Source organism: Pseudomonas sp. YQ_6, assembly GCF_043103245.1.
GTDB classification, from domain to species: domain Bacteria; phylum Pseudomonadota; class Gammaproteobacteria; order Pseudomonadales; family Pseudomonadaceae; genus Aquipseudomonas; species Aquipseudomonas alloputida.
Genome location: NZ_JBICJR010000038.1, coordinates 57,672 through 173,014 on the forward strand (window position 1 = coordinate 57,672; position 115,343 = coordinate 173,014).

General features: G+C 61.2%; 92 protein-coding genes and 3 pseudogenes (1 of these 95 only partly in view). 50 read left to right on the forward strand and 45 right to left on the reverse strand.

Features of this window, described 5'->3' with window-relative positions; translation table 11 throughout:
- The first annotated feature begins 350 nt into the window (after positions 1-350).
- From ACF8FG_RS12095 to ACF8FG_RS12155, 13 genes and pseudogenes are all read left to right on the forward strand, one after another.
- Positions 351-1,412 carry a tyrosine-type recombinase/integrase gene (locus ACF8FG_RS12095; RefSeq protein WP_392518811.1) on the forward strand — a complete coding sequence of 354 codons (1,062 nt, stop codon included), beginning with the start codon at positions 351-353 and terminating at the stop codon, positions 1,410-1,412.
- A 206-nt stretch (positions 1,413-1,618) separates the two neighbouring features.
- Positions 1,619-1,825: a hypothetical protein gene (locus ACF8FG_RS12100; RefSeq protein WP_033995319.1), complete on the forward strand. Its 207-nt coding sequence runs from the start codon at positions 1,619-1,621 to the stop codon at positions 1,823-1,825.
- 7 nt (positions 1,826-1,832) lie between these two features.
- Positions 1,833-2,783, forward strand: coding sequence for a replication initiator protein A (locus ACF8FG_RS12105; RefSeq protein WP_392518813.1), 951 nt, complete (start codon positions 1,833-1,835; stop codon positions 2,781-2,783).
- Between the two features lie 365 nt (positions 2,784-3,148).
- Entirely contained in the window at positions 3,149-5,626 is a 2,478-nt protein-coding gene (locus tag ACF8FG_RS12110) for a DEAD/DEAH box helicase (protein ID WP_392518814.1), read from the forward strand.
- Positions 5,627-7,243: 1,617 nt separating this feature from the next.
- Entirely contained in the window at positions 7,244-8,191 is a 948-nt protein-coding gene (locus tag ACF8FG_RS12115) for a phage integrase N-terminal domain-containing protein (protein ID WP_114763377.1), read from the forward strand.
- Between the two features lie 91 nt (positions 8,192-8,282).
- Complete coding sequence (locus ACF8FG_RS12120) at positions 8,283-8,594, forward strand: hypothetical protein (RefSeq protein ID WP_392518816.1); 312 nt, start codon at positions 8,283-8,285, stop codon at positions 8,592-8,594.
- A gap of 162 nt (positions 8,595-8,756) precedes the next feature.
- On the forward strand, positions 8,757-9,017 hold the full coding sequence (locus tag ACF8FG_RS12125; RefSeq protein WP_043269324.1) for a hypothetical protein: 261 nt from the start codon (positions 8,757-8,759) through the stop codon (positions 9,015-9,017).
- Positions 9,014-10,936 carry a hypothetical protein gene (locus ACF8FG_RS12130; RefSeq protein ID WP_392518817.1) on the forward strand — a complete coding sequence of 641 codons (1,923 nt, stop codon included), beginning with the start codon at positions 9,014-9,016 and terminating at the stop codon, positions 10,934-10,936. Before ACF8FG_RS12125 ends, ACF8FG_RS12130 begins: the two co-directional genes overlap by 4 nt.
- Before the next feature lie 61 nt (positions 10,937-10,997).
- Positions 10,998-11,360 carry a hypothetical protein gene (locus tag ACF8FG_RS12135; RefSeq protein WP_392518818.1) on the forward strand — a complete coding sequence of 121 codons (363 nt, stop codon included), beginning with the start codon at positions 10,998-11,000 and terminating at the stop codon, positions 11,358-11,360.
- Between the two features lie 201 nt (positions 11,361-11,561).
- Positions 11,562-12,095 carry a hypothetical protein gene (locus ACF8FG_RS12140; RefSeq protein ID WP_392518819.1) on the forward strand — a complete coding sequence of 178 codons (534 nt, stop codon included), beginning with the start codon at positions 11,562-11,564 and terminating at the stop codon, positions 12,093-12,095.
- Positions 12,096-12,302, forward strand: coding sequence for a hypothetical protein (locus tag ACF8FG_RS12145; protein WP_125857202.1), 207 nt, complete (start codon positions 12,096-12,098; stop codon positions 12,300-12,302). It begins immediately after the preceding gene.
- Between the two features lie 428 nt (positions 12,303-12,730).
- Positions 12,731-13,525: a hypothetical protein gene (locus ACF8FG_RS12150; protein WP_267853685.1), complete on the forward strand. Its 795-nt coding sequence runs from the start codon at positions 12,731-12,733 to the stop codon at positions 13,523-13,525.
- Between the two features lie 630 nt (positions 13,526-14,155).
- Positions 14,156-14,263 (forward strand): annotated as a pseudogene (locus ACF8FG_RS12155) (site-specific integrase); the annotation flags it as partial.
- 392 nt (positions 14,264-14,655) lie between these two features.
- Here ACF8FG_RS12155 and ACF8FG_RS12160 read toward each other — a convergent pair.
- Positions 14,656-15,210 carry a serine acetyltransferase gene (locus ACF8FG_RS12160; RefSeq protein ID WP_014589435.1) on the reverse strand — a complete coding sequence of 185 codons (555 nt, stop codon included), beginning with the start codon at positions 15,208-15,210 and terminating at the stop codon, positions 14,656-14,658.
- Between the two features lie 187 nt (positions 15,211-15,397).
- On the opposite strand from ACF8FG_RS12160, the gene ACF8FG_RS12165 reads away from it, so the two are divergent.
- The 10 genes from ACF8FG_RS12165 (at position 15,398) to ACF8FG_RS12210 (ending at position 26,463) form a co-directional block, all read left to right on the forward strand.
- Positions 15,398-15,859: an Lrp/AsnC family transcriptional regulator gene (locus ACF8FG_RS12165; protein WP_011953292.1), complete on the forward strand. Its 462-nt coding sequence runs from the start codon at positions 15,398-15,400 to the stop codon at positions 15,857-15,859.
- A gap of 339 nt (positions 15,860-16,198) precedes the next feature.
- Positions 16,199-17,881 (forward strand): NAD(P)/FAD-dependent oxidoreductase, encoded by a 1,683-nt coding sequence (locus ACF8FG_RS12170; RefSeq protein ID WP_003255585.1) that lies wholly within the window; start codon positions 16,199-16,201, stop codon positions 17,879-17,881.
- Between the two features lie 14 nt (positions 17,882-17,895).
- The gene (locus tag ACF8FG_RS12175; RefSeq protein ID WP_014589434.1) at positions 17,896-18,690 is read left to right on the forward strand and encodes a carbon-nitrogen hydrolase family protein; all 795 of its coding nucleotides are present in this window, start codon (positions 17,896-17,898) and stop codon (positions 18,688-18,690) included.
- Between the two features lie 140 nt (positions 18,691-18,830).
- Positions 18,831-21,131 (forward strand): pyrroloquinoline quinone biosynthesis protein PqqF, encoded by a 2,301-nt coding sequence (gene pqqF, locus ACF8FG_RS12180; protein ID WP_070383373.1) that lies wholly within the window; start codon positions 18,831-18,833, stop codon positions 21,129-21,131.
- Positions 21,132-21,290: 159 nt separating this feature from the next.
- Positions 21,291-21,362 (forward strand): pyrroloquinoline quinone precursor peptide PqqA, encoded by a 72-nt coding sequence (gene pqqA, locus ACF8FG_RS12185; protein WP_003243383.1) that lies wholly within the window; start codon positions 21,291-21,293, stop codon positions 21,360-21,362.
- Positions 21,363-21,440: 78 nt separating this feature from the next.
- On the forward strand, positions 21,441-22,352 hold the full coding sequence (pqqB, locus tag ACF8FG_RS12190) for a pyrroloquinoline quinone biosynthesis protein PqqB (protein WP_014589432.1): 912 nt from the start codon (positions 21,441-21,443) through the stop codon (positions 22,350-22,352).
- Positions 22,353-22,514: 162 nt separating this feature from the next.
- Positions 22,515-23,270, forward strand: coding sequence for a pyrroloquinoline-quinone synthase PqqC (gene pqqC, locus ACF8FG_RS12195; protein ID WP_003255592.1), 756 nt, complete (start codon positions 22,515-22,517; stop codon positions 23,268-23,270).
- A complete protein-coding gene (pqqD, locus tag ACF8FG_RS12200; protein ID WP_010951728.1) occupies positions 23,267-23,542 on the forward strand; it encodes a pyrroloquinoline quinone biosynthesis peptide chaperone PqqD in 276 nt (91 codons plus the stop codon). The genes pqqC and pqqD overlap by 4 nt, the downstream gene beginning before the upstream one ends.
- The gene (gene pqqE, locus ACF8FG_RS12205) at positions 23,514-24,674 is read left to right on the forward strand and encodes a pyrroloquinoline quinone biosynthesis protein PqqE (protein WP_019439092.1); all 1,161 of its coding nucleotides are present in this window, start codon (positions 23,514-23,516) and stop codon (positions 24,672-24,674) included. Before pqqD ends, pqqE begins: the two co-directional genes overlap by 29 nt.
- Positions 24,640-26,463 carry a S9 family peptidase gene (locus tag ACF8FG_RS12210; protein ID WP_070383372.1) on the forward strand — a complete coding sequence of 608 codons (1,824 nt, stop codon included), beginning with the start codon at positions 24,640-24,642 and terminating at the stop codon, positions 26,461-26,463. The genes pqqE and ACF8FG_RS12210 overlap by 35 nt, the downstream gene beginning before the upstream one ends.
- Before the next feature lie 62 nt (positions 26,464-26,525).
- On the opposite strand, the gene ACF8FG_RS12215 is transcribed toward ACF8FG_RS12210, so the two are convergent.
- Both ACF8FG_RS12215 and ACF8FG_RS12220 read right to left on the reverse strand, forming a co-directional pair.
- Positions 26,526-26,684 carry a YqaE/Pmp3 family membrane protein gene (locus ACF8FG_RS12215; RefSeq protein ID WP_003177654.1) on the reverse strand — a complete coding sequence of 53 codons (159 nt, stop codon included), beginning with the start codon at positions 26,682-26,684 and terminating at the stop codon, positions 26,526-26,528.
- Positions 26,685-26,830: 146 nt separating this feature from the next.
- The gene (locus ACF8FG_RS12220) at positions 26,831-28,111 is read right to left on the reverse strand and encodes an aspartate aminotransferase family protein (RefSeq protein WP_070383371.1); all 1,281 of its coding nucleotides are present in this window, start codon (positions 28,109-28,111) and stop codon (positions 26,831-26,833) included.
- A gap of 211 nt (positions 28,112-28,322) precedes the next feature.
- Here ACF8FG_RS12220 and ACF8FG_RS12225 point away from each other — a divergent pair, with 211 nt between their 5' ends.
- Positions 28,323-29,246, forward strand: a complete 924-nt coding sequence (locus tag ACF8FG_RS12225; protein ID WP_392518821.1) for a LysR family transcriptional regulator — start codon at positions 28,323-28,325, stop codon at positions 29,244-29,246.
- A 338-nt stretch (positions 29,247-29,584) separates the two neighbouring features.
- Here the strand turns inward: ACF8FG_RS12225 and ACF8FG_RS12230 are convergent, their stop codons facing one another.
- The 9 genes from ACF8FG_RS12230 to bioB form a co-directional block, all read right to left on the reverse strand.
- Positions 29,585-31,363 carry an acyl-CoA dehydrogenase C-terminal domain-containing protein gene (locus ACF8FG_RS12230; RefSeq protein ID WP_014589428.1) on the reverse strand — a complete coding sequence of 593 codons (1,779 nt, stop codon included), beginning with the start codon at positions 31,361-31,363 and terminating at the stop codon, positions 29,585-29,587.
- Positions 31,364-31,487: 124 nt separating this feature from the next.
- Positions 31,488-32,771 carry a diguanylate cyclase gene (locus ACF8FG_RS12235; protein ID WP_014589427.1) on the reverse strand — a complete coding sequence of 428 codons (1,284 nt, stop codon included), beginning with the start codon at positions 32,769-32,771 and terminating at the stop codon, positions 31,488-31,490.
- A 373-nt stretch (positions 32,772-33,144) separates the two neighbouring features.
- Complete coding sequence (locus ACF8FG_RS12240) at positions 33,145-34,950, reverse strand: phenylacyl-CoA dehydrogenase (protein ID WP_010951720.1); 1,806 nt, start codon at positions 34,948-34,950, stop codon at positions 33,145-33,147.
- Between the two features lie 288 nt (positions 34,951-35,238).
- Positions 35,239-35,535, reverse strand: coding sequence for a hypothetical protein (locus ACF8FG_RS12245; RefSeq protein ID WP_014589426.1), 297 nt, complete (start codon positions 35,533-35,535; stop codon positions 35,239-35,241).
- 212 nt (positions 35,536-35,747) lie between these two features.
- On the reverse strand, positions 35,748-36,428 hold the full coding sequence (gene bioD / locus ACF8FG_RS12250; RefSeq protein WP_003255605.1) for a dethiobiotin synthase: 681 nt from the start codon (positions 36,426-36,428) through the stop codon (positions 35,748-35,750).
- A 10-nt stretch (positions 36,429-36,438) separates the two neighbouring features.
- The gene (gene bioC, locus ACF8FG_RS12255) at positions 36,439-37,257 is read right to left on the reverse strand and encodes a malonyl-ACP O-methyltransferase BioC (protein WP_014589425.1); all 819 of its coding nucleotides are present in this window, start codon (positions 37,255-37,257) and stop codon (positions 36,439-36,441) included.
- Positions 37,250-37,981: an alpha/beta fold hydrolase gene (locus tag ACF8FG_RS12260; protein WP_014589424.1), complete on the reverse strand. Its 732-nt coding sequence runs from the start codon at positions 37,979-37,981 to the stop codon at positions 37,250-37,252. The genes bioC and ACF8FG_RS12260 overlap by 8 nt, the downstream gene beginning before the upstream one ends.
- Positions 37,974-39,146: an 8-amino-7-oxononanoate synthase gene (gene bioF / locus ACF8FG_RS12265; RefSeq protein WP_004577120.1), complete on the reverse strand. Its 1,173-nt coding sequence runs from the start codon at positions 39,144-39,146 to the stop codon at positions 37,974-37,976. Before bioF ends, ACF8FG_RS12260 begins: the two co-directional genes overlap by 8 nt.
- Position 39,147: 1 nt before the next feature.
- The gene (bioB, locus tag ACF8FG_RS12270; RefSeq protein WP_014589423.1) at positions 39,148-40,206 is read right to left on the reverse strand and encodes a biotin synthase BioB; all 1,059 of its coding nucleotides are present in this window, start codon (positions 40,204-40,206) and stop codon (positions 39,148-39,150) included.
- Positions 40,207-40,295: 89 nt separating this feature from the next.
- Between bioB and ACF8FG_RS12275 the strand changes: the two genes are divergently transcribed.
- From ACF8FG_RS12275 to rarD, 4 genes are all read left to right on the forward strand, one after another.
- Entirely contained in the window at positions 40,296-41,027 is a 732-nt protein-coding gene (locus ACF8FG_RS12275) for a ComF family protein (protein ID WP_014589422.1), read from the forward strand.
- A 49-nt stretch (positions 41,028-41,076) separates the two neighbouring features.
- Positions 41,077-41,841 (forward strand): TOBE domain-containing protein, encoded by a 765-nt coding sequence (locus tag ACF8FG_RS12280; RefSeq protein WP_070383368.1) that lies wholly within the window; start codon positions 41,077-41,079, stop codon positions 41,839-41,841.
- Between the two features lie 101 nt (positions 41,842-41,942).
- Complete coding sequence (locus ACF8FG_RS12285; RefSeq protein WP_134698185.1) at positions 41,943-42,917, forward strand: serine/threonine protein kinase; 975 nt, start codon at positions 41,943-41,945, stop codon at positions 42,915-42,917.
- 64 nt (positions 42,918-42,981) lie between these two features.
- Positions 42,982-43,869 (forward strand): EamA family transporter RarD, encoded by an 888-nt coding sequence (rarD, locus tag ACF8FG_RS12290; RefSeq protein WP_119714212.1) that lies wholly within the window; start codon positions 42,982-42,984, stop codon positions 43,867-43,869.
- 324 nt (positions 43,870-44,193) lie between these two features.
- On the opposite strand, the gene ACF8FG_RS12295 is transcribed toward rarD, so the two are convergent.
- Positions 44,194-44,712 (reverse strand): glycine cleavage system protein R, encoded by a 519-nt coding sequence (locus ACF8FG_RS12295; protein ID WP_014589417.1) that lies wholly within the window; start codon positions 44,710-44,712, stop codon positions 44,194-44,196.
- Between the two features lie 449 nt (positions 44,713-45,161).
- On the opposite strand from ACF8FG_RS12295, the gene ACF8FG_RS12300 reads away from it, so the two are divergent.
- A complete protein-coding gene (locus ACF8FG_RS12300; RefSeq protein WP_014589416.1) occupies positions 45,162-47,339 on the forward strand; it encodes a malate synthase G in 2,178 nt (725 codons plus the stop codon).
- Positions 47,340-47,384: 45 nt separating this feature from the next.
- On the opposite strand, the gene ACF8FG_RS12305 is transcribed toward ACF8FG_RS12300, so the two are convergent.
- The gene (locus tag ACF8FG_RS12305) at positions 47,385-47,930 is read right to left on the reverse strand and encodes a response regulator (RefSeq protein ID WP_019437059.1); all 546 of its coding nucleotides are present in this window, start codon (positions 47,928-47,930) and stop codon (positions 47,385-47,387) included.
- Positions 47,931-48,046: 116 nt separating this feature from the next.
- Between ACF8FG_RS12305 and ACF8FG_RS12310 the strand changes: the two genes are divergently transcribed.
- From ACF8FG_RS12310 to ACF8FG_RS12345, 8 genes are all read left to right on the forward strand, one after another.
- Positions 48,047-49,984, forward strand: coding sequence for a putative nucleotidyltransferase substrate binding domain-containing protein (locus ACF8FG_RS12310; protein ID WP_014589414.1), 1,938 nt, complete (start codon positions 48,047-48,049; stop codon positions 49,982-49,984).
- Positions 49,981-50,691, forward strand: coding sequence for a PolC-type DNA polymerase III (locus ACF8FG_RS12315; protein WP_010951705.1), 711 nt, complete (start codon positions 49,981-49,983; stop codon positions 50,689-50,691). Before ACF8FG_RS12310 ends, ACF8FG_RS12315 begins: the two co-directional genes overlap by 4 nt.
- 147 nt (positions 50,692-50,838) lie before the next feature.
- Entirely contained in the window at positions 50,839-51,357 is a 519-nt protein-coding gene (locus ACF8FG_RS12320) for an RNA polymerase sigma factor (protein ID WP_010951704.1), read from the forward strand.
- Positions 51,354-52,310 carry a FecR domain-containing protein gene (locus tag ACF8FG_RS12325; RefSeq protein ID WP_076402462.1) on the forward strand — a complete coding sequence of 319 codons (957 nt, stop codon included), beginning with the start codon at positions 51,354-51,356 and terminating at the stop codon, positions 52,308-52,310. Before ACF8FG_RS12320 ends, ACF8FG_RS12325 begins: the two co-directional genes overlap by 4 nt.
- Positions 52,311-52,562: 252 nt before the next feature.
- Positions 52,563-54,995 (forward strand): TonB-dependent siderophore receptor, encoded by a 2,433-nt coding sequence (locus ACF8FG_RS12330; RefSeq protein WP_076402461.1) that lies wholly within the window; start codon positions 52,563-52,565, stop codon positions 54,993-54,995.
- A 56-nt stretch (positions 54,996-55,051) separates the two neighbouring features.
- The gene (locus ACF8FG_RS12335) at positions 55,052-56,164 is read left to right on the forward strand and encodes a PepSY domain-containing protein (protein ID WP_119714213.1); all 1,113 of its coding nucleotides are present in this window, start codon (positions 55,052-55,054) and stop codon (positions 56,162-56,164) included.
- Positions 56,161-56,346, forward strand: coding sequence for a hypothetical protein (locus tag ACF8FG_RS12340; RefSeq protein WP_011953272.1), 186 nt, complete (start codon positions 56,161-56,163; stop codon positions 56,344-56,346). The genes ACF8FG_RS12335 and ACF8FG_RS12340 overlap by 4 nt, the downstream gene beginning before the upstream one ends.
- Positions 56,347-56,413: 67 nt before the next feature.
- Positions 56,414-59,200: a dermonecrotic toxin domain-containing protein gene (locus tag ACF8FG_RS12345; protein ID WP_318081827.1), complete on the forward strand. Its 2,787-nt coding sequence runs from the start codon at positions 56,414-56,416 to the stop codon at positions 59,198-59,200.
- An 18-nt stretch (positions 59,201-59,218) separates the two neighbouring features.
- Here the strand turns inward: ACF8FG_RS12345 and ACF8FG_RS12350 are convergent, their stop codons facing one another.
- The 8 genes from ACF8FG_RS12350 to glnE all read right to left on the reverse strand — a co-directional run bounded on the left by ACF8FG_RS12350 (position 59,219) and on the right by glnE (position 69,315).
- A complete protein-coding gene (locus ACF8FG_RS12350; protein ID WP_014589408.1) occupies positions 59,219-60,661 on the reverse strand; it encodes a lipopolysaccharide kinase InaA family protein in 1,443 nt (480 codons plus the stop codon).
- Complete coding sequence (locus tag ACF8FG_RS12355; RefSeq protein WP_076402460.1) at positions 60,661-61,413, reverse strand: lipopolysaccharide kinase InaA family protein; 753 nt, start codon at positions 61,411-61,413, stop codon at positions 60,661-60,663. Before ACF8FG_RS12355 ends, ACF8FG_RS12350 begins: the two co-directional genes overlap by 1 nt.
- Positions 61,410-62,144, reverse strand: a complete 735-nt coding sequence (locus tag ACF8FG_RS12360; RefSeq protein ID WP_014589406.1) for a lipopolysaccharide kinase InaA family protein — start codon at positions 62,142-62,144, stop codon at positions 61,410-61,412. The genes ACF8FG_RS12355 and ACF8FG_RS12360 overlap by 4 nt, the downstream gene beginning before the upstream one ends.
- A complete protein-coding gene (gene rfaP, locus ACF8FG_RS12365; protein WP_014589405.1) occupies positions 62,144-62,950 on the reverse strand; it encodes a lipopolysaccharide core heptose(I) kinase RfaP in 807 nt (268 codons plus the stop codon). Before rfaP ends, ACF8FG_RS12360 begins: the two co-directional genes overlap by 1 nt.
- Positions 62,947-64,071: a glycosyltransferase family 4 protein gene (locus ACF8FG_RS12370; protein WP_003255647.1), complete on the reverse strand. Its 1,125-nt coding sequence runs from the start codon at positions 64,069-64,071 to the stop codon at positions 62,947-62,949. The genes rfaP and ACF8FG_RS12370 overlap by 4 nt, the downstream gene beginning before the upstream one ends.
- Positions 64,071-65,129, reverse strand: coding sequence for a lipopolysaccharide heptosyltransferase I (gene waaC / locus ACF8FG_RS12375; protein ID WP_014589404.1), 1,059 nt, complete (start codon positions 65,127-65,129; stop codon positions 64,071-64,073). The genes ACF8FG_RS12370 and waaC overlap by 1 nt, the downstream gene beginning before the upstream one ends.
- Complete coding sequence (waaF, locus tag ACF8FG_RS12380) at positions 65,130-66,179, reverse strand: lipopolysaccharide heptosyltransferase II (RefSeq protein WP_318081828.1); 1,050 nt, start codon at positions 66,177-66,179, stop codon at positions 65,130-65,132.
- Between the two features lie 202 nt (positions 66,180-66,381).
- Complete coding sequence (glnE, locus tag ACF8FG_RS12385) at positions 66,382-69,315, reverse strand: bifunctional [glutamate--ammonia ligase]-adenylyl-L-tyrosine phosphorylase/[glutamate--ammonia-ligase] adenylyltransferase (RefSeq protein WP_014589403.1); 2,934 nt, start codon at positions 69,313-69,315, stop codon at positions 66,382-66,384.
- 383 nt (positions 69,316-69,698) lie between these two features.
- On the opposite strand from glnE, the gene aceE reads away from it, so the two are divergent.
- The 5 genes from aceE to ACF8FG_RS12410 all read left to right on the forward strand — a co-directional run bounded on the left by aceE (position 69,699) and on the right by ACF8FG_RS12410 (position 78,514).
- Positions 69,699-72,344, forward strand: a complete 2,646-nt coding sequence (gene aceE / locus ACF8FG_RS12390; protein ID WP_019437055.1) for a pyruvate dehydrogenase (acetyl-transferring), homodimeric type — start codon at positions 69,699-69,701, stop codon at positions 72,342-72,344.
- A 13-nt stretch (positions 72,345-72,357) separates the two neighbouring features.
- Positions 72,358-73,998: a dihydrolipoyllysine-residue acetyltransferase gene (aceF, locus tag ACF8FG_RS12395; RefSeq protein ID WP_003255652.1), complete on the forward strand. Its 1,641-nt coding sequence runs from the start codon at positions 72,358-72,360 to the stop codon at positions 73,996-73,998.
- A gap of 361 nt (positions 73,999-74,359) precedes the next feature.
- Complete coding sequence (locus tag ACF8FG_RS12400) at positions 74,360-77,050, forward strand: bifunctional diguanylate cyclase/phosphodiesterase (RefSeq protein ID WP_076402458.1); 2,691 nt, start codon at positions 74,360-74,362, stop codon at positions 77,048-77,050.
- A gap of 168 nt (positions 77,051-77,218) precedes the next feature.
- Positions 77,219-77,887: a peptide-methionine (S)-S-oxide reductase MsrA gene (gene msrA, locus ACF8FG_RS12405; protein ID WP_014589400.1), complete on the forward strand. Its 669-nt coding sequence runs from the start codon at positions 77,219-77,221 to the stop codon at positions 77,885-77,887.
- A gap of 3 nt (positions 77,888-77,890) precedes the next feature.
- Complete coding sequence (locus tag ACF8FG_RS12410) at positions 77,891-78,514, forward strand: glutathione S-transferase (protein WP_019437095.1); 624 nt, start codon at positions 77,891-77,893, stop codon at positions 78,512-78,514.
- A 166-nt stretch (positions 78,515-78,680) separates the two neighbouring features.
- On the opposite strand, the gene creD is transcribed toward ACF8FG_RS12410, so the two are convergent.
- The 4 genes from creD to ACF8FG_RS12430 form a co-directional block, all read right to left on the reverse strand.
- Positions 78,681-80,009 (reverse strand): cell envelope integrity protein CreD, encoded by a 1,329-nt coding sequence (creD, locus tag ACF8FG_RS12415; protein WP_019437094.1) that lies wholly within the window; start codon positions 80,007-80,009, stop codon positions 78,681-78,683.
- Positions 80,010-80,116: 107 nt separating this feature from the next.
- A complete protein-coding gene (creC, locus tag ACF8FG_RS12420) occupies positions 80,117-81,553 on the reverse strand; it encodes a two-component system sensor histidine kinase CreC (protein ID WP_318079995.1) in 1,437 nt (478 codons plus the stop codon).
- Positions 81,553-82,233, reverse strand: a complete 681-nt coding sequence (gene creB, locus ACF8FG_RS12425; protein WP_041166826.1) for a two-component system response regulator CreB — start codon at positions 82,231-82,233, stop codon at positions 81,553-81,555. The genes creC and creB overlap by 1 nt, the downstream gene beginning before the upstream one ends.
- 52 nt (positions 82,234-82,285) lie before the next feature.
- On the reverse strand, positions 82,286-82,786 hold the full coding sequence (locus ACF8FG_RS12430) for an ATP-dependent zinc protease (RefSeq protein ID WP_014589395.1): 501 nt from the start codon (positions 82,784-82,786) through the stop codon (positions 82,286-82,288).
- Between the two features lie 182 nt (positions 82,787-82,968).
- Between ACF8FG_RS12430 and ACF8FG_RS12435 the strand changes: the two genes are divergently transcribed.
- Both ACF8FG_RS12435 and ACF8FG_RS12440 read left to right on the forward strand, forming a co-directional pair.
- A complete protein-coding gene (locus ACF8FG_RS12435; protein ID WP_014589394.1) occupies positions 82,969-83,856 on the forward strand; it encodes an acyltransferase in 888 nt (295 codons plus the stop codon).
- A gap of 234 nt (positions 83,857-84,090) precedes the next feature.
- The gene (locus ACF8FG_RS12440) at positions 84,091-85,440 is read left to right on the forward strand and encodes an APC family permease (RefSeq protein ID WP_119714214.1); all 1,350 of its coding nucleotides are present in this window, start codon (positions 84,091-84,093) and stop codon (positions 85,438-85,440) included.
- A gap of 97 nt (positions 85,441-85,537) precedes the next feature.
- On the opposite strand, the gene ACF8FG_RS12445 is transcribed toward ACF8FG_RS12440, so the two are convergent.
- Positions 85,538-86,113 (reverse strand): DUF2780 domain-containing protein, encoded by a 576-nt coding sequence (locus ACF8FG_RS12445; RefSeq protein WP_076402454.1) that lies wholly within the window; start codon positions 86,111-86,113, stop codon positions 85,538-85,540.
- 227 nt (positions 86,114-86,340) lie between these two features.
- On the opposite strand from ACF8FG_RS12445, the gene ACF8FG_RS12450 reads away from it, so the two are divergent.
- Together ACF8FG_RS12450 and ACF8FG_RS12455 are read left to right on the forward strand one after the other, a co-directional pair.
- Positions 86,341-87,150, forward strand: coding sequence for an RHS repeat-associated core domain-containing protein (locus tag ACF8FG_RS12450; RefSeq protein ID WP_076402453.1), 810 nt, complete (start codon positions 86,341-86,343; stop codon positions 87,148-87,150).
- Positions 87,151-87,412: 262 nt separating this feature from the next.
- Positions 87,413-88,363, forward strand: a complete 951-nt coding sequence (locus ACF8FG_RS12455; protein WP_076402452.1) for an RHS repeat-associated core domain-containing protein — start codon at positions 87,413-87,415, stop codon at positions 88,361-88,363.
- Between the two features lie 225 nt (positions 88,364-88,588).
- Here ACF8FG_RS12455 and ACF8FG_RS12460 read toward each other — a convergent pair.
- A pseudogene (locus tag ACF8FG_RS12460) lies at positions 88,589-88,837 on the reverse strand (formaldehyde dehydrogenase, glutathione-independent); the annotation flags it as partial.
- Positions 88,838-89,093: 256 nt separating this feature from the next.
- Here ACF8FG_RS12460 and ACF8FG_RS12465 point away from each other — a divergent pair.
- Positions 89,094-90,068: an RHS repeat-associated core domain-containing protein gene (locus ACF8FG_RS12465; RefSeq protein WP_081384647.1), complete on the forward strand. Its 975-nt coding sequence runs from the start codon at positions 89,094-89,096 to the stop codon at positions 90,066-90,068.
- Positions 90,069-90,121: 53 nt separating this feature from the next.
- On the opposite strand, the gene fdhA is transcribed toward ACF8FG_RS12465, so the two are convergent.
- The 7 genes from fdhA to ACF8FG_RS12500 all read right to left on the reverse strand — a co-directional run bounded on the left by fdhA (position 90,122) and on the right by ACF8FG_RS12500 (position 99,174).
- Positions 90,122-91,321, reverse strand: a complete 1,200-nt coding sequence (gene fdhA / locus ACF8FG_RS12470; protein WP_011953256.1) for a formaldehyde dehydrogenase, glutathione-independent — start codon at positions 91,319-91,321, stop codon at positions 90,122-90,124.
- A gap of 301 nt (positions 91,322-91,622) precedes the next feature.
- Positions 91,623-92,480, reverse strand: coding sequence for a formyltetrahydrofolate deformylase (purU, locus tag ACF8FG_RS12475; RefSeq protein WP_003255675.1), 858 nt, complete (start codon positions 92,478-92,480; stop codon positions 91,623-91,625).
- A gap of 11 nt (positions 92,481-92,491) precedes the next feature.
- Positions 92,492-93,124 (reverse strand): sarcosine oxidase subunit gamma, encoded by a 633-nt coding sequence (locus ACF8FG_RS12480; protein ID WP_014589391.1) that lies wholly within the window; start codon positions 93,122-93,124, stop codon positions 92,492-92,494.
- A 169-nt stretch (positions 93,125-93,293) separates the two neighbouring features.
- Positions 93,294-96,308, reverse strand: coding sequence for a sarcosine oxidase subunit alpha (locus tag ACF8FG_RS12485; RefSeq protein ID WP_014589390.1), 3,015 nt, complete (start codon positions 96,306-96,308; stop codon positions 93,294-93,296).
- On the reverse strand, positions 96,305-96,640 hold the full coding sequence (locus tag ACF8FG_RS12490) for a sarcosine oxidase subunit delta (RefSeq protein WP_010951682.1): 336 nt from the start codon (positions 96,638-96,640) through the stop codon (positions 96,305-96,307). Before ACF8FG_RS12490 ends, ACF8FG_RS12485 begins: the two co-directional genes overlap by 4 nt.
- A 14-nt stretch (positions 96,641-96,654) precedes the next feature.
- Positions 96,655-97,905, reverse strand: coding sequence for a sarcosine oxidase subunit beta family protein (locus ACF8FG_RS12495; RefSeq protein ID WP_003255680.1), 1,251 nt, complete (start codon positions 97,903-97,905; stop codon positions 96,655-96,657).
- 15 nt (positions 97,906-97,920) lie between these two features.
- On the reverse strand, positions 97,921-99,174 hold the full coding sequence (locus ACF8FG_RS12500) for a serine hydroxymethyltransferase (RefSeq protein WP_003255681.1): 1,254 nt from the start codon (positions 99,172-99,174) through the stop codon (positions 97,921-97,923).
- 324 nt (positions 99,175-99,498) lie between these two features.
- Here ACF8FG_RS12500 and ACF8FG_RS12505 point away from each other — a divergent pair, with 324 nt between their 5' ends.
- Positions 99,499-100,539: a low specificity L-threonine aldolase gene (locus ACF8FG_RS12505; protein ID WP_014589389.1), complete on the forward strand. Its 1,041-nt coding sequence runs from the start codon at positions 99,499-99,501 to the stop codon at positions 100,537-100,539.
- 32 nt (positions 100,540-100,571) lie between these two features.
- On the opposite strand, the gene ACF8FG_RS12510 is transcribed toward ACF8FG_RS12505, so the two are convergent.
- The 4 genes and pseudogenes from ACF8FG_RS12510 to ACF8FG_RS12525 all read right to left on the reverse strand — a co-directional run bounded on the left by ACF8FG_RS12510 (position 100,572) and on the right by ACF8FG_RS12525 (position 103,222).
- Positions 100,572-101,309 carry a methyl-accepting chemotaxis protein gene (locus tag ACF8FG_RS12510; protein WP_392518849.1) on the reverse strand — a complete coding sequence of 246 codons (738 nt, stop codon included), beginning with the start codon at positions 101,307-101,309 and terminating at the stop codon, positions 100,572-100,574.
- 126 nt (positions 101,310-101,435) lie between these two features.
- Positions 101,436-102,509, reverse strand: a pseudogene (gene mcpH / locus ACF8FG_RS12515) (methyl-accepting chemotaxis protein McpH); the annotation flags it as partial.
- 183 nt (positions 102,510-102,692) lie between these two features.
- On the reverse strand, positions 102,693-102,995 hold the full coding sequence (locus ACF8FG_RS12520; RefSeq protein ID WP_003255684.1) for a cell division protein ZapA: 303 nt from the start codon (positions 102,993-102,995) through the stop codon (positions 102,693-102,695).
- A complete protein-coding gene (locus ACF8FG_RS12525; protein ID WP_003255686.1) occupies positions 102,992-103,222 on the reverse strand; it encodes a hypothetical protein in 231 nt (76 codons plus the stop codon). The genes ACF8FG_RS12520 and ACF8FG_RS12525 overlap by 4 nt, the downstream gene beginning before the upstream one ends.
- Positions 103,223-103,488: 266 nt before the next feature.
- Between ACF8FG_RS12525 and ACF8FG_RS12530 the strand changes: the two genes are divergently transcribed.
- Positions 103,489-105,114, forward strand: coding sequence for a methyl-accepting chemotaxis protein (locus ACF8FG_RS12530; protein ID WP_003255688.1), 1,626 nt, complete (start codon positions 103,489-103,491; stop codon positions 105,112-105,114).
- A 108-nt stretch (positions 105,115-105,222) separates the two neighbouring features.
- Here ACF8FG_RS12530 and gbcB read toward each other — a convergent pair whose 3' ends face one another.
- Entirely contained in the window at positions 105,223-106,323 is a 1,101-nt protein-coding gene (gene gbcB / locus ACF8FG_RS12535; protein WP_014589387.1) for a glycine-betaine demethylase subunit GbcB, read from the reverse strand.
- Between the two features lie 295 nt (positions 106,324-106,618).
- Here gbcB and gbcA point away from each other — a divergent pair, with 295 nt between their 5' ends.
- On the forward strand, positions 106,619-107,911 hold the full coding sequence (gene gbcA / locus ACF8FG_RS12540; protein WP_014589386.1) for a glycine-betaine demethylase subunit GbcA: 1,293 nt from the start codon (positions 106,619-106,621) through the stop codon (positions 107,909-107,911).
- Positions 107,912-107,954: 43 nt separating this feature from the next.
- Here gbcA and ACF8FG_RS12545 read toward each other — a convergent pair whose 3' ends face one another.
- The 5 genes from ACF8FG_RS12545 to dgcA all read right to left on the reverse strand — a co-directional run.
- The gene (locus ACF8FG_RS12545; protein WP_041166823.1) at positions 107,955-108,842 is read right to left on the reverse strand and encodes an RHS repeat-associated core domain-containing protein; all 888 of its coding nucleotides are present in this window, start codon (positions 108,840-108,842) and stop codon (positions 107,955-107,957) included.
- A gap of 622 nt (positions 108,843-109,464) precedes the next feature.
- Positions 109,465-110,235: an electron transfer flavoprotein subunit beta gene (locus ACF8FG_RS12550; protein ID WP_003255694.1), complete on the reverse strand. Its 771-nt coding sequence runs from the start codon at positions 110,233-110,235 to the stop codon at positions 109,465-109,467.
- Between the two features lie 10 nt (positions 110,236-110,245).
- Positions 110,246-111,478: an electron transfer flavoprotein subunit alpha/FixB family protein gene (locus ACF8FG_RS12555; RefSeq protein WP_014589384.1), complete on the reverse strand. Its 1,233-nt coding sequence runs from the start codon at positions 111,476-111,478 to the stop codon at positions 110,246-110,248.
- On the reverse strand, positions 111,478-113,430 hold the full coding sequence (gene dgcB, locus ACF8FG_RS12560) for a dimethylglycine demethylation protein DgcB (RefSeq protein WP_134698203.1): 1,953 nt from the start codon (positions 113,428-113,430) through the stop codon (positions 111,478-111,480). The genes ACF8FG_RS12555 and dgcB overlap by 1 nt, the downstream gene beginning before the upstream one ends.
- Positions 113,431-113,608: 178 nt before the next feature.
- Positions 113,609-115,343, reverse strand: partial view of a dimethylglycine demethylation protein DgcA gene (gene dgcA, locus ACF8FG_RS12565; protein ID WP_003255697.1) — the 3' portion only. It continues 326 nt past the right edge of the window; only the last 1,735 of its 2,061 coding nucleotides appear in the window; the start codon falls outside the window, past its right edge — the gene reads right to left on this strand; its stop codon occupies positions 113,609-113,611.

A 115,343-nucleotide genomic window follows, 5' to 3' on the forward strand; every position in this document is an offset into this window, starting at 1 on the left:
CACGAACGTCAAAACACTCGCCTGTATTGGGAATGCCCTTCTCAGTGAAGCTGGCTGCCCCACCTCCCCCAATACCTTACCAACCAAGAGCAAAGCCGAGGACCTGGCATACCAAGCCGAAGGCAATATCGCGTGGAACATCTTCATCCAGCCCAGCGATATTGGTTCACCCTGGTTGGGATTTATTCCAAAGCGTCCATCTGATCCCCTCAGGACCGGAGGAGCCTCATTAGGGGCACTCCCTTTCCACTGTTAGGAAACACAGCACTGAACCACGGTTGATGGAAACGTCGACTCCACCGCTATTCAGCGCAGTTGCTAAACCAGCCTAACTTTGGAGCTCCAACCTGATGGCCACAATCGTCAAGACCACTGCCGGCACTTGGAAAGCGGTTATCCGCAAAACCGGCTGGCCAACGAACGCCAAGACCTTCCGAACCAAGCGCGACGCCGAGGACTGGGCTCGTCGCACAGAAGACGAGATGGTACGTGGCGTCTACATACAGCGCAGCGGTTCCGAGCGCATGACGCTTGAGAAAGCTCTGGGCCGCTATCTTCGTGAGGTCACTCCCACGAAGAAACCCACCACGCAGAAGGCCGAGGCCACCAAAGCGCAACAACTAATTCAGCATTTGGGAAAATACTCCCTCGCAGCCCTCTCTGCAGACATCATTGCCGACTACCGCGACACTCGGCTTGCCTCCCTTACCAAGCGCAAACGCCCAACCAGCAATAACACTGTCAGACTTGAGCTGGCTCTGCTCAGCCACCTCTTCACAATAGCGATCCAAGAATGGGGGCTTGGCCTGACATTCAATCCAGTCCTGAACATTCGCAAACCGAGTCCAGGCGAAGGTAGGGACAGGCGTTTGTCCCAGGATGAGGAGCGACGCCTTCTGACTGCCGTGAACAATCACAGCAACCCTATGCTGGGCTGGATCGTTTGCATCGCACTGGAATCCGGCATGCGTTCATCAGAAATCACTGGCCTTCTTTGCCATCAGGTCGATCTGAAAAAGCGCGTTGCGCGTCTTTCCGATACCAAAAACAACAGCGCCCGCACCGTACCACTTACCAAGCTCGCCACAGAAGCCTTTAGGCTGGCCCTGGAAAATCCTCTGCGCCCAGCGGACTGTAACCTGGTGTTCTTCGGTGAGCCTGGCAAGGACCATAAACGACGTCCTTATGCTTTCACCAAGACGTGGGGCTTGATCAAACAGCGTCTCGGTCTAGCAGACCTACGCTTTCACGATCTGCGCCATGAGGCCGTTAGTCGCCTTGTTGAAGGAGGGCTATCTGACCAAGAGGTCTCAGCTATATCCGGCCATAGGTCCATGCAAATGGTCCGTCGTTACACGCATCTTCGAGCGGAGGATCTCGTTTCTAAGCTGGATCGCATCCAGCAGAACTAGTTGCCTGGATTTCCGGTTTAGCATGCGAAAGTAGTCGAAATTTCCCCTAGAGGCTCCCACCTTTAGGGGCTCGCTATCTGCCAAGGAGCTATACAACCGCACTACTCCCCCAGAGTCGTGCCCCGTCCCTCGCTACGCCAGCCTGCCCCCAGAAAAGGGGCACTGCATTTCCACTATTTGGGTATCAAGAAAAACGGAGATACCCCATGTCCCTCGAGGAGCAGCTCATTTCTCGCTTCGGTCCGCTTCTATCCATGGAGCAACTGGCCGAACTGTTGCACCGCCCCACCAAAAGCCTGTCTGTTGCCTTGAGCCGTCCCGGCCCGCTGTCCGACCAACTCAACATTGCTCGAGTGAAAATTGGCCGGAAAGTCTACTTCCGGGCAACCGATTTGGCTGCGGCGCTCTCGTAACGTGCCCGTGCAAGTAGATCAGGCGCTAGCACGCCTGGAAGAAAGCCGCCTACGACGTGGAAAAGTCGTTCCGCATGTTAAGGATCGGCTCCCCACCCAAGCGTCGATCGAAGCTCCTTTGGGGGCGATTGAGAAGAACTGTGAGAATCGCGAATTTTTCCTAGCAGATATGTTCGACCTTCCACTCAAATGTGACGGTCACAGCCTTCAGGCGCCGATCTTCTCGCTTTCAACCAAGCCGGATAGAAACGTTTGGGAATGGCGGAGCAAGGACGAAAAATCGTACATCAAAGTGGTTCCATCAGTTCTAGGACGGGCTACACAGCACGATAAAGACATCTTGATTTTTGTGATCAGCCAGCTCGTAGAAGGGCGCAATCGAGGCAGGGCGGACGCAAGAAATCGTACCGTCAGATTCAGAGCATATGACCTCCTTGTGGCCACCAACCGCCAAATTAGCGGGGATGGCTATAGACGCTTGAGAGAGGCGCTGGAACGGCTTAGCTGCACGAAAATCTTGACCAATATTCAGTCGGGTGGTCAGCGATTCAGAGAGGGGTTCGGGCTCATAGATCAATGGCGAATTGTGGAACAATCCGCTAATGACACCCGGATGGTCGCAATCGACATCACCTTATCTGAATGGCTATTCAGCGCCGTTCGCTCGCTTGAAGTGTTAACCCTCGATCCAGCCTATTTCGAGCTTCGATCTCCCCTGGCCCGACGGCTCTACGAGATTGCACGTAAACAGTGCGGATATAAGGGGCAGTGGAGCATTGGCCTTGAGTTGCTAAGGGGGAGAGCCGGCAGTCACTCTCAAATTCCAGAATTCCGGCGCCAGCTACGTGCCATCCAAGCAGAAAATAACCTTCCTGGATACCGATTGGAGCTGAGCGGAAAGGACAGAGTAACCTTCTTCAACCTCAGCAAAATCAGGGTAGGTCATGAGGCTTTATAGCCCCGAGCAGATGGAGCAGGCTGTGGATAGTATCGTCTTTTCACACATACTCGCCTCGTCGTTTCACACACGAAATCCTGTGGAAAGACACGTCGTTTCACCCACGATTGCTTCGTCGTTTCACACACGACGGCTACTGTACATCCCCCACGCTCATTGCGTTTCCGCCCGACTAGCTCCGCCCTAACGCGCGCGCGCGTTTCTTAACAAATAGATCTTTAACTAGCTCAAAGCCCCGCCGTAGCGGTTCCTCAGGTTGAGGCGTTGGGGGGAAACCTCGTCCTACATCAAATAGCCACTACCGAATAGCGGGCCCATCGAATAATGTAGGGTAGGCTCAAAAGACGATTACTATGGAGAGGTAAATGGCTTTAGATTTCGGAAAGCTGAACGCCGGGACAGCTTCAAAACAAACAGATCCGCGAAAAATTTTCACCACCCTCAAGAGGGATGGACGCTTCAGGCGCCCGCTTGATGAGCAGTCAGACGTTCTTGACGCCTGGTACGCTCGCCGGACCGCCCGGGATTTGACGCTTAAGATGAATACGGGAGGTGGGAAGACAGTGGTCGGGCTGCTCTGCCTTCAAAGCTCACTCAATGAAAATGTTAAGCCCGCTGTTTACATAACTCCCGACAGCTTCCTTGTTGCACAGGTTTTAGCAGAGGCTGAAGCTCTGGGAATTGCTGCCACTGATGATGAAAGAGACCCCGATTTCATCGCAGGGCGCGCCATTTTGGTGGCCAATGTACACAAGCTTTTCAACGGACGCTCCGTGTTTGGAGTTGGCGAGAAAAAAATCCCCATCGGCTGCATAGTGATTGATGACGCTCATGCGTGCTTGGGCGTTGTGCATGACCAGTTCTCGATAAAATCTAAAGCTGGCAGCCCTGTGTATGACGGGCTTCTGGAGCTCTTCGGGGAAGACTTAAAGGCACAGTCACCATCAGGGCTGCTCGATATCAAAGCTGCAGATCCCTCTATAGTGATGACCGTACCATACTGGGCCTGGCAAGCTCATCAGGACAAAGTTCTAGCTCTTCTTCATAGCCACAGAAGCGGTAACGAACTCGAGTGGAACTGGCCGTTATTAAGCGATTCGATCCCACTATGCACCTGTGTCTTTGGAGGAGGACGGCTTGAGATCGCCCCTCGGTTTGTTCCGATTGACCGAATCCCGGCGTTCGATTCTGCGAAAAGACGTATCTATATGACGGCGACTCTCGCAGATGACACAATACTGGTAAATCACTTTAAAGCTGAGGCGTCAGAAGTTGCAGAGCCAATCAGGCCCAAGGGAGGCGGTGATATCGGGGATCGAATGATCCTCGCCCCCCAGGAGATAAACCCTGACTACTCAGCGGAACAGATCAAGGCCCTTGTGGCTGAAGTATCAGAAGATCTTAACGTGGTAGTTATTGTTCCATCCAAGCAGAGAGTTAGTTTCTGGGAGGACGTCGCAGACCAGGTCCTAGATAAAGATAACATTCGAGAAGGCGTTGAGCGTCTAAAGCGCTGCCATGTAGGTCTGACAGTATTGATAAACAAATACGACGGCATTGACCTACCTGGAACTGCCTGCGAACTACTCGTCATAGACGGACTTCCCGAGGTATATGGTTTAGGTGAACGTCTGGAGATGCTTCTTCTAGACGGGACCAAAAGGCAACTAGTCCGTCAAGTTCAACGAATTGAGCAAGGCATGGGGCGTGGCGTTCGATCAAGCGACGATCATTGCGTAGTCCTATTGCTGGGTGGAAGATTAACTCAAAGACTTCATCAGCCTGATGCTGAGGAAATGTTTTCATCTGCCACGCGAGCCCAAATTGCCCTAGGAAAAGAGGTAACGGCGCAGATACGCGGAAAACCTATCGAAGAACTAAAGCCAATCTTAGATCTATGCCTAAAGCAGGACGATGAGTGGGTGCAGGCTGGAAGGAATGCTGTAGTTAATGCGCCACCAGTCGAGGGTGGAAACCTTGATGAAAATCAGGTAATGCTCCGTGAGGCCTTCGATGCGGTGCGTGTAGGAAGACACGACATTGCAACAAACAAAACACAAAACGCCGTAAACGGAACCACCGACTCCAAGTTTAAAGGCTACTTAAAGCAGCAACTTGCTGAGTACACGAATTTTACCGATCCGGCGGGGGCGCAAGAAATTCAAATGGCAGCCCTAAGCCATAATTCACGCCTATTGAAGCCTATTGCCGGAGCTACCTACACGAAGCTCAGCGCTCCAGCTGCGGGCCAGGCAGCTTCAGCAGTACGCTTCATGGAGAAATTCCTCGAGGGTAATGACCTGATAATCTGGGTCAATGGATTGCTAGACGACCTAGAGTGGGGTGAGGAAGGATCTAAACGGTTTGAGGCCGCCATGGCCGATTTAGGTAGTTTCTTGGGCTTTGGCTCACAACGACCTGAAGATCAAATCGGCCGCGGCCCGGATAACCTTTGGGCACTAGGCGGACTGAAATACCTAGTCATCGAGTGTAAGAGCGGTGCGGTCTCTGCTCCGAAAATCTCCAAAGGGGATACTAACCAGCTCAATGGATCGATCGTTTGGTTCACAGAGAAATATGACCAGACGTGCGCCATGACGCCAATAATGATCCACCCTAAGACGATTTTTGAGCACGCAGCCTCGCCTCATTCGGATATACGGATCGTGAACGAGCCTGGACTGAAAAAGCTCAGGGACGCAGTTCGTGCATACTCAGTGTCACTGACTACTACAGGTGGCTTCAATGACGCTAGGTCAGTAGAAAAGCAACTGAAACATCACAAGCTCTCAGCTGCAATGATCGTAGACCTCTGCACTGTTGCCCAAGGTTCTAAATCGTAGCCGCTGGAATCTAAGCCCCGGCGTCATCTTGGTTGGTAGATGACGTCGGCTTTTTAAACCTATTAGCTTTTCATAGGTGGCCAATTCTCTGTTCGTAGACTCCAGTCATACGGAATGTGGGCTGCACACCCTAAACAGCTAAACCACCTAGATCCATTCCAAGTTAGTACAAAATGATCAGAGCCATTTAGTTGTAGTCCCTCTCCTCCACTCCAAGGCTCAACAGTGAACTCCTGCCTCCGAACCTCTCTCTGGTCAGTGTCGAGCCAGATCATGACTGCATGGCCGTTAGTTAAATTAAGCAGAACGCGCCCTTCCCGCCATGAAGGCGTGCTCTCAAATACACCTTCGACCGGTCGATCATCAAGACATCCTGTGAGACCTAGCGCAATGCAGATTGCTCCCAGCCAGTGAGATCTCATAATTTGCACCCTCGCTGTTTGTATCAAGTGAATCTGCAGGGGAATGGCCTAACATTCAAACCAAAAACAATGGCTGAAATTACTTGAAAGGCCTTAAAACACTCATTTGGCTCAGGGCGGTTTGGGGCTGGAAAGGGAACGTTTGGGTGCTGTCTAGGGAGGCAAATGACGGAAAGAGGCGGAAAAGGGCATTTTTAGCCGTGGCCCTTTGAGACGTTAAACGACGTGAAAGGCCAGGGAAGGGAACCTCTTGGGGGGGTCTGGGGCGCTTTGGGTGCTTTTTGCCGGAACGTGGCAGGGGGGGTGATAGCTCTGCGTCACTACCATTAGGTAGTGACGCAGAGCGTAGGCCCGCAAAGCGGGCCCAAAAGCGGGTGCATTTATGCACCCGCTGAGGCTCGCCTTTCAGGCTGCAAGCCCCGCTGCGCGAGGCTTACAGCCGATTTTATTTTCAGAGCAGCCTTTTGGCTTGCTTCGACTTATTGGATATGTTTTTCTGGTGACGGCCACGTGATGGCCCCTAATTCTCACCGTTAACCGGATCGGAAATTTCGGTTCCGGTTGCGGGGGATGGTGCAGCCAGCCAGCAATTCTGGTGCTGCATCGTCGCCGCCTCTGATCTGTGAATTCACTCATCAGAGGCGGCAAACGCTCCAGGGTTGGCGACCTGGTAGCGATGATTCATCGCCCGACTCCTGGTGGCGTCACGCCAGGCGATCAACAGAGCCCTCGGCTGTTGTTCGTGAAATTGAGGGTCGTCCAGCTCTGGACGTAAAACTGAGTCGTTGTAGGCGCGAAAACTACATCGGCTCAGACGAGCCGCCTCTACGTGGTCCACCGTAGGGTGACCCTCCAACTGACCTCGGTCAGGCTGTCGTTGTGGACACGGCATTGCACCGGCTCAGCGTGCATTTGGTTGCAGCTCGTCCCCTGGGATTGAGCGCACCAACTCCGTAACCGCGACTCTCCGAGTCCGCTCGTTACGGCGACCTCCTTAGGTCATTAGCAACGTCGTTCCGATCCTGGCCTTGGCCAGCTCCCTTCACTCAGTGATTGGGACAGGAACTAACACTTACCGCTCATCCTCGACGTTGCGGCCGCCCGATATCTGGACGGAATTTCAGCCCTAGCCTTTGAATGGAACGGGCCGGGTCAATGTGTTGACCTTGCTTCAGATATTCACTGAGCGATGGTTATGGACAAACTCGAATGGGATTGGGTGCAGACACAAAAACACAATCGCGACGGTTCTTTCTCCACGCAATCAGCACGACGGGCCACCCTCAGCCTATCGGCACGACAGCTCCGAGAACTTGGCTATAGGAACCTACGTGCTGATCGTGTCGCCCAAAAGCACCTACGAGCCTTGGTAGGTAAATGGAAAGGTGACGGCCTAAGCCCCGCCACGATAAAAAACCGGATGGCGCATCTGCGCTGGGCCTGCGAGAAGGCCGGCCGGCCCGGCGTTGCCGGGTTGAGAAATGATGACCTCGGTATCGAACGTCGCCAGTACATTGCTCGCGAATCCCGTGCTACCGCTTTGACTGTAGGGGCTCTACAGCAGGTACATGACCGCCATATCCAGTTCAGCCTTCGTCTCCAGGCCGAGTTCGGTCTGCGTCGCGAGGAGTCAATTAAATTCCGGGTCGCGGAAGCAGACAGAGGGACCGATCGCATTGCTCTGGCGGCCTCCTGGTGCAAAGGGGGCAGGGCTCGAGAAATCCTGATTCGGACTCCAGAGCAGAAAGCACTGCTCCGCGAGCTACACGACTTCTGCGGAACCTCAAGCCTAATCCCTGCTCACCTCTCGTACGCGCAGCAGCTCAAACGGTATGAATACCAAACCAATGCAGCCGGGCTCCATAAAAACCATGGATTGCGCCACCTCTACGCACAGACTCGATACCTTCAATTGACAGGGAGACAGTGCCCAGCGGTACAACGAACCCTGTCGACACAAGCTCATCTTGTTGGCGGAGAAAACGGGTGGTTTGGACAAGTGATACGGCCAATACCCCAGCTTCCAGAAGGGCTTACTTCCGCAGGGCTTGATGATCGAGATGCCCGCCAAATCATCACGGAGGAACTCGGCCATGGCCGCATTTCAATCACGAACTCTTATCTGGGATCTACCCGCGGATAAGTCGGAATTCCAGCCCTAGGGTTTGACTGGAGTCCAATCCCCCAGCGTGCTCTTTAGGCATGAGGTACCAACTGGCCAATAGGAGCATCCAATGAATGAAACTCAGGTTGAGAAAATCGCCACACAATATGGGATCAACCAACCCGATGCAGGTCGCCTCCTTTCGGAGGCAAGTAAGCTCTGCGCCATCGCGGACGAGCACGGTGAGGTCGATCTGAATGATGCCTGGTTGGTCAACCAGATAGGCATGCAGGAAACCCAGAAATCCTGGCAGGAGCATCATCAGGTAAACGTCGAGCGGGCGCCATATTGGTTGGTGATGCTCGACACCACTCCCGTACCTATCGTGGGCCCCCTCGATCCTGATCTGATCGCCATTTTAGTAGGTAGGGTGCTCGTTTGATCCGTTCAGCACGGGCTCTCGCAACGTGTGAGCCCGTGCACCAAGTCAGAATCTTACAAGCTCTCCCCCTCCTACCATAGGCGAAATTCAGCCCCCTATTTTGGCTGGAATCCGTCTAACACCTGCGTTTTGCTGGTCGCGCAAACCTCGCAGGAATTCTCAATGGACAATTTCCAAATACTGATCCTGGTGCCCCTGATCGCTCTGGGCCTTTATCGTGTTAGCACCAAGCCTGGCATCCACGCCGACCGCCTGCTCTCGCGGCGTAACCGCACGCGCATCGCACACCTGATCACATTTGGACTCGCGCCCGGAACCCTGCTCGGATATGAGGCCTGGGGCACTGTAGGCGTCGTAGCCCCCTTCGTGCTCGGCGTGGCGCTGATCTGCTGGCTGCTACCCGAGCAGTGGAGGGCCCTATGATGGACGCTGAGTCACTCCGAAATTTCGACTGGATCTTCTCCACATTCAGCGGCGTCGTAGAACAGCTAATCGTTGCCACTAGCCCGCTGATGATCGCCATAGGTCATGCCACTGGCTCTCTATTTGTCAGTGGCGCCGCAATCATGCTCATCATGGTGCTGATTGGAGTGCTCGGTCAGAACACAATGCGACAAGGCGTTCTGTCTGGTGCTCTAGTGCTGTTAGCCGTTGGCTGGGGGCTGCAGCCTCAGAAGCTGACACTACCCTCAGGAACAGTTGTCGACTCAGTCAACCTAACCGCCCACGGCGCAACGCTGGCATTCTCCATACAAAAAATTTTCAGCACTGCCATGCAGCGCGCCCTGGACGAACGATTTAGCGACGCGGGGCAGTTTCTGCCGGCGCAAAGTGTCACTGACTCGGCTGTTGAGCGGACCGCATCGCAGTTCGCGAATACTGATCTGGCGAGACTCATCCGGGACTACAATGCGCAGTGCAACCCGTCACCGGAAATGTTCAAAAAGGCCCAGGACGCTGTGCCTATTGAGGCATATCACGCTGTTGGCCTCATGGGTGGTGGTGGGCTGGGGATGCCAGACTCCGACATCGGACTGATGGCACAGCTATCCAAAGCCTGGCACATCCGATTTACACCCTATCAATGGTTAGACGTTCTCGATCTGAACACGATCCAGAGACGCCGAGCTGCCGGCATTGCAGCTCTCAAGGAGAAAAATGACCCTTTCGTAAGTCAATCGCCATATAAGTTGCCAACAAAAGGGTATTGGCTCGGGGCGTATCGTGGCGAAGAAGGGACCACCCCCGACTACCTCTCAATTGGCGATGCACCTGGTGCGTTAGCATCAGCAATGGAAAAACGGGCTCAGGCATGGAAAGAATCCGAGGGGAAAGCAACCGCTCAAGGATTCTCGCCAAGCAACTGCTATGAGGCATACCAAGTCGCACAACTTGGTGCCGAGCAGGCGTATAACGCCCTCGTCGAGACTGGAAGCAAAGCTTCCGATGGTCAATCAGCAAATACAAATAGCGGTGTGGTAGGGGCTGCTCGAGCCCTGCAACGGACCATAAACCGCTCCCTCAATGATGGAAAAGCAGAAAGTAGTTTGTGGTCGGACTTAGTCTCCGGCTCAGTAACCGGTCTGCAGTTAATCAAATCGCTGTCCAGTTACATTGATTTGTACACGCTCTTACCTCTTTATGTTGCCGGCTGTGCAGCCCTCCTATGGCTTGTGCTCACCACCATGCCGATCTATCTGATGATGGCCCTCATCCGAGGCATTACCAGCCTAACCAATTGGCTGTCCCTCTTGGTGTTCCCTGTCTTACTTGTGATCATGGCCCAGTTGGTAACAGTCGCCGCGTCAATCTCTATAGGCAGCGTGGCTGTAACTCAGGCTGCTGCTGTTGCCGGTTGGCAAGGGGCCAGTGCAGATCAAGATCTAGTGCGAGGATCTCTGCTGCTGGTATTCGCGCTAATCCTTCCTGTGAGCGCCTTCATGGCGATGAAGATCACAGGCGTTGTCGTCGGGCCTCTGGGCGCTGCCGCCCAGAATGCAGCAACCACGATTCCCGAAGCGGCCTCCGTAGTGGCAGGGATCGCGATGCGCGTCATTTCCCGAGGCTGGTCCGCAGCAATGGAGAGCGACAATAAACACCCTGGCGGCCCTTCGGGAGGAGGCGACGGCGGAGGGAGCTCCGTGGCTGACCAGGGGACACAACAGAAAGTACGAACCGCGCAGGAGGTCAGTTCCGGCGGTGGGTGGTCCTCAACAGGCAACACTTCTGCACGTTCGTCCATCCCCCCTTTGGTTCCAGGAGTGGCAGCAAACGAGGGTCGTTTCAGCACCGGGAGAACTCCACGTAGCCAGAAAAGACGTCCGAAAAAAAATGACGACTGATAGCTTCTGGCACACCGCAAACAGGGGGATGGTCAGGCTTCCCAACCAATGGAGCCTGACCATGAGTACCACTTACAGCGATTTCCTAGAGCAACAGCATGACTTGGCAGACAGCCCGCCGCGAGATTTGCGTTGGCTACTTGATGCCATGTTGAGACTCAGCCATCGCTACTGGACCCTGGACGATGACCCTAGATACCTCCGCCCGCAGTTAATCGGCTACTCCCTGTATTTCTGCCAAGGTCTATCCGGCGTTCACCCTGCAGCTCCGGAGCTGGACGACTTGGAACTTGAGTTGCTGCTAGGCGAGGTGAATTCGCGCCTAGGAATCGGAATTGAAGTTCAGCGGTTGCATGAGCGCGAGCTGGAACGACGTATGAGTTCACTACCTGCTCCAACAGTTGACTACCTGGGGAGGGCCTAGGATGAAGATTCGGCTCTTGATAGTAGCCGCTTGGCTTTGCTTGGTCATTCCGACAATTGTTTTGATCAACATGGCAAACTCATACATTCCTCTACCATATCCACCAGTTTTGTTCTGGGCGGCAATGTCCTGGGTACATACAGCATGTCTCGCATTGTTTTGCTGGCTTATCGGGCAACGTGAGGCAGCAAAGGTATTTATATGCGTGATGATCGGCCTACCGATTGGAGTTTCGATCTCTTTGATAATGACATGAGCAAGAAGGAAAAAGAAACAATTATGAGGAAAGCTATTCAGTTAGCATCAGCAACCTGCTTAGCTGCAGCACTCTGTGCTTGTAGCCCACCAGGAGCAGAGCCAAATGGCACCTACAAGTCAGATCCTCGCATCAAACTAGGTAGCGTTTGCGTCTGGTACTGCTGGATCAAAAAGGAGAGCTACCTAGACCGACTAGAGCGGTTCTATGGACTGTCTGGATTTCTCTCACTCCCTAATCATTACGAAATCCGTTATGCCCTGAAGGAACTCCGCTACTACGTTGCAGTGAAAAGGGATTCTTTGGGACTTCCCCCCGTAAATAGAGAAGACTGGGCTGGACACATGAAGGCCTACACGAAGAAGGGGCTATTCGGCGAACGTCACTACCCCCCACTGACAAACGATCCGGAGATAGCGGAGCTGACATTCCTACAGCAAGAAGCGAGACGCCTGGAACGTCTCTCGGAGAATACCTAAATGACAGATCCCGAACGTTACCAACTGCGTGCGATCGCCCTCCTCAGCACCGACGAAATCGCTAGGGCTGCCCTTTTGGCCATCCTGGGAGAGACCCTCGACGAGGCGCGCCAGCATCTGACTGAATCCTGCTGGGGAGAAGACCTGCATACCGACCAGGAAATTCAACGCCGGCAGTTGGCTGCACAATTTGGGTTGGAAACCTGAGAAGCAGCCGTTATGATTCTATTCGCTTGGCCGGTCCAGCGTACGAGGCGGAGGGGTAAATCCAGCGTAGTCGCTGCGTGTGGCAGGTACTGAGAGGCGGTTCGATCTGAATACAGACGATCTCCTCCCTTTAGCAAGGGGCCTCAGAGCCCCGCTCTCCCTACCCCATAGGGAGTAAAGAATGAGGAGCCTGAGGCTCCTCTTTTCGCTTCAGTCCTCTGCTTTTCCTCCCGATCCCTATTCGTTCTACCGGCTAGCACTAGTCAGTTTTTTGATGTCAAAATGCCATCGCGAGCTCTACAAGAGCTGCCTCGCCCTGCGTGCTGGTCGGCTTCTGCCACACGTGGTGCGGAATTAGGGTTACCAATCTGGCCACGCCTGCAGGCCAGACTCTAATTCGTTTAGCTCTCAATGAAAGGACTTAGTCTGTGAACCACATGATGAAATTTGCAGCCGCACTCGTAGCCGTTGGAAGTCTGGCAGGATGCGGGGGAGAAGATTTTAGCGGCGCTTACGGAACGGATGGCCCTTACGGAAAACATCTAGTGCTGAATATTACTGGTGACAATGCCAAATTTTTCATTGTAAATAAGTCCACAGCAGAAATCAGCGGTTTGACCGATTTCGCAGTATCTTATAAGAATGAGAAGCTTCTGTTGGACTCGTCTAAAGAGAATGTACATCTGACGTTCAAACGTGCTGAAGATGAGCGCGGACTGAACTGTCTAAACTGCAGCGAACGCTCGATCCGGCTGCCGATCGACTGGGCACTACTCAACTCTGAGCCATACGACGTGGACTCGATGCTGAAAGCGCAAGAAGAGAAGCGCCAAGCGGCAGAAAGAGAAGAGGAGAAACGTAGGGCTGAAGCTGCAAAGCTGGTTAAGTTCAGTGGTGACTGGGTAGCTAAACGTCACTATAAAGATGATTCTCTATTCATTATGTCGATAAGTCCTGAGAAAGGCGTGAAACACTGGGCATTCACTTACAGCACTGCGAACAAACTAATCTCGACGGATCGTAATTTCGAAGTGGATGGCAATGAACTGGTGCTTCTCTCCAGAGACTCATCAACGAAGTACGCCCTGAACGAAGATGGAACAAAATTGATGTGCACCAACTGTAATTCTGAGAATTACTGGCTCAAGGCCGATCCGGTGAAGGTTAACGACCTGGATTACACTCGAGCCCTTGCCGGCAATCCTCAAGAGCAACGTAAGTAGACATAGGATATGCTCCGTATCACTAGCGATACGGAGCTCTACGGCTAGTCTTTTTCAAAACCCATGAGAAGGAGATCAGCAATGGCTACAGAACTGCGCCCAGCCCGCGGGCATCCAGAAGGAAGCTCATCAATACCCCATTTCTCAATTCGAGGAACCGATATCTGCCCAGCTCGTGGCCATCCTGATGGCACCTCCTCCATACCCCACTACCAGATCCGAGGCAGTGACATCTGCCCAGCGAGAGGGCATCCAGAGGGCAGCTCCTCCATTCCGCACTTCACCATCCGTGGCATCGACGTTTGCCCTGCAAGAGGCCACCCTGGGGGAAGTTCATCCATCCCGTGGTACACACTGCGTTAACGCGGATGAGGTAGAAAAAGGTACAACAGAGGTACAGTGCCAAGTGCCTCATGATTTACCTAAATTTGATAAATCTATGAAAATCAATTAGTTGTAGCAGTTGTATATTTCCCTGGATTTGCTTAGATTTACCTAGTGTTGTGGTGTTAGGCCACAACTCATAATCCTTTGGTCCACGGTTCGAGTCCGTGTGGGCCCACCAGATACGACAAAGCCGCGCGATTGCGCGGCTTTTTCATGCCTGCAAGAAATAAATGGTCAGGGGCGGTGTACATCCAGCGCAGCGGCGCCGAGCGCATGACCTTGGAAGTAGCGCTGAAACGGTATCTCAGCGAAATCAGCCCCACCAAGAAGCCGATCACCCAGCACGCCGATAATCGCGGAAAGGTGCCCTATCGATACATCAAGCCAAACACCCTAGCTTGAGAATCAGACAATGAGCCGAATAGCCGCCATTATCAGCTCACAAAATGAGCCGAATATGCTCGCTAATCGGCTCACAGATGAGCAAGCCCATGAATGAACCTGGGCCTGCCCCGTGACTACGGACGCCAGGAAGCTGGCTACAGAGCCAACTGCCTCAAGCCTTTGCGTATTCGTTCGGTGCGCTCATCACTAGCGCGGCGCCTGGGCTAAACGAAGAAGGCCGCACCACTGCACGATCCAGTCCATCGGGCGAGGCCATCAACCATGGGCAACCCCATAAGAACCCTCTCAGTCTGCTCCACCACCCCCTCTGCCAACGTCCACAAATGTACCGCTGTTGGTTAACCCCCTCCAGGACGCATCTCGACCTGCCGTGGGTTGTAGAAGGTCATGCCAGGCGGAATATCCCGCGTAACCAACGACATCGCGCCAATCACCACGTCATCGCCAATGTCGATGCGATCAGCAACGATGCAACTGTTGGCGCCCATGCTCACGTTGTCACCAATGCGCAGTGCGTACTCATCCAGCCCCAGGGTCTTGATGCCAATCGAGCAGTTCTGCCGGATGAAGAAGTTGCGCCCGATGCTCACATACCGGGTAATCACCACCCCCGGCAGGTGCGCGATGCGCAGGCCGGGGGCAATCTGGGCGCCGATGTCGATGTCCACCCCATACTTGAGGTTGAGCCGCTGTTGCATGCGCCGGGCGTGACGCCGGGCAAGGCCGCCGCGGGCGTCGAGGTACTGGGCCAGGCGATAGGCGAAGAGGAAACGCAGTTTGTTGTCCTTGCGTGCGCGGCGCAGCACGTTGAACAGCAGGCTGATAGGGCGTCCGGGCCTTTTCTTGTTGGAGACTTCCAGTCGCCAGCATTCGAGCAGGTGGTCGAGGTTCACGCTGAGGTTCCCGTTGAACTAGCACTTCATCATGCCGAATTAGTGTCGAAGACGCAGCCTTCGGACATGCGCGGCCGTTCTAACCCAAAGTACCAAGCCGACGCCGTCAACGGTGATCGACTGCACCTGGCCTTGCCCTGATTGGCACAGGCTGGCTAGGCTAGCGGGCCAAACGTAGAGACTCGCCATGTCGGATGCCCGCTCCATCACGCTGGATGAAATCGATCGCCAGCTGATCGCCCTGCTGCAGATCAACGCCCGCGAAAGCGTCGCCACCCTCGCCCGCCAGCTGGGCATCGCCCGCACTACCGTCAATTCGCGCCTGGAGCGGCTGGAGAAAAACAAGGTTATCTCCGGCTATGGCGTGCGCCTGGGCCAGAGTGTGATAGGCGGCGGGTTGCAGGCGTATGTCGGGATCAAGGTACAGCCGCGTTCCGGCAAGGACGTGGTGCGGCGCCTGAGTGCCATGGGCCAGGTGCAGCAGCTGTGTGCGGTAAGCGGCGAATTCGACTATGTGGCCTGGCTGCGTACGGACTCGCCCGAGCAGCTGGATCAGTTGCTCGACCAGATTGGCAGTGTCGACGGTGTGGAGAAAACCACCACGTCGATCATTCTCAGCAGCAAGGTGGACCGTGGACAGCCGCTTTGAACGAACTGGCGCTCGGGTGAGGTTAGCGGGCGTGGGTCAGTTCTAGATTTCACGGCAGGAGCCGGTTGTAGGAGCGGGTTTACCCGCGAATAGGGCAGAGAATCTACCGACGCATTCGCGGGTGAACCCGCTCCTACAAAGGGCCAGGGCGTTTTTTGAATTACCTCGACCGCCTGCCTCGTCTTAATGAACATGAACCTGATCATTACGACGAAACTAACTACATTCAGACAACACTCTGCACCTTAATAACGAACACCCCACTCCCTAAAATGACAGCCGGGCATCTCCTATACTCAGGCTCCGCTCCTCGCGCAGCCTCTCTGGCAAGGTCATTTCATGAACAAGAAGAACCGCCACCCCGCCGACGGCAAGAAGCCAATCACCATTTTCGGCCCGGACTTCCCTTTTGCTTTCGACGACTGGCTGGAACACCCGGCAGGCCTGGGCAGCATTCCGGCTGAGCGCCATGGGGAAGAGGTGGCCATTGTCGGTGCCGGTATCGCCGGCCTGGTAGCGGCCTACGAGCTGATGAAGCTGGGCCTCAAGCCGGTGGTGTACGAGGCTTCCAAGCTGGGCGGCCGGCTGCGCTCGCAAGCCTTCAATGGCACTGACGGGATCGTTGCCGAGCTGGGTGGCATGCGCTTCCCGGTGTCGTCCACCGCCTTCTACCACTACGTCGACAAGCTGGGCCTGGAAACCAAGCCCTTCCCCAACCCGCTAACCCCGGCTTCGGGCAGCACGGTGATCGACCTGGAAGGCCAGACCTACTACGCCGAGAAGCCCACCGACCTGCCGCAACTGTTTCATGAGGTAGCCGACGCCTGGGCCGATGCGCTGGAGAGCGGTGCGCAGTTCGCCGATATCCAGCAGGCCATCCGCGACCGTGATGTACCGCGCCTGAAGGAACTTTGGAACAAGCTGGTGCCGCTGTGGGACGACCGCACCTTCTACGACTTCGTCGCCACCTCGCGCTCTTTTGCCAAGCTGAGCTTCCAGCACCGGGAAGTGTTCGGCCAGGTCGGTTTCGGCACCGGCGGTTGGGACTCGGACTTCCCCAACTCGATGCTGGAAATCTTCCGCGTGGTGATGACCAACTGCGACGACCACCAGCACCTGGTGGTCGGCGGCGTGGAACAAGTGCCACAAGGCATCTGGCGCCACGTACCGGAACGCTGCGTGCATTGGCCGGAGGGCACCAGCCTCAGCACGCTGCATGGCGGCGCACCACGTACCGGGGTCAAGCGCATTGCCCGCGCCGCCGATGGCCGCCTGGCGGTCACCGACAACTGGGGCGATACCCGCCACTACAGCGCAGTACTCGCCACCTGCCAGACTTGGTTGCTGACCACCCAGATCGACTGCGAGGAATCGCTGTTCTCGCAAAAGATGTGGATGGCCCTGGACCGTACCCGCTACATGCAGTCGTCGAAAACCTTCGTCATGGTCGACCGCCCATTCTGGAAGGACAAGGACCCGGAAACCGGCCGTGACCTGCTGAGCATGACCCTCACCGACCGCCTCACCCGCGGCACTTACCTGTTCGACAACGGCAACGACAAGCCCGGGGTGATCTGCCTGTCGTACTCGTGGATGAGCGACGCGCTGAAGATGCTGCCGCACCCGGTGGAAAAGCGCGTACAACTGGCCCTGGATGCGCTGAAGAAGATCTACCCGAAGACCGATATCGCCGGGCACATCATCGGCGACCCGATCACGGTTTCCTGGGAGGCCGACCCGTACTTCCTCGGCGCCTTCAAAGGCGCGCTTCCGGGCCATTACCGCTACAACCAGCGCATGTACGCGCACTTCATGCAGCAGGACATGCCGGCGGAGCAGCGCGGTATCTTCATTGCCGGTGACGACGTGTCATGGACCCCCGCCTGGGTTGAAGGCGCGGTGCAGACGTCGCTGAATGCAGTGTGGGGTATCATGAACCACTTTGGTGGCCACACCCACCCCGACAACCCCGGCCCGGGCGATGTGTTCAACGAAATCGGGCCGATCGCCCTGGCGGATTGAGACAAGGAGGCACCATGCGCATCGCTCTGTACCAGGGCGCACCCAAGCCACTGGATGTGCCCGGCAACCTGCAACGGCTGCTCCACCAGGCGCAGCTGGCAGCCGAACGCGGCGCACAGTTGCTGGTGTGCCCGGAGATGTTCCTGACCGGCTACAACATCGGCCTGGCCCAGGTCGAGCGCCTGGCCGAGGCCGCCGATGGCCCGGCAGCCATGACTGTGGTGGAGATCGCCCAGGCGCACCGTATCGCCATTGTCTATGGCTACCCGGAGCGCGGCGATGATGGGGCGATCTACAATAGCGTGCAGCTGATCGATGCGCATGGCCGCAGCCTGAGCAATTACCGCAAGACCCACCTGTTCGGTGAACTGGACCGCTCGATGTTCAGCCCTGGTGCGGACCACTTCCCGGTGGTGGAACTGGAAGGCTGGAAGGTTGGCCTGCTGATCTGCTACGACATCGAGTTCCCGGAGAACGCCCGACGCCTGGCGCTGGACGGCGCCGAGCTGATCCTGGTGCCGACGGCGAACATGACGCCGTACGACTTTACCTGCCAGGTGACCGTGAGGGCACGGGCGCAGGAAAACCAGTGCTACCTGGTATATGCCAACTACTGCGGCGCGGAAGACGAGATCCAGTATTGCGGGCAGAGCAGCATCATCGGCCCGGATGGCAGCTTGCTGGCCATGGCCGGGCGGGATGAGTGCCAGTTGTTGGCAGAGCTCGAGCATGAGCGGGTGGTACAAGGGCGCAGGGCGTTTCCCTACCTGACCGATTTGCGCCAGGAGCTGCACCTGCGTAAGGGCTGACAGGGGCCGCTATGCGGCCCATTCGCGGGCACGCCCGCTCGCACGGGATCTGCGCTGCCTTTCATACCAGCGCCATACCCGCGAAAAGGCCGGGCCTGCGAACAAATCGGTTAGCATGGAAAGCAGCCACCGGAGCCCCCATGCCTGACGCCATCCGCCAACTTACCCTCGCCAATGGCTTGCAACTGACCCTGCGCCACGCCCCTCGCCTCAAGCGCTCGGCCGCCGCACTGCGGGTGCACGCGGGCAGCCACGACGCGCCTGCCAAATGGCCCGGCCTGGCGCACTTCCTCGAACACCTGTTCTTCCTCGGTACCCTGCGCTTCCCGCTGGAAGACGGCCTGATGCGCTACGTGCAAGCCCTGGGTGGCCAGGTCAACGCCAGCACCCGCGAACGCGCCACCGACTTTTTCTTCGAGGTGCCACCCAACGCGCTCGGTGGCGGTCTCGAGCGCCTGTGCCAAATGCTGGCAGAACCGAATCTGGGCATCGAACGCCAACGCCGTGAACGCGAAGTGATCCATGCCGAATTCATCGCCTGGTCGCGCAATCCATCGGCCCAACAGCAGTTCGCCTTGCTGCAGTCAGTGTCAGCCAAGCATCCACTGGGCGCTTTTCATGCTGGCAATCGATACACCCTGGCCTTGCACGACGCGGCTTTCCAGCAAGCGCTTGCGGGCTTTCATCAACGCTTTTACCAAGGCGGCCAGATCTGCTTGAGCCTTTGCGGGCCGCAGCCGCTGGATGAACTTGAACGCCTTGCCCGGCAGCATGCCGAACTGTTCGCTGCAGGTGAGCGCGTGCCGCAAATGCTGCCGCCGCCACTGCCAGCAATCGCTAGCTCTCTGACCTTCACTCACCAAGGCCTCCCCAGCGGAGCCGAGCACGCCCTGGAACTGCTGTTCGCTTACCTGGAAGACAGCCGCCCAGGTACCTGGCTGGGCGCGCTGCGCGAGCGTGGCTGGCTACAACGTTTCACGGCCGAAAGGTTGTATGCGTTCGCCGGTCAGCTGCTGTGGCACCTTGACCTGAAACTCAGTGCCGACGCTTGCCCGGACGAAGCCAGCGCCCTGCTGCAAGGTTGGTTCAAGTTCATCCGTCAGGCCGACCGCGAACAGTTGAACCACCAATTCGGCTTGCTGCAGCGCAGCCGTGCGCACAGTGCCAGCGCGCTCGAGCTGGCCCGCCGGGACAGCACTGGCCAGCCGTTCGCCAAGCTGGATACACAAGGGTTGCAGGCGCTTGGCGCCCTGCTCGAAAGTCTGCCAGGTGGCGACCATGGCGATTGGCAGCTTTTGCCAGTCGACCCATTGCTGAAGGCTGACCTGCCCCATGCCAAGACGCAGCCGCTGCCGGCAGCGATGAAGATCAGTGACCAGCTCCCGCCAGCGCGCCAATTCGCAGCGCTGTACCTGCGCTGGCATGTACCTTCACCTTTGCGCCAGCCGTTAGAGCGTGTGCTGGAACAGGCCCTGGCGCCACTGCAGGAACGTTGTGACCGCGCCTCTGTGCAGTTGCAGTACAGCAGTGCCGGGGAATACTGGCAGTTGCGCTGCGCCGGCCTGCCAGCAGCAGTGCTGCGGGCAGTGGAACAAGCCTTGGCATTGATGCTCAAGCCACCTGCCAGTTGCTGGCTGCCCTGCACGGCGCAGCCCCCGGCCCTGATCCCCATCAGGGCCCTGCTCAAGCAACTGCCAGACGCAGTAAGGGGCAGCGTGCCCGCAGTGGTGCCTGCCTGCACACTGACCCAGCAGCAACTTGACAGCCTGTGGCTGCACACCGAGTGGCATGGCATGGCTGCAGGCTTCGAGGATACCGCGCTAAACGCTTTGGGTACCGCGCTGTTGCAGTGCCCTGGGCAAGGCTCGCGGCCGAGCCCCCTGCCATCATGGGCCAACCACCGCTGGCAGCATGCCCACGTGCCAGGCAGCGAACATGCCCTGCTGCTGTTCTGCCCGTTGCCTGCGGCCAAAGAAGCCGCAGGCCGCCTGTTAGCCCAATTGCTGCAAGGGCCGGTTTACCAGCGCCTGCGGGTAGACTTGCAACTCGGCTACGCGGTGTTCAGCGCCTTTCGTCAGATCGAGGGTGTCGGTGGGCTGCTGTTCGGCGTGCAATCCCCCCACACCGCACAGGCACAGGTGCTCGACCACCTGCTCAGCCTGCTGCGCCATGGCGTCACCCTTGACCCGGCCGCTCGCCAGGCATTGGCTGGGCAATTCGACGAGCCCGCCATGGCCGATGCCGATGTCGCCGAATGGGCGTGGCAGACACACTTGGCCACACAAGCCGATCGGCTGGATGTGCTGCGCAGGTCTATCCTGACTACGCGGCAGACGGATCTGGACCACCTGCTGAGCGACCTGCTCGACCCAGGTTCCGCTTGGCTATGTTTGGCCAACGCTGCCGCGCCAGACACTTCCTGGCAGGGCGAAAATCGATGATTATTACGCGAACTGCAACGGCGCTTCTCGAATAATTAACCTTCCGGTTCAAATTTTTCTTGTAAGATAGCGCAATCCCGTTTTCACGGAACTGCCAACGCATGGCGGTACCCAAGTAGTAGCTGAACAACCCAACCCTCATTCGGAAGGAGTAATTCCATGTGGACCAAACCTGCATACACTGACCTGCGTATCGGCTTCGAAGTCACCATGTACTTCGCTAACCGCTAAGCCAGGCTTAGGGTTTCACGCCTCGGCCTGCCGGGGCGTTTTCGTTTTTCCGATCCGGTTTCTGCATAGAGAGTGGCCATGTACATCCAGGTTCTCGGTTCCGCCGCCGGTGGCGGGTTCCCGCAGTGGAACTGCAACTGCGTCAACTGCAAGGGCTACCGTGATGGCACCCTGAAAGCAACGGCGCGCACCCAGTCATCCATCGCCCTTTCCGACGACGGTGTGCACTGGATATTGTGCAATGCCTCGCCCGATATCCGCGCCCAACTGCAGGCCTTTGCGCCGATGCAGCCAGCCCGGGCACTGCGCGACACCGGTATCAACGCCATCGTCCTGCTAGACAGCCAGATCGACCACACCACCGGCCTGCTCAGCCTGCGCGAAGGCTGCCCGCATCAGGTGTGGTGCACGGACATGGTCCACCAAGACCTGACCACCGGTTTCCCGCTGTTCAACATGCTCAGCCACTGGAACGGTGGTCTGCAGTGGAACCGTATCGAGCTGGAAGGCAGCTTCGTGATCGACGCCTGCCCCAACCTCAAGTTCACCCCCTTCCCCCTGCGCAGCGCCGCGCCGCCTTATTCGCCACACCGCTTCGACCCGCACCCGGGCGATAACCTGGGTTTGATGGTCGAAGACACCCGCACCGGCGGCAAGCTGTTCTACGCCCCGGGTCTGGGCCAGGTAGACGAAAAGCTGCTGGCGATGATGCACGGTGCCGACTGCCTGCTGGTCGACGGCACCCTGTGGGAAGACGACGAAATGCAGCGCCGTGGCGTGGGCACCCGCACCGGCCGCGAGATGGGTCACCTGGCCCAGAACGGCCCTGGCGGCATGCTGGAAGTGCTCGACGGCTTCCCGCGCCAGCGCAAGGTACTTATCCACATCAACAACACCAACCCGATTCTCGACGAAGACTCACCCGAGCGCGCCGAAGTCCTGCGCCGGGGCGTCGAAGTTGCCTTCGATGGCATGAGCATCGAGTTGTAAAACAGTCTGTGAGGCGACACCAGACCCTGTGGGAGCGGGCATGCCCGCGAAAAAGCCAACACGGTCTATGGCACCGGTTTCGCCGGTGTTCGCGGGCACGCCCGCTCCCACGAGGGAGGGAGATGTGCCAGGCCAGATAATCGTTCTACAGGAGCCAGCCGAATGAGCGACGCACTGCCAATGTCCCCTGCCGAATTCGAGCAGGCCCTGCGCGCCAAGGGCGCCTACTATCACATCCACCACCCGTACCACGTGGCGATGTATCAAGGCCGCGCCACCCGCGAGCAGATCCAGGGCTGGGTGGCCAACCGCTTCTATTACCAGGTCAACATCCCGATGAAAGATGCCGCGATCCTGGCCAACTGCCCGGACCGCGAAGTGCGCCGCGAGTGGATCCAGCGCCTGCTCGACCACGATGGTGCGCCCGGCGAGGATGGCGGCATCGAAGCCTGGCTGCGCCTGGGCCAGGCTGTCGGGCTGGACCCGGACCAATTGCGCTCGCAAGAACTGGTATTGCCTGGCGTGCGCTTTGCCGTGGACGCCTACGTCAACTTCGCCCGCCGCGCCAGCTGGCAGGAAGCCGCCAGCAGCTCGCTGACCGAGCTGTTCGCCCCGCAAATCCACCAGTCACGCCTGGACAGCTGGCCGCAGCACTACCCGTGGATCGACCCCGCCGGCTATGAGTATTTCCGTACCCGCCTGGGCCAGGCTCGACGCGATGTGGAGCACGGCCTGGCGATTACCCTGCAGCACTACACCACCCGTGCGGGCCAGGAGCGTATGCTGGAGATACTGCAGTTCAAGCTGGATATCCTCTGGAGTATGCTCGATGCCATGAGCATGGCCTACGAACTGAACCGCCCGCCCTATCACTCCGTCACCCAGGAACGGGTGTGGCACAAGGGAATCACCCTATGAGTTTCGACCGTAACCAGGTACCCAACTGGCGCCCCGGCTACCGCTTCCAGTACGAGCCGGCGCAAAAGGGCCATGTGTTGCTGTACCCCGAAGGCATGATCAAGCTCAACGACAGCGCGAGCCTGATCGGTGGCCTGATCGACGGCCAGCGTGACGTGGCAGCGATCATCAGCGAACTCGAACAGCAATTCCCCGGTGTCCCGGAAGTGGCGGACGACATCGAGCAGTTCATGGAGGTGGCCCGTGCCGAACACTGGATCGTCCTCGCCTGAGTTGCCGCCCACGCCCGAGGTCGGCCTGCCGCTGTGGCTGCTGGCCGAACTGACCTACCGCTGCCCGCTGCAGTGCCCTTACTGCTCCAATCCACTGGACTTCGCCGCCCAGGGCCAGGAGCTGAGCACCGAACAGTGGTTCAAGGTCATGGCTGAAGCGCGGGAAATGGGCGCCGCGCAAATCGGCTTTTCCGGCGGTGAACCGTTGGTGCGCCAGGACCTTGCCGAGCTGATCGGCGAAGCCCGCAGGCTGGGGTACTACACCAACCTGATCACCTCGGGCATTGGCCTGACCGAGGCGCGCATCGCCGACTTCAAGAAGGCCGGCCTGGACCATATCCAGATCAGCTTCCAGGCCAGCGACGAGCAGGTGAACAACCTGCTGGCCGGCTCGAAAAAGGCTTTTGCACAGAAGCTGGAAATGGCCCGCGCGGTAAAAGCCCATGGCTACCCGATGGTGCTCAACTTCGTCACCCATCGGCACAACATCGACAAGATCGACCGCATCATCGAGCTGTGCATTGCCTTGGAGGCCGACTTTGTCGAGCTCGCCACGTGCCAGTTCTATGGCTGGGCGCACCTCAACCGCCTTGGGCTGCTGCCAACCCGCGCGCAACTCGAGCGGGCCGAACGTATCACCAACGAATACCGGGACAAGCTCAAGGCCGAGGGCAACCCGTGCAAGCTGATTTTCGTTACCCCTGACTACTACGAAGAGCGCCCCAAGGCCTGCATGAACGGCTGGGGCAACCTGTTCCTCACCATCACCCCGGACGGTACCGCCTTGCCCTGCCACGGCGCCCGCCAGCTGCCCGTGCAGTTTCCGAATGTACGCGACCACGACTTGCACCATATCTGGTATGAGTCGTTCGGTTTCAACCGCTTCCGTGGCTATGAGTGGATGCGCGAACCTTGCCGCTCCTGCGACGAGAAAGAAAAAGACTTCGGCGGCTGTCGCTGCCAGGCCTTCATGCTGACCGGCGATGCCAGCAACGCCGACCCGGTGTGCGCCAAGTCGACCGAGCACGGCATCATCCTCAAGGCCCGCGAGGAGGCAGAAACCGCCCAGCTCGCGATCGAACAGATGACCTTCCGCAATGATCGAAACTCCCGTGTCATCGCCCGCGGCTGAATTCAGCGCGGCCCAGGCGGTTGCCGCCGGCACCGACTTCGCCGAACTCAAGGTCAGTGCCGACGGGCTGTTCTGGAACGAATTCCGCCCGGCCGATGGAGCGTGCCGTATCTGGCACTGGCTGCACTACCAGGCCCGCTGCCTGACCCCGGACGGTTTCAGCGTACGCAGCCGGGTTTATGAGTACGGCGGCGGCAGCTTCTGCCTGGGTGGCGATGGGCTGGTGTTCGTCAACGAAAAGGACCAGCAGGTCTACACCCAGCCGCTGGACGATCTGTTACCACGTGCACTGACCCAGGATGCCAGCTGCCGCTATGGCGATGTGCAGTGGCACGACGGCCACGTGCTGGCCGTCGAAGAGCGCCATGCCGAGCACGTAGAGCACCGCCTGGTCGCTTTGGGTGACAGCAGCCGCGAGGTGCTCGCCGAGGGCGCCGACTTCTACGCCTCGCCTACCGTCAGTGCCGATGGCCAGCGCCTGGCGTGGATCGAATGGGACCGCCCGGCGCAGCCCTGGACCGTCACCCGGTTGATGTGCAGCGTGCGCGATGCCAGCGGCCACTGGGGACCGGCGCAATGTGTAGCCGCTGCCGAGGAATCGCTGCAACAACCACGCTTCGATGCCGAAGGTCGGCTCTACTGCCTGTCCGACCGCAATGGCTTCTGGCAACCCTGGGGTGAGGTCGATGGCCAATGGCAGGCGTTGCCTGCTGCACCGGCGGACCATGCTGCTGCGCCTTGGCAATTGGGCACCTGTACCTGGTGGGCACTTGGCCCGCAAAGCTACCTGGCCAGCTGGTTCGAAGACGGCTTCGGGCAATTGGGGCTGCGTGGTGAAGATGGCCGTATGGAGCGTTTCGCCAGTGCCTACACACGCTTTCGCAGCCTGGCCATGGACAGCGAACACCTGTATGCCATTGCCGCGTCGCCCATCAGCCCACCGGCGGTCATTGCCATTGACCGCAGCAACCATGAAGTACGCGTGCTGGCCGGTGGTGCCGAAATACTGCCAGCAGGGCAAATCAGCCTGCCGCAGTCAATCCATTACGGCAGTGACGGCGAGCAGGCCCATGGTTTCTTCTACCCGCCAGCGCAGTCAAAAAGCGCGGCACCGCTGGTGGTGTTCATCCACGGCGGGCCAACCTCAGCCTGCTATCCCGTGCTCGACCCGCGCATCCAGTACTGGACCCAGCGTGGCTTTGCCGTGGCCGACCTCAACTACCGGGGCAGCACCGGCTATGGTCGGGAATACCGCCAGGCACTGAACCAGCGCTGGGGCGAAAGTGATGTGGCCGATGCCTGCGCGGTGGTCGAATACCTGGCTGCTCAAGGCCTGGTCGACAAGCAAAAGGCGTTCATCCGCGGCGGTAGCGCCGGTGGCTACACCACCTTGTGCGCCTTGGCGTTCCATGACGTGTTCCGCGCCGGCGCCAGCCTGTACGGGGTCAGCGACCCGATAGCCCTGGGCCGGGCCACCCACAAGTTCGAGGGCGATTACCTGGACTGGCTGATCGGCGACCCGCAGCGCGACACTGAACGCTATCGCCAGCGCACGCCGCTGCTGCATGCGCAGCGCATCAAGGTGCCGGTGATTTTCTTCCAGGGTGAGCTGGATGCGGTAGTGGTGCCGGAGCAGACACGCGCCATGTTGGCGGCGCTACAGGCCAACGGGATCGACGCTGAAGGGTATTTTTATGCGCAGGAGCGGCACGGGTTCCGCAAGGCGGAGAACCTGGCGCATGCCTTGGAAGAAGAGTGGAAATTCTATTGCCGGGTATTGGCGCAATAGTTCCAGACGCCCCTGCAGGAGCGACCTTGCGTTGCTCCTGCAGGGACCAATCTCTGCCTGTATCAACGCTTGGCGATGATATACACCGCATGCACGATCCCCGGAATGTACCCCAGCAAGGTCAGCAGAATATTCAGCCAGAACGCCCCGCCAAACCCCACCTGCAGAAACACGCCCAGAGGTGGCAGAAGAATGGCGATGATGATGCGAATAAAGTCCATGCGAGTATCTCCTGAAGGGTTACATCAAAGACTAGCTCCCAGCCGTAGAGGTTCCACAGGCAAAAAAAACGCCCCGGGCCGAATGAAACAGGCCAGGGGCGATGCGCAGGAACGCCAGACGGTTCGTTGAATTCTTGGGCAGGCCGCTACGCCGGCACTTCGCGACGGGCCTGCTGTTGGGCATGCAGGCGGGCGAAAGCGCGCGCCAGGCGCAGCAGCATTTCGTCGATGTTTCCTTTGCTCACAGTCAGCGCCGGTGAAAAGCGCACTACATCCACTTGCGGCGCGTTGAGCAGCAGGCCTTCGTGCAGGGCCGCAGCCACCAGTTCGCGGGCCAGGTTTTCTTTCAGTTGCAGGGCCCATAGCAGCCCGTGACCGCGCACTTCACCCTGACCATAGCGCCCGGTCAGGCGGCTCAGGCCTTCACGCAGGTGGCGACCGTTGTCCTGGACCTGGGCCAGAAAGCCAGGTTCCAGCACGCTGTCCAGCACCGCCAGGCCGGCGGCGCACATCAGCGCGTTGCCGTGATGGCTGCCTTCCAGCTCGCCAGGCTCGGCGCAGCATGCCTTGCCCCTCGCCAACAAGGCGGCCAGCGGCACGCCGCCCCCCAGGCCCTTGCCCAAGGTGATGATGTCGGCGCGCACGCCATAGAGCTCCTCGGCCAGCAGCGCACCACAGCGACCAATACCGGTCTGCACTTCATCGAGGATCAGCAGGATGCCCAGTTCGCGGCAGAGCGTTTCCACGCCCTTGAGGTATTCCTGAGTAGCGGGAATAACGCCCGCCTCACCCTGAATCGGCTCGAGCATGATTGCCACGGTGCGTGAATCCACCTCGGCGTGCAGCGCCGCCAGGTCATTGAACGGCACCTTGCTGAAACCCGGCAGGCCAGGTTCGCAGCGATTGCACGGCAACGGGTCGGACGCGGACAGCGCACCGAGGCTACGGCCATGGCAGGCTTGGCTGGCGGTAATGATGTGATAGGCGCCATTGCGGTGCAGTTGGCCCCACTTACGCGCCAGCTTGATAGCCCCTTCACAGGCCTCGGCACCGCTGTTGAGCAGGTAGGCCTGGTCACTGCCGGTACTCTGACACAGCCGGTTGACCAGCCCCAGCAGGCCACGGTTGTGGAAACCCGAGCCTGGGTTGATCAACGCCTGAGCCTGGTTGCCCAACGCTTTGACCAGCACGCTGGGGCTGTGGCCCAAGCTGTTGACCGCACCGCCCTGAGTGAAGTCCAGGTAGGCATGCCCTTCGTTGTCCCACAACCACGAGCCCTGGCCACGCACGAATACCTGCGCTGCACGTTCGGCGCCGGGCATCAGGCGCTCAGGCGACAGCTCAGTCGCGTGCGGCACGATCACCGGCGCACACTTGGGCTCGGCGACGGCGGCAGGAGCCGAGCGGCGCAGGTTGAACAGGTTCATCAAGGGCTCCAACCAATCACGGTAAAGGGCAGCCACGGTGCGGTCTTGGTGCCGACACTCGATATTTTGCCTTGCCTATCAAAAGTGTTTTTCATCCGGGGTAACAATCGACCGAATCATCGCTGTAACCCTTTGGAATACGGCGATAGACTAGGCCTCAGCAGGGTTTTCGACCATTTCGTTTTTCCAGCATTTTCGATAAGTGTTGCTTATGGATTTCCGCCAACTGCGTTATTTCGTCGCGGTGTACGAAGAAGGTCACGTAAGCCGTGCCGCCGAACGCCTGTCGCTGTCACAGCCGGCGCTTTCCCAGCAGATTCGCCAGTTGGAGCACAGCCTCGACCTGAGCCTGTTCGAGCGCAGCAACAAACGCTTGCTGCCGACCCTGGCCGCCCACACCTTGTACAACCATGCCCTGCCGTTGCTCGACGGCCTGCAGCGTGCCCACGAGGCCATGCGCAACTTCAAGGGCCAGTCGCTGCGCACCTTGGCTATCGGTGTATTGCAGACCGTGCGGCCAAGCCTGATACCGCAGTTGCTTGAACGGCTGCGCAAGGCTCAACCTCACCTGGTCGTGCAGATTTACGAGTTGTCGGGGTTGGAGATCGAACGGCGCCTGCTCAACGGTAACCTGGACATCGGCATCAGCTATTTGCCGCCGCGCCAGCCAGGGCTGCATGGCCTGCTGTTGTACGAAGACGAGTTGCAGTTGGTCATACCCGATACCCACCCGCTGAAGGACTTCAAGAAGGTGTCCATCCGCCAGGCCGCCGAGTTGCCCATGCTGATGCTGGGCGAGGAGTTCCAGATCCGTCAGATCTGGCAGGCGCAGCTGGCCAGCCAGGGCCGACGGCCGCAGGTGCAGGCAGAGATGAACAATATGGCAGGGATTCTCGATAGCCTCGCGCACACAGCGCTGGCGACCATTCTGCCGGGGCGCGCCAAGGAGGCCGCCGAAGATGATCAGGGGCTGCTGTGGAAGCCGTTGAGCGAGCCGCGCGTGCCATTGAAGGTTGGCCTCGTATTTCGCGATGCCCAGCGCCAGCAGGCCTCTGTAGAGTTGCTGCGCACATTGCTTGAGGAAGAGACGGACGCCCGCCTGTTGGGTGCATCACCGCTGGATGTGCTGGCTTAAAACACGCACATAAAGAAAACCCCGCCGAAGCGGGGTTTTCCAGACTGTTTCCCTGTGACATCCGTATCGCCCCGCCATCCTGGCAGGTGGTCCTTCGTCGTCATCCTTGATCTGTCCTTTGCGCTTCCTGCGCAACGTCCATGTGGTAAAGATTAACCGTGGATCCAATCTTAGAACAGTGGTGAAAAGTCACCACGTCGTGTAGGAAAAAGCTTACACAGAGGGTTCATTCACAGATATGCGATGGCTGGGACCGCTTCCACCTATCCAAACTTAGGCGATACCTGTGGGAGCGGCCTTGCGTCGCGACTGGGCTGCGCAGCAGCCCCAACAATCGATCAGAACTGCTCGGCATCCAGCAGGTACAGCGACTCACTTCCCGCCTTCACCGAAGCCACCAGCGAATCCACCCGTGGCAGCAACCGCGCGAAGTAGAACCGCGCCGTACCCAGCTTGCCCGAATAGAACGGCGCATCCCCCTCGCCCGCCTGGGCCGCCCGCGCCATCAGTGCCCACATGTAGCCATAGGCAACATAGCCAAAGGCATGCAGGTACTCGACCGAAGCCGCGCCAATTTCATTCGGGTTGCCCTTGGCCTGCTGCAATACCCACTCGGTCAACCCGTCGAGCTGGTCGAGCGAAGCGCCCAGTGGCTTGGTGAATTCGTCCAATTCGCTGCCCGCACGGTTAATGAACTGGCGAATCTCGTCAGAGAACAGCTTGTAGTATGCCCCGCCGCTGGCCACCACCTTACGCCCCATCAGGTCGAGGGCCTGGATGCCATTGGTACCCTCGTAAATCTGGGTAATGCGCACATCGCGCACCAACTGCTCCTGCCCCCACTCACGAATGTAACCATGCCCGCCGAATACCTGCTGGCCGTGCACTGCGCACTCCAGGCCCAGGTCGGTGAGGAATGCCTTCGCCACCGGCGTCAGCAGTGCCACCAGCTCTTCGCTGCGTTTGCGCACGCTGGCGTCTTCGCTGTACTTGGCACTGTCCAGTTGCATGGCCACGTAGGTGGAGAAAGCGCGGCCACCCTCGATCAGCGCCTTCATGGTCAACAGCATGCGACGCACATCCGGGTGGACGATGATCGGGTCAGCAGCCTTGTCCTTGGCTTGTGGGCCGGTCGGGGCACGGCTTTGCAGGCGATCGCGGGCGTACTCCACGGCATTCTGGTAGGAGCGCTCGGCCGACGCCAGGCCTTGAATGCCGACGCCCAGGCGCTCGTAGTTCATCATGGTGAACATGGCCGCCAGGCCTTTGTTCGGCTCACCGACGATGTAGCCGACAGCTTCGTCGAAGTTCATCACACAGGTAGCCGAAGCCTGGATGCCCATTTTGTGCTCGATCGAGCCGCAAGTGGCCGGGTTCCGCGCGCCGAGGCTACCGTCTTCGTTGACCAGGAATTTCGGCACCAGGAACAGCGAAATACCTTTCGGCCCCGCCGGTGCATCCGGCAACTTGGCCAGCACAAGATGGATGATGTTCTCGGTCAGGTCGTGTTCGCCACCCGTGATGAAGATCTTGGTACCGCTGACCTTGTAGCTGCCGTCAGCCTGGGGCTCGGCCTTGGTGCGGATAATGCCCAGGTCAGTACCGGCATGCGGCTCGGTCAGGCACATGGAGCCGGCCCAAACGCCGGCATACATGTTCGGAAGGTATTTTTCCTTCAAGGCCTCGCTGGCGTGGGCGTTGATCGACAGGCAGGCGCCGGCGGTCAGCATCGGGTACAGGCCGAAGGCCAGGCTGGACGCGTTGACCATTTCCTCCACCTGGGCCGAGATGGCCTTGGGCATACCCATACCGCCGAACAGCGGATCGCCGCCCACGCCCACCCAGCCGCCTTCAGCGTAAGTGTTGTAGGCCTCGATGAACCCGGCTGGGGTGCGTACCGCGCCGTTGTCCCAGTGGCAGCCCTCTTCGTCGGCGGCGCGGCTGAGCGGCGCAATGGTCCTGGCGGTTACCTTGCCGGCTTCTTCCAGCACGGCGATGGCTGTGTCGGCATCGACAACCTCGGCCAGCCCGGGCAACTGCGTCCACTGCTCGGCCACGTTGAAGACTTCATTCAGTACGAAGCGCATGTCGCGCAGGGGCGCTTTATAGTCAGCCATGACAACCTCTCGCTAGTCGGGTCGGGGCGGTCTCGGGGAACCGCGACACTGGGGTTACTGGCAGTGTAACCGAACAACTTTTGCGAGACATAGGGTCATCAATAGACTGCATAGTCTCGCCTGGTCACGCCGTGCGCACTGCCCCACGCAGTGATTGTCGCCCATGCACCATGACACAATTGCGCCCCGCGCCTTTGGCACTGTAGAGCGCCTGGTCGGCGGATTTCAGCACCGCCTCGGGGTTGCGATGATCGGCCTGGCGCTCGGCCACGCCGATACTGATGGTGACCGAGACGGTGCCGCCGGTGCTGCCAGCCCGGCGCTGGCGCCCGGCGGTATCATCCTGCGGGCGGTTGTGCTGATCGCGCAGGTGCATCACGTAATTGGCGATCACTTCACGCACGGCTTCCACATGCGGCACGCATTCCGCGGCAGTCTTGCCGGCGAACACCAGAGCGAACTCTTCCCCGCCATAACGGTAGGCGCGGCCACCGCCGGTGACCTTGGACAAACGGCTGGCGACCAACCGCAGCACTTGGTCACCGACATCGTGGCCGTGGGTGTCGTTGAATTTCTTGAAGTGGTCGACATCGGTCATGGCGATCACATAGTTACGCCCCAGGCGCTGCATGCGCTCGTTCAGGGCACGGCGCCCCGGCAGGCCAGTCAGCTCGTCACGGAAGGCCATCTGATAAGCCTCGTGCGCCACTGCTGCGGCGATCATCAGCATTACCTGGCTGCACATGATGTTCAAGGTAAACGGCAGGATGAAGGTTTGCGGCAGCATCCAGAAAATCCCCAGCAGGCCGATCAACTGCGCGGCGTGCAGCGGCCGGGGTGCACGCAGGTACTGCACCACCAGCAGAATGAACACACCCAGGAACAGCGGGTAGACCATCTGGATCAGGCTCATCCAGTGGCCATGCAAAGCCGGCCAGCGGATCTCCGCCAACCAGGTCAGCAACGCCTCGGGGTAGCTTTGCTGGAGGGCCACCGCCACACTGCCCACGGCAAACAGCACGGCACCGCGAGCGACCAGGTCCTGCAGCAGGTGCGTACGCTCCTGCCAGGCGCCATACAGCCCGAACAGCGCCGGCAGCAACAGGCAGACAAGGTGGAAGATCACCGCGGCGTCCTCACGCACGCGGCCATGGTCACGGTAGAAGTCGGTCTGGGTATCGAGCAGGAAGTAGGCGATGTACACCGTCAGCATCAGGAACAGCTCACGCTGGCGGCGGTAAACCGCACAGTAGGCGCCGCCCAGCAGTAGAACCAAGGTAGGCAGGACATTGAACAGCGATGTGAAAAAGACGCTGAGGTCTCTCACATAGGCTGCGGCGAGCCCTGCCAGCAACAAGAACAGCGACGGCAGGAAGTGGCTTGCGCGAACAGCGTTAAGACGAAACAAGGGTAATCTCCAACCCGGCAGATCAATAATGGCATTGTGCCCTCACTTCATCGGCAGTGCACTGGAACAGTTGAATTTGCGGTTGGATGAACGAACTTCCCATGCACCGTGTCGCATCCTTCGCGGGTAAACCCGTTCCTACGACGGCCTGTGTTCAACCCCTGATGTGTGGCCACCACCGATCAGTGTGGTAGGAGCGGGTTTACCCGCGAATACGGTGGTGGCGGCAACGGTGAACGGCGGGTGAAAATTGGCCAGCAGGGCCGGCCCTTTCGCGGGTAAACCCGCTCCTACGAAGGACCACGCTGAACCTGAAGACGTAAAAAACCCGCCTGCCGGTCAGGGCAGGCGGGTTTTGGGTACAGCGCCAGTATCAGTACGACAGACCGAAGTGCTCTTCGTCCATCGCCATCAGGTTGTTGGCGCCCGACAGCATGGTCGCCACATGGGTACGGGTACGTGGCAGGATGCGCTGGAAGTAGAAGCGGGCTGTCTGCAGCTTGGCGGTGTAGAACGCCTCCTCGCTGGTGCCGGCTGCCAGTTTCTCGGCGGCCAGGCGGGCGATGTCGGCCCAGAAGTAGGCCAGGCAGGCATAGCCGGAGTACATCAGGTAATCGACCGAAGCCGCACCCACTTCTTCACGGTCCTTCATGGCAGCCATGCCCACTTTCATGGTCAGCTCGCCCCACTCCTTGTTGATGGCCGCCAGCGGTTCGACGAACTCCTTGACCGCTTCGTTACCTTCCTGCGCCTGGCAGAACTTGTGCACGATCTTGGTGAAGCCCTTCAGTGCTTCGCCCTGAGTCATCAGCACTTTGCGACCGAGCAGGTCGAGGGCCTGAATACCGGTAGTGCCTTCGTAAAGCATGGAGATACGGCTGTCGCGCACGTTCTGCTCCATGCCCCATTCGGCGATGAAGCCATGGCCACCGTAGATCTGTACGCCGTGGTTGGCGGCTTCGAAACCGACTTCGGTCATGAATGCCTTGGCGATCGGGGTCAGGAACGCCAGCAGGGCGTCAGCCTTCTTGCGCTCTTCTTCGTCCTGGCTGTACTTGACGATGTCCACCTGCTTGGCGGTGAAGTAAACCATCGCGCGGTTGCCTTCGGCGAAGGCCTTCATGGTCAGCAGCATGCGGCGCACGTCGGGATGGACGATAATCGGGTCAGCGGCCTTGTCCGGTGCTTTCGGGCCGGTCAGGGAACGCATCTGCAGGCGCTCACGGGCGTACTTCAAGCCACCCTGGAACGCGACCTCGGCGTGAGCCAGGCCTTGCAGCGCGGTCCCCAGACGAGCAGTGTTCATGAAGGTGAACATGCAGTTCAGGCCTTTGTTGGCTGGGCCGATCAGGTAGCCGGTGGCAGCATCGAAGTTCATGACGCAGGTGGCGTTACCGTGGATGCCCATCTTGTGTTCGATCGAGCCGCAGCTCACGCCGTTGCGCTCGCCCACACCGCCTTCGGCGTTGGGCAGGAACTTCGGCACGATGAACAGTGAAATACCCTTGGTGCCGGCCGGTGCGTCCGGCAGGCGGGCCAGAACGATATGGACGATGTTGTCGGCCATGTCGTGCTCACCGGCCGAAATGAAGATCTTGGTGCCCGACACTTTGTAGCTACCATCGGCCTGTGGCTCGGCCTTGGTGCGCAGCATGCCCAGGTCGGTCCCGCAGTGCGGTTCAGTCAGGCACATGGTGCCGGTCCACTCGCCGGACACCAGCTTGGTCAGGTAGGTGTGCTGCTGCTCGGCAGTGCCATGCGCAGAAATAGTGTTCATCGCGCCATGCGACAGGCCTGGGTACATACCCCACGACCAGTTCGAGCCACCGACCATTTCGCTCAGGGCCAGGCCCAGCGATTCTGGCAGGCCTTGGCCGCCATGTTCGACGTCATGTGCCAGGCTCGGCCAGCCGCCTTCGACGAACTGCTGGTAGGCTTCCTTGAAGCCGGTTGGGGTTTTCACCCCCGATTCGCTCCAGGTGCAGCCTTCCTGGTCACCCACGCGGTTCAGCGGCGACAACACCTGCTCACAGAACTTCGCGCCTTCTTCAAGGATCGCGTCGACCATGTCGGGCGTGGCGTCCTGGCAGCCCGGCAGGCTCTGATAGTGCGCCTCATAGCCAAGCAGCTCGTCGCGAACGAAGCGGATATCACGCAAGGGGGCTTTGTAGTCAGGCATTGCGATGAACCTCTAGGTGAGTTCTGTGGGGTGACCCGCGCTTGGCGGAAGCCGATCAAACAGTTGTTTGAAACTTACGTTTAGCTCAGCTTTCTGTCAAGGATGGACTATGGTGCCATTTACGCCACGAAAAATGGTAAATCAGTCATGCGATGGCACAAACCCTTGTAGGAGCGGGCTTGCCCGCGAAGAGGCCCGACCAGACAAAATTGTTGTCTGATCGGACGCATTCGCGGGCAAGCCCGCTCCTACAAGGGCAGGCGCTGAAATAAGGGATGAAGCAAATGTTCAGGCGTAGGTGTCGATGATCCGGCCAAGCATTTCGTCGGATGCCTTGACGACCTTTGCGCCGAGCTCGACTTCGGTCTTGCCCACCGCCTGTTGCACGACACTGGTGGCCAAGTCCATCTGCTGGCTGCGGTCGACCGCGCGCAGGCGTTCGGCCTGAAAATCGCTGGACTGGCTAGTGGCGGTACGTTCGGCAGTGGTGTTGGCGATCTGGCTGGCGGCCTGATCGACGCGGTTCTGGCCGGTCTGGATTGCGCTCAGGCCCGCGTAGTAGGCGGAGCTACCGGTGATTTCCATGTCAGGACTCCATTGACGCTGGATGACGAACAGCCCCAATTAAAACAGGCTAGGGGCGAAAAGGCCCGTTTAAATCCCTAATAGCTCAATGCCAGTTGATAGGCCTTGGGTATTCCTGCACTGGCCGCTTCGCGGGTAAACCCGCGCCCACAACGGTATGCGTTCCCTCGTAGGAGCGGGTTTACCCGCGAAGAGGCCGGGCCTGCAACACACTAATCCAACAGATCCAGCTGCAGATGCTCAGCCACCATGTCGGCACTGGCCTGCTTGAGCTTGGGCACCCGCCCCAGGCAAGGCGCCGGCAGGCGCTCTGCAAGGCTGGCCAGGTTCTCTTCCAGGCGTGAGGTGCGCGGCTCGATGATGTTTGCCACCCAACCCGCCAACTGCAGCCCATCACGCTCGATCGCTTCGGCGCTGAGCAAGGCATGGCTGATGCAACCCAACCGCACGCCTACCACCAGAATCACCGGCAACCGCAGGGCAACGGCAAGGTCGGACAGGTTTTCCAGGCCCGACAGCGGTACACGCCAGCCACCGGCCCCCTCTATCAAGGTGAAGTCGGCATTTTGTTGCAGCACATTGCGCATCGCCGCGAGCAGTTCAGGTACAGCCAGCGTCACCCCTGCCTCGCGCGCCGCCACATGCGGGGCTATAGCAGGCTCGAAGGCAAACGGATTGACCTGCTCATAGGGCAGCTTGACCGTGCTTTCGTCGATCAGCGCCAGGGCATCGCTATTGCGCAAGCCTTTCGGCGTCATGGTGCAGCCCGAGGCCACCGGCTTGGCACCCAGCGTGCTCATGCCCTGCAAACGCGCCGCATGCAACAGGCCGGCGGCGATGGTGGTCTTACCGACATCGGTATCGGTACCCGCAATGAAAAAGGCCTGGCTCATCGTGCTCCCCTTACACCTGTGGCTTGCGCAACACACCATAGACCACTTGATAGGTGGCTGGCAGCCCCGCGGGCTGGCGAAATGCCTCATAGGCCTGCAACAGGCCCTGCATTCGCGCCCGGCCGGTGAGGCCGGAAGGTCGCCCAGGGTTCAGATTGTGCGCCCCCAACGCCTTCAGTTCGTGGGTCAGGCTGCGCACATCCGGGTAGTGCAGCACATGCGGGCACCGCTCTAGCTCAAGCTGTTCAAAACCGCTGGCTGCGCACAGGCGCTGATAGTCTTCGAAACGGCGGAAGCGGTTTACATGCACCAGGCCATCCACCGCCTGCCAGCTGGCGCGCAGTTCGTCGAGGGTGCCCACGCACAGGCTGCTGAAGGCCAGTACACCGCCTGGGCACAGCACCCGCTGCGCCTCGGCCAGCACACTGGCGAACTGATCGCACCACTGCACCGCCAGGCTGGAAAACACCAGGTCGATGCTGCCATCGCGCAGCGGCAAACGCTCGGCGTCGCCAACCACGTGATACTGCGCCCCACCCTTAACATGACGGGCATGAAGCAACATGCCCTCGGCAATATCCACCGCCACGCCGCTGGCCTGGGCGAAACGCTCAGCCAGCATGCGGCTGAAATGGCCGGTGCCACTGCCCAGGTCCAGCCAGTGTGACGGCTGCAGGCCTGCCGGCAACTGCTCCAGCAGGCTCAGGCCTACAGCGCGCTGAAGGGCCGCCACGCTGTCGTAGCTGGCCGCGGCGCGGGAGAACGAGGCCGCCACCTGGCGCTTGTCGGGTAATGCGCCGGGCAGGGTCGGACGGGAAAGGTCAGTCATCGCCACTCTCATGCAGAAAACTCTTGATGCCCGCCGCCAGCTCCTGCGGGTACTCCAGCAGGAACGCGTGGGAACTGTCTTCGACCAGGCCCACTTCTACATCGGGCAACAGCTCGCTCAACGCCTTTGCCGCCTCTGCCGGCACTAGTGCATCGCTGCCGGCGAACAGGTGCAGTTGCGGGCCATCATAGGCCTGCAAGGCTTCACGGGTGTCCAGCTTGGCCAGCACTTCAAGGCCAGTGGCCAGGTACAACGGGTCGGTATCCGGCACGCCGACACCCAGTTGGCGCAACAGGGTGCGCGGCTGCAGGGCGCCGTCGCTGCACAGGGTACGGAAGCGCTTGAGGGTAACCTGAGTATGGTTGCGGCAACCGTCGAGGAAGGTGCCGAAGGTGTCTTCGGCCATGCCATGGGGCCAATCTGGCCGGGCCAGGAAGCTGGGGTTGCTGGCCAAGGTCAGCAGCCCGCAGCAGTGGTCGCCACGCTTGTGCGCCAGCGCGCTGGCCAACATGCCACCCAGTGACCAGCCACCCAGCCAGACATTGTTGGGCAGCTTGCGGTCCAGATGGTCGATCCAGGCCTGCACATCGCTGTGGGCCAGTTCTGGCAGGGGCATCAGCTCTACCTGCAGGCGGGCGTCCTGGGCTCGCAGGCTAGCGGCCAGCGGCTCCAGCGCAGCAGTTCCCAAGCCCCAGCCGGGCAATAGAACAAGTCGATTACGCATCGGCGTTCTCCAACTGTGGATAACACTCGGCCAATGCATTCAACAATAGCTGCACCTGCGCCTCGCTGTGTGCGGCGCTCAGGGTTACCCGCAGGCGTGCGCTGCCAGCCGGCACGGTGGGTGGACGGATGGCCGTCACCAGCAAGCCGCGCTCACGCAGCAGGCGTGACAGGCGCAACGCCTGCGCACTGTCGCCGATCACGATGGGCTGGATCGGCGTCGGGCTGTCCATCAACTGCAGCCCCAGCTGCTGCGCGCCTTCTCGGAACTGGCGAATCAAGGCTGCCAGGTGCTCACGACGCCAGGTTTCGCGGCGCAGCAGCTCCAGGCTCTTGAGTGTGGCGCAGGCCAGCGCCGGTGGCTGGCTGGTGGTGTAGATATAGGGGCGGGCGAACTGTACCAGCGCCTCGATCAGCGCTTCGCTGCCAGCAACAAAGGCGCCCGCAGTGCCGCAAGCCTTGCCCAGCGTGCCGATCAGCACCGGTACGTCATCCACGCCCAGGCCAAAGTGCTCGACGATGCCGCCGCCCTGTGCGCCCAAGGTACCCAGGCCATGGGCATCGTCAACCATCAGCCAGGCTCCGCGGGCACGGGCGACATCAGCCAGCGCCGGCAGGTCGGCCAGGTCACCGTCCATGCTGAATACGCCATCGGTCACCACCAGGGTATTGCCGACTGCCTTGTCCAGGCGGCTGGCCAGGCTGGCCGGGTCGTTATGCAGGTAGCGGTTGAAGCGGGCACCACTGAGCAGCCCGCCATCCAGCAGCGAGGCATGGTTGAGGCGGTCTTGCAGTACCGTGTCGCCCTGCCCCACCAGCGCGGTGATGGCGCCCAGATTGGCCATATAGCCGGTGGAGAACAACAGGGCGCGCGGGCGGCCGGTGAGTTCAGCCAGTGCCTCTTCAACCTGATGGTGCGGGGTGCTGTGGCCAACCACCAGGTGCGAGGCACCACCTCCCACACCCCAGCGCTCGGCGCCGGCCTGCCAGGCGGCGATCACCTCGGGGTGGTTGGCCAGGCCCAGGTAGTCATTGCTGCAGAAGGCCAGCAACCGCTGGCCGTCGACCACCACTTCCGGCCCTTGCGGGCTTTCCAGCAATGGCCGCTGCCGATACAGGTCTGCGGCGCGCCGTTCGGCCAGGCGCGCTGCCAGGTCGAAAGCCATGTCAGGCTGTCGCGGCGTCGTAGAACATCTCGCTGCTGCGCTGCTCGACCAGCGCTTGCTCGATGGCTGCCTGGTGCACTTCGTCGGCGTGCTCTTCACGCGCTTCGGGCTTGATGCCCAGGCGTGCGAACAGCTGCATGTCCTTGTCGGCCTGGGGGTTGGCGGTGGTCAACAGCTTTTCGCCGTAGAAGATCGAGTTGGCGCCCGCCATGAAGGCCAGGGCCTGCATCTGCTCGTTCATCTGCTCGCGGCCGGCGGACAGGCGCACGTGAGACTTGGGCATGAGGATCCGGGCCACGGCCAGCATACGGATAAAGTCGAACGGGTCGACGTCCTCTTCCTCAGCCAGCGGCGTGCCGGCCACCTTGACCAGCATGTTGATCGGCACCGACTCCGGATGCTCCGGTAGGTTGGCCAGCTGGATCAGCAGGCCGGCACGGTCATCCAGCGACTCACCCATGCCCAGAATGCCACCAGAGCAGATTTTCATCCCGGCATCGCGCACGTAGGCCAGGGTCTGCAGGCGCTCGCTGTAGGTACGCGTGGTGATGATGCTGCCGTAGAACTCCGGCGAGGTGTCGAGGTTGTGGTTGTAGTAGTCCAGACCAGCCTGGGCCAGGGCCTTGGTCTGCTCCTGGTCGAGTTTGCCGAGGGTCATGCAGGTTTCCAGGCCCATGGCCTTGACGCCTTTGACCATCTCCAGCACGTAGGGCATGTCTTTGGCCGACGGGTGTTTCCACGCCGCCCCCATGCAGAAACGGGTAGAACCGATGGCTTTGGCGCGGGCAGCTTCCTCCAGCACCTTCTGCACTTCCATCAGCTTCTGTTTCTCCAGCCCGGTGTTGTAGTGACCGGACTGCGGACAATATTTGCAATCTTCCGGGCAGGCGCCGGTCTTGATCGACAGCAAGGTCGAAACCTGCACGCGGTTGGGGTCGAAATGCGCGCGGTGCACGGTCTGCGCCTGGAACAGCAAGTCATTGAACGGTTGCTGGAACAGCGCCTTGACCTCGGCCAGGGACCAGTCGTGACGTGTTGTTGCAGTTGTGCTGGCGCTCATCGGCGTTTCCTTGTTTAGGCTGTAGCTGGCGCCGGGACAGGAAAGCCCGCCAGCGCATCACGGATAGCTCGCATAGTCATGGAAGGCCTATGAACTGTCAACTGCACTGGAAGCGACTGGTTTACAAGTGCTCACTTATTAATCAGAAGTGCTTGTTATGCGATGAGCCTGCCGAACAGCATTACCCGCTGTGCATCACCTGCGAACAGGCGCTGCCCTGGCTGGGTGATCAGTGCCGGCATTGCGCCCTGCCCCTGCCTATGGCCGGCTTGACCTGCGCCCCATGTGGCCGCTGCTTGCCGGCCTTCGATCAGGTCATTGCCCTGTGGCATTTCGGCTTTCCGGTTGACACGTTGATCAGCCGTTTCAAGCACAATCGCCAATGGCCTTTGGGGCGCCTGATGGCTGAACTGCTGGGGCAGGGGCTGCTGTATCGCTATGCCGAAGGGTTGCCTCGCCCTGACCTGCTGTTGCCTGTGCCTTTGGCCAGGCGTCGACTGCGCGAGCGGGGGTTCAACCAGGCAGGGATGCTTGGGCGGTGGTTGTCATCGCACGTCGGCGTAACCTGCAACGAGCGTTTGCTGGTCCGCACACGCGAGACACCGGCACAGCAACATCTGGGCGCCAAGGCACGGCAGCGCAATTTACGCCAGGCGTTCGCGGTAAAGGGCGAACTGGAAGGCAAGCATGTCGCCATCGTCGATGATGTGTTGACCACCGGTGCCACTGCGCAGGCTATCGCCCAGGCACTGCGCAAGGCAGGTGCGCGGCGGGTGGATGTGTATTGCCTGGCACGTACGCCCAAACCGGGGTATGTATGACCAGGCGCGACCTGCCCATTTGTAAAGCACCCTTGTATACGGAATACCCATGTCCCTACCCTCCGTTCTCACCCAGCACATCGCCCGCCGCCCACAGCGCATCGCGCTGCTGCAGCACATTGCCGAACAAGGCTCGATCACCCGCGCCGCCAAGGCCGCGGGTATCAGCTACAAGGCGGCCTGGGATGCCATCGACGAGCTCAACAATCTGGCCAGCCAGCCCTTGGTCAAGCGCAGCACCGGTGGCCGTGGCGGTGGCGGTGCGCATCTGTCGCCGGAAGGCGAGCGGGTGTTGCGCCTGTACCAAAGGCTGCAGGCCCTGCAGGCACAAATCCTTGAGGCCGCCGAAGAATCCGGCGACCTCGACCTGCTCGGGCGCCTGATGCTACGCACCAGTGCGCGCAACCAGTTGCAGGGCCAGGTCAGCGGACTGCGCCCTGAAGGCCGGTATGACCGCGTCAGCCTGGCATTGGGTGGCGGGTTGGAGATCGATGCGCTGATCACCCATGACAGCACGGCGCGCCTGGAGCTGACCCTGGGAACGATGGTGGTGGCGCTGCTAAAGGCCGGGTGGGTGCGGTTGCTGGCGCAAGAGGAAGAAGCCGAGGGAGGCAGCAACTGTTTGAGCGCAACGGTGGAAGAAGTGCTGGCCGAGGAGGATGGCCCCAGCGAGGTCAGGCTGGCGCTGGGTAATGGTCAGACGTTGTGTGCCATTGCAGAGGCGCAGTGGTTGGCTGGGCAACAAGTGGCGGCCGGCAGCTCGGTGCGGGTGCAGTTCCATCCGTCCTATGTGCTGATCGGGATACCGGCATAGCCTGGCCACACGGCAAGCGGATTGCGGGCCTGCCTGTGAAGAAGCCGGCACAGGCATAACGCGCTACCATGGCCCCACGCCGCTTACCCTCCGGAGCCACCATGTCCCACCCCTTTGACACCCTCACCCCCGACCTGGTCCTGGACGCAGTGGAAAGCCTGGGCTTTCTCAGCGACGCTCGGGTGCTGGCGCTGAACAGCTACGAGAACCGCGTGTACCAGGTGGGCATCGAAGACGCGCAGCCGTTGATTGCCAAGTTCTACCGCCCAGGCCGCTGGAGCGATGCAGCAATCCTCGAAGAACACGCCTTCACGGCCGAACTCGCCGACTGCGAAGTCCCGGTGGTTGCGCCCATGCAGCACGATGACCGCACTTTGTTCGAACACAAGGGCTTCCGCTTCACGCTGTTCCCCCGTCGCGGCGGCCACGCCCCCGAACCTGGCAACCTCGACCAGTTGTATCGCCTGGGCCAGTTACTTGGCCGCCTGCATGCCGTGGGCGCCAGCAAGCCGTTCAAGCACCGTGAGGCACTGGCTGTGGACAACTTTGGCCACGCCTCGCTGAACACCTTGCTGGAGGGTAAATTTGTCCCGCGTGAACTGCTGCCGGCGTTCGAGTCCGTGGCACGTGACCTGCTCAAGCGGGTGGAGGACATCTACGCTCGCACACCACACCAGCTCATCCGCCTGCACGGCGACCTGCACCCCGGCAACCTGATGCACCGTGACGAGGTGTACCACGTGGTCGACCTCGACGATTGCCGCATGGGCCCAGCGGTGCAAGACCTGTGGATGATGCTGGCCGGCAACCGCGAGGAGCGCCTGGGGCAACTGGCCGAGCTGATCGACGGCTACAACGAGTTCCACGACTTCGACCCGCGCGAGCTGGCCCTGATCGAGCCCCTGCGCGCCCTGCGCCAGCTGCACTACAGCGCCTGGCTGGCAAGGCGCTGGGACGACCCGGCGTTCCCGCCCAGCTTCCCCTGGTTCGGCCAGCCACGCTACTGGGGCGACCAGATTCTCGCCTTGCGCGAACAAATGGCCGCGCTGGATGAAGCACCGCTGAAATTGTTCTAGAAGCACGCCCACCTCTGTCTACAATAGGCGTCGCTTTATTTAGCAACCTAAGCAAGGATTCTGCATGCACGCCGCAAACCCGCGTCGCGGGTACATACTGGGCTTGAGCGCCTACATCATCTGGGGCCTTTTCCCCATCTACTTCAAGGCAATCCAGAGCGTCCCGGCGGTGGAAATCATTGTCCACCGGGTGCTCTGGTCAGCCCTGTTCGGCTCGCTGCTGCTACTGGTGTGGAAACACCCCGGCTGGTGGCGTGAACTGCGCAACAACCCGCGCCGGCTGGGCATCCTGGCACTGAGCGGGGCACTGATCGCCGGTAACTGGCTGACCTACGTGTGGGCGGTGAACAACGGTCGTATGCTCGAGGCCAGCCTGGGCTATTACATCAACCCGCTGATCAACGTACTGCTGGGCATGCTGATTCTTGGTGAGCGCCTGCGCCGCCTGCAATGGCTGGCGGTGGGCATGGCCGCAGTGGGTGTGGCGCAGCAGGTGTGGCAAGTGGGCAGCCTGCCGTGGGTGTCACTGGTGCTGGCGTTGAGCTTCGGCTTCTACGGGCTGATCCGCAAGCAGGCGCCGGTAGCAGCACTGCCAGGCCTGGTGGTGGAAACCTGGATGTTGGTACCGCTGGCCCTTGGCTGGCTGCTGCTGCATCCGGCAGCGATGAGTGCCCAGGGCGCGTTCTATACCAGCAGCGAGGCGCTGTGGCTGATGGCGGCGGGGCCGGTAACGCTGGTGCCGCTGGTATGCTTCAACGCCGCCGCACGGCACCTGCCGTACACCACGCTGGGCTTCCTGCAGTACCTGGCGCCGACCTTGGTGCTGTTGCAGGCCGTAGTGCTGTTCGACGAGCATTTGTCGTCGAGCACCCTGGCGGCCTTCATGTTCATTTGGGCAGGTTTGGCGATTTACAGCGTCGATGCATGGCTGAACTTGCGCAAACGTAGCTGATCAGAAAACGATCAAAACTCTGCAGGTCATGTAGCGCCTGGCCTGCAGAGACATCTCCATAGGTTATCCACACCCTCGTCCCCGCACTTTGTGCACAAGCCGCTGATAATTGGGCATTTTTTGAGCAAAACAGTACAAGGCACGTGATACCTGGGCTGGAGAGGTACACCCCCAGGTTATCCACAGGGCCTTCCCCGTGATATCGGGATAACCGCAGATGGCCGCTTCGCGACACAAGACCGACATTTGTCCGGTGTACACAGGAACCTGAGGGAGCGGCCTTGTGTCGCGATTGGGCCGCAAAGCGGCCTCGGCAGCCTCTGTTCAATCCTCTGCCCGCAGCTTCAACTCCACCATCAAGTCATCCGCCAAGCTCTCTAGCTTCTGCTGCAGTTCATCCAGCGGCAAGGTCAGCGGCAGCGCCAGCAACGCGTCAGCGTGGAACAACGGCTCACTGCTCATCGGCGCCGGCCGCACTTCTGTGGAAAACCGCTCGACGTTTACCTGCAACTCGGCCAGCAAGCGGGTAATGTCCCGCACGATACCCGGCCGGTCGTTACCCACCAGCTCCATGGCAATCGGCTTCCAGGTGCACGACGGCTCGATCCCGCTCTCGGCAATCAGCACGCGAATGTCATACCTGGCCAGCCCCTGCAGCGAGGCCACAAGCTCGGCGTAATTCTCTGCCGGCACCGCCACCCGCAGAATCCCAGCAAACTGCCCGGCCATACGCGACATGCGGCTTTCCAGCCAGTTACCACTGTGGTCGGCAATGCACTGGGCAATACGTTCGACCTGGCCGGCCTTGTCAGGGGCAATTACAGTCAGTACAAGATGATCCACAAGCCCTTCCTCGTGTCGGACCGCGCCGGGCGGCAGAAAATCGGGGGATCGAGTCAGTATAGGCAAGGCGCGGCAACCTGCCGCAGGGCAATCTGCACAGCCAATCGTGTACTGTTTCAAGATTTATCTGGAACAATCCACCTGTTTTTTGCGAACATACCTACTCCCAGCGTGACCATACGCGACCAACGGGTCGCATAACGGCGCTTTTAGTCTGATTTTGCCCCGCCTACTGCTTCATGTAGTATCCCGTGGCGCGGACTACAAAACGTCGTTTGGATGTCTGCCAAGGCGCCTGTGAAAATACGCACACTGCCCGCCAGCCTGTCTGGCAGGCCGCACCCAGCCGCCCCCGAGCAACCCCGGAGGCATGCACTGGTGCCGTGTTTAGAGAAGCGCTACAGGCTTAATACAGAAGAGCGAAATAGCTGAGCAGAGTGAGGCAAGCAATGACTGGATACGTTCAAGTCGGTGGCCTTCAGGTCGCCAAGGTCCTGTACGACTTCGTGAACAACGAAGCCATCCCCGGGACCGGCATCGTCGCCGAGCAGTTCTGGGCGGGTGCAGAGAAGATCATCAATGACCTCGCTCCAAAGAACAAAGCCCTGCTCGCCAAGCGCGACGAGCTGCAAGCCAAGATCGACGCCTGGCACCAGGCACGCAAAGGCCAGGCCCACGACGCCGCAGCCTACAAAGCATTCCTCCAGGAAATCGGCTACCTGCTGCCACAAGCCGACGATTTCCAGGCCACCACCCAGAATGTGGACGAAGAAATCGCCCACATGGCCGGTCCACAACTGGTCGTGCCGGTGATGAACGCCCGCTTCGCCCTGAACGCCGCCAACGCCCGCTGGGGTTCGCTGTACGATGCCCTGTACGGCACCGACGCCATCAGCGATGAAGGCGGCGCCGAAAAAGGCCAGGGTTACAACAAGATACGCGGCGACAAGGTCATCGCCTTCGCCCGCGCCTTCCTCGACGAAGCCGCGCCACTGGCCGCCGGCTCGCACGTCGACTCCACGGGCTATCGCATCGAAGGCGGCAAGCTGGTTGTTGCCCTGAAAGGCGGCAGCAACACTGGCCTACGCGACGATGCGCAACTGATTGGCTTCCACGGCGACGCCGCCGCGCCCACTGCTGTGCTGCTCAAGCACAACGGCCTGCACTTCGAAATCCAGGTCGATGCCAGCACCCCGGTCGGCAGCACCGACGCCGCTGGCGTCAAAGACATCCTGATGGAGTCGGCACTGACCACCATCATGGACTGCGAAGACTCGGTTGCAGCCGTCGACGCTGACGACAAAGTCATCGTCTACCGCAACTGGCTGGGCTTGATGAAAGGCGACCTGGCCGAAAGCGTGAGCAAGGGTGGCAAAACCTTCACCCGCACCATGAACCCGGACCGCGAGTACGCTGCGCCTAACGGCGGCAGCGTGACCCTGCACGGTCGTTCGTTGCTGTTCGTGCGCAACGTTGGCCACCTGATGACCAACCCGGCGATCCTCGATGCCCAGGGCAACGAAATCCCCGAAGGTATCCAGGACGGGCTGTTCACCAACCTGATCGCCCTGCACAATCTCAACGGTAACACTAGCCGCAAGAATACCCGCAGCGGCAGCGTGTACATCGTCAAGCCGAAGATGCACGGCCCTGAGGAAGTGGCCTTCGCCGCCGAGATCTTCAGCCAGGTCGAAGACCTGCTGGGCATGCCGCGCAACACCGTCAAGGTCGGCATCATGGACGAGGAACGCCGTACCACGGTCAACCTCAAATCCTGCATCAAGGCAGCCGCCGAGCGCGTGGCGTTCATCAATACCGGCTTCCTTGACCGCACTGGCGATGAAATCCACACCTCGATGGAAGCCGGCGCCGTGGTGCGCAAAGGTGCCATGAAGAACGAGAAGTGGATCGGCGCCTACGAAAACAACAACGTCGACGTTGGCCTGGCCACCGGCCTGCAAGGCCGTGCGCAGATCGGCAAAGGCATGTGGGCCATGCCTGACCTGATGGCCGCCATGCTCGAGCAGAAGATCGCCCACCCACTGGCCGGTGCCAACACCGCCTGGGTACCGTCGCCAACTGCCGCCACCCTGCACGCCCTGCACTACCACAAGGTGGACGTACAGGCGCGCCAGCGTGAACTGGCTTCACGTACCCCGGCGTCGGTGGATGACATTCTGGCCATTCCGCTGGCTGCCGACACCAACTGGTCGGCCGAAGAGATCCGCAACGAGCTGGACAACAACGCCCAGGGCATTCTCGGCTACGTGGTGCGCTGGATCGACCAGGGCGTGGGTTGCTCGAAGGTGCCGGACATCAACAACGTCGGCCTGATGGAAGACCGTGCCACCCTGCGCATCTCCGCCCAGCTGCTGGCCAACTGGCTGCGCCACGGCGTGGTCAGCCAGGAACAGGTGCTGGAAAGCCTCAAGCGCATGGCCGTGGTGGTCGATCAGCAGAACGCTGGCGACCCCCTGTACCGCCCGATGGCGCCGAATTTCGACGACAACGTGGCGTTCCAGGCGGCTGTGGAACTGGTAGTGGAAGGTGGCAAGCAACCGAACGGTTATACCGAGCCGGTACTGCACCGCCGTCGCCGCGAGTTCAAGGCACGTAACGGGTTGTAAGCAGCATCTGCGCCAGGGGGGCCGTTTTACGGTCCCCCCTGCGCATCATCCAATTTTCAGTTCTTTGTTCACCAGCTCCAACAGCTTGCCCAGATCCACCGGCTTGAGCAGGAAGTCCACCACCCCCAGGTGCATCACATCCACTGCCTCTTCCACATCGGTGTCGCCCGACACCACAATGATCGACAACGCCGCCCGCTCCGACGCACGAATCGTCCTGATCAAGTCCAGTCCACTTTCAGGCTGCATGCGCAAATCGGTAATCATCAAGCCGATACGCTTCTGGTAGTGCAGGTACAACCTGGCTTCCTCGGCCCCATCCGCGCCCACCGCATCGATGCCCCGGCTTTTCAGGTACAGAATCAGCGCCTCGCGGTTAACCGCGTTGTCATCCACCACCAGCACCAACGGTCTGGCTGCCACAGGCGCATTTTGGTTTATCACAGCCAAGGCCTCGCGCTCGGCGTCGCTCAGGATGTCGGTGTGCTCAGGCATGCTCATCTCGTCAAAAAAATTCCGCTTCAGCATTAGGACCGCATTACTCGCGTAACCCGTTTCGCCTTTCGTCGGGTCTTTGACAAGGGCGCTCATAGACTTACGTCCAATGGGCACCACCCCGCCGCAAGCCGACCATGGAGGCAGAGAACAACATGGCCGGTACCTATATATAGATATATATAGTTCGGCATAGCGATACGGTCAGTTTCATGAGCAAAAAGGACGCCTACAGCCAGGCGGGCAAGACAGCGGTACTGCAAAACATTCAAGGCACATTGCAGTTCCTGCAGCGCTTTCCGCCGTTCAACCAGATGGAGCACAGCCACCTGGCCTTCTTGGTCGAGCAGTGCCAGCTGCGCTTCTACGCCTGCGGTGAAAGCATCGTCAAACCTGCCGACGGGCCGGTCGAGCACTTCTACATCGTCAAGCAGGGCCGCGTGGTTGGCGAGCGCCAGCACCTGGCCAAACCAGGTGTCGAGACCACGTTCGAGATCACCAGCGGCGAGTGCTTCCCGCTGGCAGCCCTGCTGGGTGAGCGAGCAACCCGCACCGAGCACCTGGCCGGGGAAGACACCTTCTGCCTGCAACTGAACAAGGCCGCATTCATCCGCGTGTTCTCGATGTCTGAAGTGTTTCGGGATTTTGCCCTGCGCGGTGTCAGCAGCCTGCTTGATCAGGTCAATCAGCAAGTACGCCAGCGCGCTGTGGAAACCCTCGGCACCCAATACTCGCTGAACACCCCCCTGGGTGAACTGGCCATGCGTCACCCGGTGGTGTGCAGCGCCAATACGCCCCTGCGCGAAGCCGTGCGGCTGATGCACGAGCAACAGGTGGGCAGCATCGTGGTGGTCGACCCGCAGCGCTACCCCATCGGTATCTTCACCTTGCGCGACCTGCGCCAGGTGGTGGCGACAATAGATGCAGACCTGGGCGCCGCCATCGACCGGCACATGACGGCCAAACCGTTCTACCTCCCACCCCAGGCCAGCGCCTTCGATGCCGCCATGGCCATGACCGAGCGGCATATTGCCCATGTATGCCTGGTGGAAAACCGGCGCCTGTGCGGGGTGGTTTCCGAGCGCGACCTGTTTTCCCTGCAACGGGTCGATCTGGTTCACCTGGCACGCACCATACGCCATGCGCCCCGCCTGGATACGCTGGTTTCACTGCGGGGCGAAATCAGCCAGCTTGTAGAACGCATGCTGGCCCATGGCGCATCGTCGACGCAGATCACCCAGATCATTACCTTGCTCAACGACCATACCGTGTGCCGAGTCATCGAACTGGCCCTGGCCGAACGTGGCGACCCGGGCGTGCCGTTCAGCTGGCTGTGCTTTGGCAGCGAAGGACGACGCGAGCAGACCCTGCACACGGACCAGGACAACGGCATCCTCTTCGAAGCAGTCGACAGCGCCGAGGCCGACGCCATCCGCGCTCGCCTGCTGCCGCTGGCGCAATACATCAACCAGTGCCTGGCCCAGTGCGGTTTTACCCTGTGCATGGGTAACGTCATGGCCGGCAACCCAGAACTGTGCCTGTCGCGCAGCGAGTGGGCGCGACGCTTTGCCGGGTTTGTTCGCGAAGCCAGCCCGGAGAACCTGCTGGGCTCGAGCATCTACTTCGACCTACGGGTAGTGTGGGGCGACGAGCAAGGCTGCGAGCAACTGCGCCAGGGCCTGCTGGCACAGGTAGCCGACAACCGCATCTTCCAGCGCATGATGGCTGACAACGCCCTGCGCCAACGCCCGCCAGTGGGCCGGTTGCGCGAGTTCGTGCTGACACGCCAGGGCAACGACAAGGCGGCGACTCTCGACCTCAAGGTCCAGGGCCTGACGCCCTTCGTGGATGGTGCCCGTTTGCTCGCTCTGGCCAATGGCATAGCTGCCTGCAATACCCTGGAGCGCCTGCGCCAACTGGTAGCCAAGGGCGTGATCGAACCGTTGGACGGCGCCGCCTATGAAGAGGCCTACCACTTCATCCAGCAAACCCGCATGCAGCAGCACCAGCGCCAGATACGCGACAACCTGCCTTACTCCAACCGGCTCGACCCGGACAGCCTCAACCACCTGGACCGGCGCATCCTGCGCGAGTCGCTGCGCCAGGCCCAGCGCCTGCAAAGCAGCCTGGCCTTGAGGTACCAGTTGTGAGCCTGTTCGCCTGGCTGCGCCCCAGCGCGCCCGAGCTGGACCACACCACACGCCAGCGCCTGGCCCGGTTGCCCAAGCCCGTGCCGCTAGGGGTATGTACCCTGCGCGAGCAGCGCTGGGTGGTGCTGGACCTGGAAACCAGCGGGCTCAACCCCAACCGTGATCAGGTACTGTCGATCGGGGCGGTGGCCATCGAAGACGGTGCCATCGACTTTGCCCAGCAGTTCGAACGCACATTGCACCGCCCTTTGCAGAAGACCAACGCCAGCGTACTGATCCACGGCTTGGGCCCCAGCGCCCTGGCTGCCGGTTGCGACCCGGCCGAGGCCCTGCTGGATTTGCTCGATTTCATTGGCAACAGCCCGGTGCTGGCGTTTCACGCGCCATTCGACCAACGCATGCTGGCCCGTGCGCTGAAAGAGAGCCTGGGTTACCGCTTGCAGTCGCCGTTTCTCGATATTGCCGAACTGGCGCCGATGCTCAACCCCGACACAGTGCTGCGCGAGGCCGGGCTGGATGACTGGGTAGCGCGGTTTGGCTTGCAGGTTGAAGAACGCCATCATGCCAGTGCCGATGCCCAGGTGACCGCAGAACTGGCGCTGATCCTGTTCAGCCAGGCCCGGCGCCAGCAACTGGACAGCCCGCTGCAGCTGGAGCAACGGTTGCGCGGGTGGCGACGGCGCAAGATGCAGAGTCATGGTTTGTAGGGATAGGCACTGAAAATTCCAAGGCATACCCTTCAGCCTTTTCCATGATGGCAATCCGATAAGCGTCCATTGCACCCACCCCCTCCCCTCTGCAACAATCGCGAATAATTATCGTTAGTTAATGCATTCGTTCCGGGGGGACGCTGCTTGTCTTCTGCACAAAGCCCACACGCCGATCTGGTCGGTGCGCTGTACCGCGACCACCGCGGCTGGCTGCTCGCCTGGCTGCAACGCAGCATGGCCTGCCGCCAACGTGCTGAAGACCTGAGCCAGGACACCTTCGTGCGCCTGCTTGGTCGTGAGCAACTGGACACCCCCCGCGAACCCCGCGCGTTTCTGGCCGCCGTGGCCAAGGGGCTGATGTTCGACCACTTCCGCCGCGCTGCGCTGGAGCAGGCCTACCTGGCCGAGCTGGCACTGATCCCTGAAGCTGAACAGCCCTCGCCAGAAATGCAGCACCTGATCCTTGAAGACCTCAAAGCCATTGACCGCCTGCTCGGCAAGCTGTCGAGCAAGGCTCGCGCGGCGTTTCTGCACAGCCGTCTGGACGGCATGGGCCATGCCGAAATTGCCGAGCGCCTTGGCGTTTCGGTATCGCGGGTGCGCCAGTACATCGCCCAAGGGATGCGCCAGTGCTACGTGGCCTTGTACGGGGAGCCGACGTGAGCAACCTCCCGGTTTCGTCCCGGGTCCTGGAAGCCGCGATTGCCTGGAAACTCAGCCTCGGCGACAGCAGCGGCACGCCTGATGAACGCAGTGAATTCATGCGCTGGCATGCCGCCAGCGAAGAGCACGCACGTGCCTGGCGCCAGCTCGGCGCCATGGACCAGCGCGTTAGCGCGGCGGCTGGCCCGGCACGCCAGGCGCTGCTGCAATCGCGCGCCAGCCTGCGGCGACGCATTGGCAAGGTTGGCGGCGGGCTGGCCGGTACGTTTCTGCTCGGCGCGCTGCTGGCATGGGTCGGCGCCCCGTCGCTGGCACCCAGCTACTGGTTGGCCGACCAGCGCACCGCCACGGGAGAGTTGCGTACCTTGCGCCTGGAAGACGGCACACTGCTGAGCCTGAACACCCACACCGCCGTGGACATCGACTACGCCGGCGCGCAACGGGTGATCGTGCTGCACCAGGGCGAAATCTCGGTCGAAACCGGCCACCAGGACCCGCGCCCGCTGCTGGTACGCACTGAAGACGGTCGCTTGCGGCCACTGGGCACGCGCTTCCTGGTGCGCCGCGAAGCCGGCGGTACGCGCCTGGAAGTGCTGCAGGCCTCGGTCGCCGCCATGCCGCATGACAGCGGCGACGAACAGGTGCTGCGCGAAGGCCAGCAGGTGTTGATGAACGCCAACGGCCTCGGCGAGGTTGGCACGGTGCCTGCCGGTGCCGATGCCTGGACCCGCGGCATGCTGGTGGTCGACAACGTACGCCTGGGCGACCTGCTCGCCACATTGGGCCAGTATCGCAGCGGCTACCTCGGGGTGGATGCCAAGGTCGCCGACCTGCGTGTGACCGGCAGCTTCCCGCTGACCAACATCGACCTGGCGCTGGCCTCGCTGGTGCCGGCGTTGCCGGTGAAGATCGAGCGGCATACGCAGTGGTGGGTGAACGTCACGTCCAAATAGGCCGGGCCTGCTGGCCAATTTCCACCCGCCGTTCACCGTTGCCGCCACCACCGTATTCGCGGGTAAACCCGCTCCTACCACGGTGGTGGGCACACATCGAGGTCGTCGTAGGAGCGGGTTCACCCGCGAAGAGGCCGGTGCTGGCAAACCCCCTTTTAAATAATTCTCAATATTTTTCAGATTCACCCTGACACTTTTCAGATCTCGCTCGGCAAGGAAGCAGCAAGCACTTACCCGTCGAGGAACCGCCGCATGTCCCGTGCCGTTGATCATATCCTGCGCCCCAGCCTGATGGCCCTGGCCATCGGCCTGGCTGCCCCGCTGACCAGCCCTGCCTTGTTCGCCGCCGAGCAATCCACCTCGCGCGCCTACAACCTGCCCAGCGCGCCACTGGCCACCACCCTCAACCAGATCGCCAGCCAGGCCGGCATTGCCTTGGCCATCGACCCGGCACTGGTCAGCGGCCGCACCTCGGCCCCGGTCAGCGGCCAATACGACGGCCTGGGCGCCCTGCAAGCCGCCCTGAGCGGTACCGGCCTGCAGTTGCAGCAGAGCACTGCGGGCAGCTACAGCCTGGTGGCCGTGCCGGATGGCACCCTGGCCTTGCCGGAAACCACCGTGAATGCCACCAGCACCAGCGAAAGCGCCTGGGGCCCGGTTGAAGGCTACGTGGCCAAGCGCACCGCTGCTGGCACCAAGACTGACACGGCACTTGTAGAAGTCCCCCGCTCCATCTCTGTCGCCACCCGCGAGCAAATGAAAGACCGCGGTGTACACAGCCTGGATGATGCAGTGCGCTACATGCCAGGCATCGTCTCCGCCAGCTTCGGCAGCGACACCCGTTATGACTGGATGCGCGTGCGCGGCTTCGAGCCAACGCAGTTCCTCGATGGCCTGCCGCTGCCCCGCGGCGTGTACGCCAACCCGAAAGCCGAAACCTGGAACCTCGACCGCCTCGCCCTGCTGCGCGGCCCGGCCTCTTCGATCTACGGCCAGACCCCACCTGGCGGCCTGCTGGACATGGTCAGCCGCCGCCCGCAAGCGGAAAGCGCTCACGAAATCGAGCTTCAATACGGCAGCGACAACCATCGCCAGATCAACTTCGCCAGCACCGGCAAGATCGACGATGAAGGTCGCTTTCTCTATGGCGTCAGTGGCGTTATCCGTGACAGTGGCACGCAAATTGACCACATTGACAACAAGCGCTACAACATTGCCCCAAGCCTGACCTGGAACATAGACGAAGACACGACGCTGACCTTCCTGACCCAGTTCACCCGTGACGATACCGGTGCCACCAGCCAGTTCCGGCCCATCCAGGGCACCAAGATCGACATGCCGTTCGGCAAGATCTCGCACCACAAGAACCTGGGTGACCCGGATTACGAGTTCTACGACCGCACTTACTACGCGCTGGGTTACGCCTTCGAACACCGCATCAATGACGTCTGGCAATTCCGCCAGAACCTGCGCTACACCAAGTCGGACCTGTCGTTCCAGACCATCACCCCTGGCAGCTACAACAAGAGCTCGCCGCCGGTGCAGGACGATGGCACTGTCAGCCGCATGTCCACCAACACCGATGAAGACATCAGCCAGTTCGCGGTGGACAACAACTTCCAGGCGGACTTCGCTACCGGGGATATCGACCACACGCTGTTGATCGGCCTGGACCACCAGCGCATCAACACCAACTACCTGTCGATCTTCGACTTCAACGTGCCGGACAGCAACGTCAACAACCCGGTCTACGGGCTGCCGATCACTCGCCCGGATCGCTCGACCGCGTTTTACGACTACAACCAGAAAACCCGTCAGACCGGCCTGTACGTGCAGGACCAGATGGCGCTTGGTAACTGGCGCCTGACCCTGGGCGGTCGTGAAGACTGGGTGCACACCGGCACCAAGTTCTTCAACCAGGGCGATGCCACCAATACCCAGCGGGACAAGAAGTTCAGCGGCAACGCAGCCATCAGCTATGTTTTCGACTCGGGCTTTGTGCCGTACCTGTCCTATGCCGAGTCGTTCCAGCCGTCCAGCAATGCCAGTGTGTCGGCCTCGGACTCGTTCAAGCCCACCGAAGGCAAACAGTGGGAGCTGGGCGTGAAGTATCAGCCGCCGGGGTCCAACACCCTGTTGTCGGCAGCCGTGTACGACCTGACTCAGAAAAACGTCTCGGTCACCAACACGGTCGGTGGTGTGACCATCACCAGCCAGACCGGTGAAGTGAAAGTCCGCGGCCTTGAGCTGGAAGCGGTTTCCGATGTAACCGACAACCTGAAGGTCATTGCCGCCTACACCCTGGCCAAGTCCGAGGTGCAGGATGGCGATTTCAAAGGTAACCGCCTGCAACTGATGCCTAACCAGCAAGCGTCCATCTGGGGCGACTACACCTGGCACTCAGGCTTACTCGACGGCTTCGGCATCGGCCTGGGCGCGCGTTATACCGGTAATACCTACGGTGACCAAGGCAATACCTACCTGGGCAAGGCCAAGGCCTACACCGTCTTCGACGGGTCGGTGCATTACGACCTGGGTCGCCTGAACGGCAGCCTGAAGGGCGCGTCGGTAGCAGTCACCGCCACCAACTTGCTGAACAAGGACTACCTCTCTACTTGTGACTCGTACTACTGCTACTACGGCGATGAGCGCAGCGTTGTCGCCAGCGCCACTTACAAGTTCTGAGTGAGCTGGGGTCGCCTTGCGGCCCCGGGTTCCAACCGACAACAATCGGTACCGTGATGAAGAGCCCCACCATCCGCCGCTGGTCCTTGATCCACACCTGGAGCAGCCTGGTCTGTACCCTGTTCCTGCTGTTGCTGGCAGTCACCGGCCTGCCCCTTATCTTCCACCACGAACTCGAACACCTGCTAGGCGACGCCCCTGAATTGCGTGAGATGCCGGCAGGCACCCCGCACCTCGACCTGCAGCAACTGGCGCTCAAGGCCGAACAACATCGCCCCGGCGAGGTCATGCAGTACTTCGGCTACGATGAAGACGAGCCCAACGGCGTGGTCGCCATTACCGCCGCCACGGCCGGCACCGACCCCAACCTGTCGCACACCTTCATGCTCGATGCACGCACCGGCGAGGCGGTGGCCATGCCGGCCGCCAATGGTGGATTCATGATGGTGATGCTGCGCCTGCATGTGGACATGTTCGCAGGCCTGCCGGGCAAGCTGCTGCTGGCCTTCATGGGCGTATTGTTCATTGTCGCGATTGTCTCCGGCACCGTGCTCTATGCGCCATTCATGCGCCGCCTGGAATTCGGCACCGTACGCCACAAGAAATCCCGCCGCCTGCGCTGGCTCGACCTGCACAACCTGATCGGGGTGGTCACCCTGGCCTGGGCATTGACGGTGAGCGTGACCGGGGTAATCAGCGCCCTGTCCGACCTGGTCATCGCGGCCTGGCGCAACGACAGCCTGGCTGCGATGGTTGCCCCCTACCGCGACGCCCCGCCGCTCGTCGAGCGCGCCCCAGCCACTCGCCTGCTGGACATTGCCGAACAGGCCGCGCCGGGCATGCGCCCGGACTTCATCGCGTTTCCTGGCACGCGTTTCTCCAGCGAGCACCACTATGCGGTGTTCATGAACGGTGCCACCCACCTGAGTTCGCACCTGTTCACGCCGGTACTGATCGATGCTCGCACCCTTGCAGTGACTGCCGTAGGCAACCGTCCCTGGTACATGGATGCCATGGGCCTGTCGCAGCCACTGCATTTCGGCGATTACGGCGGGCGACCGATGCAGATCCTCTGGGCGTTACTGGACGTGCTGACAATCATCGTGCTCGGCAGCGGCCTCTATCTGTGGTGGGGCAAGCAGCGCAAACCCAGGGAGGCACGCGCATGAGCCACAGGTCACAAGCCACTGCACGCCTCTTCGCCTGGCCAGCGTTGATTGCCCTGCTTGGCTTCCTGGGCCTGTTCGCCGCACTGCTCGGCGACGGTGGCTGGGACGTTCTGGCATGGGCAGGCCTGGGCCTGCCGGCCCTGCTGAGCCTGCGCGGGCTGCTCTGGCGTCGGGGGCGCTAGCCCGCTACCACCCCGCAACCGCAGGTATTGCCAAGCATGGGGTTTTCCTCAACCAAGGAACCACCCCATGCGCCCCCTCGAACAACTGGAACAGATCGACCGACAAATCGGTGACCTGCTCGACGGCATTCCGACCCTCGCCCTTCAACACCCCATCAACCCCGACACACGCACCTGGCTGCACGGCGAACTGGCCAGCTTCTGGACCACGGCCGATGAGCATGGTGAAACCCCCAGACAAAAACTGCTGGCACTGCGCAAGGCGCTGATGCTGGCCGAGGTTGAACTGCGCCTGGGCGACGAGACCTTGGGCTACCGCTCAGCCGATCAACTATGGGCCTGCCTGCAACAGCCACTCCCCTCCCAGCGCAGGCATATGCCCCAGGCCAAAAGGCCACAGGTCTACCGCGTTCTGCTGGAAGGCCTACGGCCCAACTGGCGAAGCTACCTGCCAGGCACACTGATCATCGTTGCCGGTACCGCCGAAGGCCATATGCTTACGCCTCAGGATGCCGCAGGCGCTGCCTTGCTGTGCAGCCTGTCACAAGGCATAGAGGCTTTCGACTCCCTTGGCGCACTGCACCAGGAGCTTTGCGAACGCCTGGAAGACCCACTCCAGAGCAGACCGCTGCTGCATCTGTACACTGACACGCAGGCGGACCGCGCTCGCCGGTCACAGCGCCTGCGCTATGACTGGTACGCCGACAGCCTGCTGGAGGCCCAGATCGACAGTGTGATAGAAACCCAACGCCAACGCCTGAGTGACACCAGCTTGTGGAGCAACGGCTCACCCGACCAGCACACCCGAATACATAAAGCCCTGGCGCTATGGCCCGAAGTCGGCGCCAAACCCATCCTGCAAACACGCTACTCCCAATTGCTTGAGAAGAATCTGCCCAACTGGCTGCGCAATACATCTGCGCAAGGCCTGAGCCATATGATGCAGGCCATGCAAACGCTGGTGGCAATCGCCGAGCAGGCTGCTGCCCCGGGAGTGCTGAGCCTTAACGACTTCAAGCAACGCAATAGCCTGTTGGCCTGGGCCAACGCACGCCTTCGCGAGCGCCTGAGCCATGACCTGGGGTACGACACAGATCCTCGCGAGATCAAGATCGTCGTCGTACGCGCCCGCCGCACGGGCGCCATCATGCATCCCTTCGCCCTCTCATCCTATGTCACCTATGCAGGCATGCGACGCGTGGGCCACGAGATGGTGGAAATGGTCGAGGAAATCAACACCCTCGAAGAGATCGCCCTCAAGAACTTGCCGTGGTTCGACACCGACTACTGGCTGACTGCCCGGGTAATCCATGCCCACGGCAAAGCCATGCCCGCCGGGCTCACGCCGCAGTATGTCAAGCACATGGTCCGGGAACTGAACGTGGGTGACAGCTACGCAAAGTACCTGCACACCCAACTCATCAGTTCCAGAGCGGGCAAATGGCGCCTGACTGCGCATAGCAAGGTCAACCGTGCACGCATGCACGCTGAAGCAGTCAAGGCGCGCTACGCCGGACACTTTGGCGAAGACCCTTTCGAACATGGCTACAACTGGGTGCGCGCAGTGCTGGACCAACCACACAATGCCTTGCGTGCGCCAGTAGCAGGCTACCCGGTCACTGTTCGGCAGTTGAACATCATGGGCCATACCCTGCAGGGCGTGCTTCTGCTCAACAGCCTCCCCTACAAGTCTCCGGCATGCGTGCTGTACACCCCGGATGCCCCGGATCGCAGGGCCTGGCGCCGTTTTCGCACAACCCGCGAACTACTTCGCACATTGCGCCAACAGCCCGCGTTGAGAGCATACGTAGCCCAGCGCCTGCCATTGCTGCCTGCCGCCACGGTGCAGCGGCTGCTGGACAAGGGGCGCCTGAGCACGCATTTGACCACGCCCGAGGTCAAAGACGACCTTTTCTTCGACTACTACATGGCCGAGGCCCGGGCGCTGATCGCCCAGGCCGATGCCGACAGCATGACGACCAGCGAAGTGAATGCGGAGTCGGTCATGGCGCTGAGCTGGCGTTTGCTGGATTTCATCAGCCTGCTGCTGCCCAACCGCGCGTTGCTGGTGCTGTCGATTGGCCGCATGGCAATCGATATCCTGGACGGCATCGAGGCCTTCAACCAAGAGGATGTTGAAGGGGTGATGCGGCATTCCTATCAGGCGCTTAGCCACCTCAACGATGCAGGTACCAGTTTTCTCGGTTCCAGAGTGCTACGCCGGTCCCTGCGCGGAATACCCAAACAACCGCCACTGCCGCTGCCCGCACGCTTCCAGGCTCAACCGGACAGCAGCAGCCTCCGGTATCGCATAGACGGTATCTACGGTGAGGGTGTATACGAGCAAAGCTCGGCGTTTGGTGGGCTGTCGCTGTATTTCGTCAAGGACAGCAACAACCGCTACTACCAGGTCAGCTTCGACGGCTACCGCTGGCGGGCCATCGACCCTGACCAGCCAGATGCCTATCTGCAGCAACCGCTCAAGCGCAAAGCCGACGGGCAGTGGGTCATCGACTCACCGGTGCTCTGGTACGACGGGCTGCCCGACCTGACGCAATTACTGCAGGACTGCTATCTGCAAACGCCTGTAGCCGGCTTGCCGGTAAACATCGAACAAGGGCTTTTTCAGGCTGACGAGCAGCTGTACCTGGCGCTCGAGAACGGGCAGTTGCCTGTGCGCCGCCACTTGCTGCCGGATCATTACCACTTGCAGATTGCCGTTGCCAGCAACGCCGGCGTGGTGCCGTGGGCGGTGCTGCGCCACGAAAACGGCCAGTGGCTGATACGCGTTCGCCAGGCAGGGCGCAGCAGTGACTGGCTGACACTGCCAGATCAACCACCGCCGGCCCACTGACAGCCGGAACCGGCGGCCTCAGTCGACCAGTTTTGGCAACAACCGATCCAGCCGCTGATGCAAGGCACTGCCATTGGGCCAGTTGCGCAGCAGCCGTGCCCGGTCACGGGCATAGGCCGGGGCGAAGCTGAGCTGGGTGGCGTGCTGGCACATGGCATCGAGGTCGATCAGCGACCACTGGCCGTTGTGCCAGAACAGGTTATGGCCTTTGAAGTCGCCGTGGCTGATGCGTTCGCGAATCAGCTGCTGCATCACGTGCACCAAGGCATCCACCTGCTCCTCGGGCGCATCGCCGCTTTCGACGTAGGGCGCGAAGCATGCCGTCAGGTCCGGGCCGTCGACAAACTCGGTGACCAGGTAAGCACGGCTGCGCAGGCCCAGCACCCGCTGCTCCAGCACCGCGAGGGGGCGTGGCGTGGCGATGTCGAGGAATTCCAGGCGGTGGCCTTCAATCCAGGAATGCCAGGCTCGGCTCGGGCGCCAGAAGCGCTTGAACCAATGTGCGGTGTTCTTGATGTTATAGCGCTTGATCACCAACTGGCGACCATTGACCTCGATGCGCGCCACGCTGGCAGCGCCACCGGTCTTGTACAAATGGCCCTTGTCGATCAGCGCATCGGCCTGCTCCAGTACAGGCTGCATGGCCTGGACCTCACTGCGACGGATCGCCTGCAAGCCCGAGAGGGTGCGCTGGACGCTGAACAGGCTGCACTCGCGGCCAGCCTTGTCCAGATAGTCCTTCTGGCGCCAGTTGCGCACCTTGTCCACCTGTTTCTGCAGCGCTTCCAGCGGCAACGCATGCTCGGCATTGGCCAGCAGGTAATGCACCAGCAGCTCTTCGATGAACGGCTCCAGGCGCTTGGGCAACTGGGCGAAGAACACCCCGAGGTTTTCCAGCACCCGTGGACGCGACAACTGCTGACCGGGTGTTTCCGCCCTGATGCCCGCACCGTCGATCAGGTACAGCTTGCCGGCATGGCGCAGCAGGTTGTCCAGGTGCAGGTCTTCCTGCCAAAGGCCTCGGGCGTGCATGTGCGCCACAGCCGTGAGCGCTTCGCCCAGTACCAGGTGCTGCTCGTCCGCCAGCACAGGCAGGTTTTCCACTGCGGCCCAGGCATCGGCCAGGCTTTGGGCACCGTCAAGGAACTCGAACAGCAGCCAGCCGCCCTCGCCTTCCTTGAGGCCGTCGGCCAGTAGCGTCGGTGTGGTCAGGCCTTGTTCGGCCAGCAACTTCACACCCTGCAGTTCGCGCTGGAAATGCCGCGCGGCGTTACCCCCGACCAGCAACTTCGCCAGCACCGGTGTGCCACGCCAGACACCAGCGCCCACATAACGCTGGCCCGGCAGCACGCGCAGCAGGCTGAGCAATTGCAAGTCGGCGCTGCCGGCGGCATCAACCAACGTGATACTCAGGGGCAGCGCCGGGCTGCGCCCGGCATCCTTCAGTTCAGACAAACGCATCAGCGGGCCTCTTTTTCACGACGGCGTTGCGTCAGCCGTTGCAGCCAGGTGTCGACCAGCGCGCCGTCAGCCGGCTGCCCCAGGTAGGTAGCCAGCAAAGTACGTACATCCTGCACGCGCCAGGCCTGCGCGCGGCGCAGCAGCGGTTCCAGGTCCTTGAGGCGGTCACGCATGCCGAACAGCAGCGGCCGGGTCTTTTCCAGGTCGATCAATTGCGCGTCCCAACCCTCGCGGCGTTGACGCAGAAAAATGTGCTTGGGGTAGAAGCAGCCATGCACCTGGCCGGCGCTGTGCAGGGTACGCGCCAGCTGGCCGCAGGCCTGCAGGATGCCAGTACGCTCGGCCTCACCCAACTGCGGCCACTGCGCCAGCAGGCTGTCGAGGTCGGCCCATTCGTCCAGGGCGCGGGTCATCAGGATAGCCCGGTGCGTGCCGCCCTGCTTGCGTTCGCCGTAGAACACCGCCTGCAATGCCGGAATGCGCAGCTTCTGGTAGCGACTGATGTTGCGGAATTCGCGGGCGAAGGTGGGCTCGCCGAACGGCCGGTGCAAGGTACGGGTCAGGTAGTCGCTCTGGCGCTTGAGGTAGTAGCCCTTGCCTTCGAGTTCCAGACGGAAGACGCTGCTCCAGCCACCACGGCCGGTGTTGGGTTCGTCCACAGCATCAAGTTGCAGTGCCCACAGCGCCTCGAAGTTGTCCAGGCCATGGCGCTTGAGCAGCGCGAGGTCCGCGCTGGCCAGGTAATCGGTCATTCCCTTCCCTCGAAAAAGCCCAGTACCCGATGAATGCGCTTCTTGTCACGCACATTCAGGCGGTCGCGGCCACGGTATTGCAGATAGAAGCGCAGACGCTGAGTAGCTGACAGGTGGTATTTGGCCACTTTGTCCAGGCATGCCAGGTCCTTGATCATCCGGTGGCGCCACATGAAACCGCGCCAGAAGTCGCCGGTGGGGCAGTCGATGAAGAATAGCGTGCCTTGGTCATCGACCAGCAGGTTGCGCCACTTCAGGTCGTTATGGGCAAAGCGGTGTTCGTGCATGACCCGGGTATGGCGCGCCAGTTGACGGCTGACATGGTCAACCCAGGCGCGGTCGGCCAAGCGCGCATCGTTGTGTTCGGCCAGGGCCGACAGGTCTTCGGTGCGCGGCAGTTCACGGGTGATCATCGCGCCACGGCCAAAGGCCAGGCCGTTGCGCTCCAGGCCCCAGGCCACGACTTCGGCAGTGGGGATACCCCATTTGGCGAACTGCTTGAGGTTTTGCCATTCGGCCTTGATGCGTGGCCGTCCCAGGTACCGGCGCATGTGCTTGCCGGCCCCGGTGTAGCGCTTGACGTAGTAGTTGATCCCGTCACGCTCGATGCGTACCACCTCACTGAGCGGGTCGCGGGTCAGCCGTTCGCCCTGGAGGGCGAACACCGCGTCGAGGCTGCCGAAGTCCGCCGCCAGGTGTTCGTACCCCGGCGCCAGTGTCCAACTCGCCATCAGAGTGCATCCCCATAGCGTTGCTTGCGATCGTAGAGTTTCTGGGCCTTGCGCTCCAGCCAGGCGAGCAGCGCGGCTTCGTCCTTCAGCACCTGCCGCAGCGGACGCTGGAAGTAACCGCGCAGGAAGCGCAGCTTGTCGCGTTGGGTCAGGCCGATGTCCAGGGCCGAAAAGTACAGCGCAGCCAGGTCTTTGTCGCGCCAGCGGCGGCTGATTCTGGCACGGGTTTGCGCGCGGTGCAGGTCGATCACCGACAGCTTGAAGTCATCCGCCGTCACCGGTCGGTCGGTGTGCAGCAGGAAATGGCAGATGTAGCAATCGCGGTGGTTGACCCCGGCGCGGTGCATGCCGCCGGTCATCTTCGCCACCTCGGCGATAAGTGCACGCTTCAGGCGCGGCTCGGGCGGCTGTTTGACCCAGTCGATGCTGAAGTCTTCCAGGCTGATGGTCGGCGCCAGCTCTTCGGTGATGATGAACGAGTGCTGCGCGGCCGGGTTATTGCCGCGCTCGCCGTAGGCGACTGCGGTCATTGTCGGCACGCCCACTTCATGCAGGCGTTGGATCGCCCGCCATTCCTGGCCGGCTCCGAGCACCGGCAACTTGGCGGTGAACAGGTTCTTGAAGATCTCGCCCCAGCCGATGCCACGGTGGATCTTGACGAAAAAGCCCTCGCCAGCCACTTCGGTGCGCAGCGTGCGGCGCCCTTCCAGCTCGCGATAGACCTCGCCTTGCAGCGCCTCCACGGCGTCGAATGCATCACGCCCGGCCCACAGGCGTTTGAAGGGTTCGGCCAATATCAGCTTCATGCGGTTTTTTGCCCCAGGATCACGTCGGCAGCATGCTGCGGCATGCTGTACAGATCGGCGCTATCAGCAAACGCCAGGCCATTGCGCGACCAGCTGGCACGCGCCTGCGGGTCTTCGAGCATGCGCTGCAGATAGCCGTTGAGCTGGTCTTGTTCGAACGGCTCGTCCAGCACCAGGCCGCTGTCGGCCTCGGCAATGTAGTGGGCATAACCGCACACCTTGGACACCAGCACCGGCAAGCCGGCGACCAATGCTTCGAGCAGCACCGTACCGGTATTCTCGTTGTACGCCGGGTGAATCAGCAGGTCGGCGCCCAGCAGGAAGCGCGGGATGTCGCTGCGGCCCTTGAGGAACTGCACTTGGTCGCCCAGGCCCAGGGTAGCGCTTTGCAGCTGGAATACCTTGGGGTCGTCCTGGCCGATCACCATCAGCCTGGTGCGTTTGCGCAGGGCCGACGGCAGCGCAGCCAGTGCCTTGAGGCTTCGGTCCACGCCTTTGGTCTTGAAGCCTGAACCAATCTGCACCAGCAGCAGGTCGTCATCGCCCAGGTTGAATTCCTTGCGGAACTCAGCGCGGATCTCGGCGGCATTGGCCGGCGCACGGCGATCCTGGGAAATGCCTGGCGGCAGCAGGTGGAAGCGTTCTACCGGGGTGCCGTAATGCTTGATGAACAGCGGCTGCTGCACTTCGGAAATCATCAGCACTTCGGTATGGGCGTCCTTGGCGAACACCGCACGCTCGTACTCGGCAAAGTGCCGGTAGCGGCCCCAGCGACGGTACAAGCCACCGCGCAGGGTCTGCGCCTTGTCCTCGAAGCAGCCGTCGGCGGCGTAGTACACGTCCAGCCCTGGCATCTTGTTGAAGCCGATCAGGCGGTCGACCGGGCGCTTGGCCAGGTCGGCGGCCATCCAGGCGCTGAGCTTCTCGTTGCGGCGGTGGTTGAAAATCGCCTTCACCGGCGCCACCAGCACTTCGAAGCCCGGCGGAATGTCACCCTCCCAGATCAGCGTATACACACGGATCTGGTGGCCCCGCTTCTGGCATTCCAGGGCAATGCGCATGAAATCGCGCTGCAGCCCGCCGAAGGGGAAATATTTGTAAAGCACGAAAGCCAGTTGCATCAACGGACATCCTCAGCCAGCAGCAACGCGCTCAAACGGCTCGCCACATGCTCGGGATTCAGGCGAGTGAAGCACAGCGGCCACTCGCGTTTCAGATCGAACCGGGCCAGGTCATCGGCGCGCGGTTTGTAGGTGCACTTCTTCTGCAGGCAGGGAGCGCAAGGCCAGTCACTGGCCTGGTGAATCTGGGTCCGTCCGTAGGCGCCAGTCAGGCCCGGGTTGGTTGGGCCAAACAGCGAAATGGTGGGCACATCGAGTGCCGCCGCCAGGTGGCCAAGGCCGGTATCGACCGCCACGCAGGCCTTTGCCGCCGCCAGAACACGAGCGACGCCGGCAAGGTTCAATTTGGGGAGCACCTGGCAGTTGTTCAAGCCTTGGGCAATTCGCTCGGCCCGCGCCTTCTCAGCCGGATTACCCCAAGGCAGGCGCACTTCCAGCTTGCGCCGGCCCATGCGCTCGGCCAGTTCGCGCCAGTAGGCTTCGGGCCAATGCTTGGTCGCCCAGGTGGTGCCATGCAGGAACACCACATAGGGCGCGGCCGGCGGCAGTTGCAGGCGGTCGAGGTCCAGGCCGTAGTTGCCGATGCCTTCTGGCAGGTCATAGGCCAGGGCCATGGCAAACAGTTGGCGTACCCGCTCCACCGCGTGCTGGCCGGTAGCGACCGACAGAGGCCGGTCGTAGAAGCGGCTGGCCCAGCCTTCGCGCGCCGAGTAGCGGTCCAGGCCGGCTACGGGTGCCTTCACGTAACGGGTCAACCAGGCCGACTTGACCAGGCCCTGGGCGTCGATCACTAGGTCGTACTTGCGCTCGCGCACGCGCTGCTTGAACGCCTTCCACTCGCCACTCTTGATGGTTTGCCAGAGGTTCTTGCGCCAGCGACGGATCGCCACCGGGATGACCTGGTCGACCGCGGGGTGCCAACTGGGGATTTCAGCGAAGCCTTCTTCCACCACCCAATCGAAACGGATGCCGGGGATGGCATGGGCGGCATCGGTAAGCGCCGGCAGGGTGTGGATGACATCCCCCAGCGACGAGGTCTTGATGATCAGTACCCGCACTTAGTCGACCTCGGCCACGGTATCGATCAGGTCCGGTCCGCTGAGGCTGTGCAGGGCGGCAATCACTTTGCCCGGTTCCAGCAGACGCAGGCAATTGTAATGGCCGAAGCGACAGGTGCGGTCAAAGCACGGGCTGCACTCGATACCGGTGCGCACCACTTCCACCTGTTCAGCCAGCGGCGGGGTAAAGCCGGGTGAAGTCGAGCCGTACACCGCCACCAACGGACGGTTCAGCGCAGCGGCCACGTGCATCAGGCCGGAGTCGTTGGACACCACGGCATGGGCGCAGGACATCAGGTCGATGGCCTCGGCCAGCGAGGTCTCACCGGCCAGGTTGGACGACTCTTCACGGAGCCCCGGAATCAGCCGGTCGCGGATCTGCTCACCGACCAGGTGATCGTTCTTCGAGCCAAAAAGCCACACTTGCCAGCCTTGGCGAATCATCGCATCGGCCACAGCGGCATAGTGCTCTGCCGGCCAGCGCTTGGCTTCGCCAAACTCGGCGCCAGGGCACAGCGCCAGTACCGGACGGTCCAGTTCCAGGCCGAACTTGGCCAGGGCGGCGTCACGGCTTTGCGCTTCGATCTGCAGGTTGGGGCGCGGGTATGGCTGCGGCAGCTCGGCGCCGGGTGCGTAAGCGAGGGCCATGAAGCGCTCGATCATCAGCGGATAGCGGGCCTTGTCCAGCTTGCGCACATCGTTCAGCAGGCCGAAGCGCATTTCACCACGCCAGCCGGTGCGTTTGGGAATGCCGGCAAAAAAGGGCACCAGCGCCGACTTGAGCGAGTTGGGCAGCAGGATGGCCTGGTCGTACTGGCCGGCCAGGGACTTGCCGATGCGCCGCCGCGTGGCCAGCTCCAGCGCGCCGTGGCCGAGCGGGAAGCTCAAGGCCTGACGCACCTCAGGCATGCGTTCGAGGATCGGCCGGCTCCATTCAGGGGCCAGCACGTCGATCACGCAGTCGGGGTGCTGCTGTTTCAGGCACTGGAACAGAGTCTGCGCCATCACCATGTCGCCGACCCAGCTGGGGCCAATGATCAGTATTCTCATGCTTAGTCCAGAAACGCTCGGGGAGGCTACAGGCTGCGGTACAGCCTGGCCTCCCCTCTTTATATTCAGGCTATGTGGCGGACAGTGTACCACTCACATGGCCTATTCGCGGGCAAGCCCGCTCCCACAGGGATTGCACACTGCTCAGGGCCTGTGCAGTACCTGTGGGAGCGGGCTTGCCCGCGAATAAGCCAACACGGTATCAGCTTAAACCCAACTCACCCCAGATCCGCCGCACTTCACGGCGTTCATCGGCAAACTGCGCCGCATCGATCACCCCGGCCTCCTTCTGCAGGGCCTGGCGGTGGGAGGCCGAGCGGAACGCCTTGTACACTTCACGCAACAGCACCGCGTCACTGGCCGGCATCAAGTTCGCCTGCTCCAGCTCTTCCAGAATGCGGATGTTATCGGTCCATCGAAGTATGGCCGGATGGTCATGGGACCAGGCCAAAGCGGCGTATTGCACCATAAATTCGATATCGACGATACCGCCGGCATCCTGCTTGATATCGAAGGGTACGCCGGCGTCGAAGGCGTTCGCCGCGGTACCGGCAGCCGTAGCCTTGGTACCGAGGTTGTCACGCATCTTGGCGCGCATTTCACTCACCTCGGCGCGCAGTTTTTCCAGGTCGCGGGCCTGGCCCAGTACCTTGGCACGCACACCTTCGAATGCCGCACCCACCTGCTTGCAACCCACCAGCACACGGGCCCGCACCAGCGCCTGGTGCTCCCATGTCCAGGCTTCGTTCTGCTGGTAGCGCTCGAAGGCGCCCAGCGAGCTGACCAGCAGGCCCGAGGCGCCGGACGGGCGCAGGCGCATATCCACGTCGTACAGTTGGCCCGAGTTGGTCTGGGTGGTCAGCAGGTGGATGATGCGCTGCCCCAGACGCGTGAAGAACTGCGCGCTGTCGATAGGCTTCGCACCGTCGGTTTCCGCCTGCGGATCGCCATCATGGATGAAGACCAGGTCCAGGTCCGAACCGTGGCCTAGCTCCAGGCCGCCCATCTTGCCGTAACCGATGATGATGAAACCCGGGTCGCACAGGCTGCCGTCGCTGCGCTTGGGTTGGCCGTGGCGAGCCACGGTCTGGCGCCAGGCCAAGGCCAGCACCTGATCGAGGATGGCTTCCGCCAGCCAGGTCAGGTAGTCGCTGACTTTCATCAACGGCAGGTTGCCGCTGATTTCCGAGGCGGCCACGCGCAGGCTGTGGGCCAGCTTGAAATGGCGCAGCGCCTCCATCTGCTGTTCCAGGTCGTCCTCGGGGATGCGCGTCAGGCGCTCGCGCAGCTCGCTGGCCAATTCTGGCGCCAAGGGCGGGCTGAACAAGCGGCCCTCATTGAGCAGTTCGTCGAGCAGCAGCGGGTAAAGGGCAATCTGCTCGGCAATCCACGGGCTGGCGGCGCACAGTGTCAGCAAACGGCGCAAGGCACCGGGGTTTTCGGTCAGCAGTACCAGATAGGCAGAACGCCTTGCCACAGCCTCGACCAATGGCAACACCCGCTCAAGCACCAGGTCGGGGTTGTCATGCTCCACCGCCTGGGCTAGCAGCCGTGGGATGAATGCGTCAAGTCGCTCACGGCCGATGCGCTGCATCGAGCGCAACTGCGGGCTGGAGCGCAGCCCGGCCAGGCGCCTCAAGGCTTCAGCGGGTTGCTTGAAGCCAGCCTCTTGCAATTGCCGGCCGGCGGCTTCTTCATCCTGCGCCTGCTCCCACAACGGCGACCACTCACCACCCACCACCAGTTCGCCTTCGCCGTCTTCATCATCCGGGTCGGCAATGACCTGGCGGAAATGCCAGTCGATACGGCCACGCCAGTACATCAACTGGTCGTGGAAGCTCTGCCAGTCGGCAAAACCGAGCACATAGGCCACACGTGCCTGATCGGTCTCACCTTCCGGCAACATTTGCGTCTGGCGGTCGGCAATGGCCTGGATGGCGTGCTCGGTATAGCGCAGGAACTCATAACCCTCGCGCAGCTCGGCGACCACTGCCGGCGGCAGGTAACCCTGGCCTTCGAGGGTGGCCAACACCTTGAGCAACGGCCGCTGCTGCAGGCTGAGGTCACGCCCGCCGTGGATCAGCTGGAAGGCTTGGGCGATGAACTCCACTTCGCGAATACCACCGGCACCCAGCTTGATGTTCTCGGCCATGCCCTTGCGCCGCACTTCCTGCTGGATCAGCTGCTTCATGGTGCGCAGCGCTTCGATTGCGGAAAAGTCCAGGTAGCGGCGGTACACGAACGGGCGTAGCATCTCCTGCAACTGCGCGCCGGCCGCCTGGTCGCCGGCCACCACCCGCGCCTTGATCATCGCGTAACGTTCCCAGTCACGGCCCTGGTCCTGGTAGTACTGCTCCAGTGCATTGAAGCTGAGCACCAGGGCACCCGCCGAACCATAGGGACGCAGGCGCATGTCTACGCGGAACACAAAGCCGTCGACGGTAACCGGGTCCAGTGCCTTGATCAGCCTTTGGCCCAGGCGCGTGAAGAACTCCTGGTTGTCCAGCGAGCGCTTCACCCCTTCGGTTTCACCGCCCTCGGGGAAACCGAAGATCAGGTCGATGTCCGACGACAGATTAAGCTCTACCGCTCCCAGCTTGCCCATGCCCAGCACCACCATGTGCTGCGGCTGGCCGCTGCGGTTGCCGATGGGCGTGCCAAATTGCTGGCAATGGCGCGGGTACAGCCATTGGTAGGCTTCGTCGATGGCCGCATCGGCAAGGTCCGACAGGTCACGGCAGGTTTCGCCAAGTTCCGCCTGACGGGTAATGTCGCGCCAGATAATGCGCAGCTGCTGGCGGTTGCGCGCGCGGCGCAGATTGCGCGCCAACTCGTCCTCGCTCTGTGCCGCCTGCGCTGTTGCGGCGATTTGCCCGCGCAGCTCGCCCGGGGCGTAACGCCGCTCCAGCTCGCCGCTGGCCAGCAGGGCGAACAGCATGGCGGGCTCGCGCTGGGCCAAACTGAGCACGAATTCACTGGCAGCAGCCACCTGGTCGAACTGCTGCCGGTGCAGCGGGCTCCAGGCCTGCAGGTCGAGTTCGGGGTGGCCGGCCACGGCGTCGCTGATGAACTGCTGGTTGCGAGTGACCAGCGGCTGCAAGGTGGCAGGCAGATCGGAGGGCAAAGGTAGGCGCATGGTCTATCCTTGATCGGCGTGAAATAGAGGGGAAAAAGCGGCCAAGGGGAAGCCGGACCACGGTTGGACTGTCGTACAAAAGTTGGAAATAGCTGAAAAAAACGAAAACTTGGCAACAAACATCAAGAACCACCCGTTCGCGACACAATGCCAACCAACATGAACGTTTTTCCTCACAAGCCAAGGTGCGACCAAACGTCGCACAAATGTAGTTTTACTACTACTCGTGTCGTGTAAAAGCATGAAATGCGAAAGCAAATGTAGTAAAACTACAACGCGCCGGAAGACACCCCGGTAATCCAAGAATTCACGACGTCTGCCCATAAGGCCAGTCGCAATCTCAGGCAATCGATTCTGGTTGCCTTTCCGCCCTGGAGCAAGCCATGCAAGACCTCGATCCAATCGAAACCCAGGAATGGCTGGATGCCCTGGAGTCGGTCCTCGACAAAGAAGGCGAAGACCGCGCTCATTACCTGATGACCCGTATGGGCGAGCTGGCCACCCGTAGTGGCTCCCAGCTGCCATATGCGATCACCACGCCATACCGCAACACCATCCCTGTCACCCACGAAGCACGCATGCCTGGCGACCTGTTCATGGAACGCCGCATTCGCTCGATGGTGCGTTGGAACGCGCTGGCCATGGTCATGCGTACCAACCTGAAAGACTCGGACCTGGGCGGACACATCTCTAGCTTCGCCTCCAGTGCCACCCTGTACGACATCGGCTTCAACTACTTCTTCCAGGCCCCTACCGAAGAACACGGCGGCGACCTGATCTTCTTCCAGGGCCACGCATCGCCAGGCGTCTACGCCCGTGCCTTCATGGAAGGCCGTATCAACGAAGACCAGATGAACAACTTCCGTCAGGAAGTGGACGGCAACGGCCTGTCTTCGTACCCGCACCCATGGTTGATGCCTGACTTCTGGCAGTTCCCGACCGTTTCGATGGGTCTGGGCCCAATCCAGGCGATCTACCAGGCACGCTTCATGAAGTACCTGGAAGCCCGTGGCTTCATCCCGGCCGGCAAGCAGAAGGTCTGGTGCTTCATGGGCGACGGTGAGTGCGACGAGCCGGAATCCCTGGGTGCAATCGCCCTGGCCGGCCGCGAGAAGCTGGACAACCTGATCTTCGTCATCAACTGCAACCTGCAGCGCCTCGACGGCCCGGTTCGCGGCAACGGCAAGATCATCCAGGAGCTCGAAGGCGTGTTCCGTGGCGGTGGCTGGAACGTCAACAAAGTCGTCTGGGGCCGCTTCTGGGACCCACTGCTGGCCAAGGACACCAACGGTGCCCTGCAGCGCCGCATGGACGAAGTCATCGACGGCGAATACCAGAACTACAAAGCCAAAGACGGCGCGTACGTTCGCGAGCACTTCTTCAACACCCCGGAACTCAAGGCCATGGTCGAAGACCTGTCCGACGAAGAGATCTGGAAGCTCAACCGTGGCGGTCACGACCCGTACAAGGTCTACGCGGCGTATCACCAGGCTGTTAACCACAAAGAGCAGCCGACCGTCATCCTGGCCAAGACCATCAAGGGTTACGGCACCGGTGCTGGCGAAGCCAAGAACACCGCGCACAACACCAAGAAGGTCGACGTCGACAGCCTGCGTCACTTCCGTGACCGCTTCGACATCCCGGTCAAGGATGCCGACCTGGAGAACCTGCCGTTCTTCAAGCCGGAAGAAGGTTCTGCCGAAGCCAAGTACCTGGCCGAGCGCCGTGCCGCCCTGGGCGGTTTCGTGCCACAGCGCCGTGCCAAGAGCTTCAGCGTGCCGACCCCGCCACTGGAAACGCTGAAAGCGATCCTGGACGGCTCGGGCGACCGCGAAATCTCCACCACCATGGCCTTCGTGCGTATTCTGGCGCAGCTGGTCAAGGACAAGGACATTGGCCAGCGCATCGTTCCGATCATCCCGGACGAAGCCCGTACCTTCGGTATGGAAGGCATGTTCCGCCAGTTGGGCATCTACTCGTCGGTCGGCCAGCTCTACGAGCCAGTCGATAAAGACCAGGTGATGTTCTACCGCGAAGACAAGAAGGGCCAGATCCTCGAGGAAGGCATCAACGAAGCCGGCGCCATGTCGTCGTTCATCGCTGCCGGCACCTCGTACAGCTGCCACAACCAGCCGATGCTGCCGTTCTACATCTTCTACTCGATGTTCGGTTTCCAGCGTATTGGCGACCTGGCCTGGGCCGCTGGCGACAGCCGCACCCGTGGCTTCCTGATCGGCGGTACCGCCGGCCGTACCACCCTCAACGGTGAAGGCCTGCAGCACGAAGACGGTCACAGCCACATGATGGCGGGCACCATCCCGAACTGCCGCACCTACGATCCGACCTACGGCTACGAGCTGGCGGTGATCATCCAGGACGGCATGAAGAAGATGACCGAAGAGCAACAGGACATCTTCTACTACATCACCGTGATGAACGAATCCTACCAGCAGCCAGCCATGCCGGCCGGTGTCGAGGAAGGCATCATCAAGGGCATGTACCTGCTGGAAGAGGACACCCGCGAAGCCGCACACCACGTACAGCTGATGGGCTCCGGCACCATCCTGCGCGAAGTCCGCGAAGCTGCGAAGATCCTGCGTGAAGAGTTCAACGTCGGAGCCGACGTGTGGAGCGTCACCAGCTTCAACGAACTGCGCCGCGACGGCCTGGCCGTGGAACGCGCCAACCGCCTGAAGCCTGGCCAGAAGCCACAGCAGACCTACGTCGAGCAGTGCCTGAACGGTCGCAAAGGCCCGGTCATCGCCTCTACCGACTACATGAAGCTGTTCGCCGAGCAGATTCGCCAGTGGGTACCGAGCAAAGAGTTCAAAGTCCTGGGTACCGACGGTTACGGTCGCAGCGACAGCCGCAAGAAGCTGCGTCACTTCTTCGAAGTCGACCGCCACTTCGTGGTGCTGGCTGCCCTGGAAGCCCTGGCTGACCGTGGCGAGATCGAACCCAAGGTTGTCGCAGACGCTATCGTCAAGTTCGGTATCGACCCGGACAAGCGCAACCCACTGGACTGCTGAGGAGTATTTTTAAGTGAGCGAACTCATTCGCGTACCTGACATCGGCAGCGGTGAAGGTGAAATCATCGAGCTGTTCGTCAAGGTCGGTGATCGTATCGAGGCTGACCAGAGCCTGCTGACCCTGGAGTCCGACAAGGCCTCCATGGAGATCCCGGCGCCCAAGGCCGGCGTCATCAAGGAGCTGAAGGTCAAGCTGGGCGACCGCCTGAAAGAAGGCGACGAGCTGCTGGTCCTGGAAGCCGAGGGCGCCGCTGCTGCAGCCCCTGAGGCACCGGCCGCTGCCGCAGCTCCGGCTGCGGCGCCAGCGCCAGCCGCTGAAGCCGCTCCTGCTGCTCCAGCCGCAGCCCCGGCTGCCGCCAGCGTGCAGGACATCCATGTGCCGGACATCGGTTCGTCGGGCAAGGCCAAGATCATCGAAGTGCTGGTCAAAGTCGGCGACACCGTCGAAGCCGACCAGTCGCTGATTACCCTGGAGTCCGACAAGGCCTCCATGGAAATCCCGTCGCCGGCCGCCGGCGTGGTCGAAGAAGTGCTGTGCAAGCTGGAAGACGAAGTCGGCACTGGCGACCTGATCTTCAAGCTGAAAGTGGCGGGTGCCGCCCCGGCTGCCGCGCCGGCACCGGCTGCTGCTCCTGCACCAGCCAAGGCTGAGGCTGCTCCGGCTGCCGCACCTGCCGCTGCCGCCCCGGCTGCTGCCCCTGCACCGGCTGCTACCGCACCGGCCGCTGGCAGCAATGCCAAGGTTCACGCAGGCCCTGCTGTTCGTCAGCTGGCCCGTGAATTCGGTGTCGAGCTGGGCGCAGTTGCTGCCACCGGTCCGCACGGTCGCATCCTGAAAGAAGACGTGCAGGTCTACGTCAAGGCCATGATGCAGAAGGCCAAGGAAGCGCCGGCAGCCGCCGGTGCGACCGGTGGTGCCGGCATCCCGCCAATCCCTGCCGTGGACTTCAGCAAGTTCGGTGAAGTGGAAGAAGTGGCCCTGACCCGCCTGATGCAGGTCGGTGCTGCCAACCTGCACCGCAGCTGGCTCAACGTGCCGCACGTGACCCAGTTCGACTCTGCCGACATCACCGAGCTGGAAGCCTTCCGCGTTGCGCAGAAGGCCGTGGCCGAGAAGGCGGGGGTGAAGCTGACCGTGCTGCCACTGCTGCTCAAGGCCTGCGCCTTCCTGCTCAAGGAACTGCCGGACTTCAACAGCTCGCTGGCACCAAGCGGCAAGGCCATCATCCGCAAGAAGTACGTGCACATCGGCTTCGCCGTGGACACCCCGGACGGCCTGCTGGTCCCTGTGATCAAGAACGTCGACCAGAAGAGCCTGCTGCAACTGGCTGCCGAAGCCGCTGCACTGGCCGAGAAGGCGCGCACCAAGAAGCTGTCGGCTGACGAGATGCAAGGCGCTTGCTTCACCATCTCCAGCCTCGGCCACATTGGCGGCACCGGCTTCACGCCGATCGTCAATGCGCCGGAAGTGGCTATCCTGGGCGTCTCCAAGGCGACCATGCAGCCAGTCTGGGATGGCAAGGCCTTCCAGCCAAAGCTGATGCTGCCGCTGTCGCTGTCCTACGATCACCGTGTGATCAACGGCGCTGCCGCCGCGCGCTTCACCAAGCGCCTGGGCGACGTGCTGGGCGATATCCGCACCATGCTGCTGTAAGCCAGCACACTGCCCCTCCTTGCGAGGGGCAGTACCCTTTTCGAGCTGCCACGCTCGTACCTCAACCCCGTCGAATGGCGGGGCTTTTTTTTGCCTGGAAAAAGCTCGGAGGGCTTCGCCCTCCTTTCGCGACACAAGGCCGCCCCCCAGGCAATCGCAGTCTATTGTGGGAGCGGCCTTGTGTCGCGATGGGCCGCAAAGCGGCCCCAAAAGCTCCAGCCAAACTACAGAATCGGCCACGTCAGCCGATAACCTGTCCACAGCATCAAGCATGGCCGCTTGCCAGCCCTCGGGACATGATGCAACCTTGCCAAATCCGCCGCAGCCACAAGGCAGCGTTCCCTCTTCAAGCGAGTCTTCGATGAAAAGCCAACCCGATGCCGCCAGCCGTGTGGCGGCCGAGGTCGTGACACAGTTACCCGTGCCCTCGCGGCTCGGCATGCTGCGTTTCGAAAGGCTCAACGAAGCCAGCTGGGCCATGCTCTACCTTGACCCAGCCTGTGAGCGCCAGTTCGGCCTGCAAACCGGCGAGCTGTGTGCCCTGATTGACGCGCCCTACGCCAGCCTGATGGAACCCGAAGCACGCTACCGGCTGCACGACGAAATCCAGTTGCAACTGGCCCAGCGCGGCTACTATCGCGTGCGCTACACCCTGCACACACCGAGCACCTCGCTGCGCCTGCTGGAAGCGGGTGAAGCCTACAAGCAACACAACCGCCAGCTGTTGCGCGGCTACCTGAGCGTGCTCGAAGACCAGCAGGAAGAGACCGGCGAAACCGGCGCCAGCGACCTGGAGTCACGCAACAACCGCCTGCAGCTGGCCCTGCAGCTGAACCAGCGCACGCAGCAAGAACAGCTGGAGCACCTGGAGCGGGTGCGCGGCCAGCAGGACCTTATCCTGCGCCTCGCCCGCCATCGCTACAGCGCGGACAACTCGCTACTCGAAGCGGCCCAGCTGATCACCCAGAGCGCCTGCGAAATCTACAAGGTCGACTGCGCCAGCATCTGGCACCTGGAAGACCAACGCCTGGAACCGATCATCGCCTGGTACCGCGACGCACAGGAGCACCGCCAGCCCGAAGCCATTGATGCCAGCCGCTTCCCCGACTACCTGGATGCACTGCACGCAAGTCGCGCCATCGACGCTCACAACGCCGGCCACGACCCGCGCACCCGCGCCCTGGCGCAAAGCATGCGCCCGGAAAACAAGGCCATGCTCGACGCCAGCATCCGCGTCGATGGCCAGGTGATCGGCGTGTTGTGCCTGGAGCAAAGCGGCCAGCCAAGGGCCTGGCAGTCGGACGAGATTGCCTTTGCCGGTGAGCTGGCCGACCAGTTCGCCCAAGTGATCACAAACCACAAACGACGGGCCGCGGCCAGCGCCCTGCACCTGTTCCAGCGTGCGGTCGAGCAGAGCGCCAGTGCCTTCCTGCTGGTGAACCGCGACGGCCGGGTGGAGTACGTCAACCCCAGCTTCACTGCCATCACCCAGTACAGTACCGACGAAGTGCAGGGCCGCCAGTTGGGTGAGCTACCGGCACTGGAGAATCTCAGCGAACTGCTGTTCGACTCGCCGTCGAGCCTGGCCATGGGCAACAGTTGGCAGGGCGAGTTCAAGAGCCGGCGCAAAAACCTGGAGCCGTACTGGGGCCAGTTGTCGATTTCCAAGGTGTACGGTGACAACCGTGAGCTGACCCACTACATCGGCATCTACGAAGACGTCACCCAGACCAAGCTGGCCCAGCAACGCATCGAGCGCCTGGCTTACACCGACAACCTCACCAACCTGGGCAACCGCCCGGCGTTCATCCGCAGCCTGGACGAGCGCTTCGCCCGCGATGGCGAAAGCTCGATGTGCCTGCTGCTGGTGGACATCGACAACTTCAAGCGCATCAACGACAGCCTTGGCCACCAGACCGGCGACAAGCTGTTGATCAGCCTGGCCAGGCGTCTGCGCAACAGCCTGCACAGCGGTGGCATCCTGGCGCGCTTTGCCAGTAACGAGTTCGCCGTGCTGCTCGACGACACCAGCCTTGAAGATGGCCAAGGCGTCGCCCAGCAGTTGCTGTGCACCCTCGACAAACCGATGTTCGTCGACAACCAGCTGATCAACGTCACCGCCTCGGTAGGCCTGGCCTGTGCACCGTTGCACGGTGTCGACCCGGCCAGCCTGATGAAGAATGCCGGCCTTGCATTGCACAAGGCCAAGGCCAACGGTAAACACCAGGTACAGGTGTTTACCGAAGTGCTCAATGCCGAAGCCAGCTACAAGCTGTTCGTCGAAAACAACCTGCGCCGTGCCCTGACCCAGAACGAGCTGGACGTGTTCTACCAGCCCAAGCTGTGCCTGCGCAGCGGTCGCCTGCTGGGCCTGGAAGCGCTGCTGCGCTGGAACCACCCCGAACGCGGCATGATCCGCCCGGACCAGTTCATCAGCGTGGCCGAGGAAACCGGCCTGATCATCCCTATCGGCAAATGGGTGGTGCGCCAGGCGTGCTGCATGAGCCAGCAACTGCGCAAGGCCGGCCTGGGCAACCTGCATGTAGCCATCAACCTGTCGCCCAAACAGTTCTCCGACCCGGACCTGGTGGCATCAATCAGCACCATCCTCAAGGAAGAAGCCCTGCCCCCGCACCTGCTGGAGCTGGAGCTGACCGAAGGCCTGCTGCTGGAAGCCAGCGAAGACACCCACCGCCAGCTGGACGAACTGAAGGCCCTGGGCCTGACCTTGGCCATGGACGACTTCGGCACCGGTTATTCGTCGCTGAGCTACCTGAAGAAGTTTCCGATCGACATCCTCAAGATCGATCGCAGCTTCATCAACGAAATCCCCGACAACCAGGACGACATGGAAATCACCTCGGCGGTGGTGGCCATGGCCCACAACCTGAAGCTGAAGGTGGTGGCCGAAGGGATCGAGACGCCGGAGCAGCTGGCATTCCTGCGCCGTCACCGCTGCGACGTGGGCCAGGGCTACCTGTTCGACCGGCCGATTCCCGGGCGCGAACTGGCCGAGCGGCTGAAGCGCTATCCGCGTGGCCCGGTGGCCTGACAGCTGCGTAATCCTCGGGCACTATAGAAGCCATTCGGGCCCTTTCGCGGGCACGCCCGCTCCCACAGAAACACCACAACCTTTGAAACCTGTGCTGTACCTGTGGGAGCGGGCATGCCCGCGAAGGCCCAAACCCCTACCCCACTGAATAAACACAGAGGAACGGCCATGGTCCTGCGTTCGGAAATCCTGGTGAACAAAAACGTCATGCCCACTGCGGAACAGGCACTGCCTGGCCGCGACACGCCAATGAGCCTGCCCGAGTTCCACTACGTCTTCAAAGACACCCCACTGCTCGGCCCGTTCTTCGAAGGCGCCATCGACTTCGCCATCTTCGGCCTGGGCTGTTTCTGGGGCGCGGAGCGCCGCTTCTGGCAGCGTGAAGGTGTGGTCAGCACCGTGGTCGGCTACGCCGGCGGCTTCACCCCGCATCCTACTTACGAAGAAGTCTGCTCGGGCCTGACCGGCCACACCGAAGTGGTGCTGGTGGTGTTCGACAAGGACAAGGTCAGCTACCGCGAACTGCTGGCAATGTTCTGGGAGCTGCACAACCCCACCCAAGGCATGCGCCAGGGCAACGACATCGGCACCCAGTACCGCTCGGCCATCTACTGCACCAGCCCGGAACAGCTGGAACAGGCCAAGGCCAGCCGCGACGCCTACCAGGCCGAGCTGAGCAAGGCCGGCTTCGGTGAGATCACCACCGAAATCGACCAGGCACCGACGGTATATTTCGCCGAGGCCTACCACCAGCAGTACCTGGCCAAGAACCCGGACGGCTACTGCGGCATCGGCGGCACCGGCGTGTGCCTGCCACCCAGCCTGCAAGGTAACTGAAGCATGAGCACGATGACCCTGTTCCACTCGCCGTTGTCGCCTTTCGTGCGCAAGGTCATGGTGGTGTTGCACGAGACCGGCCAGCTTGAGCGTGTGCAGCTGCAGCCGGTGAACATCAGCCCGGTGAGCGGCGACCCGCAGCTCAACCTGGACAACCCGATCGGCAAGATCCCAGCCTTGCGCCTGGAAGACGGCACCGTGCTGCATGACAGCCGGGTAATCTGCGAGTACCTCGACATGCAGCACGTTGGCTTGCCGCTGCTGCCACGAGAAGGCTCGGCGCGCTGGCGGCGCATGACCTTGGTCTCACAGGCCGATGCGATCATGGATGCGGCGGTGTCGAGCCGTTATGAGAGCTTCCTGCGGCCAGAAGACAAGCGCTGGGATGGCTGGCTGCAGGCGCAGGGTGACAAGATCCGCCGGAGCCTGGCCAACCTTGAGCAGGAGCACTTGCCGGAGCTGATTTCCGGCTTCGACCTGGCGGCGATTGGCGTGGCCTGTGCGCTGGGCTATCTGGATTTGCGTCAGCCCGGGTTTGGCTGGCGTGAGCGCCAGCCTGGGTTGGCGGCGTGGTATGCCGAGGTGGTCAAGCGGCCATCGATGGTCGCTACAGCGCCAGTGGCCTGACAGGGCCCCTTCGCGGGTAAACCCGCTCCTACAGGTTTTCCACAGTGTTCGCTATCTGTGGTGGGCTTGTGGGAGCGGGCGTGCCCGCGAAGGCCTCACCTCGGTATCACAGGAAACAACAGCCCGATCCTGAGCGCCAACCAGCGCCCGATCTCTCTATCCTCCCTCATGCCGCCCTCCCCACACGCGCCCAGTCCAGCCGCCGGGTCAGCACCATGAACACCCCAAGCAAGCAGAAACACAACAGCGACCCCATCAGCAGCGCATAGTCTTCGGCACTCAGCAGCCCGTAGAGCAGCGCGTACAACGCCGCCAAACCCGCAGCAAAACCCACCCCTCGCCCCAGGCTGCGCAACACATGGCTCAGGTAGAAGCCGATCAGCAGCACACACGCCGAAGCTGACAACCCATAGGCCAGGCCAAAGCCAATGTGCTCGGACAACGACAACAGCAGCAGATAGAAGAACGCCAGCGCCACGCCCACCAGGATGTACTGCACCGGGTGCACACTCAGGTTCTTCATTACCTCGAACAGGAAAAAGCCGGCAAAGGTCAGGGCAATGAACAACAACGCGTATTTGATTGCCCGCTCACTCTTCAGATATTGGTCCACCGGGTCAACGAAGCTCACGCCGAAGGTGCGTTCACTGAAGTCTGCACACTGCCCACCGACAGCGCACTGGCGCAGGGCGTCTTCAAGGTTGGTAGCAAAGAACGAGGTCTGCCAGTGGGCGCTGAAGCCTTGAGCATCGATCTCGCGGCGGTTGGGCAGGTAACTGCCAACGAAGCTCGGGTGCGGCCAGTTGGCGCGCATGTTCACGCTGCTGGTACGGCCCACGGGTACCACGTGCAACTGGCCGGTACCTTGCAGCGCCAGGTCAAAGCCATAGCTGAACGCTCGCGCCTGTAGCCCGTCCAGCCCCGGCAGGCTGGCGTGCACGCCGCCGCGCATCCAGTCGAGCTGGGTGCCGGGCTCAAACGGCACTTTTTGCTCGTCCATGCTCAGCTCCAGAGCACTTTCGATACCGCGGATATCACTGATGCCCACCACCAGGAACGGCTTGTCGAAGCGGTAGTCGTCAAAGTCCTTGTCGATGCCCCAATGCGCCGGGAGCTTGAAGCGGCCGCTGATACGGCCTTTGGCGTGGAACAACCGCGCCTGGTAGATGCCGCGGGCGCGCAGTTCGGTGTCCACACCCAGGTCGGCGTCGAAGGTTTCCGGCAGGAAGTACAAGTGGCCGGTGATGGTGCTGGTTTCCTGGGTACGCGCACCGTCCTTTTCGATCCAGCGGCGCTGGTACTTGCGGTACGGTACCACCAGCAACGGGCCGCTGAGTTGCTGATCGAAGCTGGTGCTCTGGGCGATATCACGCAGCACGCCGTCGCGCATGGCCTGGCGGTCGTCAATCAGGCCGTTGATCAGCAGTAACGGGATGAGCAACAGCAACATCAGCATGGCGATCATGCCGAGTTTGAAACCGAGGGTCTTGTTCATGTGGCCTCCTGTGGCAGTGGGCGCAGTGTCTGCGCCTTGCGTGGAGGCTTTGTGGAGCGCGTGTGTGATTTACGTGTATTTGGGGTTGCTGTGCAGCCCCGGCTATCTCAGCTAATGCGCCGCAGCGGCAGCCATAACCGCACCCGTACCCCGCCATCGACGTTGTCCACCGCCAAGGCCCCGCCGTGCAGCTGCATCACCTCGGCCACGAAGTTCAGCCCCAGCCCGGTGCTCTTGCGCCCGCTCCCGGGCCGCGGCAGCGAGTAGAACCGCTCGCTGACCCGCCCGATGGCATAGGCCGGTATCGCTTGCCCCTGGTTGAACACACTCAACGCCACGCGTTCGCCAGCGCGCTCCAGGTCGAACAGCAGCGTGCCCCCTTCCGGGGTGAAGTCCAGTGCGTTGTCGAGCAGGTTGGCCAACGCCTGGCGCATCAGGAACGGATCGCAAAGCAAACGCAAAGTGGCAGGCACCCGCTGACGTACCTGCAAACCGGCGCCTTCGATACGCGCCGCATGGGCCAGCAGCAACTCATCGACCAACGCCGCCAGCGCCACCTGCTGCTCGTCCTCCAGCGCCTGCATCTGTTCGACCCTGGCCAGGTTGAGCAGCCGCTCGATCATCTGCTGCAAACGCTCGCTCTCGCGCTCGATATTGCCGGCAAAGCGCGCCCGCTGATCAGCGGGCATGTCCTCGCCCTGCAACAGCTCGGAAGCACCACGGATGGCCGCCAGCGGGCTTTTCAGCTCGTGAGTCAGGGTGTGCACGTAGCGCTCGACATAGGCCTTGCCTTCCAGCTGGGTGCGCATGCGTTCCACTGCCTGTGCCAGGTTCGCCAGCTCGCCGCCCTTGTAATGCGGAAGCTCCGCACGCTCACCTTCACTGACCGCCTGCGCATAACCTGCCAACTTGCGCAGCGAGCGCGCAAGCCACCACGACAGAGCCGCGCCGATCAGCAAGCCCAGGCCGATCAGCCCCGGCCCCAGGGTGAGCAGGCGCCGCTCGGAGCGGTCGATGTAGGGTTGTAATGAGCTATTGGGCTTGGCGACGGTGACGACGCCTATGATCTTGCCGTTGTCGATGATCGGCGCGCCAACGTGCATCACCGAGGTGCTTTCGTCGTTGGGGTCGCTGCGGGTGGAGCGGGCGCCATACTGGCCTCGCAGGGTCAGCAGCACGTCATTCCACTGCGAGTAATCCTTGCCCAGGGCCTCGCCACTGGAGTCCAACAACACGATGCCCTTGGCGTCAGTGACGTAGATGCGGTGGCTGACCTGGTTCTTGGCCAACCCCCAGATCTGTGCGCCCGGGCTGCGCGATCCGTAGGCCTCGAGCACCTCGGGCAGGCGGCCCTGGTTCAGGGTGCCGGCCTTGACGTCATCCCTCAGGATTTCTGCCAGCAGGTTGGCAGTGTCTACCAATGTTTCTTCGGAAGATTGGCGCACTACCGGGCGAATCTGTTCGCGTACGGTATTGAGCAAGAAGTAACCGGCCAAACCGACGAACAGGAAGTACACCAGGAAGATGCGGATACCCAAGCGCATCAGGCGTGCTCCGGGCTATAGCTGTAACCGAGGCCGCGATGGGTCTGGATCGGCTCGGCATCACCCGCTACCTGGCGCAGTTTGGCGCGCAGGCTCTTGATATGGCTGTCGATGGTGCGCTCATAGCCCACGTCGGAGGCCACGCCCAAAGCGTCGAGCAGCTGTTCGCGGCTGAACACCCGCTGCGGTTGTTCGAGCAGGCATTGCAGCAGGCGGAACTCATGCCGGGTCAGCGTGAGCGGCTGGCTGCGGTAGGTGATCTGCATGCGCAGGGTGTCGAGCTGGAACAAGGAGGTTCCGCCGGCAGCCTCGGCCCTCGGGGCCATGCGTTTGAGGATCGCCCGAACGCGCGCTGCCACTTCACGAGGGCTGAAAGGTTTTACCACGTAGTCGTCGGCGCCGATTTCCAGGCCTACTACGCGGTCGATTTCACCGTCCCGGGCGCTAAGAAACATCACCGGTACCTCGGTGAACCGGCGCAGCTGGCGACAGGTTTCGAAGCCACTGATGTCGGGCAGGCCGATGTCAAGGATGACCAGATCGGCCGGGCGCTGGCGCTGCTGGTCGAGGGCGGCACTGCCCAGGGTTACCCACTCGGTGCTGTGACCGTCGGCCTGCAGGGCGTAGACCAGGGTGTCGGCGATGGCAGCTTCGTCTTCGACGATGAGGATATGCGGCATGGCGTCCGGCCTTGCGATTTTGAAGGTTGGCAGTGTAGGAGCGGGCTTCAGATCAACAGCCTGGCTTGCCAGCAGTGAACTTCTTCGCCGGGTTGACCGCCGCCTTGAACTCGCGCAGCGCCTTGGAACCCACCAGCAGCGGGTAGTTGAAGTTGCTGCGGTCCACCAGATTCACCTCGACGGTGCGCTTCACATCCCCCAGGCACAACTCCAGGTCGACCACCGGGCGCTTGGAGACCTCTGGCGCATCCCCTTCGTCCTCTTCATCGGCACGGCCCTTGATCTTGCTGATGCGCGAGACCTTGTGCTCGTACACCTTGCCGTCCGAGTCCTTGGTTGCCAGGCGGAAGCGCACCCACTCGTCGCCATCGCGGGTGAACAGCTCGATATCCTTGGCCGACAGCGACGCGGTGAAGGCGCCGGTGTCCATCTTGGCTTTCAGGGTTTCGCCCAGCTCGGGCAGGGCGATGTTCTCGTAACGGCCGTAGAGGGTGGGCTCGGCGGCCATTACCGGCAGCGCCAACAACGACAACAGGGCTAGCAGTGGTTTCACAGGCAGGCTTCCTTGGAAAGGGTCAGTGCTTAGACTGCACTGGCAAGATAGGTTCGCTTTCACAAGACTAAACAACATAACGTGAAACATTTGTTCCCGCCGCCGGGCATTGGACATTTGGCGTAGGCGACCGCCCTGCTTATCATTGCCAACCGTTTATCTCCCACAACAAGAGTCTCTTTATGCGTCGCCTGCTGACCGGCATTCTCACTACCACCCTGCTGCTGCTCAACACCGTGGTGTTGATCTGCCCGCTGCTGGTCTTCGCCCTGCTCAAGCTGGTGTTGCCAGGCCGTGGCCGCGACTACGCGTCGTGGGCGGTGATGTGGGTGGCCGAAACCTGGTCGGAAATCGACAAAGCCATCTTCGCCCTGTGCATCCCTACCCAGTGGGACATCCGCGGCGTGGAAAACCTGCGCAAAGACACCTCGTACCTGGCCGTGAGCAACCACCAGACCTGGGTCGACATCCCGGCGCTGATCGAAAGCCTCAACCGCCGTACACCGTTCTTCAAGTTCTTCCTGAAAAAGGAACTGATCTGGGTACCGTTGCTGGGCCTGGCCTGGTGGGGGCTGGATTACCCGTTCATGAAGCGCTACAGCAAGGCGTTTCTGGAAAAGCACCCGGAGCTCAAGGGCAAGGACCTGGAAATCACCAAGGCGGCTTGCGAGCTGTTCAAGCGCCAGCCGGTGACCGTGGTCAATTACCTGGAGGGCACCCGGTTTACCGAAGCCAAGCGCCAGGAGCAGCAGTCGCCGTATCGCTACCTGCTCAAGCCCAAGGCGGGTGGTGTGGCGTTTGTGCTCGCGGCATTGGGCGAACAGCTGGATGCCCTGCTGGATGTGACCATCGTGTACCCCGGTAATAAGGCGCCGGGGTTCTGGGACTTGCTCAATGGCAGCATTAGCCGGGTGATTATCGACATTCAGGTGCGGGAGCTGGACCCGGCGTTGTGGGCGGGGGATTACGAGAATGATCCTGAGTTCAGGCAGACGGTGCAGGCCTGGGTGAACCAGTTGTGGGTGGCGAAGGATCAGCGGATCGAGCAGCTGCGGGCGGAGATGGGCTGAGACCTCTGCCGCCTGAACTGGCCCATTCGCGGGTGAACCCGCTCCTACAACCGCTACATTCAGGCATGCCCCTTGTAGGAGCGGGTTCACCCACGAAGAGGCCGGACCAGCCATAGCCAGAATCCGATCAAAACCCAGGCTAATAATCAGCATAAGGATTACTTTTTTGTCTTCCCCCACCTAAGTGGATAAAAATCGACCACAGCACAACTACAAAAATGCCTGGATCGATCAATGGCCAACCCACCCAGCTCTAACTCCGCCCAGCTTCGCCGTGTTCTCGGCCTCCCCGCCCTGGTGTTCTTCGGCCTGGTGTACATGGTCCCGCTTACCATTTTCACCACCTACGGCATCGTCACCGAACTTACCGGTGGCCGCACCGCCGGCGCCTACCTGGTCACCCTGGTGGCCATGCTGTTCACCGCCGCGTCCTACAGCTTCATGGTCAAGCGCTTCCCGGTCGCGGGCTCGGCCTATTCCTATACCAACATGGCCTTCGGCCCTAATGTCGGCTTCCTGGCCGGCTGGTCGCTGTTGCTGGATTACCTTTTCCTGCCGATGATCAACTACCTGCTGATCGGCCTGTTTCTCAACATTGCGTTCCCCGCAGTGCCTGCCTGGGCCTTCGTGCTCGCATGCATCACTTTGGTGACAGTGCTGAACGTGGTCGGTATCAACTCGGTGGCCAAGACCAGCAACCTGATCGTCGGCGCGCAGATCGTGTTCATTGGCGTGTTTGTCGCGCTGTCCTGCCAGACATTGGCTGGCCAGCCGCTCGACCTGCTGTCGCCGCTAATCGGCGATGGCAGCAAACCTGGCTTTGGCCACCTGATGGCTGGCGCAGCGGTGTTGTGCTTGTCGTTCCTGGGCTTCGACGCCGTATCGACCCTGGCCGAAGAATGCCGCGACGCACGCCGCGACGTGCCACGGGCGATCATCCTCACCACCCTGTTCGCCGGGTTGCTGTTCACCGTGCTGGCTTACGTCAGCCAGTTGGTGCTGCCAGGCAGCAGCTTCGCCAATGCCGATGCAGCGGCCAACGAAGTGATGTTCAAGGCTGGCGGGCAGTTTCTCACCAACTTCTTCACCGCTGCTTATGTGGCGGGCAGCCTGGGTTCGGCGCTGGCCTCGCAGGCCGCGGTGTCGCGCATCCTGTTCACCATGGGGCGTGACAACGTGCTGCCACGGCGCAGCTTTGGTTACCTGTCGCCGCGCTTTGGTACGCCGGTGTTCGCCATTGCGCTGGTGTCGGCGTTCTCGCTGCTGGCGCTGGTAATCGACCTGTCTACCCTCGCCTCGCTGATCAGCTTTGGTGCGCTGGTGGCGTTTTCGGCGGTGAACCTGGCGGTGGTGAAAACGCACCTGATGGATGATGCCTCGCAGCGCAACTTCAAAGGCCTGCTGAGCTATGGTCTGGTGCCGCTGGTAGGGCTGGGGCTGACCTTGTGGCTGTGGACCAGCCTGTCGGCGCTGACACTGGTGATTGGCCTGTGCTGGTTTGCCTTGGGCCTTGCGTACCTGGCAGTTCTGACAGCAGGCTTCCGCCGCCCCGTCCGCCTGGTGGATTTCTCCGAAGCTGTCTGACCAGATGCAATTTCGCTTTTGTGGGGGCAGCCCTTTCGCGACACAAGGCCGCCCCTACAGAGCTCATCTCATGGCTTGAGGGCTGTCGCTAGAATCCTCAGACTGAAGGCTGGGCCAGTGGCGCTGGGGTAGTCCACAAACTCCCCAGATTCTGCAACAACGACCCGGCAATGCCCTGCTGCCCCAGATACTGCAGAATCAGTGGCGCAAACTGCCCGATCATCCCGGTATCCATCCCCAGCGCCTTGAACGCATTGTCCAGGTCGCTACGGCTTTCCACGTTGTTGCCCAGTGCGTTGCTCAACGCCGACTGGCTTTCGCTGTTCTTGCCGAGCAAATCCCCCAAACCACTCAACCCGCCCAGCGCATTTGCACCGGCCAGCAGGTCCAGGCCCGGCACCGCCTTGGTCAGTTGCCCATAGTCATCGCTGCTAAGGTTGTTGCGCGCCAGTCCCAGCATGGCTCCTGCCCCGCCTACCGCCTGCTCGGCGGTGATGTTCAACTGGCTACCCAGGGTGTTGAGCAGATTGGCCTGCGCTTCGGGTGCCTGTACCTGGCCTTGCTGTTGCTGGTTCTGCATGGCGGACACGGCGTTGGCGGCGTCGCTGAGGTTAAAGGCGAGCACAGGGCTTGCAGCCAGGGTCATCAGGGTTGCCAAGGTGAATGCTTTCATCGGGATGGGACCTCGTTGGCCGGGATGGCCGGGAAACGAGGGGTTTGACTGGTGTTTTGAGGATTTGTTCCTTCCCAGTTGTCGGGGTTAGTTGTCGGCCAGCACCGTTAGTTACCACCTGTTATTTCTACCAGTAGCGGCATCCGCGGATCCCCGAGATACTTGAGGCAGTCACCCCTTGATTAAGGGCAAAAAATGACGTTTCACCTGATAGCGAGCACAACCGCATGAACAAAAACGGCACACACGTTTATTCTGCCTATGGCTTTGCTGCAACGGCCCAGTCCGCACAGAACTTACTTGGGTTTAACGGTGAATACGTGCAAGAGCTTACGTCACTATATATGCTGGGTGCCGGATACAGGAGCTACAGCCCGAGTTTATATCGCTTCCACACGCCCGATGATCTGAGTCCGTTTGGAATAGGCGGCTTGAACGCCTACGCGTACTGTAATGGAGACCCAGTAAACAGAGTCGATCCCACTGGACACTCTGGGCTATTCACCCGTTTGCTCAAAGGAATAGGCAATAGATTGGGACTGAGGCATTCAAAAAAACTTCCGAGTGACACCACTCTCAGCCCAACACCTATTAGCACGACGGCATTTCCCCCACCCGGACCTTCTGAATACTCAAGCGTCAATTCCCGTAGCTCCACAGGGAGCATGTCCACTGGATATGCCTCTCTTCGCTCATACAAAAGTGTTTCCGCTGTACCTCCCCTCCCACAGCGCCCCCCACCCTCAAGCGCTGGACGCAGCTTCTTTTTAACGGAAGATTCAAATACTATTCCCGCTGGTCAAGAGACGAGCCGAATTCAGGACTGGGTCGACAACTACTCAAACTATGCTGACCCAGAGTTATTACAGTCCTCAATAATCCTCCGTGCGGGTGGAGGTTTTCATCAAAGGCATATTGACGTACAAAATGCTGGCATCCGCCGATCTAACGAGTACATCGAGGCAACCAAATCACCTCGAACACTAACCGTACATCGAGACGGCAGTGAATATTATTGGAAAGACCGTAGACGTTAGGGAAATCCTGAATAATAATTCCGGATCATGCTAAAGCATCCGGATTCGATCCTCTGAATTCTCAGGTGAAGTAGATGACCTCTCCAGACGCCGGACACGCTGGCAATCACAAATAGAGCAGCAAAGAGTTGGTGATCGAGATGGATCGGGTGGGAACGGGGAGGAGTTTTGCTCTCACTGATCGATCCACACTACCCGAAGGGTGAAGGTGGTCGTCTGCCCTATACACTGATCTGCAACGTAGAAACAAAGGTACCCCAGAGTGAGCAAGGTACACATGAGAGAATATTTTTATCAAGACCGAGAACTAAACACCCTAAAATTAATCCTCAATACCCATAGCATCTTTCGTGCTGCCGGTCTGTTACTTGCGGAGCACAGTGACAAGGCCGCTAGCCTGCTAGAGACGGATAAGAACGGAACCATTATGGGAACTTTGAGCTTATCCGACCACGGCGCATACGCATATATGAGCTATGGACACTGCCTCAAGATACCTTCCGCCGATTCGACGGTCGGTTTCAACGGCCAGTTAATCGATCCCGTCCTGCGGGCCTATCTTTTGGGTAACGGATATCGTGCTTTCACTCCCGTTTTAATGCGTTTCACTACTCCCGACTCACATAGTCCATTTGGAGCTGGCGGCATTAATAGCTACTGTTATTGTCTAGGCGACCCCATTAATAGAACCGATGCCTCGGGACACGCCCCAACGAAATCTACTATAACATCAAGAACCAAGCTTATGAATGAGACGTGGAGCAAGGCTAGAGAAATCGGATGGGAAAGTATATTCACTGACCCAAACATTATTTCAAAAATTCAACCCACCCTACCCAGCAAAGATGTTGTAATCCTCGCGCGCGCATCAAAAAAAATACACACTGCCGTCAGCATAGAATCTAACAAAATAGCCAACAGCAAAATCTCGATTGATAATGCACTACAAACTAGAAATGTACAATTCGAAGGCACACTACCGAGTTCAGTATCGACGCGACGAAATGATGTTATCCTGCACGCGATCAGCCAAACTGAAACTTTGCAAGACGATTTCTTGAGATTGAATGAAGCGCCCACAGACTTGGGCACCGGACGTAGACATGCAATCGTAGTCCGCCCTGGCCGGCGCAGGCCAACTTTGTCTAGCCATAGCAGCACCGACAGCATTTTTGATGAAAACGGGGATATTCGCGGCAACCCTAGAAGCTAACTTAGCTATGTGCATTACTGCAAAACCATTTTCTGCAGTAAGGTAGCCCCTGCGACTATCCAGAATGGATAGCAGCGCACCTCTTTCACCCATCGCACGTAACCTCACCCACCGGAACAACGGAACTTGCTCGGCTCTAGGTTGGAGCTTCGTGGGCTTTGAGATCAGTTACTCAGCCTTGAAGAAGCCCCTCAAATTGAGGGGCTCTTGTCAGACAACTGCTTTTTACGCCGCACCCCACATCTTGTGCGGGTCGATCACAAACTTCTTAGGCACACCCGCATCAAACTCGCCATACCCTTCCGGCGCCTGATCCAGGTTGATCACCTGCATACCTACAACCTCAGCAATGTTGATGCGGTCCCACATGATCGCCTGCATCAGCTGGCGGTTGTAATGCTTGGTCGCTATCTGGCCGGTGTGGGAGCTGTGCAATTTGCTCCGGCTCAGGCCGAAGCGGATGCTCAGCGCGCGAATTTTGCTAAGACTTTCAGGTTTTTACATCGGGGCGACCGCTGCGAAATCAGCGACCGGTTTTGACAGGCTGCCTTGGTATGAATCACAAGGCTTCGCCTTCATGGCAGCTGTGCATGGGGCACTTCGTGTGCGCCGGGTTTTGGTTCACCTACCGATCTAAGACTGTTATTTCTGCCAGTATCCAAATTCCTGTGGCAATTCAGAATGGGTTGCATGCCGCCTTCATTCATCCAGCACGGTAGGGATTTGAATCATGAGCAAAGCATCGAACAGTTCCCTTTTCTTCTATTACGACAACAAGCTCGTAACCGTGAAACACGGGGACCAGCATCGCACCATCTTGCGAAATGCAGAACAACCGCTGGCAGAGCTGAGCACAAGCGACACCCACACCTGCGGCTTGCTGGCCACCGATGACAAAGGCTCGGTGCTGTCGGTGCAACAAGCCGATGAAGACGAGCAGCATACTTATTCGGCGTATGGACACGATCCAGGATTACCTTCCTCGCGTACGCAGCTGGGCTTCAATGGCGAGGTTTTGCTTGCGGCGCCGAACAGCTACCTGCTGGGCAACGGCTATCGGGCCTACCACCCAGCCTTGAGGCGGTTTGGTTCCCCTGACAGCTGGAGCCCCTTTGAAGGTGGTGGCGTAAACGCTTATGCCTATTGCAGCGGGGATCCGATCAACCGCATCGACCCAAGCGGACATGTAGTGGCGCTTGTTCAACCTGCTAGCCAGCAGCTACTCATCCCTAAGCCTAAGCTACCCGCACACATCTTCACCACGCAAAAGTCGCCCATCGTGCGGCGTTATGAGGTCGAACACTATGAAACCGCAAGCAATACCGTCAGCCAGACTGTGGGAACACAGCGCAACAGCAAAACCATGGCCGTCACCTCGACGCGCCGAACGTTGCACACAACCGAGCTTATTGAGGTAGTTGCTGATCCGCACAAGGGACCAGCAACGGTGCATGTCACTCGTACCAGCCTCGATAGCTATCTGGAGGCCAGCAGGGAATTGCATGTCGCCGAAGCGGCGAACGCGCTCGGGGATCCAACGTTCGCAGCGGGTCCGGCTATTATCAACAATCTGCAAAACCGTCGCGAGGGGCTGGTAATGATAGGTGAGCGGTTGGCCCGCAGGGCGGCAGATCCGTCCGACCTGACTGCGTACGATAAAGGCACGTTTCGGGTGAGCAGTGGGGCATCGGCAGTGCGCCGCTAGCCCCACAGCCCCAAAAAAACGCCCCTCTCAGCGAGGGGCATCATGGGCTGCGATCAAGCCGCACCCCACATCTTGTGCGGGTCGATCACAAACTTCTTAGGCACACCCGCATCAAACTCGCCATACCCTTCCGGCGCCTGATCCAGGTTGATCACCTGCACACCCACCACTTCAGCAATGTTGATGCGGTCCCACATGATCGCCTGCATCAGTTGGCGGTTGTATTTCATGGTCGGGGTCTGGCCGGTGTGGAAGCTGTGCGATTTCGCCCAGCCCAGGCCGAAGCGGATGCTCAGCGCGCCGATCTTGGCAGCGGCATCCACCGCGCCTGGGTCTTCGGTTACGTACAGGCCCGGGATACCGATGTTGCCGGCCACGCGGGTCACTTGCATCAGCGAGTTAAGCACGGTGGCCGGGGCCTCGTGCTTGGCACCTTCATGGCCGTGGCCACGGGCCTCGAAGCCTACGGCGTCGACAGCGCAGTCCACTTCCGGCTCGCCGAGGATGTCGACGATCTGCTCGTGCAGCGGGGTGTCCTTGGACAGGTCGACCACTTCGAAGCCTTGCGACTTGGCGTGGGCCAGGCGGGCCGGGTTGAGGTCACCGACGATTACGCAGGCGGCGCCCAGCAGGCGCGCCGAGGCAGCGGCGGCCAGGCCGACCGGGCCGGCACCGGCAACGTAGACAGTGCTGCCTGGGCCTACGCCTGCCGTTACGGCACCGTGGTAGCCGGTGGGCAGGATGTCGGACAGGCAGGTCAGGTCACGGATCTTTTCCATGGCCTTGTCGCGCTCAGGCAGCTTCAGCAGGTTGAAGTCGGCGTATGGCACCAGCACGTATTCGGCCTGGCCACCGGTCCAGTCGCCCATGTCGACGTAGCCGTAGGCACCGCCGGCGCGGGCCGGGTTGACGGTGAGGCAGACACCAGTATGCATCTCTTTGCAGGAACGGCAGCGGCCGCAGGCGACGTTGAACGGTACCGATACCAGGTCGCCGATCTGCATGCGCTCGACGTCGCGGCCCTTCTCGACGATTTCACCGGTGATTTCGTGGCCCAGGACCAGGCCGACCTGGGCAGTGGTGCGGCCACGGACCATGTGCTGGTCAGAACCGCAGATGTTGGTGGAGACCACCTTCAGGATGACGCCGTGTTCGATTTTCTTGCCGCGCGGGTCCTGCATTTTCGGGTAGTCGATGTGTTGCACTTCGACCTTGCCGGCGCCGAGATATACCACTCCACGATTGCCAGACATTGCTTGTACCTCGCTTGATTATTATTTATGCAGCGTTGGTTGAAGCGCCGCCATCCGTGGGCGGCATGTACTACTGGAATGCAGGGAATTGTGGGCCGGATAGGGCCGGACGCACTGACTGGAAGCGACAGGGAGATGCCTTTTAGCGGCAGGGTTGTCGTTGGGGAATATGGGCAAACAGAGGGGCGGCCTGTGCGGGCCTCTTCGCGGCTAAAGCCGCTCCTACGGGGACCGCACCCATCCAAGGGCTGTGCAGTACCTGTAGGAGCGGCTTTAGCCGCGAAGAGGCCGGTACCGGTTATTACAGAACGACAGTCCGGTTGGCGTTCAGGAACACCCGCCGCTCGATGTGATAACCCACCGCGCGCGCCAATGTCAGGCATTCGATATCCCGCCCTTTGGCAATCAGGTCTTCGGGATAGTGGCTGTGATCCACCACCTCGACACCCTGGGCAATGATCGGCCCTTCATCCAGGTCGTTGTTGATGTAGTGCGCCGTGGCACCGACCATTTTCACGCCCTTGTTGTACGCCTGGTGATAAGGCTTGGCGCCCTTGAAACCCGGCAACAGCGAGTGGTGAATATTGATCGCCCAACCATCCAGACGGCGGCAAAGCTCGGGCGACAGTACCTGCATATAGCGGGCAAGAATGACCAGCTCAGCACCAGTCTCCTCGATCACCTGCAGCACCTTGCGCTCTTGCCCAGGCTTGTCCTTAGGGTCGAGGGCGAAGTGGTAATAAGGAATCTTGTGCCAATGCGCCAAGGGTTCGAGGTCCGGGTGGTTCGACACCACCGCGACCACATCCATACCCAGTTGCCCAATACGCTGGCGATACAGCAGGTCATTCAGGCAATGGTCGGCCTTGGACACCATTATCACCACCTTGGGGCGGTGGTTGGGTGCGGTCAGCTCGAAAGCCATGCCGAACGCTTCGCTGCGCTCGGCGAGGCCGGCCCGGAAGCCCGCCTCGTCGAAATCGTCCGGCTGACGGAACTCGACGCGAATGAAGAAGCGTCCCGACTGCCGGTCATCGAAGGAGTGGTGCTCCGTCACGTAGCAGCGTTGCTCGAAGAGGTAACGCGTCACCACGTCGACGGTGCCGAGCATGCTCGGGCAGTCGGCGGTGAGAATCCAGGTATCCGGTGCCCGACTCATGTTCTTGCTCCTTAGGCTTCGATGCTCAGGCCGTATTCGGCAGAAGCGTCCTGCAGCCACAGCCACCAGTAATCGGCGAAGCTGCGGCGAATCACCAGCTCCCAGGTGTCTTCTGCAGTGCGGCGGATCACCAGTTGCGACTTGGCGAACACGGTGCCCACGGCCTTGCCCACCGGGAAGTTGTTTGGGTGAACATCATAGCTGGTGGACTTCATCAGCACGTCGCGCACGTTCGGGCCGCGCAGTTCCAGCAGGCTTTGCCCGCCACTGACATTGACGACCTGAATGTGCTGGCCTTCAAGGGCCGCGCGCAGCTTTTGCTCGACTGCCAGCTCCTGACCGCCGGGCACGATCAGCAACCACTCGTCGGGGCCGACCCATTGCAGCGACATGTCCTTGTTGGCGACCACGGTCAGCGCCACGGGCAGCTCCAGGCCAAGGGCCTTGTGCACGCCGGCGGCGAATTCCGGGTTGTGGCCATCACCGCGCAGGGTGAGGTGGCCGAGGAACTTGCGTTCACGCAGGGTCACGCCTGCGTTCTTGCGGCCTTTGCCTACCAGGCTGGCCAGGTCGGCATGGTGCAGTGGCGACTGGGCTTTGGCCTCGGCGCCGGGGTTTTGCTGGAAGACGTTGATAGCGCTCATTTCTTACCTGCCTTGAATTCTGGATTCGACCACGATGCCTGCGGGAGGCGGCCATCCTGTGGGAGCGGGCATGCCCGCGAATGCGATGTTGAATTCACCGCCCTCTTCGCGGGCACGCCCGCTCCCACAGAGACCTCATTCCACGCCTGACACCGGTTGGACCGGGGCCTTAGACGTTCTGCCGCTCACCCTTCGGATCGAAGAACACCGAAGACACGATTTCCGCCTCGATCACGCTGCCATCCGCCTGCGGCGAGTAGACACGCTCGCCCATGCGCTTGAGGCCGCCTTTGACCACACCCATGGCGAACGAGTAGCCCAGGGAGTTGGACGCGTAGCTGGAGGTGACGTGGCCGACCATGTCCATCGGGATCGGCTGTTTCGGGTCGAACACCAGTTGGGCGCCTTCCGGCAGCCACTGGGTCGGGTCGACCGGCTTCAGGCCCACCAGCTGCTTGCGGTTCTCACGTACGCAGTCTTCGCGGTTCATGCCACGCAGGCCGATCCACGAGAACGGCTTGTTGCGGCCAACGCACCAGCTCATGTTCAGGTCGTCCGGGTTCATCGAACCATCGGTGTCCTGGCCAACGATGATGAAGCCCTTCTCTGCACGCAGTACGTGCATGGTCTCGGTGCCGTACGGGGTCAGGTTGTACTTCTTGCCAGCTTCGATGATCTGTTCCAGCACGCCCATGGCGTAGTTGGCCTGCACGTTCACTTCGTACGACAGCTCGCCGGTGAACGAGATACGGAACACGCGGGCTGGCACGCCACCGACGTTGCCTTCCTTCCAGGTCATGAACGGGAAGGCTTCCTTGTCCATGTCGATGTCGGTCAGCTCGCTCAGCAGCTTGCGGCTGTTAGGGCCGGACAGGGTCATGGTGGCCCAGTGGTCGGTGACCGAAGTGAAGTACACCTTCAGCTCTGGCCATTCGGTCTGGTGATACAGCTCCATCCACTGCAGCACGCGGGCAGCGCCGCCGGTGGTGGTGGTCATGATGAAGTGGTTGTCGCCGACGCAGGCGGTTACGCCGTCGTCGAAGACCATGCCGTCTTCCTTGCACATCAGGCCGTAGCGGGCCTTGCCCACATCGAGCTTGGTCCAGGCGTTGGTGTAGATGCGGTTGAGGAATTCGCGTGCGTCCGGGCCCTGGATGTCGATCTTGCCCAGGGTCGAGGCGTCCAGCAGGCCCACGCTGTCGCGCACGGCCTTGCATTCACGCGTCACGGCAGCATGGATGTCTTCGCCGGCTTTCGGGAAGTACCACGGGCGCTTCCACTGGCCGACGTCTTCGAACTCGGCGCCGTTCTTCACGTGCCAGGCATGCAGGGCAGTGAAGCGCACGGGCTCGAACAGGTGACCACAGTGACGGCCCGCTACCGCGCCGAAAGTGACCGGCGTGTAGTTGGGGCGGAACATGGTGGTGCCCATTTCCGGGATGGTGATGCCGATCGAACGGGCAGCAATGGCCAGGCCGTTGATGTTGCCCAGTTTGCCCTGGTCGGTACCGAAGCCCAGCGCGGTGTAGCGCTTGACGTGCTCGACCGACTCGAAGCCTTCACGGGTGGCCAGCTCGATGCCGGCGGCGGTCACGTCGTTCTGCTGGTCGACGAACTGTTTCGGCCCCTTGGTGCCTTTGTCGTGCGGCACCAGGAACAGTGCCACGGTGGCCTCTTCCTTGCGCGCCACGGTTTTTGGCAGGGTGCCGACAGTGGCCTTGAAACCGGCCTCGGTGGCTGCGCGAACGCCGCCTTCGAAGCCATCGGCAATCACATCGCCCAAGGCATACACGCCGTTGATACCACCGACGCACTCGCGCTTCTGCGGCGCATCGCCCGGCACGAAGCCAAGGATATCGTCACGCCATACCGGGCGACCGCCCAGGTGCGAAGCCAGGTGCACGATCGGGCTGTAACCGCCCGAGGACGCGATCAGGTCGCACTCGAGGATTTCGCCTGGGCTAGTGACTTTGTGCGCCTGCACATCGATCGCTGCCACACGGGCACCCGTGACGTGCTTGCTGCCTTTTGCCTCGATCACGGCGCTAGAGGTGAGGATGCGAATACCTTTGGCACGCGCTTCTTCAACCAGCGAGCCACGTGGGTTGTGGCGGGCGTCGGCGATGGCGACCACTTGCAGGCCTGCGTCGTGCCAGTCCAGCGCGGCGCGATAAGCGTGGTCGTTGTTGGTAGACAGTACCAGCTTGCGACCCGGCGCCACGCCATAGCGGCGAACATAGGTGGAAACAGCACCGGCCAGCATGTTGCCCGGCACGTCGTTGTTGCCATACACCAGCGGGCGCTCGTGGGCGCCAGCAGCCAGTACCACGCGCTTGGCGCGAACGCGGTGCACGCGGTGGCGAACCTGGCCAATCGGGGCGCGGTCGCCGAGGTGGTCGGTGAGGCGCTCGTGAATGGTCAGGAAGTTATGGTCGTGGTAGCCGTTGACCGTGGCACGTGGCAGCAGGGTCACTTCCGGCAGGCCTTCCAGCTCTTTGACCACGGCGTTGACCCAGTCGGCAGCAGGCTTGCCGTCGAGGGTTTCGCGGGTGTCGAGAAGGCTGCCGCCGAACTCTTCCTGCTCGTCAGCCAGGATCACGCGGGCACCGCTGCGCGCAGCGGCCAGTGCGGCAGCCAGGCCAGCAGGGCCGGCGCCGACGATCAGCACGTCGCAGTGCCGGTTCATGTAGTCGTAGCTGTCAGGATCGTTCTGCAGCGGCGCACGGCCCAGGCCGGCGGCTTTACGGATGTACTTCTCGTAAGTCATCCAGAACGATTTGGGGTACATGAAGGTTTTGTAGTAGAAGCCCGGCGGCATCATGCTGCCGCCAACCTTGCCGAGGATGCCCATGACGTCGTTGTTGACGTTCGGCCAGCCGTTGGTGCTGGTGGCGACAAGGCCCGCGTACAGTGCCTGTTGGGTGGCGCGCACGTTGGGGATCTGGGTAGCTTCGCTGGAGCCGATCTGCAGGATGGCGTTCGGCTCTTCGGTACCGGCGGCGATGATGCCGCGCGGGCGCGAGTACTTGAAGCTACGGCCGACAATGTCGACGCCGTTGGCCAGCAACGCGGCGGCCAGGCTGTCACCGGCATAACCCTGGTAGGTTTTGCCGTTGAAGGTGAAGTTCAGGACCTTGCTGCGGTCGATACGGCCGCCGCTGGCGAGGCGATAGGTCTGGCTCATACTTTTTCCCCTTGGCCTTTGACGGTCGACGCGGCGCTGGTGGCTTTGCCGCTGGCGGTCACTTGCGGCTTCTCGCCAATCTTGTAGGTTTCCAGAATTTCGTAGGTCACGGTGTCACGGGTGACGTTGAAGTACTGGCGGCAGCCGGCAACGTGGTCCCACAGTTCATGGTGAATACCGCGCGGGTTGTCACGGTAGAACATGTAGGTACCCCACTCTTCGTCGGAGCAGGCGTTAGGGTCCAGCGGGCGGGCGATGTGCGCCTGGCCAGAGGCGTGGAACTCTTCTTCGGAGCGCAGCTCGCCGCAGTGGGGACAGAAAATATGCAACATGACGGTGTCTCCGGTTAGTGGGCGACGGCGGCGGCGCCGTGTTCGTCGATCAGTGCGCCGTTGTAGAAACGGTCCATGGAGAACGGCGCGGCCAGTGGGTGCATTTCGCCCTTGGCCAGGCTCGCGGCAAAGACGTTGCCCGAGCCCGGGGTCGCCTTGAAGCCGCCAGTACCCCAACCGCAGTTGAAGAACATGTTCTTGACCGGGGTTTTGGTGATGATCGGGCAGGCGTCCGGCGAGGTGTCTACGATGCCGCCCCACTGGCGGTTCATGCGAACACGCGACAGGTTGGGGAACATCTCGACGATGGCCTGCAGGGTGTGCTCGATCACCGGGTACGAACCGCGCTGGCCGTAGCCGACCCAGCCGTCGATACCGGCACCGATCACCAGGTCGCCCTTGTCGGACTGGCTGATGTAGCCGTGTACGGCGTTGGACATGATCACGCTGTCGATGATCGGCTTGATCGGCTCGGATACCAGCGCTTGCAGCGGGTGCGATTCCAGCGGCAGGCGGAAGCCGGCCAGCTTGGCCATGTGCCCGGAGTTACCGGCGGTGACCACGCCGACGCGCTTGGCGCCGATGAAGCCCTTGTTGGTTTCCACACCGATGACCGCGCCGTTTTCCTTGCGGAAGCCGATCACTTCGGTTTGCTGGATCAGGTCGACGCCCAAGGCGTCGGCAGCGCGGGCGAAGCCCCAGGCCACGGCATCGTGACGGGCAACGCCGCCACGGCGCTGTACGGTGGCGCCGAGGATCGGGTAGCGGGTGTTCTTCGAGCAGTCCAGGTACGGGATTTCGGCCGCAACCTGGGCAGTGTTCAGCAGCTCGCCATCCACGCCGTTGAGGCGGTTGGCGCTGACCCGACGCTCGGAGTCACGCATGTCCTGCAGGGTGTGGCACAGGTTGTAAACACCGCGCTGGGAGAACATCACGTTGTAGTTGAGGTCCTGGGACAGGCCCTCCCACAGCTTCATGGCGTGCTCGTACAGGTGCGCCGACTCGTCCCACAGGTAGTTGGAACGCACGATGGTGGTGTTACGGGCGGTGTTGCCGCCGCCCAGGTAGCCCTTCTCGATCACGGCAACGTTGGTGATGCCGTGCTCTTTGGCCAGGTAGTAGGCCGTGGCCAGGCCATGGCCGCCACCGCCGACAATGACCACGTCGTAAACCTTTTTAGGGGTTGGCGTGCGCCACATGCGCTGCCAGTTTTCGTGGTGGCTGAGGGAGTGCTTGAAAAGGCCGAAGCCCGAGTAACGTTGCATGGTGTGTGACTCCACTCAGCGGTAGACAGGGAAATCTGCGCACAGGGCCGCGACGTTCTTCGCCACATCGGCTTCGACGTCTGCGTCACCGAGGTTGTCGAGGATGTCGCAAATCCAGCCAGCCAAGGCCACGCACTGAGCGACCTTGAAGCCGCGGGTGGTGACGGCCGGAGTGCCGATACGCAGGCCCGAAGTGACGAACGGCGACTGCGGGTCGTTCGGCACGGCGTTCTTGTTGACGGTGATATGCGCACGACCCAGGGCGGCGTCGGCGTCTTTGCCAGTCAGGCCCTGACGGATCAGGCTGACCAGGAACAGGTGGTTGTCGGTGCCACCGGAAACCACATCGTAGCCACGGTCGATGAACACCTGGGCCATGGCCTGGGCGTTCTCGATCACTTGCTGCTGGTATGCCTTGAATCCAGGCTCCAGCGCTTCCTTGAAGCACACCGCCTTGGCAGCGATCACGTGCATCAGCGGGCCACCCTGGGCACCCGGGAATACAGCGGCGTTCAGCTTTTTCTCGATCTCTTCGTTCGACTTGGCCAGGATCAGGCCGCCACGCGGACCGCGCAGGGTCTTGTGGGTAGTGGTGGTGACCACGTCGGCGAACGGGATCGGGTTCGGGTACAGGCCAGCGGCAACCAGGCCGGCAACGTGGGCCATGTCGACGAACAGCAGTGCGCCCACCTTGTCGGCGATGGCGCGGAAGCGTGGGAAGTCGAGGGTCTTGGAGTAGGCCGAGAAACCGGCAACGATCATTTTCGGCTTGTGCTCGACCGCCAGGCGCTCGACTTCGTCATAGTCGATCAGGCCGGTGTTGGTGTCGATGCCGTACTGGACTGCGTTGTACAGTTTGCCCGAGGACGACACTTTGGCGCCGTGGGTCAGGTGGCCACCGTGGGCCAGGCTCATGCCCAGGATGGTGTCACCGGCTTGCAGCAGGGCCAGGTAGACCGCGCCGTTGGCCGACGAGCCGGAGTGCGGCTGGACGTTTGCGTAGTCGGCACCGAACAGCTGCTTGGCGCGCTCGATGGCCAGGGCTTCTACCTTGTCTACGTGCTCGCAGCCACCGTAGTAACGCTTGCCAGGGTAGCCTTCGGCGTACTTGTTGGTCAGGCCGCTGCCTTGGGCCTGCATGACGCGCTTGCTGGTGTAGTTCTCCGAGGCGATCAGCTCGATGTGATCTTCCTGGCGCTGTTCTTCGGCATTCATCGCCGCCAGCAGTGCATCGTCGTAACCCTGGATCTGGTCTTGCTTGCTGAACATTGTGTATCTCCCGGCAGCGATCGTTTTTTGTCGTGGGGCACTGTGGCCCTTTGTGGCGATGTTATGACTGGCGGGGTCAGGTCAGATGCCTGCGCACGCCTTGCAATGGCGCGTTTACGACATTCTCTTTGTGCCGCCCATGCGGGCCACTTCGCGGGCGCGCCCGCTCCCACAGTGATTGGCGTTTGCAGGACCATTGTGGGAACGGGCGTGCCCGCGAAGAGGCCGGCACAGTAATGAACAGAAATCGCTGCACGGGTTGTATAGGCAAGTGCTGAATCGATGGTTTAGAGTGCTGATCTGCGTCGTTCACAGGACCGTGCCATGACAGACAAGAGCCAACAATTCGCCAGCGACAATTATTCCGGCATCTGCCCCGAAGCCTGGGCGGCGATGGAGAAAGCCAACCGCGGCCACGACCGCGCCTACGGCGACGACCAGTGGACCGAGCGTGCATCGGAGTACTTCCGCAATCTGTTCGAAACCGACTGCGAAGTGTTCTTCGCCTTCAACGGCACCGCGGCCAACTCCCTGGCCCTGGCATCGCTGTGCCAGAGCTATCACAGCGTGATCTGCTCCGAGACCGCCCACGTCGAAACCGACGAATGCGGTGCACCGGAGTTTTTCTCCAACGGCTCCAAGCTGCTGACCGCGGCCAGCGTCAACGGCAAGCTGACGCCACAGTCGATCCGCGAAGTGGCGCTCAAACGCCAGGATATCCACTACCCCAAGCCGCGCGTGGTGACCATTACCCAGGCTACCGAAGTGGGCACGGTGTACCGCCCCGACGAGCTGAAGGCGATCAGCGCCACCTGCAAGGAGCTGGGCCTGAACCTGCACATGGACGGCGCACGCTTTACCAATGCCTGTGCGTTCCTGGGCTGCAGCCCGGCAGAACTGACCTGGAAGGCCGGTGTGGATGTGCTGTGCTTTGGCGGCACCAAGAACGGCATGGCGGTGGGCGAGGCGATTCTGTTCTTCAACCGCCAGCTGGCCGAAGACTTCGATTATCGCTGCAAGCAGGCCGGGCAACTGGCGTCGAAAATGCGCTTTCTGTCGGCGCCATGGGTCGGGCTGCTGGAAGATGGCGCCTGGTTACGCCATGGCAACCACGCCAATCATTGCGCGCAACTGCTGGCATCGCTGGTCAGTGACCTGCCGGGAGTAGAGCTGATGTTCCCGGTGGAGGCCAACGGGGTGTTCCTGCAAATGCCAGAGCACGCCATCGAGGCGCTGCGGGGCAAGGGCTGGCGCTTCTATACCTTTATCGGCAGCGGTGGCGCGCGCTTCATGTGCTCTTGGGATACCGAAGAAGCGCGGGTGCGTGAGCTGGCGGCGGATATCCGCACGATCATTGGGGGCTGAGCGAGTGCCGGGCCGCCTTGCGGCCCGGCGATCTAGAGCCTGAACCCACCCATCTGCCGCGCCAGGTCATCAGCCAACCCACGCAACGCCTGGCACTCCTCTCGGCACCCTCGAACCTCCGCCGCCGTCTCACGCGCCAAATCGGAAATCCCCTGCACCGTGCGGTTGATTTCCTCGGTCACCGCCGACTGCTCCTCGGTAGCCGTGGCCACCTGATGGTTCATGTCGCTGATGTGCTCCACCTGGTCAGTAATCGCGCTCAGCGATGCCCCGGTGCGCTGGCTCGACTCCACGCCACTGCCGGTCGCCTGCTGCCCTGCCTGCATTGAACACACCGCCGAACCTGCACCCAGCTTCAGGCGCTGGATCATCTGCTGCACTTCATCGGTGGACAGTTGTGTGCGCCGGGCCAGCGTACGTACTTCATCGGCCACCACAGCAAACCCGCGCCCCATCTCCCCTGCCCGCGCGGCCTCGATGGCAGCGTTCAGCGCGAGCAGGTTGGTTTGCTCGGAAATGCTGCGGATTACCGCGAGCACTTCATCGACCGAGGCGACTTCGTCGGCCAGCTGGCTGACCGCATCGGCCGCCTTGCCAATGTCGCCCGACATGCCCTCGATGCCACGAATGGATCGTTGCACCACCTCGCGGGCCTGCAACGCCTCGTCTCGTGCCGACTGGGACGCCTGGGCCGCATCGCCGGCATTGCGGGCGATGTCCTGCACGGTCAGGCCCATCTCGTGTACAGCAGTGGCGACCATCTCGGTCATCTCCTGCTGGCGCCCTGAACGCTCGGCGGTGTTGTCCACCACCTGGGTTACCTGCTCCACGGCCCGCCGCAGCCGCTCGGAGGTACTCAACACCTCGCCGATCAGGCTGCGTTGGCTGTCCAGAAAGCGGTTGAAACCACGTGCCAGGTCACCCAGCTCATCCTGACGCGTATCGTCCAGCCGATGGCTGAGATCACCCGCCCCACCGCCAATCTGAACCAATGCGGCGGTAACGCGGCGGATCGGCCGCACCAGGCCACGCGCCAGCAGTACCACCAACAGCAGTGACACCAACGCTACGGCGCCACCGATCAGGCTGGTCAGCCAGACGGCCTGATGCATTTGCGCGTAAATTTCTGACTCTGGCACTTCGGCCACAAGGGTCCAGTTGAGGTCGCGCAGCGGCAGGCCGAGCGCCAGGTAGCGCTCACCGTCACGGCTAAAGCGGCTGCTACGCAGGCTCTCGTCTCCGGTCATGACGCCTTTGGCTGCGTCCGCGCCAAGCTGCTCGGCAAGCTGGCGCTTGCCACTGAAAGCAGCATCGGGATGCACCTGGATCAGGCCATCGTTGCGCACCAGGAATACCTTGCCGTGCTCGCCAAAGCTGAAGTCGTGGATCAGCTTCGATAACTCGGTCATGCGCAAGCCCATGCCGGCCACACCCACCAGCTTGCCTTCCTTTTCCACGCGATAGTCGATGAACAGAGCCAGTTCGCCGGTGGCACCATCGATGTCGATGTTGATGAACCGTTCGGCGCCGCTGTCGATGTAACCGTAAAACCACTTGTCCTTGGGGTTGCTGCGGCTGAGGGTGCGGTCCAGGCCGTTCTCGTTGTAGTAGTGGCCGGTTTCAGTCGAGGCAAACAGCGTAGTAAAGGCGTGGTTGCGTTGTTTGGCGGCGGTCAGGTATTCGATGAATTGGGGTACCTGTGCGGGATCTTCACCGGCAGCAAGCCAGTCGCGCAGCAGGGTGTTACCGGCAATGTCCGCGGCAGCGACCAACGGTTGGCCCAGCATGCGCTCGATGTCGTTGCGGATAGCCTCGATGCTGGCTGGCAGGGCAGTGTCGACCAGGTAGCGGTCGGTGAGGCGATTGAGCGCCACGGTGAAGATAATGACCACCACCAGGATGCTCGCCAGCAGGGCAGCGCCCATGCTGGTGATCAATTGCAACTGGATGCTCTTACGCCAGATACGCATGCCCCTACTCCCCGCACATTATTGTTTTGCGGAAAGTGTATACACTTGCGTATCCAGTTAATCCAGTGATCTGAAGCAATCAGATGCACCGTGTAGGAGCGGGTTTACCCGCGAATGCGGTGTTCAAGCCACTGACGCATTCGCGGGTGAACCCGCTCCTACGGGGGGGGGCGGTGTAAGGCCTTATTGCTCAGCGATGGTCCGCACGATGGCATCCACCGTGGCGTCGATCTGCGCTTGAGTTCGCGCAAGGGTCTGCTGATGCTCTTTCTGCAGTTCGACCTGTTTGGAGCACAGGTTAAGGGCAGCCAGCACCAGCAGTTTGTCACCGATCAAGGTCGGGTACTGACGCTTGGTCTCGTTAAGGGCTTTGTTGAGCATCCGTACCGCCTGGGCCAGGGTTTCTTCCTGGCCTTCGGGCGCCTTGATCGAATAGTCGATGCCGAGGATCGACACGACATTGATCGGCTGCTCCTGCAGTCTCATGCGCCAACAACGCCCGCGCTGGCACGCTCGACCAAGGCCTGGATGCGTGCTGCGGTAGCGCCGTTCTTCTCTTCCTGCTCCATCAGCGACAGCTGCAGGGTTTCGTTCTCTTCCTTGGCCTGGGCCAGTTCCTGGCCAAGGGCGGTGTTCTGCTCGATGAGTTGAGCGTTTTTCTGCATCAGGTCGCTGACCAGTTGCTCGATTTGATTCAGGGAAGCTTCCAGCATGGGTCTATCTCAGGTTGTTGCGAGGGGCACACACGATAAAGAAAAGTGCGCCTTATCGCCATTAAATATCGGATTCATAAGGTGTCGAACCCGCAGATTGACAGGGTAATCGACCCCTTGTTCCGACCTGGATCAACCGCCGGTCAGGAAAAGGTCAGCGGTTGCACCATTTTCCCCGAACGCATTCAAGACTGGCCAGTCACGACCGATAGCCCGGCAAGTCATATTTTGTCGCTCTTTTCCCACTTGCCTGGATCCTCCTCTCCATGTCCCTACGCAACATGAATATCGCCCCGCGCGCGCTTCTCGGCTTCGCGCTCATCGGCCTGCTGATGCTCGGCCTTGGTATCTTCTCCCTGGTGCAGATGGGCAACATCCGCCAGGCGGGCGTTGCCATCGAGCAAGTCAGCGTGCCCAGCATCAAGATCCTCGACGAACTCACCGCGCTGAACCTGCGCATGCGCACGCTTTCCTACCGCCTGCTGCTCAACCGCGAGCCGGCAACCCAACGCGATACCCTCGATCTGCTGGACCAGCGCAACAGCCAGATCGACCGGGCACGCCAGGCCTACCTGCCAATGATCGTCGCCGCCGACGAACAGGCAGCATTCGACCAGTACGGTCAGTTGCTCAACCAGTACCGCCAGTTGGAATCGCGCATGCGCACACTGAGCCAGGCCGACCGCCTGGATGAATTGCGTGACCTGCTCAACCGCGACCTGCTGGCCAACTCCGAGCAGATCAACAAGGTCATGGACACCTTGGTACGCATCAACACTGACCAGACTCGCGCCACCAACGAAAAAGCCGCCAACCAGTATGCCGGCGCTTTCGCTCTGGTGATCGGCCTGCTGGTTGCCGCCACCGTACTGACCTTCGCCTGTGCTTTCCTGCTGACCCGCAGTATCGTCAAGCCGATCGAAGAAGCACTCAAATGCGCCGAGCAAGTCGCCGACGGCGACCTGACCCACGTCATCCGCGCAGAGGGCACCGACGAAGCCGCCCGGCTGTTGCGCGCCATGGCGCGCATGCAGGACAAGCTGCGCGACACCTTGCAGCAGATCGCCGGCTCCGCCACCCAGCTGGCCTCAGCGGCAGAAGAGTTGAATGCCGTCACCGACGAAAGTGCCCGTGGCCTGCAGCAGCAGAACAATGAGATTGAACAGGCCGCCACTGCAGTCACCGAAATGACCAGTGCGGTGGAAGAAGTGGCGCGCAATGCCGTGAGCACTTCCGAAGCCTCCAGTGAAGCCAGCCGCTCCACCGGTGATGGTCGTGACCTGGTGATGGAAACCGTTGGTGCGATCGAGCGCATGAGTGGTGATGTGCAGGCCACCGCCAAGCTGATTACCCACCTGGCAGAACAGTCGCGCGACATTGGCAAGGTGCTCGACGTGATCCGTGGCCTGGCCGACCAGACCAACCTGCTGGCGCTCAACGCAGCCATCGAAGCCGCGCGGGCCGGTGAAGCGGGCCGTGGTTTTGCCGTGGTCGCCGATGAAGTGCGGGCATTGGCCCATCGTACACAACAGTCGACCAGCGAAATCGAGCGCATGATCGGCAGCATCCAGGGCGGTACGGAAGAGGCGGTAGAATCGATGCGCACCAGCACCGAGCGTGCGGAGTCGACACTGAACATCGCCCGTGGCGCGGGCATGGCACTGGACACCATCGCCGGCGCGGTGGCGCAGATCAACGAGCGCAACCTGGTGATTGCCAGTGCGGCCGAAGAGCAGGCCCAGGTAGCGCGGGAAGTGGACCGCAACCTGGTGAACATCAATGACCTGTCGGTGCAGAGTGCTACCGGGGCGCATCAGACCAGCGCGGCGAGTGCCGAGCTGTCGCGCCTGGCGGTAGACCTCAATGGCCTGGTAGCCCGGTTCCGCACCTAGAAGCATTCGCGGGCACGCCCGCTCCCACAAGGTTCACCGCAGTCCTGAAGATAGCGATGACCCTGTGGGAGCGGGCGTGCCCGCGAAGAATCCAGACTGGCCACTGGATCAGTAATCGATCCGCACATCCCCTTTCGGCACGCTGCAGCACGACAGGATGTAGCCCTCGGCTTCGTCCTCTTCGGTAATCCCGCCGTTGTGCTCCATCTCCACCTCGCCGCCCAGCTTGAGCACCTTGCAGGTGCCGCAGATGCCCATGCCGCAGGCTTTCGGGATCATCAGACCAACCTTGGCTGCCGCCGCATGCACGGTCTCGCCCGGGGCGATGCGGATGCTCTTCTCGCTGCCGATGAACTCCACCAGATTGAGGTCGGAAACGTCCAGCTCAGGTGCATCGGCCGCCTGCTCGGCGTGCTCCACGGCATCGGCCTTGGCTTCCGCCGGCGTCGCGCCGAACGACTCCTCGTGGTAATTCGCCATGTCGAAGCCGACCGCTTCGAGCAGGCGCTTGACCGCTGTCATGTACGGCGTCGGGCCGCAGCAGAACACCACGCGCTCCATGTAGTCCGGCGCGATCAGTTCCATCAGCCGCTGGTTCAGGTAACCGCGGTAACCTGCCCACGGCTCGCCCAGGCCATGCTTTTCGCAAATGATGTGCAGGCTGAAGTTGGGGATGCGCGAAGCCATCTGCTCCAGCTCGCGGTGATAGATGATGTCCTTCGGCGAACGGGCGCTGTGCACGAACACCATGTCGACATTGGCGTTGGTGTCGTAGAACCAGCGCGCCATCGACATCACCGGGGTAATGCCCACGCCACCCGACAGGTACAGCACCTTGCCCGACGGGAAGTCGATGGCGTTGAAAAGGCCCACAGGGCCGTGCACCGGCAGCTCGAGGCCTTCGTGCATGGTGTCGTGCAGGAAGTTGGAGACCAAGCCGCCCGGCACGCGCTTGACGGTGATAGAGAAGCTGTAGGGCACTGACGGCGAACTGGAGATGGTGTAGGACCGCATCACGGGCTTGCCTTCGATCTCCAGCTCCAGGGTGACGAACTGCCCTGGCTTGAAGAAGAACATGATCGGCTGGTCGGCCATGAAGCAGAAGGTGCGCACGTCCCAGGTCTCCTGGATGACCTTGACGCAGCGCACGATGTGGCGGCCGTTGGCCCAGGTCTGGGTAGTGACCGGATTGAGGAAGGTATCGGACATGTTCATCTCCAGCGGCCGACTATGGCCCTTTTCATGGCTGCGATAATGCGCAAGCTGAAGGCGACGCACATTCCTGCCTGCGACATCGACGTGCTTATCGCGACCAGCCCCGTGGCACAAGGGCTGGCGCGTCGTTATTCAAATCGGCCATGTCGCCCATGGATACGGTTCGCGGCGTCTTCGGACGCACACTCCACGGCAAAAGAACTAGCTGTTTTATCTGAAGCAGCCTTGCGGCACCACAACAACGATTAGCCACCTTTTGCCGGCCGCATACGGCCCCGAGGAATACACGATGGACGTCACCGCAACCCTGAGCCTGGGCGATCCACTTGAACCTGCACGCAAGGCTACCGCCGAGATGCTGCAGACCCGCGAGCGCACCTACTCGCTGCCCCAGCCTTTCTACACCGACGAGCGTCTGTTCCAGATCGACATGCAGGAGATCTTCCATAAAGAATGGTTGATCGCCGGCATGACCTGCGAGATCCCGGCCAAGGGCAACTACATCACCCTGCAGATCGGCAAGAACCCGATCATTGTGGTGCGCGGTGCCGAAGGCAAGGTGCATGCCTTCCACAACGTCTGCCGCCACCGCGGCTCGCGCCTGTGCGTCAGCGAGAAAGGCAAGGTGGCCAAACTGGTGTGCCCATATCACCAGTGGACTTACGAGCTGGACGGCCGCCTGCTGTTCGCCGGCACAGAGATGGGTGCTGACTTCGATATGAACCAGTACGGCCTCAAGCCCGTGAACGTGAAGGTTGCCGGCGGCTACATCTTCATCAGCCTGGCGGAAAACCCGCCTGCCATCGACGAGTTCCTGGCCACGCTGGACCATTACATGGAACCGTACGACATGGAGAACACCAAGGTGGCGGTGCAAACCACCTTGATGGAAAAGGCCAACTGGAAACTGGTGCTGGAAAACAACCGCGAGTGCTACCACTGCAACGGTTCGCACCCGGAACTGCTGCAAACCCTGTTGGAGTGGGACGACACCAACGACCCGCGCGCCAGCCAGGAATTCAAGGACCACGTGGCCGCCTCCGCCGCTGCCTGGGAAGCCGAGAAGATCCCGTACCTGCACAAGAGCCACGGCCTGCGTAACCGCATCGTGCGCATGCCGCTGCTCAAGGGCACCGTGTCGATGACCATGGACGGCAAGCAGGCCTGCCAGAAGCTGATGGGTCGCATCAAGAACCCGGACCTTGGCTCGATGCGCATCCTGCACCTGCCGCACTCGTGGAACCACTGCATGGGCGACCACATGATCGTGTTCACCGTGTGGCCGATCAGCGCCCAGGAGACCATGGTCACCACCAAGTGGCTGGTGCACAAGGATGCCGTCGAAGGTGTGGACTACAACCCCGAGAACATGCGCAAGGTGTGGGACGCCACCAACGACCAGGACCGCCGTCTGGCGGAAGAGAATCAGCGTGGGATCAACTCCACGGCGTACCAGCCTGGCCCGTATTCGAAGACTTACGAGTTTGGTGTGGTGAACTTCATTGACTGGTACAGCGGGCGGCTACTGAACAACCTGGGAGCAGAGCCTGCGCCGTATCTGAAGGAAGTGCAGGCGCAGTAACCCGTACCACCCACTGGCACGGCAAATTGCCGTGCCAGTGGGTTTATGGTCGCCTTATGTCCCGATTCGGAGACTGAGGCGGCGCACTGGGTTCAGTACCCCAGCGACGCCACGCATCCGCAGCTGCTCGACCTGCCGAAGCGATCCTGGCCCCTAGTGCCATGCTTCTGCCCCACACGTACGAAGCCCCTTCGAAAACCATCCGCACACCGGTGACTTCATAGACCGTCTCCCAGGCTACCCTTACCCCCGACACTCCGGGCTGTCCTACCCCCCTCCATACAGCCTGTGCCGCCTCGGCGTTGGAGAACAAGCCACCGCTGATGTTCCCAATTGCGTTGCCCAGCCCCAGGCGACGGCCGTGACTGGTCAGTACATTACCAATCCACCCTTGTTCGACTCCGCTCATTGCGGTGCCTGCAACCCCCATTACTCCTGTGTAGAAAAGGCTAGTATTACCAATCCGGGATCTTAGGCTCGGCGCGGTATATTCCGCACCGGAATGCTGGCTTTGCAGGTCGGCGACCACGTTTCTGGCCGTTCGTGCGACAGCCCCGCCCAGCGTCACCGAACTTGAAAACATGCTTATGCCACTGATCGCCGGGCTAATCACGTCGACCCGGTTGCGGGCGGAGGTGACCGGGTAAGCGCCACTGGGGTCGACCCGGTTGATCGGGTCGCCATTACAATAGGCATAGGCATTCAGCCCACCATCTGAGAAAGGGCTGAGTGAGTCGGCAGAGTGAAAGCGCATCAGCACAGGGTTGTAGGTTCGCCGGCCGTTGCCCAGGTGATAGCAACCCGTCAGGCGATCGACCATCTGCCCGGCGAAGGCAATATTCCTTGCACCAGCATAGGCCCCGTATGCTGAATACGACCTTGGAATCCCGCCCATATGGGTAGGGATAACGGGTTGCAGCATGCCATGCATGATGAACGCTCAGCCGATAGTGATCGCTCATTCTACTCGCCTGAAACAGGACTGCTAACTGATAGAAATGATAGGTTCTTGGTACTTATTCACAGGTTTTGACTTGGGTGATCCTGAGTTTTTACCTGCACTCACCAAGAACGTATGCCAGAGCAGTGTTAGAGCCCGATTGGCTGTTTTCTGATCAAAGCATTCGAAGACAGGAACGGCGGGGCCTACAGCCGCTCTCAAACAGATTATCCACAGAGCGGCTAACAGAGATTGTGGGAAAGCCCCGACAAGAACCAGCATTGACCGCCTCAGGCGAAGCCGACGGAAGCTGATCATTTTATGATCTAAACCGTGTAAGCGCCGTTATATAAGGCTCCTAGCCATGCACCAACAATTTATCCACACCTTGGCGAACAGATTCCGTGGGCAAAACGGAGCGTACCTGACAGTTCGTCCAGTTTGCTGGAATCCAGGCATGTGACGGGGGAAATGAATAACTTATGCACAGGGAACTGGGCTATGGATTGTGTCGCAGGGGCCGCAGCGCGGCCCCAGGATCTGGATTCTGCCTCAGGATTGTCAGGGGGCTGCCAAGCGGCCCATCGCGTCACACAGGCCGCCCCCACGGGACTCAGCGCAATACGCCCTCTTCCACCAGCAACTTGAGGATCGCCTCAGCGCCTTCCTGCGGCGAAACGTCCTTCAGCACCTTGCCACCACCGCCACTGGCCTTGGCCGTCGCGGCCTTCATGCGGTCGGCGCCACTCTTGGCCTTGATCACCTTCAAGCGCTTGGGCCTTGGACGGGCCGGTTGCAGCTCGGCTTCAGCCAACAGCTCATCTTCGACAATGGCCACGTTACGCGCCGCCAATACCCCCCGACGCGCAGGCCCAAAAGCACTCTGGCGCGGCTTGGGCGCAGCGTTATCCACAGTCGCCAGCAATGGCAGACGCACCTTCAAGCGACGCCGCTGACCACGCGGCAGAGCCTGCAACACCTGCGCGGTGCCGTTGTCGATCGACTCCACCTCAGCCAACCCGACAATCAGCGGCCAGCCGAGCTTTTCGGCCAGCAGGAACGGCAACATGCCCGACCCCTCGCCAGTCTCGGCCTGGCTGCCAGTCAGCACCAGTTGGGCCCCGGCGTCGCGCAGATAATCGCCCAGCACGCCCAGCACATCGGCCCCGGCCGGTTGCTCCAGCACATCGAGGTGGTCCAGGCCCATGCCCAGGTAAGCGCGCAAGGCCTCTTCCTGTGGATCGCCCGCATGCACCACCTGCAAGTTATCCCCAGCCAGCTGCAAACCCAGCTCCACGGCACGGGCATCCTGCTCGGCGCGGCGGGCGCGGCCAGAGCTGGGGTGGGCACCAATGGAAACCAGGCTGATCACTTTCGTACTCATGCTCGTGCCCTTATGCCGCGTCGCGCTGGCCGCCGCTGCGGTAGTTGTCCACAGCCTCGATCAGCGCCTTGAGAATCGCCGAGCTGTCGCCAATCACCGACAGGTCAGCCCGTTTGATCATGTCGCAGCCCGGGTCCATGTTGATCGCCACCACCTTGTCGCAGGCACCGATACCCTGCAGGTGCTGGATCGCGCCCGAGATACCCACAGCCACGTATACACGCGCGGTAACCCAGGTGCCGGTTGCCCCCACCTGGCGGTTGCGCGGCATAAAGCCATCGTCCACTGCCACCCGCGAGGCACCTTCGGTAGCGCCGAGGGCTGCGGTGGCCTTGTGGTACAGGTCCCAGTCCTTGACTCCGTTGCCGCCCGAGACGATGAACTCCGCTTCGGCCATGGCAATGGTGGCCGGGTCGACGGCCACCGAGCCAAGGTCTTCGATGCGCGGCAGGCTGCGTACCACGCTTGTGGACAACTCCACCGGCAGCGCTTCGTGACGGGTTTCGCTGACCGGCTCGGCGCACTCGGCCGCCGCCAGGATCAGGCGCGGCACGGCGCGTTGCAGGTCTTGCTGGCCGGCACCGGCGCGGCCGATGCACTGGCCGTCCTTGACCTGCCATACCCGCGTTGCCGGGCGCTCGCCCAGCGCGGCGCCCAGGCGCCGACCCAGTTCACCGCCACCGGTGCGGCTGTCGGGCAGCAGCCAGTGGCGCGGCGCGAACTGGTTATCCACAGCCCGCAGGCCTTGCACCAGTTGCTCCGGTGCATAACCTTCAAAGGCCTCGCCTTCGATAACCAGGAGGCGGTCGACACCGGCTGTGGAAAAGTTGCTTTCCTTGTGCTCGTTGAACACCACGGCCAGCACCGCCCCGTCGCTGCCGGCCAGGCTGTGGGCCAGGCCAAGCAGGTCGCGGTCGTGGCTGCTCAGGCGGCCGCCAACCATGTCCGGCACGACGGCAATGTAGAACGCCGGCGCCGCCACCTGGTGCAGGGGCAACTTGACCTCGGCTGCTGCCGTGCGCCGCCCGCCCGCGCCGGTGCCCTGCTGGGCGCCGCTGCGGTCGATGCGCTTGATGCCGGCCGGGCCGACAAAGCCCGCGGCAATTGCATGTGGGTTCTTGCGGATGATGCCGTTAGGCCCCATCCAGCTGGTCTGCTGCGTCTGCATCGCGGCATGCAGCGGGTGCAGACGGTTACGGGCGATCCACTCGGCGCGTGGGTCGCGGCGGATAATGTCGCTCATCAGTGCACCTCCGCAGGTTCACGTTTAGCCGTTTGCGGCTTTGGGACAGTGGATGCGTCCTCCTCGATCAGCACGTCGGCCACCAGTTCGGCCAAGTCCTTGATCTGTGGGCGCGGCTCGACCACGCCTTCAAGCATGGCGGTGCACTGCGGGCAACCCACGGCTACCAGCTCAGCCTCGGTCTCACGAATGTCGTCCATGCGCATATCCGGAATACGCTGCTTGCCAGGGATGTCAGTGATCGGCGCACCGCCACCACCACCGCAGCAACGGGAACGGAAGCCCGAACGCTGCATCTCGCGCACCTCGATACCTAGCGCCTTGAGCACTTCGCGCGGGGCTTCATACTCGCCGTTGTAGCGGCCCAGGTAGCACGGATCGTGGTAGGTGACGCTGCCGCCCTTGTGCTGGCCCAGGTTGAGCTTCTTGGCCGCGATCAGTTCGGCGATGTAGGTGCTGTGGTGCTGCACCTGGTAGTTACCGCCCAGAGCGCCGTATTCGTTCTTCAGCACATGGAAGCTGTGCGGATCGCAGGTGACGATGCGCTGGAACTTGTACTTGGCCAGGGTCTGGATGTTGCGCTTGGCCAGTTGCTGGAAGGTTGCCTCATCGCCCAGGCGGCGCGCCACGTCGCCGCTGTCGCGCTCTTCCAGGCCGAGTACGGCGAAGTCCACACCCGAGGCTTTCAGTACTTTGACAAACGAACGCAAAGTGCGCTGGTTACGCATGTCGAAGGCACCATCACCGACCCAGAACAACACTTCGGTCGCTTTCACTTCAGACAGCAGCCGCAGGTTAAGGTCGGCAGCCCAGTTCATGCGCCCGCCGGGGGCGAAGCCGCCCGGGTTGTCGGTGGCGATCAGGTTGTCCAGCACCTCGGCGCCCTTGTTCGGGGTGGCGCCCTTTTCCAGGGTGAGGTGGCGGCGCATGTCGACGATGGCATCGACGTGCTCGATCATCATCGGGCACTCCTCGACGCAGGCACGGCAGGTGGTGCAGGACCACAGCGTCTCGGCGTCGACCAGGCCATTGACGATCGGCTGGTGTGGATTGCCGCCGTGTTCGCCGATCGGTTTGCCAGGGTATGGGCTACCGGCGAATTGCGCGTCAGTGCCACCGGCAAGGCCGATGACCATGTCCTGGATGAGTTTTTTCGGGTTCAGCGGCTGGCCAGCGGCAAAGGCCGGGCACATGGCTTCACATTTACCGCACTGCACGCAGGCATCGAAGCCCAGCAGCTGGTTCCAGGTGAAGTCCACCGGCTTTTCCACGCCAAGGGGAGCGTTCGGGTCTTCCAGGTCCAGCGGCTTGAGGCCGGTGGAGCGGCCGCCGCCGAAGCGATCGGCACGGCGGTGCCAGGCCAGGTGCAAGGCACCGGCGAAGGCGTGCTTCATCGGGCCGCCCCAGGTCATGCCAAAGAACAGCTCCGACACACCCCACAGCACGCCCAGGCCCAGAACGGCGACCATCACCCAGCCACCGGTGTTGGCCGGCAGGATACCGGCGACCGGCAGGGTGGCAATGAAGAAGCTCACGGCGAACGCCAGCAAACTCTTCGGCAGGCGCATCCACGGGCCCTTGGACAGGCGAGAAGGCGGGTTGAGGCGGCGTTTGAAGACAAAGATCGCACCGGTGAACATGATCACCGTAGCGACCAGCAGTGCGTAGCCGAGAATCTTGCTCTGCAGGCCAAAACCATGCACCAGAATGGCCAGGACAGCAGACAGCACAAAGCCGCCCGCAGTGGCCACGTGGGTCTTGGACATGTATTTGTCGCGCTCAACCACGTGGTGCAGGTCCACCAGGTAGCGGCGCGGCATGGCCAGCAGGCCGCCGATCAGGTTGACCTTGGACGGCCGGCCACGGCGCCACATGCGCACCCGGCGCAAGGCACCGAGCACTGCCAGGCCAAGGGCAGCGAACAGCAGGATGGGTAGAAGGGTGTTCAACATGGGAGACTCCCACAAACAGCTGGATTCTTGCGCCGACCAGAGGGCGAGACTGGCCCCATGTAGGAGCGGGTTTACCCGCGAATGCGTCCGGTCAGGCAACAGTGTTGTCAGTGCTGACGCATTCGCGGGTAAACCCGCTCCTACAGGGATCGCGCCCGATGGCGGCGACTGTTAACGATCAGAAGTCCTTACACAGGCGCAAGGCGTCGTAAATCGCCGCATGCACGTTGCGCTGGGCCACGCAGTCGCCGATGCGGTACAGCAGGTAGCCTTCGCCCGGCTGGCTCAGGATCGGCTGTGGCTTGATGGCGAACAGCGCCTCCACGTCGATCTGGCCCTTGTTGCGCGAACCTTCCTTGAGCGCGTAGTACAGCTCTTCGTCAGGGCGCACACCGTTCTCAACCACGACTTGATCGACCACGCGCTCTTCCTTGGCGCCGGTGTATTCGTTCTCCAGTACCGCAACCAGCTTGTCGCCTTCGCGGTAGACCTTTTCCAGCATCATGTCGCCGGTCATGATCACTTCTTTGGGGTACATGCTGCGGTAGTAGGTGGGGAAGGTAGTACCACCCATGGCCACGCCTGGCTTGATATCGTCGGTGACGATCTCGACCTGGCTGCCTTTGTCAGCGATGAAGTCAGCTACCGACATACCGGTGAATTCGCAGATGGTGTCGTACACCAGCACGTTCTTGCCCGGCGCTACCTTGCCATCGAGCACATCCCAGCTGCTGACCACCAGCCCTTCAGCGGCGCCCCAGTGCTCATTCTGCTCCAGGAACGAGTGCCCACCTACCGCCAGCACGATGACGTCCGGGCGCAGGTCCTGGATGGCAGCCACATCAGCGGCGGTGCCAAGGCGCAAGTCGACTTTCAGGCGAGCCAGTTCAAGCTGGTACCAGCGGGTGATACCGGCAATCTGGTCACGCTGCGGTGCCTTGGCGGCGATGGTGATCTGCCCGCCAATCTGGTCCCTCTTCTCGAACAGAGTTACGTCGTGGCCGCGTTCAGCAGCCACGCGGGCCGCTTCCATGCCGGCAGGGCCTGCGCCAACCACCACCACCTTGCGCTTGACGCCGGTGGTTTTTTCGATGATGTGCGGCACCCCCATGTATTCACGGGAGGTCGCGGCGTTCTGGATGCACAGCACATCCAGGCCCTGGTACTGGCGGTCGATGCAGTAGTTGGCACCGACGCACTGCTTGATCTGGTCGATCTGGCCCATCTTGATCTTGGCGATCAGGTGCGGGTCGGCCATATGCGCACGGGTCATGCCGACCATGTCCACGTAGCCGCCTTCAAGGATGCGCGTGGCCTGGTTCGGGTCTTTGATGTTCTGCGCGTGCAGCACCGGGACCTTGACCACTTCCTTGATACCGGCCGCCAGGTGCAGGAACGGCTCCGGCGGGTAGCTCATGTTGGGGATGACGTTGGCCAGGGTGTTGTGGGTATCGCAACCCGAGCCGACCACGCCGATGAAGTCGAGCATGCCGGTGGCGTCGTAGTAGGCGGCGATCTGCTTCATGTCCTCGTGGCTGAGGCCATCAGGGTGGAACTCGTCACCACAGATACGCATGCCCACGCAGAAGTCGTCACCCACTTCGGCGCGTACGGCTTTCAATACTTCCAGGCCGAATTTCATGCGGCCTTCAAAGGTGCCGCCCCATTCGTCGGTACGCTTGTTGACCCGCGGGCTCCAGAACTGGTCGATCATGTGCTGGTGCACCGCCGACAATTCCACGCCGTCCAGGCCGCCCTCTTTGGCGCGACGCGCAGCCTGCGCGTAGTTGCCGATTACCCGCCAGATCTCTTCCACCTCGATGGTTTTGCAGGTGGCGCGGTGCACAGGTTCGCGAATGCCCGACGGCGACATCAGCGTCGGCCAGTTGAAGCCGTCCCAGCGCGAGCGACGG

What these genes read in the sequence shown, in the direction of transcription:
- ACF8FG_RS12510 (WP_392518849.1), bottom strand. Translation starts at nt 101,309, where the DNA reads ATGACCGAGATGGTCGCCACTGCTGTACACGAGATGGGCCTGACCGTG.
- ACF8FG_RS12095 (WP_392518811.1), top strand. Translation starts at nt 351, where the DNA reads ATGGCCACAATCGTCAAGACCACTGCCGGCACTTGGAAAGCGGTTATC.
- ACF8FG_RS12410 (WP_019437095.1), top strand. Translation starts at nt 77,891, where the DNA reads ATGAGCACGATGACCCTGTTCCACTCGCCGTTGTCGCCTTTCGTGCGC.
- ACF8FG_RS12495 (WP_003255680.1), bottom strand. Translation starts at nt 97,905, where the DNA reads ATGCAACGTTACTCGGGCTTCGGCCTTTTCAAGCACTCCCTCAGCCAC.
- ACF8FG_RS12135 (WP_392518818.1), top strand. Translation starts at nt 10,998, where the DNA reads ATGAGTACCACTTACAGCGATTTCCTAGAGCAACAGCATGACTTGGCA.
- ACF8FG_RS12275 (WP_014589422.1), top strand. Translation starts at nt 40,296, where the DNA reads ATGAACTGTCAACTGCACTGGAAGCGACTGGTTTACAAGTGCTCACTT.
- purU (WP_003255675.1), bottom strand. Translation starts at nt 92,480, where the DNA reads ATGAGTCGGGCACCGGATACCTGGATTCTCACCGCCGACTGCCCGAGC.
- creB (WP_041166826.1), bottom strand. Translation starts at nt 82,233, where the DNA reads ATGCCGCATATCCTCATCGTCGAAGACGAAGCTGCCATCGCCGACACC.
- ACF8FG_RS12115 (WP_114763377.1), top strand. Translation starts at nt 7,244, where the DNA reads ATGGACAAACTCGAATGGGATTGGGTGCAGACACAAAAACACAATCGC.
- ACF8FG_RS12310 (WP_014589414.1), top strand. Translation starts at nt 48,047, where the DNA reads ATGAGCAAAAAGGACGCCTACAGCCAGGCGGGCAAGACAGCGGTACTG.
- ACF8FG_RS12175 (WP_014589434.1), top strand. Translation starts at nt 17,896, where the DNA reads ATGCGCATCGCTCTGTACCAGGGCGCACCCAAGCCACTGGATGTGCCC.
- ACF8FG_RS12260 (WP_014589424.1), bottom strand. Translation starts at nt 37,981, where the DNA reads ATGCGTAATCGACTTGTTCTATTGCCCGGCTGGGGCTTGGGAACTGCT.
- rarD (WP_119714212.1), top strand. Translation starts at nt 42,982, where the DNA reads ATGCACGCCGCAAACCCGCGTCGCGGGTACATACTGGGCTTGAGCGCC.
- ACF8FG_RS12125 (WP_043269324.1), top strand. Translation starts at nt 8,757, where the DNA reads ATGGACAATTTCCAAATACTGATCCTGGTGCCCCTGATCGCTCTGGGC.
- bioB (WP_014589423.1), bottom strand. Translation starts at nt 40,206, where the DNA reads ATGAGCGCCAGCACAACTGCAACAACACGTCACGACTGGTCCCTGGCC.
- ACF8FG_RS12500 (WP_003255681.1), bottom strand. Translation starts at nt 99,174, where the DNA reads ATGTTCAGCAAGCAAGACCAGATCCAGGGTTACGACGATGCACTGCTG.
- creC (WP_318079995.1), bottom strand. Translation starts at nt 81,553, where the DNA reads ATGCGCTTGGGTATCCGCATCTTCCTGGTGTACTTCCTGTTCGTCGGT.
- bioC (WP_014589425.1), bottom strand. Translation starts at nt 37,257, where the DNA reads ATGACTGACCTTTCCCGTCCGACCCTGCCCGGCGCATTACCCGACAAG.
- ACF8FG_RS12140 (WP_392518819.1), top strand. Translation starts at nt 11,562, where the DNA reads ATGCGTGATGATCGGCCTACCGATTGGAGTTTCGATCTCTTTGATAAT.
- ACF8FG_RS12360 (WP_014589406.1), bottom strand. Translation starts at nt 62,144, where the DNA reads ATGGCGAGTTGGACACTGGCGCCGGGGTACGAACACCTGGCGGCGGAC.
- ACF8FG_RS12305 (WP_019437059.1), bottom strand. Translation starts at nt 47,930, where the DNA reads ATGAGCGCCCTTGTCAAAGACCCGACGAAAGGCGAAACGGGTTACGCG.
- ACF8FG_RS12285 (WP_134698185.1), top strand. Translation starts at nt 41,943, where the DNA reads ATGTCCCACCCCTTTGACACCCTCACCCCCGACCTGGTCCTGGACGCA.
- waaF (WP_318081828.1), bottom strand. Translation starts at nt 66,179, where the DNA reads ATGAGAATACTGATCATTGGCCCCAGCTGGGTCGGCGACATGGTGATG.
- ACF8FG_RS12545 (WP_041166823.1), bottom strand. Translation starts at nt 108,842, where the DNA reads ATGCATGGCATGCTGCAACCCGTTATCCCTACCCATATGGGCGGGATT.
- ACF8FG_RS12300 (WP_014589416.1), top strand. Translation starts at nt 45,162, where the DNA reads ATGACTGGATACGTTCAAGTCGGTGGCCTTCAGGTCGCCAAGGTCCTG.
- rfaP (WP_014589405.1), bottom strand. Translation starts at nt 62,950, where the DNA reads ATGAAGCTGATATTGGCCGAACCCTTCAAACGCCTGTGGGCCGGGCGT.
- ACF8FG_RS12435 (WP_014589394.1), top strand. Translation starts at nt 82,969, where the DNA reads ATGCGTCGCCTGCTGACCGGCATTCTCACTACCACCCTGCTGCTGCTC.
- ACF8FG_RS12530 (WP_003255688.1), top strand. Translation starts at nt 103,489, where the DNA reads ATGTCCCTACGCAACATGAATATCGCCCCGCGCGCGCTTCTCGGCTTC.
- ACF8FG_RS12110 (WP_392518814.1), top strand. Translation starts at nt 3,149, where the DNA reads ATGGCTTTAGATTTCGGAAAGCTGAACGCCGGGACAGCTTCAAAACAA.
- ACF8FG_RS12145 (WP_125857202.1), top strand. Translation starts at nt 12,096, where the DNA reads ATGACAGATCCCGAACGTTACCAACTGCGTGCGATCGCCCTCCTCAGC.
- ACF8FG_RS12480 (WP_014589391.1), bottom strand. Translation starts at nt 93,124, where the DNA reads ATGAGCGCTATCAACGTCTTCCAGCAAAACCCCGGCGCCGAGGCCAAA.
- ACF8FG_RS12120 (WP_392518816.1), top strand. Translation starts at nt 8,283, where the DNA reads ATGAATGAAACTCAGGTTGAGAAAATCGCCACACAATATGGGATCAAC.
- fdhA (WP_011953256.1), bottom strand. Translation starts at nt 91,321, where the DNA reads ATGTCTGGCAATCGTGGAGTGGTATATCTCGGCGCCGGCAAGGTCGAA.
- ACF8FG_RS12130 (WP_392518817.1), top strand. Translation starts at nt 9,014, where the DNA reads ATGATGGACGCTGAGTCACTCCGAAATTTCGACTGGATCTTCTCCACA.
- ACF8FG_RS12525 (WP_003255686.1), bottom strand. Translation starts at nt 103,222, where the DNA reads ATGCTGGAAGCTTCCCTGAATCAAATCGAGCAACTGGTCAGCGACCTG.
- pqqD (WP_010951728.1), top strand. Translation starts at nt 23,267, where the DNA reads ATGAGTTTCGACCGTAACCAGGTACCCAACTGGCGCCCCGGCTACCGC.
- aceE (WP_019437055.1), top strand. Translation starts at nt 69,699, where the DNA reads ATGCAAGACCTCGATCCAATCGAAACCCAGGAATGGCTGGATGCCCTG.
- dgcB (WP_134698203.1), bottom strand. Translation starts at nt 113,430, where the DNA reads ATGTTGAACACCCTTCTACCCATCCTGCTGTTCGCTGCCCTTGGCCTG.
- gbcB (WP_014589387.1), bottom strand. Translation starts at nt 106,323, where the DNA reads ATGTCCGATACCTTCCTCAATCCGGTCACTACCCAGACCTGGGCCAAC.
- ACF8FG_RS12465 (WP_081384647.1), top strand. Translation starts at nt 89,094, where the DNA reads ATGAGCAAAGCATCGAACAGTTCCCTTTTCTTCTATTACGACAACAAG.
- ACF8FG_RS12225 (WP_392518821.1), top strand. Translation starts at nt 28,323, where the DNA reads ATGGATTTCCGCCAACTGCGTTATTTCGTCGCGGTGTACGAAGAAGGT.
- ACF8FG_RS12550 (WP_003255694.1), bottom strand. Translation starts at nt 110,235, where the DNA reads ATGAGTACGAAAGTGATCAGCCTGGTTTCCATTGGTGCCCACCCCAGC.
- ACF8FG_RS12330 (WP_076402461.1), top strand. Translation starts at nt 52,563, where the DNA reads ATGTCCCGTGCCGTTGATCATATCCTGCGCCCCAGCCTGATGGCCCTG.
- pqqC (WP_003255592.1), top strand. Translation starts at nt 22,515, where the DNA reads ATGAGCGACGCACTGCCAATGTCCCCTGCCGAATTCGAGCAGGCCCTG.
- ACF8FG_RS12555 (WP_014589384.1), bottom strand. Translation starts at nt 111,478, where the DNA reads ATGAGCGACATTATCCGCCGCGACCCACGCGCCGAGTGGATCGCCCGT.
- ACF8FG_RS12350 (WP_014589408.1), bottom strand. Translation starts at nt 60,661, where the DNA reads ATGCGTTTGTCTGAACTGAAGGATGCCGGGCGCAGCCCGGCGCTGCCC.
- msrA (WP_014589400.1), top strand. Translation starts at nt 77,219, where the DNA reads ATGGTCCTGCGTTCGGAAATCCTGGTGAACAAAAACGTCATGCCCACT.
- ACF8FG_RS12230 (WP_014589428.1), bottom strand. Translation starts at nt 31,363, where the DNA reads ATGGCTGACTATAAAGCGCCCCTGCGCGACATGCGCTTCGTACTGAAT.
- ACF8FG_RS12170 (WP_003255585.1), top strand. Translation starts at nt 16,199, where the DNA reads ATGAACAAGAAGAACCGCCACCCCGCCGACGGCAAGAAGCCAATCACC.
- pqqF (WP_070383373.1), top strand. Translation starts at nt 18,831, where the DNA reads ATGCCTGACGCCATCCGCCAACTTACCCTCGCCAATGGCTTGCAACTG.
- ACF8FG_RS12370 (WP_003255647.1), bottom strand. Translation starts at nt 64,071, where the DNA reads ATGCAACTGGCTTTCGTGCTTTACAAATATTTCCCCTTCGGCGGGCTG.
- ACF8FG_RS12245 (WP_014589426.1), bottom strand. Translation starts at nt 35,535, where the DNA reads ATGGAAATCACCGGTAGCTCCGCCTACTACGCGGGCCTGAGCGCAATC.
- ACF8FG_RS12505 (WP_014589389.1), top strand. Translation starts at nt 99,499, where the DNA reads ATGACAGACAAGAGCCAACAATTCGCCAGCGACAATTATTCCGGCATC.
- ACF8FG_RS12490 (WP_010951682.1), bottom strand. Translation starts at nt 96,640, where the DNA reads ATGTTGCATATTTTCTGTCCCCACTGCGGCGAGCTGCGCTCCGAAGAA.
- ACF8FG_RS12340 (WP_011953272.1), top strand. Translation starts at nt 56,161, where the DNA reads ATGAGCCACAGGTCACAAGCCACTGCACGCCTCTTCGCCTGGCCAGCG.
- glnE (WP_014589403.1), bottom strand. Translation starts at nt 69,315, where the DNA reads ATGCGCCTACCTTTGCCCTCCGATCTGCCTGCCACCTTGCAGCCGCTG.
- ACF8FG_RS12240 (WP_010951720.1), bottom strand. Translation starts at nt 34,950, where the DNA reads ATGCCTGACTACAAAGCCCCCTTGCGTGATATCCGCTTCGTTCGCGAC.
- ACF8FG_RS12400 (WP_076402458.1), top strand. Translation starts at nt 74,360, where the DNA reads ATGAAAAGCCAACCCGATGCCGCCAGCCGTGTGGCGGCCGAGGTCGTG.
- ACF8FG_RS12280 (WP_070383368.1), top strand. Translation starts at nt 41,077, where the DNA reads ATGTCCCTACCCTCCGTTCTCACCCAGCACATCGCCCGCCGCCCACAG.
- ACF8FG_RS12100 (WP_033995319.1), top strand. Translation starts at nt 1,619, where the DNA reads ATGTCCCTCGAGGAGCAGCTCATTTCTCGCTTCGGTCCGCTTCTATCC.
- ACF8FG_RS12210 (WP_070383372.1), top strand. Translation starts at nt 24,640, where the DNA reads ATGATCGAAACTCCCGTGTCATCGCCCGCGGCTGAATTCAGCGCGGCC.
- pqqB (WP_014589432.1), top strand. Translation starts at nt 21,441, where the DNA reads ATGTACATCCAGGTTCTCGGTTCCGCCGCCGGTGGCGGGTTCCCGCAG.
- bioF (WP_004577120.1), bottom strand. Translation starts at nt 39,146, where the DNA reads ATGGCTTTCGACCTGGCAGCGCGCCTGGCCGAACGGCGCGCCGCAGAC.
- ACF8FG_RS12345 (WP_318081827.1), top strand. Translation starts at nt 56,414, where the DNA reads ATGCGCCCCCTCGAACAACTGGAACAGATCGACCGACAAATCGGTGAC.
- ACF8FG_RS12445 (WP_076402454.1), bottom strand. Translation starts at nt 86,113, where the DNA reads ATGAAAGCATTCACCTTGGCAACCCTGATGACCCTGGCTGCAAGCCCT.
- creD (WP_019437094.1), bottom strand. Translation starts at nt 80,009, where the DNA reads ATGAACAAGACCCTCGGTTTCAAACTCGGCATGATCGCCATGCTGATG.
- ACF8FG_RS12215 (WP_003177654.1), bottom strand. Translation starts at nt 26,684, where the DNA reads ATGGACTTTATTCGCATCATCATCGCCATTCTTCTGCCACCTCTGGGC.
- ACF8FG_RS12335 (WP_119714213.1), top strand. Translation starts at nt 55,052, where the DNA reads ATGAAGAGCCCCACCATCCGCCGCTGGTCCTTGATCCACACCTGGAGC.
- ACF8FG_RS12440 (WP_119714214.1), top strand. Translation starts at nt 84,091, where the DNA reads ATGGCCAACCCACCCAGCTCTAACTCCGCCCAGCTTCGCCGTGTTCTC.
- ACF8FG_RS12485 (WP_014589390.1), bottom strand. Translation starts at nt 96,308, where the DNA reads ATGAGCCAGACCTATCGCCTCGCCAGCGGCGGCCGTATCGACCGCAGC.
- ACF8FG_RS12355 (WP_076402460.1), bottom strand. Translation starts at nt 61,413, where the DNA reads ATGACCGATTACCTGGCCAGCGCGGACCTCGCGCTGCTCAAGCGCCAT.
- ACF8FG_RS12520 (WP_003255684.1), bottom strand. Translation starts at nt 102,995, where the DNA reads ATGAGACTGCAGGAGCAGCCGATCAATGTCGTGTCGATCCTCGGCATC.
- gbcA (WP_014589386.1), top strand. Translation starts at nt 106,619, where the DNA reads ATGGACGTCACCGCAACCCTGAGCCTGGGCGATCCACTTGAACCTGCA.
- ACF8FG_RS12450 (WP_076402453.1), top strand. Translation starts at nt 86,341, where the DNA reads ATGAACAAAAACGGCACACACGTTTATTCTGCCTATGGCTTTGCTGCA.
- ACF8FG_RS12220 (WP_070383371.1), bottom strand. Translation starts at nt 28,111, where the DNA reads ATGAACCTGTTCAACCTGCGCCGCTCGGCTCCTGCCGCCGTCGCCGAG.
- ACF8FG_RS12165 (WP_011953292.1), top strand. Translation starts at nt 15,398, where the DNA reads ATGTCGGATGCCCGCTCCATCACGCTGGATGAAATCGATCGCCAGCTG.
- bioD (WP_003255605.1), bottom strand. Translation starts at nt 36,428, where the DNA reads ATGAGCCAGGCCTTTTTCATTGCGGGTACCGATACCGATGTCGGTAAG.